The 103254-nt window shown below is 61.2% G+C and carries 100 protein-coding genes and 5 pseudogenes; 75 read left to right on the top strand and 30 right to left on the bottom strand.

Annotated features, from left to right (window positions below; all coding sequences use genetic code 11):
• The 5 genes and pseudogenes from ACTJKM_RS29650 to ACTJKM_RS29630 all read right to left on the bottom strand — a co-directional run.
• A pseudogene (locus ACTJKM_RS29650) lies at positions 1–218 on the bottom strand (hypothetical protein); the annotation flags it as partial.
• 247 nt (positions 219–465) lie between these two features.
• Positions 466–597 (bottom strand): hypothetical protein, encoded by a 132-nt coding sequence (locus tag ACTJKM_RS29645; protein ID WP_440661533.1) that lies wholly within the window; start codon positions 595–597, stop codon positions 466–468.
• A gap of 103 nt (positions 598–700) precedes the next feature.
• Entirely contained in the window at positions 701–1063 is a 363-nt protein-coding gene (locus tag ACTJKM_RS29640) for a response regulator transcription factor (RefSeq protein ID WP_440661535.1), read from the bottom strand.
• Between the two features lie 109 nt (positions 1064–1172).
• Positions 1173–1844, bottom strand: coding sequence for a response regulator transcription factor (locus ACTJKM_RS29635; RefSeq protein ID WP_440661532.1), 672 nt, complete (start codon positions 1842–1844; stop codon positions 1173–1175).
• Positions 1841–3715: a sensor histidine kinase gene (locus ACTJKM_RS29630; protein ID WP_440661529.1), complete on the bottom strand. Its 1875-nt coding sequence runs from the start codon at positions 3713–3715 to the stop codon at positions 1841–1843. The genes ACTJKM_RS29635 and ACTJKM_RS29630 overlap by 4 nt, the downstream gene beginning before the upstream one ends.
• A gap of 533 nt (positions 3716–4248) precedes the next feature.
• Here ACTJKM_RS29630 and ACTJKM_RS29625 point away from each other — a divergent pair.
• The gene (locus tag ACTJKM_RS29625; protein WP_440638521.1) at positions 4249–5934 is read left to right on the top strand and encodes an arylsulfatase; all 1686 of its coding nucleotides are present in this window, start codon (positions 4249–4251) and stop codon (positions 5932–5934) included.
• A gap of 208 nt (positions 5935–6142) precedes the next feature.
• Here ACTJKM_RS29625 and ACTJKM_RS29620 read toward each other — a convergent pair.
• Together ACTJKM_RS29620 and ACTJKM_RS29615 are read right to left on the bottom strand one after the other, a co-directional pair.
• A pseudogene (locus ACTJKM_RS29620) lies at positions 6143–6382 on the bottom strand (TA system VapC family ribonuclease toxin); the annotation flags it as partial.
• Between the two features lie 334 nt (positions 6383–6716).
• The gene (locus tag ACTJKM_RS29615; RefSeq protein ID WP_440661528.1) at positions 6717–7628 is read right to left on the bottom strand and encodes a LysR family transcriptional regulator; all 912 of its coding nucleotides are present in this window, start codon (positions 7626–7628) and stop codon (positions 6717–6719) included.
• A gap of 116 nt (positions 7629–7744) precedes the next feature.
• Here ACTJKM_RS29615 and ACTJKM_RS29610 point away from each other — a divergent pair, with 116 nt between their 5' ends.
• The 9 genes from ACTJKM_RS29610 (at position 7745) to ACTJKM_RS29570 (ending at position 17532) form a co-directional block, all read left to right on the top strand.
• A complete protein-coding gene (locus ACTJKM_RS29610; protein ID WP_440638525.1) occupies positions 7745–9106 on the top strand; it encodes an MFS transporter in 1362 nt (453 codons plus the stop codon).
• Positions 9107–9141: 35 nt separating this feature from the next.
• Positions 9142–9540 (top strand): DUF4440 domain-containing protein, encoded by a 399-nt coding sequence (locus ACTJKM_RS29605; RefSeq protein ID WP_440638527.1) that lies wholly within the window; start codon positions 9142–9144, stop codon positions 9538–9540.
• A gap of 160 nt (positions 9541–9700) precedes the next feature.
• Positions 9701–9979 carry a CopG family ribbon-helix-helix protein gene (locus tag ACTJKM_RS29600; protein ID WP_058327862.1) on the top strand — a complete coding sequence of 93 codons (279 nt, stop codon included), beginning with the start codon at positions 9701–9703 and terminating at the stop codon, positions 9977–9979.
• The gene (locus ACTJKM_RS29595; protein ID WP_440661526.1) at positions 9967–10257 is read left to right on the top strand and encodes a type II toxin-antitoxin system RelE/ParE family toxin; all 291 of its coding nucleotides are present in this window, start codon (positions 9967–9969) and stop codon (positions 10255–10257) included. Before ACTJKM_RS29600 ends, ACTJKM_RS29595 begins: the two co-directional genes overlap by 13 nt.
• Positions 10258–10557: 300 nt before the next feature.
• Positions 10558–13620: an ATP-binding protein gene (locus ACTJKM_RS29590; protein ID WP_440661525.1), complete on the top strand. Its 3063-nt coding sequence runs from the start codon at positions 10558–10560 to the stop codon at positions 13618–13620.
• A 49-nt stretch (positions 13621–13669) separates the two neighbouring features.
• Complete coding sequence (locus ACTJKM_RS29585; protein WP_058327891.1) at positions 13670–14848, top strand: YcaO-like family protein; 1179 nt, start codon at positions 13670–13672, stop codon at positions 14846–14848.
• 8 nt (positions 14849–14856) lie between these two features.
• A complete protein-coding gene (locus tag ACTJKM_RS29580) occupies positions 14857–15624 on the top strand; it encodes a TfuA-like protein (protein WP_440638532.1) in 768 nt (255 codons plus the stop codon).
• A 35-nt stretch (positions 15625–15659) separates the two neighbouring features.
• The gene (locus tag ACTJKM_RS29575; protein WP_440661524.1) at positions 15660–16844 is read left to right on the top strand and encodes a hypothetical protein; all 1185 of its coding nucleotides are present in this window, start codon (positions 15660–15662) and stop codon (positions 16842–16844) included.
• A 16-nt stretch (positions 16845–16860) separates the two neighbouring features.
• Positions 16861–17532: a hypothetical protein gene (locus ACTJKM_RS29570; RefSeq protein WP_058327857.1), complete on the top strand. Its 672-nt coding sequence runs from the start codon at positions 16861–16863 to the stop codon at positions 17530–17532.
• Positions 17533–17854: 322 nt separating this feature from the next.
• Here ACTJKM_RS29570 and ACTJKM_RS29565 read toward each other — a convergent pair whose 3' ends face one another.
• A complete protein-coding gene (locus tag ACTJKM_RS29565; protein ID WP_058327856.1) occupies positions 17855–19414 on the bottom strand; it encodes an ABC transporter substrate-binding protein in 1560 nt (519 codons plus the stop codon).
• Positions 19415–20072: 658 nt separating this feature from the next.
• Positions 20073–21572, bottom strand: coding sequence for a MocR-like pyridoxine biosynthesis transcription factor PdxR (pdxR, locus tag ACTJKM_RS29560; RefSeq protein WP_440661521.1), 1500 nt, complete (start codon positions 21570–21572; stop codon positions 20073–20075).
• 137 nt (positions 21573–21709) lie between these two features.
• Here pdxR and tauA point away from each other — a divergent pair, with 137 nt between their 5' ends.
• The 8 genes from tauA (at position 21710) to pta (ending at position 30396) form a co-directional block, all read left to right on the top strand.
• Positions 21710–22726 (top strand): taurine ABC transporter substrate-binding protein, encoded by a 1017-nt coding sequence (gene tauA, locus ACTJKM_RS29555; RefSeq protein WP_440661519.1) that lies wholly within the window; start codon positions 21710–21712, stop codon positions 22724–22726.
• Between the two features lie 86 nt (positions 22727–22812).
• Positions 22813–23625 (top strand): taurine ABC transporter ATP-binding protein, encoded by an 813-nt coding sequence (locus tag ACTJKM_RS29550; protein WP_034790429.1) that lies wholly within the window; start codon positions 22813–22815, stop codon positions 23623–23625.
• Complete coding sequence (locus tag ACTJKM_RS29545) at positions 23618–24445, top strand: ABC transporter permease subunit (RefSeq protein ID WP_058327854.1); 828 nt, start codon at positions 23618–23620, stop codon at positions 24443–24445. Before ACTJKM_RS29550 ends, ACTJKM_RS29545 begins: the two co-directional genes overlap by 8 nt.
• A gap of 219 nt (positions 24446–24664) precedes the next feature.
• Positions 24665–25045, top strand: coding sequence for a nuclear transport factor 2 family protein (locus ACTJKM_RS29540; RefSeq protein ID WP_113513688.1), 381 nt, complete (start codon positions 24665–24667; stop codon positions 25043–25045).
• Between the two features lie 17 nt (positions 25046–25062).
• A complete protein-coding gene (locus ACTJKM_RS29535; RefSeq protein ID WP_113513567.1) occupies positions 25063–26463 on the top strand; it encodes an NAD(P)/FAD-dependent oxidoreductase in 1401 nt (466 codons plus the stop codon).
• Positions 26464–26498: 35 nt separating this feature from the next.
• Entirely contained in the window at positions 26499–28274 is a 1776-nt protein-coding gene (gene xsc / locus ACTJKM_RS29530) for a sulfoacetaldehyde acetyltransferase (protein ID WP_058327851.1), read from the top strand.
• Between the two features lie 74 nt (positions 28275–28348).
• Positions 28349–29386, top strand: a complete 1038-nt coding sequence (locus tag ACTJKM_RS29525; protein ID WP_058327850.1) for a YeiH family protein — start codon at positions 28349–28351, stop codon at positions 29384–29386.
• Positions 29386–30396, top strand: coding sequence for a phosphate acetyltransferase (pta, locus tag ACTJKM_RS29520; protein ID WP_440638546.1), 1011 nt, complete (start codon positions 29386–29388; stop codon positions 30394–30396). Before ACTJKM_RS29525 ends, pta begins: the two co-directional genes overlap by 1 nt.
• Before the next feature lie 19 nt (positions 30397–30415).
• On the opposite strand, the pseudogene ACTJKM_RS29515 reads toward pta, so the two are convergent.
• A pseudogene (locus tag ACTJKM_RS29515) lies at positions 30416–30574 on the bottom strand (LysR family transcriptional regulator); the annotation flags it as partial.
• A gap of 2 nt (positions 30575–30576) precedes the next feature.
• On the opposite strand from ACTJKM_RS29515, the pseudogene ACTJKM_RS29510 reads away from it, so the two are divergent.
• A pseudogene (locus ACTJKM_RS29510) lies at positions 30577–30933 on the top strand (glycine cleavage T C-terminal barrel domain-containing protein); the annotation flags it as partial.
• 284 nt (positions 30934–31217) lie between these two features.
• Positions 31218–31922 (top strand): annotated as a pseudogene (locus ACTJKM_RS29505) (aldo/keto reductase); the annotation flags it as partial.
• A 187-nt stretch (positions 31923–32109) separates the two neighbouring features.
• Here the strand turns inward: ACTJKM_RS29505 and ACTJKM_RS29500 are convergent.
• Positions 32110–33471: a PLP-dependent aminotransferase family protein gene (locus ACTJKM_RS29500; protein ID WP_440661518.1), complete on the bottom strand. Its 1362-nt coding sequence runs from the start codon at positions 33469–33471 to the stop codon at positions 32110–32112.
• Between the two features lie 136 nt (positions 33472–33607).
• Here ACTJKM_RS29500 and ACTJKM_RS29495 point away from each other — a divergent pair, with 136 nt between their 5' ends.
• From ACTJKM_RS29495 to ACTJKM_RS29470, 6 genes are all read left to right on the top strand, one after another.
• Complete coding sequence (locus ACTJKM_RS29495) at positions 33608–34012, top strand: VOC family protein (RefSeq protein WP_058321985.1); 405 nt, start codon at positions 33608–33610, stop codon at positions 34010–34012.
• Positions 34013–34047: 35 nt separating this feature from the next.
• A complete protein-coding gene (locus tag ACTJKM_RS29490; protein ID WP_113513579.1) occupies positions 34048–34677 on the top strand; it encodes a LysE family translocator in 630 nt (209 codons plus the stop codon).
• A 54-nt stretch (positions 34678–34731) separates the two neighbouring features.
• Positions 34732–35577: a PhzF family phenazine biosynthesis protein gene (locus ACTJKM_RS29485; protein ID WP_440661516.1), complete on the top strand. Its 846-nt coding sequence runs from the start codon at positions 34732–34734 to the stop codon at positions 35575–35577.
• Positions 35578–36033: 456 nt separating this feature from the next.
• Positions 36034–36630: an NUDIX domain-containing protein gene (locus tag ACTJKM_RS29480; RefSeq protein WP_058327847.1), complete on the top strand. Its 597-nt coding sequence runs from the start codon at positions 36034–36036 to the stop codon at positions 36628–36630.
• Between the two features lie 78 nt (positions 36631–36708).
• The gene (locus ACTJKM_RS29475; protein ID WP_440661515.1) at positions 36709–36891 is read left to right on the top strand and encodes a hypothetical protein; all 183 of its coding nucleotides are present in this window, start codon (positions 36709–36711) and stop codon (positions 36889–36891) included.
• Entirely contained in the window at positions 36888–37181 is a 294-nt protein-coding gene (locus ACTJKM_RS29470) for a hypothetical protein (protein WP_440638553.1), read from the top strand. Before ACTJKM_RS29475 ends, ACTJKM_RS29470 begins: the two co-directional genes overlap by 4 nt.
• Positions 37182–37266: 85 nt before the next feature.
• On the opposite strand, the gene ACTJKM_RS29465 is transcribed toward ACTJKM_RS29470, so the two are convergent.
• The 5 genes from ACTJKM_RS29465 to ACTJKM_RS29445 form a co-directional block, all read right to left on the bottom strand.
• Positions 37267–37470, bottom strand: a complete 204-nt coding sequence (locus tag ACTJKM_RS29465; protein WP_057248747.1) for a cold-shock protein — start codon at positions 37468–37470, stop codon at positions 37267–37269.
• 291 nt (positions 37471–37761) lie between these two features.
• Positions 37762–38544 carry a FadR/GntR family transcriptional regulator gene (locus tag ACTJKM_RS29460; protein ID WP_440661513.1) on the bottom strand — a complete coding sequence of 261 codons (783 nt, stop codon included), beginning with the start codon at positions 38542–38544 and terminating at the stop codon, positions 37762–37764.
• A 43-nt stretch (positions 38545–38587) separates the two neighbouring features.
• Positions 38588–39484, bottom strand: a complete 897-nt coding sequence (locus ACTJKM_RS29455) for an NAD-dependent epimerase/dehydratase family protein (protein WP_440661511.1) — start codon at positions 39482–39484, stop codon at positions 38588–38590.
• 183 nt (positions 39485–39667) lie between these two features.
• Positions 39668–40660 carry a sugar-binding protein gene (locus ACTJKM_RS29450; protein WP_058327842.1) on the bottom strand — a complete coding sequence of 331 codons (993 nt, stop codon included), beginning with the start codon at positions 40658–40660 and terminating at the stop codon, positions 39668–39670.
• 47 nt (positions 40661–40707) lie between these two features.
• Entirely contained in the window at positions 40708–41688 is a 981-nt protein-coding gene (locus ACTJKM_RS29445; RefSeq protein WP_440661509.1) for an NAD-dependent epimerase/dehydratase family protein, read from the bottom strand.
• A gap of 170 nt (positions 41689–41858) precedes the next feature.
• Between ACTJKM_RS29445 and ACTJKM_RS29440 the strand changes: the two genes are divergently transcribed.
• The 16 genes from ACTJKM_RS29440 (at position 41859) to nuoG (ending at position 58524) form a co-directional block, all read left to right on the top strand.
• On the top strand, positions 41859–42629 hold the full coding sequence (locus ACTJKM_RS29440; protein ID WP_440661508.1) for an ATP-binding cassette domain-containing protein: 771 nt from the start codon (positions 41859–41861) through the stop codon (positions 42627–42629).
• Between the two features lie 46 nt (positions 42630–42675).
• Positions 42676–43671, top strand: a complete 996-nt coding sequence (locus ACTJKM_RS29435; protein WP_113513589.1) for an ABC transporter permease — start codon at positions 42676–42678, stop codon at positions 43669–43671.
• Positions 43672–44057: 386 nt separating this feature from the next.
• Positions 44058–44558 (top strand): NADH-quinone oxidoreductase subunit J family protein, encoded by a 501-nt coding sequence (locus tag ACTJKM_RS29430; protein WP_058327838.1) that lies wholly within the window; start codon positions 44058–44060, stop codon positions 44556–44558.
• Positions 44558–44860, top strand: coding sequence for an NADH-quinone oxidoreductase subunit NuoK (nuoK, locus tag ACTJKM_RS29425; protein WP_057248739.1), 303 nt, complete (start codon positions 44558–44560; stop codon positions 44858–44860). The genes ACTJKM_RS29430 and nuoK overlap by 1 nt, the downstream gene beginning before the upstream one ends.
• Before the next feature lie 4 nt (positions 44861–44864).
• Entirely contained in the window at positions 44865–46328 is a 1464-nt protein-coding gene (locus ACTJKM_RS29420; RefSeq protein WP_440638562.1) for a monovalent cation/H+ antiporter subunit D family protein, read from the top strand.
• Positions 46325–46579 carry a hypothetical protein gene (locus tag ACTJKM_RS29415; protein WP_058327836.1) on the top strand — a complete coding sequence of 85 codons (255 nt, stop codon included), beginning with the start codon at positions 46325–46327 and terminating at the stop codon, positions 46577–46579. The genes ACTJKM_RS29420 and ACTJKM_RS29415 overlap by 4 nt, the downstream gene beginning before the upstream one ends.
• The gene (locus tag ACTJKM_RS29410) at positions 46572–48347 is read left to right on the top strand and encodes a Na(+)/H(+) antiporter subunit D (protein WP_440638564.1); all 1776 of its coding nucleotides are present in this window, start codon (positions 46572–46574) and stop codon (positions 48345–48347) included. The genes ACTJKM_RS29415 and ACTJKM_RS29410 overlap by 8 nt, the downstream gene beginning before the upstream one ends.
• A gap of 10 nt (positions 48348–48357) precedes the next feature.
• Positions 48358–49833 (top strand): NADH-quinone oxidoreductase subunit M, encoded by a 1476-nt coding sequence (locus ACTJKM_RS29405; protein WP_058327834.1) that lies wholly within the window; start codon positions 48358–48360, stop codon positions 49831–49833.
• Positions 49830–51269 carry an NADH-quinone oxidoreductase subunit N gene (locus ACTJKM_RS29400; protein WP_440638566.1) on the top strand — a complete coding sequence of 480 codons (1440 nt, stop codon included), beginning with the start codon at positions 49830–49832 and terminating at the stop codon, positions 51267–51269. Before ACTJKM_RS29405 ends, ACTJKM_RS29400 begins: the two co-directional genes overlap by 4 nt.
• 153 nt (positions 51270–51422) lie before the next feature.
• Positions 51423–51788 (top strand): NADH-quinone oxidoreductase subunit A, encoded by a 366-nt coding sequence (locus tag ACTJKM_RS29395; protein WP_058322069.1) that lies wholly within the window; start codon positions 51423–51425, stop codon positions 51786–51788.
• Positions 51776–52279 (top strand): NuoB/complex I 20 kDa subunit family protein, encoded by a 504-nt coding sequence (locus tag ACTJKM_RS29390; protein ID WP_058327832.1) that lies wholly within the window; start codon positions 51776–51778, stop codon positions 52277–52279. Before ACTJKM_RS29395 ends, ACTJKM_RS29390 begins: the two co-directional genes overlap by 13 nt.
• On the top strand, positions 52276–52812 hold the full coding sequence (locus tag ACTJKM_RS29385; RefSeq protein WP_065376027.1) for an NADH-quinone oxidoreductase subunit C: 537 nt from the start codon (positions 52276–52278) through the stop codon (positions 52810–52812). Before ACTJKM_RS29390 ends, ACTJKM_RS29385 begins: the two co-directional genes overlap by 4 nt.
• A 93-nt stretch (positions 52813–52905) precedes the next feature.
• Positions 52906–54120, top strand: a complete 1215-nt coding sequence (nuoD, locus tag ACTJKM_RS29380; protein WP_440638573.1) for an NADH dehydrogenase (quinone) subunit D — start codon at positions 52906–52908, stop codon at positions 54118–54120.
• 16 nt (positions 54121–54136) lie between these two features.
• Entirely contained in the window at positions 54137–54649 is a 513-nt protein-coding gene (gene nuoE / locus ACTJKM_RS29375) for an NADH-quinone oxidoreductase subunit NuoE (RefSeq protein WP_113513599.1), read from the top strand.
• A 4-nt stretch (positions 54650–54653) separates the two neighbouring features.
• Complete coding sequence (nuoF, locus tag ACTJKM_RS29370; RefSeq protein WP_058327828.1) at positions 54654–55919, top strand: NADH-quinone oxidoreductase subunit NuoF; 1266 nt, start codon at positions 54654–54656, stop codon at positions 55917–55919.
• A gap of 28 nt (positions 55920–55947) precedes the next feature.
• Positions 55948–58524: an NADH-quinone oxidoreductase subunit NuoG gene (gene nuoG / locus ACTJKM_RS29365; RefSeq protein WP_440661507.1), complete on the top strand. Its 2577-nt coding sequence runs from the start codon at positions 55948–55950 to the stop codon at positions 58522–58524.
• Positions 58525–58582: 58 nt separating this feature from the next.
• Here the strand turns inward: nuoG and ACTJKM_RS29360 are convergent, their stop codons facing one another.
• From ACTJKM_RS29360 to ACTJKM_RS29335, 6 genes are all read right to left on the bottom strand, one after another.
• Positions 58583–59023, bottom strand: a complete 441-nt coding sequence (locus tag ACTJKM_RS29360) for a CBS domain-containing protein (protein ID WP_440661506.1) — start codon at positions 59021–59023, stop codon at positions 58583–58585.
• Positions 59024–59064: 41 nt separating this feature from the next.
• Positions 59065–59631: an NADH-quinone oxidoreductase subunit I gene (locus ACTJKM_RS29355; protein ID WP_113513605.1), complete on the bottom strand. Its 567-nt coding sequence runs from the start codon at positions 59629–59631 to the stop codon at positions 59065–59067.
• Positions 59632–59764: 133 nt separating this feature from the next.
• A complete protein-coding gene (gene nuoH, locus ACTJKM_RS29350; RefSeq protein ID WP_058327824.1) occupies positions 59765–60751 on the bottom strand; it encodes an NADH-quinone oxidoreductase subunit NuoH in 987 nt (328 codons plus the stop codon).
• A gap of 199 nt (positions 60752–60950) precedes the next feature.
• On the bottom strand, positions 60951–61991 hold the full coding sequence (locus tag ACTJKM_RS29345) for a fatty acid desaturase (RefSeq protein WP_058327823.1): 1041 nt from the start codon (positions 61989–61991) through the stop codon (positions 60951–60953).
• 444 nt (positions 61992–62435) lie between these two features.
• Positions 62436–62579 (bottom strand): hypothetical protein, encoded by a 144-nt coding sequence (locus tag ACTJKM_RS29340; RefSeq protein ID WP_197417305.1) that lies wholly within the window; start codon positions 62577–62579, stop codon positions 62436–62438.
• A 472-nt stretch (positions 62580–63051) separates the two neighbouring features.
• On the bottom strand, positions 63052–63489 hold the full coding sequence (locus ACTJKM_RS29335) for a VOC family protein (protein ID WP_113513609.1): 438 nt from the start codon (positions 63487–63489) through the stop codon (positions 63052–63054).
• Between the two features lie 250 nt (positions 63490–63739).
• Between ACTJKM_RS29335 and ACTJKM_RS29330 the strand changes: the two genes are divergently transcribed.
• The 8 genes from ACTJKM_RS29330 (at position 63740) to ACTJKM_RS29295 (ending at position 72792) form a co-directional block, all read left to right on the top strand.
• Positions 63740–64735, top strand: coding sequence for an MsnO8 family LLM class oxidoreductase (locus ACTJKM_RS29330; RefSeq protein WP_440638578.1), 996 nt, complete (start codon positions 63740–63742; stop codon positions 64733–64735).
• A 21-nt stretch (positions 64736–64756) separates the two neighbouring features.
• Positions 64757–66106 (top strand): LLM class flavin-dependent oxidoreductase, encoded by a 1350-nt coding sequence (locus ACTJKM_RS29325; protein WP_440638580.1) that lies wholly within the window; start codon positions 64757–64759, stop codon positions 66104–66106.
• A 22-nt stretch (positions 66107–66128) separates the two neighbouring features.
• Positions 66129–67316, top strand: coding sequence for a M20 aminoacylase family protein (locus tag ACTJKM_RS29320; RefSeq protein ID WP_440661505.1), 1188 nt, complete (start codon positions 66129–66131; stop codon positions 67314–67316).
• 21 nt (positions 67317–67337) lie between these two features.
• Positions 67338–67889 carry a GNAT family N-acetyltransferase gene (locus ACTJKM_RS29315; protein WP_113513615.1) on the top strand — a complete coding sequence of 184 codons (552 nt, stop codon included), beginning with the start codon at positions 67338–67340 and terminating at the stop codon, positions 67887–67889.
• Between the two features lie 62 nt (positions 67890–67951).
• A complete protein-coding gene (locus tag ACTJKM_RS29310) occupies positions 67952–69727 on the top strand; it encodes an amino acid ABC transporter permease/ATP-binding protein (RefSeq protein ID WP_113513617.1) in 1776 nt (591 codons plus the stop codon).
• Positions 69728–69800: 73 nt separating this feature from the next.
• On the top strand, positions 69801–70745 hold the full coding sequence (locus ACTJKM_RS29305; protein ID WP_440661504.1) for an ABC transporter substrate-binding protein: 945 nt from the start codon (positions 69801–69803) through the stop codon (positions 70743–70745).
• Positions 70746–70813: 68 nt separating this feature from the next.
• A complete protein-coding gene (locus ACTJKM_RS29300; protein WP_440661502.1) occupies positions 70814–71749 on the top strand; it encodes an ABC transporter substrate-binding protein in 936 nt (311 codons plus the stop codon).
• 11 nt (positions 71750–71760) lie between these two features.
• Entirely contained in the window at positions 71761–72792 is a 1032-nt protein-coding gene (locus ACTJKM_RS29295) for an LLM class flavin-dependent oxidoreductase (protein WP_440661500.1), read from the top strand.
• A gap of 508 nt (positions 72793–73300) precedes the next feature.
• On the opposite strand, the gene ACTJKM_RS29290 is transcribed toward ACTJKM_RS29295, so the two are convergent.
• The 3 genes from ACTJKM_RS29290 to ACTJKM_RS29280 form a co-directional block, all read right to left on the bottom strand.
• Positions 73301–74266 carry a magnesium and cobalt transport protein CorA gene (locus ACTJKM_RS29290; protein WP_113513623.1) on the bottom strand — a complete coding sequence of 322 codons (966 nt, stop codon included), beginning with the start codon at positions 74264–74266 and terminating at the stop codon, positions 73301–73303.
• 53 nt (positions 74267–74319) lie between these two features.
• Positions 74320–76218: a potassium transporter Kup gene (locus tag ACTJKM_RS29285; protein WP_113513625.1), complete on the bottom strand. Its 1899-nt coding sequence runs from the start codon at positions 76216–76218 to the stop codon at positions 74320–74322.
• Between the two features lie 393 nt (positions 76219–76611).
• Positions 76612–77541: a LysR family transcriptional regulator gene (locus tag ACTJKM_RS29280; RefSeq protein WP_440661499.1), complete on the bottom strand. Its 930-nt coding sequence runs from the start codon at positions 77539–77541 to the stop codon at positions 76612–76614.
• Positions 77542–77675: 134 nt separating this feature from the next.
• On the opposite strand from ACTJKM_RS29280, the gene ACTJKM_RS29275 reads away from it, so the two are divergent.
• The 7 genes from ACTJKM_RS29275 (at position 77676) to ACTJKM_RS29245 (ending at position 82021) form a co-directional block, all read left to right on the top strand.
• Positions 77676–77855, top strand: coding sequence for a hypothetical protein (locus ACTJKM_RS29275; protein ID WP_440661497.1), 180 nt, complete (start codon positions 77676–77678; stop codon positions 77853–77855).
• Between the two features lie 174 nt (positions 77856–78029).
• The gene (locus tag ACTJKM_RS29270) at positions 78030–78323 is read left to right on the top strand and encodes a DUF1330 domain-containing protein (RefSeq protein ID WP_440661495.1); all 294 of its coding nucleotides are present in this window, start codon (positions 78030–78032) and stop codon (positions 78321–78323) included.
• A 56-nt stretch (positions 78324–78379) separates the two neighbouring features.
• On the top strand, positions 78380–79111 hold the full coding sequence (locus ACTJKM_RS29265) for an SDR family oxidoreductase (RefSeq protein ID WP_440661493.1): 732 nt from the start codon (positions 78380–78382) through the stop codon (positions 79109–79111).
• Positions 79112–79123: 12 nt separating this feature from the next.
• Positions 79124–79489 carry an Atu4866 domain-containing protein gene (locus tag ACTJKM_RS29260; RefSeq protein WP_440661491.1) on the top strand — a complete coding sequence of 122 codons (366 nt, stop codon included), beginning with the start codon at positions 79124–79126 and terminating at the stop codon, positions 79487–79489.
• Positions 79490–79585: 96 nt separating this feature from the next.
• Positions 79586–80515, top strand: coding sequence for a helix-turn-helix domain-containing protein (locus tag ACTJKM_RS29255; RefSeq protein WP_440661489.1), 930 nt, complete (start codon positions 79586–79588; stop codon positions 80513–80515).
• Positions 80516–80665: 150 nt separating this feature from the next.
• Positions 80666–81415, top strand: a complete 750-nt coding sequence (locus ACTJKM_RS29250; protein WP_058329546.1) for an SDR family oxidoreductase — start codon at positions 80666–80668, stop codon at positions 81413–81415.
• A gap of 60 nt (positions 81416–81475) precedes the next feature.
• Positions 81476–82021 (top strand): flavin reductase family protein, encoded by a 546-nt coding sequence (locus tag ACTJKM_RS29245; RefSeq protein WP_440661487.1) that lies wholly within the window; start codon positions 81476–81478, stop codon positions 82019–82021.
• A gap of 277 nt (positions 82022–82298) precedes the next feature.
• On the opposite strand, the gene ACTJKM_RS29240 is transcribed toward ACTJKM_RS29245, so the two are convergent.
• From ACTJKM_RS29240 to ACTJKM_RS29225, 4 genes are all read right to left on the bottom strand, one after another.
• Positions 82299–82712, bottom strand: coding sequence for a DoxX family protein (locus ACTJKM_RS29240; protein WP_440661486.1), 414 nt, complete (start codon positions 82710–82712; stop codon positions 82299–82301).
• Positions 82713–82900: 188 nt separating this feature from the next.
• Entirely contained in the window at positions 82901–83494 is a 594-nt protein-coding gene (locus tag ACTJKM_RS29235; RefSeq protein WP_440661484.1) for an NADPH-dependent F420 reductase, read from the bottom strand.
• 367 nt (positions 83495–83861) lie between these two features.
• A complete protein-coding gene (locus ACTJKM_RS29230; protein WP_058329541.1) occupies positions 83862–84422 on the bottom strand; it encodes a GNAT family N-acetyltransferase in 561 nt (186 codons plus the stop codon).
• 23 nt (positions 84423–84445) lie between these two features.
• Positions 84446–86803 carry an Orn/Lys/Arg decarboxylase N-terminal domain-containing protein gene (locus ACTJKM_RS29225; RefSeq protein ID WP_440661483.1) on the bottom strand — a complete coding sequence of 786 codons (2358 nt, stop codon included), beginning with the start codon at positions 86801–86803 and terminating at the stop codon, positions 84446–84448.
• Positions 86804–87077: 274 nt separating this feature from the next.
• On the opposite strand from ACTJKM_RS29225, the gene ACTJKM_RS29220 reads away from it, so the two are divergent.
• The 7 genes from ACTJKM_RS29220 to ACTJKM_RS29190 are packed head-to-tail and all read left to right on the top strand — an operon-like array spanning position 87078 to position 93078.
• Complete coding sequence (locus ACTJKM_RS29220; protein ID WP_058329540.1) at positions 87078–87503, top strand: acetyl-CoA carboxylase biotin carboxyl carrier protein; 426 nt, start codon at positions 87078–87080, stop codon at positions 87501–87503.
• Positions 87503–88900: an acetyl-CoA carboxylase biotin carboxylase subunit gene (locus tag ACTJKM_RS29215; RefSeq protein ID WP_113513670.1), complete on the top strand. Its 1398-nt coding sequence runs from the start codon at positions 87503–87505 to the stop codon at positions 88898–88900. The genes ACTJKM_RS29220 and ACTJKM_RS29215 overlap by 1 nt, the downstream gene beginning before the upstream one ends.
• A complete protein-coding gene (locus ACTJKM_RS29210; RefSeq protein ID WP_440661482.1) occupies positions 88887–89354 on the top strand; it encodes a hypothetical protein in 468 nt (155 codons plus the stop codon). The genes ACTJKM_RS29215 and ACTJKM_RS29210 overlap by 14 nt, the downstream gene beginning before the upstream one ends.
• Positions 89351–90061, top strand: a complete 711-nt coding sequence (gene pxpB / locus ACTJKM_RS29205; protein WP_113513674.1) for a 5-oxoprolinase subunit PxpB — start codon at positions 89351–89353, stop codon at positions 90059–90061. The genes ACTJKM_RS29210 and pxpB overlap by 4 nt, the downstream gene beginning before the upstream one ends.
• A complete protein-coding gene (locus ACTJKM_RS29200) occupies positions 90058–91050 on the top strand; it encodes a biotin-dependent carboxyltransferase family protein (protein WP_440661480.1) in 993 nt (330 codons plus the stop codon). Before pxpB ends, ACTJKM_RS29200 begins: the two co-directional genes overlap by 4 nt.
• A gap of 9 nt (positions 91051–91059) precedes the next feature.
• On the top strand, positions 91060–91827 hold the full coding sequence (locus ACTJKM_RS29195; RefSeq protein WP_058329535.1) for a LamB/YcsF family protein: 768 nt from the start codon (positions 91060–91062) through the stop codon (positions 91825–91827).
• Positions 91828–91875: 48 nt separating this feature from the next.
• A complete protein-coding gene (locus tag ACTJKM_RS29190) occupies positions 91876–93078 on the top strand; it encodes a pyridoxal phosphate-dependent aminotransferase (protein ID WP_440661478.1) in 1203 nt (400 codons plus the stop codon).
• An 11-nt stretch (positions 93079–93089) separates the two neighbouring features.
• On the opposite strand, the gene nac is transcribed toward ACTJKM_RS29190, so the two are convergent.
• Complete coding sequence (nac, locus tag ACTJKM_RS29185) at positions 93090–93995, bottom strand: nitrogen assimilation transcriptional regulator NAC (RefSeq protein ID WP_440661476.1); 906 nt, start codon at positions 93993–93995, stop codon at positions 93090–93092.
• 148 nt (positions 93996–94143) lie between these two features.
• On the opposite strand from nac, the gene ACTJKM_RS29180 reads away from it, so the two are divergent.
• The 11 genes from ACTJKM_RS29180 to gndA all read left to right on the top strand — a co-directional run.
• Entirely contained in the window at positions 94144–94902 is a 759-nt protein-coding gene (locus ACTJKM_RS29180; RefSeq protein ID WP_113513678.1) for an SDR family oxidoreductase, read from the top strand.
• On the top strand, positions 94899–95606 hold the full coding sequence (locus ACTJKM_RS29175) for an amino acid ABC transporter permease (RefSeq protein WP_440661474.1): 708 nt from the start codon (positions 94899–94901) through the stop codon (positions 95604–95606). Before ACTJKM_RS29180 ends, ACTJKM_RS29175 begins: the two co-directional genes overlap by 4 nt.
• Complete coding sequence (locus ACTJKM_RS29170; RefSeq protein ID WP_058329531.1) at positions 95603–96367, top strand: amino acid ABC transporter permease; 765 nt, start codon at positions 95603–95605, stop codon at positions 96365–96367. The genes ACTJKM_RS29175 and ACTJKM_RS29170 overlap by 4 nt, the downstream gene beginning before the upstream one ends.
• Complete coding sequence (locus ACTJKM_RS29165) at positions 96364–97131, top strand: amino acid ABC transporter ATP-binding protein (protein WP_058329530.1); 768 nt, start codon at positions 96364–96366, stop codon at positions 97129–97131. Before ACTJKM_RS29170 ends, ACTJKM_RS29165 begins: the two co-directional genes overlap by 4 nt.
• Before the next feature lie 33 nt (positions 97132–97164).
• Positions 97165–98001, top strand: coding sequence for an ABC transporter substrate-binding protein (locus tag ACTJKM_RS29160; protein ID WP_058329529.1), 837 nt, complete (start codon positions 97165–97167; stop codon positions 97999–98001).
• 100 nt (positions 98002–98101) lie between these two features.
• Positions 98102–98776, top strand: a complete 675-nt coding sequence (locus ACTJKM_RS29155; protein WP_058329528.1) for a 4-carboxy-4-hydroxy-2-oxoadipate aldolase/oxaloacetate decarboxylase — start codon at positions 98102–98104, stop codon at positions 98774–98776.
• A gap of 51 nt (positions 98777–98827) precedes the next feature.
• Positions 98828–99595: an SDR family oxidoreductase gene (locus ACTJKM_RS29150; RefSeq protein WP_058329527.1), complete on the top strand. Its 768-nt coding sequence runs from the start codon at positions 98828–98830 to the stop codon at positions 99593–99595.
• Positions 99564–100139, top strand: a complete 576-nt coding sequence (locus ACTJKM_RS29145) for a gluconokinase (protein WP_440638613.1) — start codon at positions 99564–99566, stop codon at positions 100137–100139. The genes ACTJKM_RS29150 and ACTJKM_RS29145 overlap by 32 nt, the downstream gene beginning before the upstream one ends.
• Positions 100139–101086 (top strand): 2-hydroxyacid dehydrogenase, encoded by a 948-nt coding sequence (locus tag ACTJKM_RS29140; protein WP_113513684.1) that lies wholly within the window; start codon positions 100139–100141, stop codon positions 101084–101086. Before ACTJKM_RS29145 ends, ACTJKM_RS29140 begins: the two co-directional genes overlap by 1 nt.
• A 9-nt stretch (positions 101087–101095) precedes the next feature.
• Positions 101096–102127 (top strand): L-idonate 5-dehydrogenase, encoded by a 1032-nt coding sequence (locus ACTJKM_RS29135; RefSeq protein WP_113513686.1) that lies wholly within the window; start codon positions 101096–101098, stop codon positions 102125–102127.
• 102 nt (positions 102128–102229) lie between these two features.
• On the top strand, positions 102230–103254 hold a 1025-nt coding region (gndA, locus tag ACTJKM_RS29130), incomplete at its 3' end, for an NADP-dependent phosphogluconate dehydrogenase (protein ID WP_440661171.1).

Raw genomic sequence — 103254 nt, 5'->3', positions numbered from 1 at the left:
CGTTGTTCCGGCGTGGCATGCTCGACCCACATGCGCGTTTGGTTCTGCTCCGCAAGTGTGCTTACATCGACGACATTGATCTTGTCGCCGCTGTAGCTGCGCACAGTTTGCTCAATCTCTTTGGGCCAGTCCATTGCGGCACCTTGACCGTGCACGATTCCAACGAAGCTCAGGGCGGAGAGGCTGGCAATCATAGAAAAAGTCGCAATACGGTTCATTGTCATGCTCCTTCCTAGGTTTTGCGCTGGTGACCGAAGCGGCAACCAAGCGCGGCTGCTCAAGCAACTCGTCGCAGCTGAGATTACGCGAAACTCCACCGAGCGATATTGTCCTTAGGGGAAGTCGTCTGAACTTGCCGGCCGCTGGTAGGATCGACGGCCACGATACTCTGCAAGTTTCACTGACCGGCTAAGGTCGGTGCGTCTTAGGATCATCCAGGGCAGATGGCTCGACCCAGGAACTGCGTCAGCCGCAGGCCTCTGCGGCGAGCTGGTCGATGCGCGGCGTCGGCGACCCGCGCAGCTCCCCGCCGCCGTAGACGCCGATGTCGCCGTGGCCGATGTTGTCGGCGAAGACAGAAGCCGATCGCCAATACAAAGCACATAGCCCGCCACGGTCCCAGCCACTTCATGTTTCGTCTCCCCTTTCGAAACCGCCGTCCGCGAGTGTTCCTCCGGAGCGGCTTCCGCTGGTCCGTCATTCAATCGTCGGGCGAAATCGTCATTGCCCTGTTGATGGCGTCGATCAGGGATTCGGCCGGGAACGGCTTGTGCAGATAGGCGACGCAGCCCGCGTTGACCGCCTCCTGTTCGAGCGCCTGATCGTCGACGGCGGTGATGAAGATGACCTTTATCATCAAGCCGCCGTCCTTCAGCCGGTGACAGAGTTCGACGCCGGATATGCCGCCGAGATGGACATCGAGCACGATGCAGCCGATCTCGCTCGACGTGGCGCGGTTCAGAAAGGCCTCGGCCGAGGCATATCCTTCCGTCGCGAAACCATGCGCGTTCAACAGCCGCGCGACGCTCTTGCGCATGCTCGGATCGTCGTCCACGACGGCCACTTTCCGTGGTTGGCTTTCCAACGGATGCCTTTCTGAGGCCCATGCGGAAAGGCATGTCCAGCCCCGATGATGACGATCGTATGACCAACGTCGAAGGCTGGATATTGTCCTATGGGGAAGCGCCGCTGACAGCACCGTGCGCATTTTCAGGTGGTTTTGCCGTCGGGTCGAGAAGTCCCAGTCTCTCCGCGATCGACACGGCCTCGGCCAGCGAATGCACGCCAAGCTTTTCCATGACGTTGTGCCGGTGCGCCTTGACGGTTCGTTCGGAGGTACCGAGATCGTAAGCGATCTGCTTATTGAGCTTGCCGCGGACGATCAGGCCGAAAACGTCGAACTCGCGTGGCGTCAGGGCCTGCAGACGCGCCTGAAGCGCCTGGACGCGATCGTGTTCGGCGCGCCGTATCACTGAGCGAAGCAGCGCCCGCTCGACGGCTTCCAGCAACGCCTCCCTCGAGGCCGGCTTCTCTAGGAAATCTTCGGCGCCGGCCTTCATCGCCCGGACGCTCGCCTTGATGTCGCCACGCCCCGACAGAAACACGATCGGCAGCAGCGGCGCTTTCTCGGTGAGCCGGTGCTGCAACTCGAGCCCGCTCAGACCGGGCATCTGCAGGTCGAGGAGGACGCATCCGGGGTCGGAGCCCGTCAGGTGGGCCAAAAGCTCTTCGCCCGAGCCGTAGGTGACAACGCGATAGCCGGATGCCTCCATCAACCGTGCCAGCGCGGTGCGATAGGACTTGTCGTCGTCGACGATATGAATGACGGGTTCCAACTGGGTCATCCGTGCTGAGCAAGCGGCAGGACGAAACGAAACACGGCGCCGCCGTCGGCGCGATTGTCCGCCCATATCTTGCCGCCATAGGTTTCGATGATCGCGCGGGCGATCGAGAGACCCAGCCCGGTGCCTGTCGGCTTGGTCGTGTAGAACGCATGGAAAACATGGTCGAGCTGGTCGCTCGGGATGCCGCGGCCGGTATCGGAGATTGACAGCTCGACCTCGGAATTCTCGATCAGCGCCGTCTGAAAGACCAGCTTCCGCTCGGTCGCCGCCGCATCGACCATGGCGTCCATCGCATTGGTGGCGAGGTTGAGAATGACTTGCTGGAGATGTACCTTATCGGCCCGCACCGGCAGCGCCCGGGTCGGGTCGCTGGAGCTGACGACGATGCTTTTTTGTCCCGCCTCGGCGTGGAGGATATGGATCGCGCTGTTGACCACCTCATTCAGGTCGAATTCCTGCCAGTCGATCTCGCTTCGCTTCTTCAGCAGTCCCCGCAGTCGAACGATGATATCGCTGGCGCGCTGGTCGTCCTCGTGGATGTCGACGAGAATCTGCCGGATGAGGTCGAGATCCGGCTGCTCTTTCCGAAGCAGGATTTCGAGGGCATCGACATTGCTGCGGATCGCTCCGAGCGGCTGGTTCAGTTCATGGGCAATCGATGCCGAGAGGGCTCCCGCCGTTGCCGACTGGTTGAGATGCACGAGTTCGAGCAGACGAAGCCGCGCTTCCTGCTCCGCGGCCAGCCGACGGCGCCGCTCGACCAGAAGCACCGTGATGATCACCCCCTGAAGCGCAAGCGCCGCAACGATGCCGATGATCGCCGCCCAGTATTCCTCCCAGAGGCTCTTCTCCTTGAAGCTCAGGACGGTTCCGGCAGGAAGCCCGCTCTCCGGCAAGCCCCAGCGCGTCAACTCTCTCGCATCGGCGACAAAGGTTTTCGGCACGTTGACGTTGGCGATCGGTTTTCCCGCGATTGCGTCGAGGGCGAGTTCGGCGACCGCCGTTCCGACCGACACGAAGGTGACGGTATTACCGCCGACGGCACCATGGCCGATATACGTGGAGTAAGGACCGTAGACCGGAACGCTCGCCTTGGCGGCCATCCGTTCGAGCGCGTTACGCGGAATGAAGTTCCGGCCGCTGCGATCGGTAAAGACGGTGAGGACCAGAATAATGCTCCCTTCCGGGGCGCGGTCCGCGAATTCATCGATGGTCAAATCCTCGACGTAGGTCGTTTTAAGACCGCTTGCGGGGCCGGCGAGATCCGCGCGCGCCGTCGCAAGCCAGGAGCGGTCGAAATCCGAGGACCCGTCGATGATGACGAGATCGCGGGCATCCGGCTGGAGACCGCGCGCCATGAGAAGGGTTTTTGCGATGTCATACTCGTTGAAGGCCCCGACGACGTCGCTCGGCAGGCTCAACTTCGCGGCATCCGCGCCGCTGAAGCCGCAGAACACGATCTTCGCATCCGGGGCGACCGCATGCCGGTACTTGACGATGAAGCCCGTTGCCTCCTCACCAAGCGCAGTCACTACCTCCGGACGTCGGTCGGCGTATTTCTCACTGAGATATCGCGCCAGCCGGTCGATGTGAACCTTCTCGGGGAATCTGGAAAGATCGAGAAATTCCGAGAACAGATCGACCTTCCCCGTCGTCGCCTGCAGCAGCCGATGTCTCAGGGTCTCGCCAGCAATGGTCGTTGCCAGAATCCTCTCGTCATAGGGATAGAGGATGAGGATGCGTGGCACCTGGTCCACGATCTCCGCCGACAAGGGCTCGGCCATCACAACGATCAAGAGAAGCAGAAGGCAAGGAAATGCGGATGCGATCCGGGTGAACGGGTTCGATGGTTTCGTTGATGCACGAACCATATTGAACGTCCTTTGGCCATTCTCAATCGATGTCTTCGGAGGTGACGATGCGGCCGGGGCGGTTGCCCGTCGGCGTTCAACTATTTCAAAATTTAATCCGGCCCCCGCGCCAAAACCTTGCTGCCCTGCGTACGGCTTCCACGCCCAATGCGATTGCTGATCGATCTATACCGCGCCCAACTCGTGCGCGCTGCCCCAAAGGACAATATCGCCAAGGCGCGTTCCTGACTAGGCTGGGATGCGATGAGTGGCTTTCGCATAAGTAGCAATTGCGTGAACTCGGCGTAGTTCCAGTTTCGACGACAGCAGACTCGCGGCGTGCTTCGGCGCATCCATCAGTGCAAGATCGGCACGTGGTCAGGCCACCGTCAGCCATCTTCCGGCTGGGAGAATGCATCATCAAACTGCTCCGTCGTGTCGACGATAACCAGCAATGGACCCGCCTGCGACAACTCGAATATGCGACAAGATGCGTTTCCAAATGGGCGCAGGCTGCCGGCCCCTTTTCGGGCAGCCAGGGAGGAATCCAGACCATGAGCAAGATGAAAAACGTCTGGTTTGGTCTGCTGGCTTCCACTTTTGTTGCGACAGCAACAATCATGCCGGCAGCCGCGCAAGATCAGCAAAAACCCAACATTGTCGTCATCATGGGCGATGATGTTGGCTGGTTCAACATTGGCGCCTATCACCGGGGCATCATGTCCGGGAAGACGCCAAACCTCGACAAGCTTGCCTCCGAGGGCATGCTATTTACCGACTACTACGCGGAAGCAAGCTGCACCGCGGGGCGAGCAAGCTTCATCACAGGTGAAATCCCGTTGCGCACTGGCTTGACGACGGTCGGACAAGCGGGCGCAGACGTCGGTATGCCGGACAAGGCCGCAACGATTGCCGCCGTCCTCAAGGCCCAGGGATACGCCACCGGCCAGTTCGGCAAGAACCATCTTGGCGATTTGAACAAGTTCCTGCCAACGCTGCATGGCTTCGATGAGTTCTTTGGGTACCTGTATCACCTCGATGCGATGTCAGACCCCTATTGGTATTCGTTCCCGAATGACCAATCGTACCGGGACAAAGTGGGGCCGCGCAATTTGGTGCACAGCTTTGCAACGGACACGGACGACACGACCGAGCAGCCGCGTTGGGGCAAGATCGGCAAGCAGCGGATCGTCGACGAGGGGCCCCTGGCGCCGTATCCCGACATGACCAACGTCCCGAACATGCATGACATCATGCCCAAGGCCAAGTACGACATGGGCACGTTCGACGAAGTGCTGGTCAAGACTTCGTGCGACTTCATGGACAAAGCCAAGACCGACGGCAAGCCGTTTTTCGTCTGGCACAACACGACGCGCATGCACGTCTGGACTTTTCTGTCGCCCAAATACCAAGCCCTCATGAACAGCGACACCAACTATGGCCTTGAAGAAGCTGGAGTGGCACAGCTTGATGACAGCGTTGGCGCTCTCATGAAATGCGTGGAAGATGCGGGTGAGACCGACAACACCATTGTCATTTTCACGACCGACAATGGGGCGGAGGTGTTTACCTGGCCCGACGGTGGCATGACCCCGTTCAAGGGCACCAAGGGTACCGTAATGGAAGGCGGCTTCCGCGCACCGGCCATCATCCGCTGGCCCGGCAAGGTCAAGCAAGGTACGGTCGAGAACGGCATATTTTCGGCCCTGGATTGGTTCCCCACGCTGGCGGCAGCAGCCGGCAACACGGAGATCACTGAGCAGTTGCTCAAGGGTGTGAAGCTGGGCGACAGGACCTACAAGAATCACCTTGATGGATACAATCAGTTGGACCTTCTGATGGGCAAATCCCCATCCGCACGGCATGAATTTTTCTACTTCGGCGGCCCTTCTCTGGGGGCGGTTCGCATCGACAACTTCAAGTTCCAGTTCTTCCAACAGCCGCAGGGCTGGCCCGGTGGGAAGGTCACAACAGACATGCCCACTATGGTGAATATCCGCCAGGACCCATTCGAGCGGACACCATCGATTGGCCAGCAAAGCCTCAATGACCTCGGCGGGGGCTATATGAACGACTTCTTCGCTCGCGAGTTCTGGCGGTTCGTCAGCGTCCAGCAGGAGGTCGCGAAACTGGCACTCACAGCGATTGACTATCCGCCTATGCAAGACCCGGCTTCATTTAATCTTGATGCAGTCAAGAAGCAGATCGACGCCGCAATTAAGAATAAGCCAGGTAACTAGAAGGCAGGCTCAACACGACGGGCGGCTCTGCCGGGCCGCCTGTCTGTTTCCAAGGCACAGTCCTCCGCACGTCTCAAGCGACGATATGGGAATCTGAACACCTGACCTCTGGAGGGTTCGTTATGTCTGTGGCACGTAACTTCATCAGACTGGCCGGTGGAGCTGTGCTTGGCCTGGCAACGTTGTTTGTTGTTGCCTCGGCGCAGAGTTCTGGCCAAAAATTGTGGCCGGGGAGCGACCGCAGTTTTCCCATCATCTCCATTACGAGGTACGGAGAACCGGGAGCATCGGGATGTTTGGGGTTGCCCACAATCCGGATGACGCCATTTTCGGTCATTGGCCAGGTCGCCTAGGCGAGCTGGCCAATCGCTGCGAACCATTCGTGCACATCGTCATGGATTACGTGGCCTGGATCAAGTAAAGAAATCAAAAGACTGCTGTAAACCAATACTTTAGCGGCAATTCATCACGCAAGACATTAGTGATTTCGAGCGTCATTGCGGCGCATCCAGCCGAGGTGACAAGAGAGGAACGCCATTGCAACTCGCCGCCACTGCGCAGCCGGCGCAGAGGCGTGGCTGCAACCTAAGCGCTCTATCTCGGCTGCGTTGACGGCAAGCGTCAACGCTGAACACGACTCCGGCGGTTGAGGCGAACCGAAAGTCGTCGATTTCATGGGGTGCGCCGACATGCTCTCAAGAAGGGCGACGGTGATGGGGAGGTTGGAAATCAGGCGCGCTGACACCTCCCGAGCAGAAGTCCGCCGTGCCGTGCCAGGAAGTTCAACGACGGACATAATCCCTGAGGAAACGCAGCCAGGCGTGGATTTTCTGCGGGACCATCTGCATGGGCAGGTGCATCGCGTAAATCTGGTGATCGGGGAAGCGATAGGACGGCAGGGCGTCGGCCAACTTGCCCTCGGCGAGTTCTGGCGCCACGAACCAGTCAGGCAAAAGTGCTACGCCTGCGCCGGCAACCGCCAGCGCCTTGACGACCGATGCGTTGTTGACAAGCAGCCGGGACTGACGAGGCACCTCGAATGTGCATTCGCGGCCGTCTTCGTCGAACATTTTCCAGCTTTTTACACGGTCGACGGTGGCATTGCTGATGTACGGCAACGCGCTCAGCATCTCCGGCGTACCAATAGCAGTTTCCTCGACGCGGGCGATGATGTCCGGCGACGCGACCAGCCTGATCTGATACGTCCCCAGATGCACACCGGCATATGGCGAGGTCTGGAATTGCTCGTTGCGCCCCAGCCGGATAGCGACGTCGAAGCGATCGCGCAGGAGGTCGACATTCGTCGGATAGGCCTCGAATTGGATGTCGAGGTCTGGATGCAGCGCGGTGAATTTCTGAAGGGCCGGAGCGATCACCGCGACGCCATATTCAACAGTCGATGTCAGCCGCAAGCTGCCGCTCAGCACCGTTTGCTCCATGCGCGCTTCGGCAATCGCCTCATCGGCTTCCGTGAGAATGCGCAGGCAGCGCGCATAAAACCGTTCGCCGGCATCGGTCAGAGCAAGGCTGCGCGTGGTGCGATGAAGGAGTGTGACGCCCAATTCGTTTTCGAGCTGCTTAAGGTTGAAACTGATGGCGGCTCTGGCCTGATTGAGTTGCTTGGCAGCCGCTGTGAACGATCCCGTTTCCACGACCGCTCGGAAAACAGTCAGGCGATCCAGACTCACCGCCATGGCACGCGCTCCAATTGGTCAAAAAATACGACAGGTGATGTCTAATTGTATCGCCTTATTCGACGGCATGAAAGGGAATATCCCTGCGGACGTCATTTCCATCGAAGGTTTTCCCGTTGTCCGCCCGCTCCCGAATTGCCACCCTCTACCTACTCGGTTTCGCCGTCGATCTCGCGAATATGTTCATCTTCAACGCCGCCCTGCCGGCGTTGCAACGCGAGTTGAGCGCATCGGTCGTGCAGCTCGCCTGGGTCGGCACCATCTACATGCTTGGCCTGACTGTCGCCATTCCGCTGGGGAGCTGGCTTGCGCGCCGGATCGGCGAACGCCGCGTGTTCATTGCCTCCCTGCTCATTGTGGCGGTGGGCGGTATCGGCGGAGGCGGAGCCACCGGGATTAAGACGCTTCTTGCCTGGCGACTCGTTCAGGGTCTCGGCGGAGGACTGCTCGTTCCCGTCGGCCAGAGCATGGCCTATCGCGCCTATCCGCCGGAAGACCGCGCTCATCTGACGGCCGTGGTCATGACGGTTGCGCTGTTGATGCCGGCACTTTCACCAGCCATCGGCGGGCTCGCGGCCGATCATGTGTCCTGGCGCTGGGTATTTGTCGGCATTGCGCCACTGGCAGCGGCGATAGCTGCGTTGGCCCTTGCCTGGGCTCCCGTCGATCGGTTGGCGGAAGCGAAGCCGGCGCTCGACATTCCCGGCTTCCTGCTGAGCGCCATCACCCTGTTTTGCCTCCCCCTTGGCCTGACGCTCATTAGTCAGACGGGAAGCGGCGTTCGTGCCGCAATTGTCCTTGTGTTGGCGATCGTCGCGGGCGCTGCCTATGTCCGCCATGCGTTGCGCTCGCGCAATCCGCTGCTTGATCTACGTCTGCTTTCCGATCCGATGCTCAGAGTTGGCAGCATCATCTACCTGTGTGTGCCGGGCGTTTTCACGGGCGTAAACCTGGTCGCTTCCCTGTACTTGCAGGACCGCCTTGGTCTGACGGCCACACAGACGGGCATGCTCATGCTTCCATGGGCAGCAGCATCCTTCGTCGCCATCATGTCGACGCGGCGGCTGCTCGCGTCCCAAGGCCCGCGCCCGCTCTTTCTCGTCGGCATGATCGTCACCTGCGCCGGCGTGCTGCTGCTGGCCACGCCATTCGCCGGGATGTTCGGTATCCAGAACGCGTCCTTTGCTGCAATGGGCTTCGGCGTAAGCCTTTGCACGTCCACTGCCCAGACGGCAGCCTTTTCGTCGGTTCGGACGGAACGGATGGCAGAGGCAAGTGCGCTGTGGAACATCAACCGTCAGCTCAGTTTCTCGCTCGGTGCGAGTGCGCTGGGAGGCCTGCTGGGGCTTTTCCTGGCGACCAGTTGCAGCGCGGCCGACGTCCTGCCCTACCGCTACTGCTTTGTGATCGCTGCCATTCTGATCGTGTTGCCGCTGCCCTTCGTTCTGCGGCTGCCGCGAGCCGGTCAGCGCGCCTAACCCATTCTTTCAAACCGTCCGACAAGGAGCCGAACATGGCCGATACTGAAAAACTCTTCGCTGAGGTTGTCGATCTCCACATTGAGATCGAACGCTGGTTCACCGGGGTGGCCCACGCCAACGATCTGGTGCAACTGCTCGAACGCTTCTCGCCTGGGTTTCGCATGATCTCCATGCAAGGGACGGCTCTCGGAAAAGAGGGCGTGGGTGAATTGTTCGCACGTCTGCACGGGAAACGCCCGGGGCTGCGGATCACGGTCGACGAGATGCAGATCAGTCAGGAATGGTCGGGCGGAGCCTGCGTCACTTATCGCGAGACGCACGCGGATGCGGGCGGGGTTGAAACAGCAAGGCGCTCGACCGTCGTTTTGGAAGCTTCAGCGGATGGCTCGCTCCGGTGGCGGCATCTGCATGAAACGCCGATTGCGGCTTAGGCACTTCTACGATGCCCTGTGCGCGCTATCCTCGCTGTACAGGAAGGGTGCTTCAACGATCGCATAAGTACGCGGGTTCAAACCTGCTGGATCATAGACAAGTGAAACGACAGCGCTTATATTTAGCGCCCGGTATTACCTTTAACTAAGGAGGGTTGCCATGGCATCCCCGACCTCGCTCAAGCTCGATGATGAGCTCAAAGGCCGCGTTCAACACTTGGCCGAAATCCGCCGCCGGTCTTCTCACTGGATCATGCGTGAAGCGATTGCACAATACGTGGAGCGAGAAGAGAAGCGAGAGACATTGCGACACGCCACGCTCGACGCGTGGGAGGAGTATCAAGCGACCGGCCTACATGCCACTGAGCACGAGGTCGAAAAATGGCTATCCACGTGGGGAACGGACGACGAGAGCGCCGCACCTGAATGCCACAAATAGTCTTTTCGCCAGCAGCTGTTCGTGATCTTGAACGCCTTCGCAAATTCTTGCAGGCCAAAAGCCCATTGGCAGCCAAGCGAGTGGGTGAAGCCATTCTGAGGGGTGTGCAAGCCCTTGGCGCACATCCTAAAATGGGGCGCTTCATTGATGATTTGCCTGATCAATATCGAGAGTGGCTCATTGATTTTGGAGATAGCGGATACATCACGCGCTACCGTATTGATGGGGACATTTTGACAATCCTCGCCGTGCGCCATCAAAAAGAAGCTGGCTTCTGAGAGTGCCGCCGGTGTCGTCTTTGAGCGACTGCTCGTCCTATGTAGCTGTCCTCAATGCTGGATTGAAACGGGCGATGGCTGGAGCCTCAAGCGTTAAGCCAGGCAAGGCGCTCGACGAATTGCAGGCGCACCGAGCGCTCTTCGAGATTTTTTGTGCGATCTTGAGCGTTTGATCTTCTTTGATCACGACAGCTTTGGGGGCACGCGGCCGCCCGATAGAATTGCTGCTCCTACGCGAACGCCGCTCGCTTATGCTATATATTCCTAATCCATCATACACGCGAGCGGTGGGGGTGGCGGATGCTCGAAAGTCGGGTCAACAAACCACGACACCCGACAAAACCTTCGGGTCGCAAGGGACGCCTGTCCGAATATGGGGGCGAGCGGCGGATCGTCACCGCTCTCTGTTATGATCTCGTCGGGTCGACGAGACTTCTCCACCTGCTCGACATAGAAGACTATCAGGAACTGATCGTTGCGTTTCAGAATGCAGCGAAACACGCGATAATCTCTCATTCCGGCGTCATGCAGCTTGAGGCTGGAGATGGTGGCGTGGCGCTCTTTCCGATCGAGTTGGGTGCGAAGGATGCGGCATCGCTCGCCATTCGGGCGGGTCTCGCGATCGTCGAGGGCTGCGCGGGCGTTGCCCGAGAAGCCGGGCGCGGCGACTTGCACGTTCGCGTCGGGATCGCGACATCTGTCGCGCTCATTCCGGAGACGCAGGAGGAGAAGGGGGAACCGGTTACGGGTGCTGCACTGGCCATAGCCACCCGTCTGGAAGAGATCGCCGCGCCAGACACCGTTTTTGTTTCGGGAGACACGCGCGACCTGGCTGGTAGGTCGCATGCTTTCGTGTTCGAAGGCGCCAGGACGCTCAAGGGCTTCACTGTGCCCGAGAAGGTATGGCGCGCACTCGGGCACAAGATTGATGTCGACAGGTTCTACGCTTTCGGGAGCCTTGGCGGCCCCTTCATTGGCCGCGAAAGCGAGTTGAACACGATCGCCGCCTGTTGGGAAAAGGTCTCCGCGCAAGGTGGCGAAATCCTCCTGCTCGAAGGAGATGCAGGCATCGGAAAATCGCGGCTTCTGCGGGAAGTCCGCAAGATGACGCGCGACCGGCGATCAGGGCTGTACTTCTTTCAGTGCCTGCCAGGCGGGCATCGCTCGACGCTGCATCCCCTGTTGAACAGTCTTATGGGCGCAACGTCTGGACAAGACGATCAACTGGGCCTGTCGGCCTCCGCTGTAGCAGCCCCCTTTGAACGAAACGGCATTCGCGACGCAGAAACGATTGAGACATTCGCGTATTTGCTGGGTGCGCTGGGACGAAATCAACGGCTCGCCGACAACGACCCCAAAGCCATCCGGGAAAAGGCTCATCGCGCCGTGTTTCGCGCACTCGCGGCGTTGTGCGTGAACGGGCCGATCGTCCTGGCTGTCGAAGACATCCACTGGATCGATCCCACCTCCCGGGATCTGCTGGCGGAGGCCGCTCGGGTTGCACGCCAACTTCCGATTCTCCTTATCGCGACCTCACGTCTCGGGTTTGCATCGGACTGGCTGGACGCGGCCAACCCCACGCGGCTGACGCTGCTCCCGCTTGATCGTGACGAAACACGACAGGCGATAGAGGCAAGATGGCCGGAGCAGAGGCAGGGCATGCTTCCTGAACTCTATGACGTTATCGAGAGGATATCCGGCGGCGTTCCGCTCTTTATCGAGCAAATCTGCCAATGGGTCTCGGAGAACGTTGCCGCAGACACTATGAGCCTGTCGGAAAACGTTAAACCCAGCCATGTGTCGGCGTTCGAGGAAATACTGGATGCACGCCTCAACCACCTGGGCACGGCCAGAGACGTGGCGCGAGCGGGAGCAGTTGCGGGCAGCCGGTTCACGCTGTCGTTGCTTCGCGAGCTGCTGCCAGGGCTGGGCAAAAAGTCTTTGGTTAAGGCCGCCGATACCCTGAGTGATTCAGGGTTCCTGATGCGGATCAGGACGCGAGGGCATATCGCCTACGGTTTCCGGCACGTTTTGATTCAGGAAACGATCTACAACGGGCTCTTGCGCAGGCAGCGGCAGGCATTGCATCGGCGGCTGTTCATTGCTGTCAGTCAAAACCGCCAAATGGCCGCTTGGATGGACACCGGAACGCTCGCCGAACATGCGGAACGAGCGGGCTTCATCGAAAACGCAATCGAATTGTACACTGCGGCGGGCAAGGAAAGTTCGAGCCGATCGGCGATGGTAGAGGCGCGCAACTACCTGGAGCACGCCGTGGAGATTTGCGACCGGTTCGGCGAGGGACATGCGATCGAAACACTGCAGCTGTCCGCGCTGACTTCGCTCGGCCCAGTTTTGACCGGTCTTGTCGGACTGAACTCACCTCCAGCTCGCAAGTTATATGAAGATGGCGTAGCCATCGCCCGTCGGCAACCGATGGAAGAGCAATCCAGATGGTTTCCGATCTATTGGGGGTGGTGGCTCACGGGAACAGACTTTCGCGTTATGCGCGAACGCGCTCTGCAAGTGCGGGCCATGCAGGCTGGGACGGAAGATCCGGAGATCAAGCTCCAGGTCAACCATTGCATCTGGGCCATTGATTTTAACCTTGGAAACCATCGAGAGGCCCAGGATGCGATTAAGGCCGGACTGGCGCTTTATGATGAGCAATCGGCGAAAACCAACCGAACGTTATTTGGCGGCCATGACGCCAAGGTGTGCGGTCTAGGGCAACTGGCCCTTTCGCTGTGGCTGACAGGACAATCGAAAGCATCGGATTCGGCTCTTTCGAAGATGGTCGCGTTCGTCGACCGGATATCACACGCGCCCAGCAAGGCGCATTCACTTGATACGGAAGCGGTGTCTGCGTTCTATCGGGACGACTATGGGCGTCTCACCGAAATTTCCAAGAGAATGGCAGACTTCGCGAGATCGCATGAAATGCAGTCGCTGTCGGGCCTGTCGCTGCTGTTTGCTGGATGGGCTCTAGCGCATGGGGAAAGCCTCACGAGCGGACATGCGATGTTTCGCGAAGGGCTGTCGCTCTTGAGAAGCCTTGGTGTCGTCGCAGATCTCCCGCTTTATCTCTACATGCACGCCACGCTGCTCGGGCAAGCTGGCAACTATGAGTCAGCGCTCGAGGTCGCGAATGATGCGATCGAAAAGGCGAAGGAAACCGGTCATGCCTATTGGCTCGCGGAGCTCTACCGTCGCCGCGCCGTTCTTCAGGCGCGGGGCAGCACCACCAAGGATCCCATCATCCTCGACCTGCGCTCAGCCGTAGATATCGCCGAGAGTCAAGGAGCAAAGGCACTTCTGCGACGGGCGAGACATTCAATCCAGGAGCTTGGCGTTGCCGTTTAACATTGAACCTGCGAGGCAGAAAACCGACGATCCGTCAAACCTTGAGGGGATGCTTGCACGTTTTCGCGACGCCATACTTGCCGGCCTTAGCAAGCCGCTTTCTCCCCCCGCGGACCTCGAAGAGGCCGAGCAATGCTTGCGCGCGATTTTACCGCTCTGCCGCCGTACGGGCATAACCCGGCTCGGTGATCTGACCGGACTTGACCGGATCGGCCTGCCTGTAGCTCAAGCCGTTCGACCCGCCGCTCTCTCTGAAGTCACGTCGCTCGGGCGAGGCCTTTCCATGGCGGGAGCGGCGGTGGGGGCGATCATGGAATCGCTTGAGCGGTTCTACGCCGAAGCCATTCCCTCGGAGCGGGTATTTTCCACCACGGCGGATGAACTCAACATCGCCGACGGCCTGTTTGAAAACCTTCTGGCACCTGATCGCCAGGGGAACTGGCGGGCACGGACGATACCCTGGATCACCGGCGTCGACATCACGGCTGGTTTCCCACAATCGGTCCCCCTGGAACTTGTTCACACCTGCTACACGGACCCGCCGCCCGCTCATGATGGCCTGTTCATGCGCACGACCACGGGTCTCGCCTGTCATATGACCGTCTTCGGTGCATTTGCGCATGGATTGTTCGAATGTATTGAGCGCGACGCCATCGCGCGCGCCTTCGCCACCCACGGCTTCTTCGATCGAATGCGCATTTCCCCGTTTGGGCTGGGTGACGGAGTTGATCACATACTGTCCGTTGCGGGCGAGCACCATGTTTCCTTCGGCCTTTGGCTAGCCCCTTCGCCGGCAGATGTCCCAGTGATCTGGTGCCAGACGATCGAGACAGGTCCGGGCGAACCGATCCTTGCTCTTCCGACCGAGGGCTACGCGGCAGGACCGAGCATCGCCGCGGCAGCGAAGAGCGCGATGCTCGAAGCGCTGTCAGCGCGGGCCGGGGCGATATCAGGCGCGCGCGACGATCAAACCCGGGAGCATTACAGACGTAGCACCGACTCGGTCGTCGCCAAGGCCCGCCAGCTTATTCTTATGGACACGTCCGGGTTGCCGCGTCAGGCAATCGAAGCACCCGCCGTTTCGGATCTCGGCGCGCTCATCAACAGGGTCCTATCCGCCGGCATGGGGCCCATATTGGCCGTGCCGGTGGGAACGGACGTCGAAACAGGCGTTCAGTGCGTGAGAATCATCCTTCCCGGAGCCAGTCCCTTTTTGATCGTGCGGTGAGTGTTCACATGGTCGATGCGAGCGAGAAAGGTCCGATCCTGGTGTTTCTTGGTCCGACGCTTCGGCTGGCCGAGGCGGAGCCGGTTCTCGACGCCATCTACCTGCAGCCCGCCGCGCAAGGCGATATTCTGCTCGCCGCCCACGCATTCCGCCCGCGGGCGATGGTCCTGATCGACGGGCAATTCGAGGACAGGCCGGCTGTCCGACACAAGGAAATCCTCTGGGCAATGGCACAGGGGATCGTCGTGATCGGCGCGGCAAGCATGGGCGCGCTCAGGGCGGCGGAACTCAGTGAATTCGGCATGATCGGTGTCGGCCTGATCTACAGGTGGTATCGGCGCTGGCGGCTTGCTCCCGATGATGCGGTCGCCGTTCTTTCGGGGCCGCCGGAGCTTGGCTTTCTTCCTTTGACAGACGCCTTGGTCGATCTCCAGCGGACGTTCGCCAGCCTGACACGCCGGGATTTCATAACGGCAGCCGATCGCGACTTGCTCACAACAACTGCGCGAAACATGAACTTTCGAGAGCGCCGGTTCGAAGCGATTTTACGGGATGCAGGATGGCAGGAGGAGGGGCTCAAGCAATTGCAGAAGGAGATGGTGGGGCAAAAAAGACGGGACGCTCTGCTTGCGCTGCGAAACGCGCGGTCCCTCGTGATGCAGGAAAATACGGGGCCTGTGAGCTGTGCGTGGGTTGCAACGAACACCTTTGTCCGGGATCTTGAGGCGGGCGGCATTGACTCAACATTAGCAAACACTTATAAATTGAATCCTTAATCCCAGATTTTTCAATCGAGGGGGGCAATTGTGCGATGCGTCTGCTTCGGGACGATGCCCTCGACTCTGGAAATGCGCGTGTCGGCACGCGGTTTTGGATTTATCCGCAGCCCCCCTTCATTCCCGGATACGAACAGCCCGATCGTGTGTGGCTATCGATACCACGCGACGAATTAGGCGAGGGCCCCAGTGACCTCTCCATGTATGTCGCGGATCCGCTCTATGACAAGCAGCCCTATGGCCTCGCGAGCTTGCCGCCATTCGGCGGGGCGAAGCGCGCGCCGGTGAGGCCGGGTCCGGATCGCCACTTCGACAACATCGATCCAACCTCCCGGCCATTTCTTGCTGTTCACGCCTACGCCTGCGTGCGTTTCGTTCTCGACATTTGGCAGAGCTATTTGGGGCGGCGGGTCCACTGGTTCTTCGATCAGACCTTTCCAAGGCTAGAAATCGTTCCATTTGTCGATTGGGACAATGCTCAAGCGGGCTACGGTTTTCTGGAACTGGGTTGGTCCGACGTCGACGGCATCATGAGACCATACGCGTTGAATTTCGACACGATCGCGCACGAGGTCGGGCATCTGATCATGCTCTCGGAGACGGGTGTACCGACTGTGACATCGCCTGATGGCGACTTCTTTTCGTTCTCCGAAGCCTTTTCGGACTGTGTTTCACTGATCTCGTTCTTGCACTTTGATTCCGCGATTGACCGGCTTTTGCGGCGAACGAGAGGCAATCTGCTGCTCTACAACGAACTGAACCGCTTTGCGGAGACGAGCCCCGAAACGCAGATTCGCTTGGCCACCAATTTCCGGCGAATGTCCGCAACTACCCGCGAGGCGCACGACCGCGCGCTGCCGTTCGTTGGCGCCATCTTTGACAGCATCGTTGCACTTTATCATCGCGATCTGGTCGCGAACGGTTGCGCCGACAGGCGGCTTCTGGATGTCGATATCCGGGAACTGGCGCGGGACGAATTTGATACTTTTCGGCATGCGACGGCGGAGGCCTTCGGCACCAAGCCATTATATTTCAAGCTGGCATTGACCGCCGCGCGAGACGCGGTGGGTGCGGCACTCGCGACGTCATTGAGCACACTCGATCTGAACACACTGCGCCTTGAGCAGGCGGCAGAGGCCATCGTCGCCTCGGCGGACGGGCCGGCCGCCGAATTGCTCGAAGAGAATTTCGCTTGGCGCGAAATCATCGCTTCAAGGTAAGTCAAGGGAGGAAAAAATGAGTGGTTGTTGCGCAAATCCTGTTGTTGGATATCCACTAGATCAAAAGGATCTAGAAGATGTAATTGAATATAAGTCGTATCGACCAGGAGATATTAGATTATATGGACGGCCGACGAGGTTTTATGAAAGAAAGAATAAAGATAAAAATATTAGAGAATCTCTCGATGTGATTGAGAAAAAGCTAAGATCTATTGGAGAAACAGGGATAATTGATGATATAAACAGGATGATAGAGGAGATTTTGGATTACATAAAGAAAAGCTCTGGAATCGTTGGCGATGGAGTAACGATCGCATTATTTGATGGAAAATACTATAGCTTCCTTCCCGTTAGTTTTGGGGGTGAAGTAGAGTATCTAAAGAGCATTGGCGTGATTTATGGTTATGCCTATGAGGGGCACTGCTACAAGCTGCCAAAACCGCAGATCATGTGTCTATCGGAAAGGCCGACGGCAATCGCCGACGGCGATTGCGGCTGCGATTGTGGATTTGACGCGAAATTCGGCTACGCCGTTTGGTCGATCGACAAACTCGAGCGGGCCATATCTCTCGACATCCGCGCCGACAACCTCAAGACGTTGGTGCTGGACGAAAACCTGCCAGGCAACCGGTCGCCGCTCGCCTATGCGCAGACGATGGCGTTGGCCCCACAGCGGCAACGCGACTGACGGGCGCGCCCTTTTATCCTCGGGAGCTCACGGCCTGCACCAGTGAGTTGCCAACCTTTCAGGTTGGCAACTGCGCGATTTTCGCCGGACCGCACAGACTTTGCAATGAACCACGCTACCATTCTTCGGCGAGTTCAGACCGGCCGGCAAAACAACGCCCGCCTCCAACTGTTCGAAAGCTTCGGACCGCAGCGAGAGACGACATTATCGACATTGCCCGGTCGCTGGCGCGGCCGGGCAGATGAGGGGCGGGGATTTATCGGTCCGCCTCGCATGTTGAGCGGGAGCCCGAACGCCTTGCCGTTCCAGCTCCGCGCGAGGGTTACTCCGCGAAATGAGTCAGCCAGTGGCGTGGCTTGTTGTCCGCCAGCTGAGCGACCCGGTCGATCCTGTTGCTCATTACCCAGGCCATGGGCTGCTGGTGCAACGGCAACATGATCATTTCGTCCTTGACCATCTGGAGTGCCTTGGTCTGCAGCTCGAGCCGTTTCGTCCGATCCATTTCGGTCGATGCCTGGATGACGAGCTTGTCAATCTCCGGATAGCTCCAGCCACCCCAGTTGAACACGCCCGCCTTGTCGCTCTTCGTCTCGATCATCTGGAGCAGGATCGAGTAGCTGTCCAGCATCGGCTCGTTCGCCCAACCGATGATGTAGACGTCGGAGAGGCCACCCGTACGCTTGGGCGCCTGTGCGGCCGTCGGGCCGATGTCGAGTTGCGGCTTGAAGCCGGCGCGGCTCAGCATGTTGACGATGCTCTGGCAAAGCTCCTCCTCGTTGACATAGGCCTCGTTCGTGCAGACGAGTGTGAATGGGAGGTCGGTTGCGCCGGCTTCTGCCAGCAGCTTCTTCGACAGTTCGGGATCGAACGGCACCACCTTGTCCAGTGCTTCGCTATATCCGGGAATCTCCGGCGCAATGATCGCGCCCGCCGTCCTCGATTTGCCGCGCATGACCCGTTTCTGGATGAGCTCCTTGTCGAGCGCGTGAGCGACGGCCTGGCGAACACGCAGGTCGTTGAACTTGTTGTCGATGCCGTCGGCCAGTTTCGGCTTGCGGTTGAAGCCCATCATGATGGTGCGCAGGTCGGTGCGCTCCATGACCTTCAGATCCGGCTGCGCGAGAAGGCGCGGTAGATCCTGCGCAGGCGCATTCTCGGTGAAGTTGATCTCACCCGACAGCAGTGCGGCGACGCGCGTCGCGGCCGAGACGATCGGTGTAAACTCGATACGATCGATGTTGGACTGCGACTTGTCCCACCACTTGTCGTTCTTGATCAAAACGGTCTTGCTGTCGGGCGCGCGGCTCTCGAGCTTGAACGGTCCCGTGCCGTTGGTGTGGTAGGTGGCGTAGCCTTCGATCTTCTTGCCGACGTCGGTCGGCTTCAGCGAGTTGTTGTCGGTAAGCCACGTAGCGTCGAAAATGTGGATGTTCGTCAGGTCGTTCAGCAGCAGTGGGTAGGGTCCGACCAATTCGATATCGATGGTGTGGTCGTCCACCTTCTTTGCCGACTTGTAGGCGGGGAGGTTGCCACGCAGTGGAGACACCGGATCGCTGACCCGAGTGAGAGAGGCGATCACGTCGTCCGCAGTGAAATCGGCGCCATCGTGGAACTTGACGCCCTCGCGCAGATGAAACCGCCAGATCGTGTCTGATACCGTCTCCCAGGACGTTGCCAGCGCCGGCTCGATCTTCAGTTCGGCGTCAAAGCGGACAAGCCCCTCGTAGACGTGGTTGAGGAAGGACAGCGTGTAGCTGTCGCCATAAGAATAGGGGTCGAGCGAATAGATGTCGCGCGAGGCGCCCCATTTGAGCGTTTCCGCATGGCCCGGCGCGGAAAGCGCAGCCGACATGACGGCTGCGAGAATTAATTTCTTGAGCATTCTGCTGTTCTCCTTGGTTGAGGTCACCTGTCCCCTTGAACGGGAATCTTCTTTTTAAGAGGCAAGGACGGCCCGCAGGCCGTACGTCTGGTCGCCCGATGCGGGTCGGCAACTGGCGCGGCCTGTCGTTGGCGCGGGCAGGACCTGCTCGATCTTGTCAGTCACCGCCCGGGCCGTAGACACCCTGTGCGCGGGGATCATGATCAACTCGCGTCCCTGGCCAGTGAGGCAGTCGAGTTGAAGCGTCCCGGCGATGTTTGAAACGCCAAGTCTGTTGTCGATCAGTTGTCAGTCTGTAGCCAGCGCACGCGCCACCTCGATCACAGGCTTGTCCCCGCACCCTTTCATGGATGTGGTTGAGAAACCCAAGGTTCGATGTAGGACGTGGGAATAGGGATCGAACGAGGAGATGTCAGGCTGGCCGGCCCGGCGGAGCATGTTGGCGTGTGCGACCGTCGCCAAAAGCCGCACGGATATGCTGTCGCGACGTCTTGCAAAGACCTTGCATCAACCTGCTCCTCCCTAGCTCGTTGCTGCTGATCGGCACAATCGCACACCAAAAGGATTTGTCAACGTATTTGTCGACAATTATGAGTACTACTATCAGCCATATTGTCGACAATCTACGCGGCGGCTAGGTCCCCCGCGCTGCCGGGTGCTAGTTCAGTTTTCCAGAGTTGTTGCGGCAAGTAAGAACGTCGATGCGGGCGCGTACGCGGGCGACGCCTTCGGCGATACTCGCGCTTGGAATGGATGAGTAGCCCATGCGGAAATAGCGGCAAGGCTGGTCGCTTCTCGGGAAGAAGGGCGAGCCGGATTCGACCAGCACGCCGTCCTGCCGCAGTTCGCTCACCAGACGGTCGGCATCCAGCCCCTCCGGCCCCTCCATCCAGAAGGACGTGCCGCCGAAGGTTGAGGAACCGGCGATCGTCAAGTTTTCGCGGCGAAGCGACTCTGCCATCAGCACATGACGCTTGTGGTACTCGGTCCGCATGCGGTGCAGTACGGCGTCATAATGGCCGAGCGCCAGAAAATAGGCAGCGGTGCGCTGCAGGTGGCCGGGCGGGTGACGCAGCATCAGCGAGCGAAGCGCGCGCGCCTCGCGAATGAAGGGTGCAGGCGCCACGAGATAGCCGAGCCGAAGCCCGGGAAACAGGGATTTTGAGAAGCTGCCGATGTAGAGCACCCGGCCCGTCGGATCGAGCGCTTTCAGCGCCGGCGAGGGCGGAGCGAGGTAGCTGATCTCGAACTCGTAGTCGTCCTCGACAATGACGAAATCTCTCTCCTCCGCTGCTTCAAGCAGTTGCGTTCGCCGGTCGACCGGCATGGTCGCGCCTGTCGGCGAATGGTGGCTCGGGGTCACGAAGACGGCGTCGACTTTCTCCGGTAGCGCATCCGGCGACAGGCCCTCGCGATCGACGTCGACGGTCGTGACGTCAGCACCGCTGAGCAGCAGCGAGGCGCTGATATCCGGGTGGCAAGGGTTTTCGCAGACGGCGGCTGAGCCCTTTTCCAGGATCAGTCGGGTGACGATCCAGAGCGCATTCTGCGCGCCGACGGTAACGAGGATTTCGTCCGGAGTGGCGTGAATGCCGCGCCGCGGCAGCGTGCGCGAGCAGATGTAGTTGACGAGCCGCACGTCGTCGGCAGCGGCGAAATCGCTCGCCATCAGCACGAAGTCCTCGCGCGCAAGCGCCCGGCGAGCGCAATCACGCCAGGCGTTGAGGTCAAACAGCGTGGGGTCCATCTGGCCGTAGAGGAAGGGGAAAGGGTAGCGTCGCCAGTCCAGCGGTTTGTGGACCTGGCGCACGACGTCGAAGCTCATCTTGATCTTGCGGCTCCAATCGACCGGATCGGCGCCGCCCGATGGGCGTTCCCCTTCCACATCCATGCCTGGCGGATTGCCGGCGATACGATAGGAACTGCGGTTGACGGCTTCGACATAGCCTTGGCTGATCAGTTCCTGATAGGCGAGCGTCACCGTGATGCGCGAGATCCGGAGATAGTCCGCGAGTTTGCGCGTGGAAGGCAGGTGCGCGTGCGGCTGCACCCGCCCGGCAAGCACGGCCGAAACGATCGTTTCGCGCAGCTGTGCCTGCAGGCCAATCCCGCTGTCGCGATCGATGAAGAAGATGGTTTCGGAAACATTCGTCCGCACGACGCCGGCCCCCAATGACGTTAATCTGGATCTATTCAACTTCCATACTGGATATAACGCAAGCCGGATCTCGGTCTTATCGTCATGAGCAAGATCGGAAAAACCGGTCAGTGAATAAACAAAGAGGAGGACGAAGCATGCTACATGGACATTTCAGACGACTGGCCGCAGCAGCCAGCATTGTGGCGAGCCTTGCCGCATCCGGCGTGGCTTATGCCGAAACGAAGCTCGTCGTCGGCTATCAGCAGATCGTCGGCCCGTTTGTGGCTGCGATCGCCGACGGGCGCTTCGACGCCGCCGCCAAAGAGGCCGGTTACTCGATCGACTGGCGCCAATTCAGCTCGGCCGGCGACATCACGACGGCGCTCGCCTCGGGCGACGTGCCGATCGGCGTTCTCGGTTCGACTGGCACCGCGGCTGCCGCCACGCGCGGTGTCGAACTGCAACTCTTCTGGATCCTCGACAATATCGGTCAATCGGAGGCGTTGGTCGCCCGCGACGGTTCGGGCATCGAAACGCCCTCGGACCTCAAGGGCAAGAAGGTCGCCGTGCCCTTCGTCTCGACCTCGCATTTCCATCTTTTGGTCGGCATGAACAAGGTCTGGAACGTTGACCCGCGCGAAGTGGAAATTCTCAATCTGAAGCCGCCGCAAATCGTCGCCGCCTGGCAGCGCGGCGATATCGATGCCGCCTATGTATGGCCGCCGGCGCTTTCTGAAATTCAGAAGACTGGCAAGACGATCTCCGATTCCCAGGTGATCGGTGATGCGAGTGTGCCGACCTTCGACGGGCTAGTGGTTGACAAGGCCTGGGCCGCGGAAAATCCGAAGCTCATGGAGGCCTTCACCAAGGTCCTGGCGAAAGCTTATGCCGACTACAATGCCGACAAGGCGGCGTGGACGGAGGAATCTCAGCAAGTCCAGGGCATCGTCAAGCTGATCGGCGGCGATGGCCCGAGCACGGTCGAAGCCTTACGTCTTCTTTCGTTCCCGAATGCGGATGAGCAGGCCTCCGAGGTTTGGCTCGGCGGTGGCGCCACGCGCGCGCTCACCGAAAGCGCCAAGTTCCTCGTCGAGCAAAAGCAGATCGGCAATTCGCTCGACGATTACGCGCCCTATGTGAACGCCGACTTTGCCAAGGCGGCCGCGCAATAATTTGATCTGCTGATTGCGCCGGTCCTGAGGAGCGGCCGGCGCGTCCATCATCAAGACCGTGACCGAGGTGCAGGGAGGCATTTCTCATGGAAACATTGAGCGTCAGGAACATCAGTCTGACCTATCCGGGCCTGTACTCGGACCAGGCGATCATCGCCTTGAAAGGTGTCAACCTTACCATCAACAGCGGCGACTTCGTCGTCGCACTCGGCGCCTCGGGTTGCGGAAAGACGACGCTGCTCAACCTGATGGCGGGCTTTATGGCCCCCTCGGAGGGCGACATCACGCTTGGCAACCACCAAGTCAACGGACCGGGTGCCGAGCGTGGCGTGGTCTTCCAGAAGCACGCGCTTCTGCCGTGGCTGAACGTCATAGAGAACACCGAATTCGGCCTCAAGCTGCGCGGCGTCGACAAGGCGACCCGACGGGACCTCGCCACTAAGAACCTCGCTCTGGTCGGCCTGCAGGACTTCCACCGCCACATGATCTATCACCTCTCGGGCGGCATGCAGCAACGTGTCGGCATCGCGCGGGCGCTGACCTGCGACCCGGCCATGCTGTTGATGGACGAGCCGATGGCGGCTCTCGACGCGCTGACGCGCGAGACGATCCAGGAACTGCTGCTCAAGGTCTGGCAGCTCACCAACAAGATGTTCTTCTTCATCACCCACAGCGTGGAGGAAGCGTTGTTCCTCGGCTCGCGGCTGATCGTCATGTCGCCGCGCCCGGGCCGCATCACCCACACTTACGAGCTCAACTTCAACAAGCGTTTCCTCGCCGAGGGCAATGCCCGTGCGATCAAATCCAGCCCGGAATTCATCCGCATGCGCGAGGAGGTGCTCGGCATCATCTATGGCGACGAACGTGCGTCCGGCAACCCGGAGGTGGCCCATGCTTGACAGAGTGACACGGGCCAAGCCCGTAAAGGCCGGCAAGATCTTCGGCGCTCCGGGTGACGGAAGCAGCGGATTGATCAGCTTTTCAACGACACTCGTGCTCGTCGCCCTCTGGTTCCTCGTTACCGAATCCGGTTGGGTCAAGCCGCTTTTCCTGCCGTCGCCGCTGGCGGTCTGGGACAAGTTCATGCTGGCGCTGACGGACGGTGTTTCGAACTCGACCCTGATACAGCACACGCTTGCCAGCATCAGTCGCGTCTTCGGTGCCTTCCTGCTGGCGCTGGTAACGGCGGTTCCGATCGGCATCCTGATGGGCGTCAACCGCTTCGTGCGCGGTCTGTTCGATCCGATCATCGAATTTTACCGGCCGCTGCCGCCGCTTGCCTATCTGCCACTGGTCATCATCTGGCTCGGCATCGGCGAGTTCCCGAAGGTGTTCCTCATCTATCTGGCGATCTTCGCGCCGATGGCGATTGCCGCAAGGGCAGGGGTACGTTCGGTCTCAACCGAGCAGATCCACGCGGCCTATGCGATGGGCGCCACTCGTGGGCAGGTGATCAGCCAGGTGATCATGAAGGCCGCCTTGCCCGAGATCTTCACCGGCATGCGCATTGGCATCGGTGTCGGCTGGACGACCCTGGTGGCGGCGGAAATGGTGGCTGCCAACCGAGGGCTCGGCTTCATGGTTCTGAACGCGGCCGAAAACCTCGAAAGCGACACGGTGATCATGGGCATCTTCATCATCGGCATCTTCGCCTTCGCCTTCGATCTTCTGATCCGCTACCTCGAAAAGGTGCTGATCCCCTGGAAGGGCCGCCTTTAACCAGAGATTCCCGCTCTCAAGTGGAATCACTGGAGACGGAAAGATGGCCTAGAATCAAAGTGCTAGAGCGTTCCTTTGCGCGTTCAATTGAACGCACGGCGCTCTAGGCGACAGCTTCGACAAATCATTCGTACCCGGCCTGGCGGCCTTTGAAGACGGCGTCTCCCGTCTCCGGCGAAGCCATGCCTGACGACTAAGCCAAAGGACAGGACGATGACACTGACTGCAACCGATCTCAAAACCTTGTTCGATGCCTTCAACCGGCACGACATCGATGGGGTCATGCGCTTCTTTGCCGAGGACTGCGTTTTTAACGCGGTCGGCGGACCCGAGGTCTACGGCGCCCGCTTCACCGGTAGAGCGGCGATTGCTGACGCCTTCAGCGGCGTCTGGACATCGATGCCGGATGCCGAATGGGGCAATCACAGCCATTTCGTCGAAGGCGACCGTGGCGTGTCCGAATGGACCTTCTCCGGCACGGCGGCCGACGGCAGCCGCATCGAGGCGGAGGGCTGCGACCTTTTCACCTTCCGCAACGGCAAGATCGTGCGCAAGCAGGCGTTCCGCAAGAACCGCCCGGTCCTGCAACCCCGCTACTGAGCGCTGGAGCGAAAGCCATGCAATTGCGCGCCACCCCCTTGAAGCCCGCGAGAGAGCCGTTCGATCCGGCCTATGACCCCAACCATGCCCGCAGCCCTGGCACGGGCAAGGACTATGCGCCGACTTACTGGATCGGCACCGCCGGGCCGGAACCGGAGGATGACGGTCCCGTCATGCGGGATATCGACGTCGACGTCGCCGTCATCGGCTCGGGCTATACCGGTCTCTCCTGCGCCATTCATCTGGCCCGCGAGCACGGCATCAAGGCGACGGTGCTGGAGGCAAACAGCGTTGCCTGGGGCTGCAGCACCCGCAATGGCGGGCAGGCGCAGCTTTCGGCTGGCCGTCTGAAGCGCTCGCAGTGGATTGCCCGCTGGGGCGTCGACGTCGCCCGCAAGATGCACGCCGAGATTTCCGAAGGCTTCGACCTCTTTCGCGCCCTGATCCGCGAACCGGAAATCGACTGCGACCCGCAGGACGGCGGCCACCTCTATATCGCCCACCGCGACAAGATGTTGCCGGCGCTCGAAAGCGAGGTGCGGGTCCTCAACGACACCTTCGGCTATCCCGCCCGCATGGTCTCGCGCGACGAGATCCACCGCGATTTCGTCCGCGACGAGGAGGCGCGCGGGGCGATGTACGAGCCCGATGGCGTGGGCATCCACGCCGCCAAGCTCGCCTTTGGCTACTTGAGGCTTGCTCGCAAGCTGGGCGCAAAGGTGCATACGTCGAGCCCCGTGCTCGATTGCACGGCCAAGGGCGGCGTGCACTACCTCACCACCCCGGGAGGCACGGTTCGGGCGCGCGCCGTCTGCATCGCGACTGCCGGGTACACCTCGCCCGGCATGAACGCGCTCACCCGCCACCGGCTGATGCCGATCCTGTCGAACTCGATCGTCACCCGGCCACTGACAACGAGCGAACTGCAGGCGTTGAACTTCAAAGCCCGCATCCCGCTCACTGACACGCGGACGCTCCGCCACTACTACCGCATGCTGCCGGATGGCCGGGTGCAGATCGGTAGCCGCAGTGCCATCACCGGGCGCGATGCCGGCAATCCGAAGCATCTCGAACTGCTTCTCGCCGGCCTCTATCGCAAGTTTCCGGCGCTCCGCGGCATCGACATCGATTACTCCTGGTGGGGCTGGGTGGATGTCAGCCACGACATGATGCCGCGCATCTTCCAGCCGGATCCGGGCCAGAGGCTGTTCTACGCCATGGGCTATGGCGGCAACGGCGTCATGTATTCCGCCCAGGCCGGCCGCCGCATGGCCCAGATGGTCGCCGGCAAGGGTGGCGGTCTCGACCTACCGATCTTCACCTCGTCCCTGCCGAGCCACGGGCTGCTGACGCCGTTCCGGCGGCTTGGCCAATGGGGAATGTACCGCTGGTACTACCTCCGCGACGAAATCCTATAACCCTTTGAAATAACTGCCAGGAAAGGAACCACCCCATGAAAATGACCACCGAGGAAGCCTTCGTCAAAGTTCTTCAGATGCATGGCCTCGAACATGCCTTCGGCATCATCGGCTCGGCCATGATGCCGGTGTCGGACCTCTTCCCGAAGGCCGGCATCAAGTTCTGGGACTGCGCCCATGAGACCAATGCCGGCATGATGGCCGATGGTTTCAGCCGCGCGACCGGCACCATGTCGGTCGCGATCGGCCAGAACGGCCCTGGCGTCACCGGCTTCATCACCGCGATCAAGACCGCCTACTGGAACCACACGCCGCTTCTGATGGTGACGCCCCAGGCGGCCAACAAGACGATCGGCCAGGGCGGCTTCCAGGAAGTCGACCAGATGGCGATGTTCGAGGAAATGGTCTGTTACCAGGAAGAGGTGCGGGACCCCTCGCGTATCCCTGAGGTGCTCAACCGCGTCATCGAGAAGGCCTGGCGTGGCTGTGCGCCTGCGCAGATCAACATCCCGCGCGACTACTGGACCCAGGTGATCGACGTCGACCTGCCGGCGATCGTCCGCTTCGAACGTCCCGCCGGCGGACCGCAGGCGATCTCTGAGGCCGCAAAGCTGCTGTCGGAGGCGAAATTCCCTGTTATCCTCAATGGTGCCGGCGTCGTCATCGGCAATGCCATTTCGGATTCCATGAAGCTTGCCGAACGCCTCGACGCGCCGGTCTGCTGTGGCTACCAGCACAATGATGCCTTCCCCGGCAGCCATCGCCTCTCGGTCGGACCGCTCGGCTACAACGGCTCGAAGGCAGCGATGGAACTGATCTCTAAGGCCGACGTCGTGCTGGCGCTCGGTACCCGGCTCAATCCCTTCTCGACGCTTCCGGGTTATGGCATCGACTACTGGCCGAGGAACGCTTCGATCATCCAGGTCGATATCAACGCCGATCGGATCGGGCTGACCAAGAAGGTGTCGGTCGGCATCTGCGGCGATGCCAAACAGGTCGCCCGCCAGATCCTCGAGCAGCTCTCACCGTCAGCCGGCGATGCAGGGCGCGAAGAGCGCAAGGCGGCAATCCACCAGACCCGTTCTGCCTGGCAGCAGCAGCTTTCCTCGATGGATCATGAGGATGACGATCCGGGCACGGAATGGAACGAGAGCGCACGTTCGCGCGAGCCGAACCGCATGTCGCCGCGCCAGGCCTGGCGAGCGATCCAGGCGGCCCTGCCGAAGGAGGCGATCATCTCCACCGACATTGGCAACAATTGCGCGATCGGCAACGCCTATCCGACCTTCGAAGCCGGCCGGAAATATCTGGCACCGGGCATGTTCGGCCCCTGCGGTTACGGCTTCCCGTCGATCGTCGGCGCGAAGATCGGTTGCCCTGACGTCCCGGTGGTCGGTTTTGCCGGTGACGGCGCCTTCGGCATCTCGATGAACGAAATGGGCTCGATCGGCCGCGAGGGCTGGCCGGCCATCACCATGGTGATCTTCCGCAACTATCAGTGGGGCGCTGAAAAGCGCAACACGACGCTCTGGTACGCCAACAACTTCGTCGGCACCGAGCTCAACCCCAACCTCTCTTACGCCAAGGTGGCCGAAGGCTGCGGTCTGAAGGGCGTGGCCGTCAACACCACGGCAGCACTCACCGACGCGCTTTCCAACGCGATCGCCGACCAGAAGAGGGGCGTCACGACCTTTGTCGAAGTCATCCTCAACCAGGAACTCGGCGAGCCTTTCCGTCGCGACGCGATGAAGAAGCCGGTGCCGGTGGCCGGCATCGACCGCGCCGACATGCGCCCACAGAAGCGGGCCTGAGCCTACCCGATTGCACGATGCCCGTCCGGAAAACCGGGCGGGCTGAGCTTCCCGCGAGCGACCGGAATGACACCATGACCTTTACCGCCTCTGTCCACCAACGTTTCCGCAGCGTGCCCAACGGCTTTGCGACCTATTGGCCGGGCTTTGCCGTGACCGCGGCCGTCGCCGTCGCCGCACAGTTCCTCTCCGATCACTACGGCGCGCCGGCCATGCTGATGGCGCTTTTGCTCGGCATTGCCTTCCACTTTCTTTCGGAGGAAGGGCGCTGCGTCGCCGGGATCGATTTCTGCGCCAAGAAGGTGCTGCGCATCGGCGTGGCGCTGCTCGGCATGCGGATCAGCGTCGACCTCCTGATCGGGCTTGGCGCCGGCACGATCCTGCTGCTCGTCTCGGCGATCGCGGCCACCATCGGCATTGGCCTGCTCGCCGCAAAACTGCTCGGCCGCGGCTGGCGGCTCGCGCTCATCACCAGCGGTTCGGTCGCCATCTGTGGCGCGTCGGCGGCGATGGCGATCGCTGCCGTGCTTCCGAAAAACGAGTTTTCCGAGCGCAACCTGATCTTCACCGTGCTCTCAGTCACGGTGCTCTCCACCCTTGCAATGATCGCATATCCGATCATTGCCCAGACCATGGGGCTTGATGCACGGGCCACCGGCATCTTTTTCGGCGGCACCATCCATGATGTGGCCCAGGTCGTCGGTGCCGGCTTCTCGGTCTCACCGGAAGCGGGCGAGACGGCGACGCTCGTCAAGTTGATCCGCGTCACCATGCTGGCGCCGGTCGTGCTTATCTTCTCGCTGTCGCTGCGCCATATCCCGCAGCCCGAAGGCGAGACCGGCAAGCGCCCGCCGCTGTTGCCCGGTTTCGTCGTCGCCTTTCTGATCTTTGCGGCGTTCAACTCCTTCGGCCTCGTACCTGAACTGGTGGCCAAGGCCGGCATGGAAACGTCCCGTTGGGCGCTGATTGCCGGCATCGTCGCCGTCGGCATGCGCACCTCGCTCAGGCGCGTGCTTGACGTCGGTGGCGACGCCGTCGCGCTCATCGTCGCCGAAACCGTCTTCATTGCCCTCTTCATCCTCGTCGGCATTCACTATCTGGGGCACGCCTGATGAAACCGCTCGACCGCATTCTCGAAGCCGCGAAATCCGCGCCGCGCCATATCGTGCTTGCCGAAGGAGAAGACCCGCGCATCGTCGAGGGGGCCTTGCGCGCCGTGCGCGCCGGCATTGCCGAAATTACGCTCGTCGGCGGCCGGAACGTCGTTCAGAGGCGGCTGGAGGCCGCCGGCGCGCGCCCGGGCGAAATCCGCATCGAGGATCCGGCGTTGTCGCCGCTCACCCCGCGCCTTGCTGCAGCCTACCATGAGCTGCGCCGAAGCAAGGGCGTCGACGCCGCGGCAGCTGCCGACGCGGTTAGATCGCCGCTCGTCTTTGCCGCGATGATGGTGCGCGAGGATGCCGCCGACGGCACGGTTGGCGGGGCGGTTGCGACCACCGCCGATACGGTGCGCACCGCCCTCCAGACCATCGGGCGTGCGCCGGATGTCAGCCTTGTCTCGAGCTTCTTCCTGATGATGCTGTGTGCGCCGCATCACGCAAAGAAGGGCGCTTTCGTCTTTGCCGATTGCGGCCTCGTGGTGGACCCCGATGCCGCGGGTCTCGCCGACATCGCGGTGACGTCGGCGCGCTCCTTCGAGGCGCTTGCCGGCAAGCCCGCGAAGGTGGCGATGCTCTCGTTTTCCACTGCCGGCAGCGCTGCGCATGAGCGCGTTTCCAAGGTGGTGGAGGCGACCAGGCTCGCCCATGCCGCAGCACCCGGTCTCGTGATCGATGGCGAGCTGCAGTTCGACAGCGCCTTCGTCGAGGCCGTCAGTGCCGCCAAGGCCCCCAACTCGGCGCTCAACGGCGAGGCCAATGTCTTCGTCTTCCCGAACCTTGATGCGGCGAATATCGGCTACAAGATTGCGCAGCGGATCGGCGGCGCGACGGCCATCGGCCCAATCCTGCAGGGGCTCGCCAAACCGGCCAACGACCTCTCGCGCGGCTGCAGTGTCGACGATGTCTTCCACATGATCGCAGTTACCGTCGTTCAGGCCTCAGGCGCGAAATCGGGCGGGTAGGCGGATGAAAGCCGACAGCTCACGCTGCCGCTTTTGCAAGACTGCGCGCAATGTCGAAGAAGGCGCTGACAAGCTTGCCGTTGCTACGTTCGCGCAAGCAGATCAGCGCTTCGTCCATCAGCATTTCCGGCGCCTCGATCCGAATGGGAACGAGGCGATTGTCCTGACCGAACTCGGCCAGTCGCCGCCGACAAGACGGGCGGCTTCATCGGCCGGCAGGCCTATCTTGCCGCAAAGGCGAAGGGCACACCTTCTCGCCGTATTGTGCAGTTTACAGTGAACGATCCCTGGCCAATGCTCTGGGGCGGCGAGTTGATCCTTCGCGATGGGAACCCCGTTGGCGAGGTGCGCTCGGCCGCCTACGGCCATACCCTTGGATGTTCGGTCGCGCTGGCACTCATCGAACATGCAACCGGCGTGGATACCGACTTCGTGAAGTCCGGCAACTTTGAAGTCGAACTCGCCGGCGTCCGTTTCGCTGTCACCGCTCACGTTACGGCCGCCTATGACCCGAAAGCCATCCGCATCAAGGCTTAGTCGCTGCAAGCCCTTGACGCGGGGCAGATCGCGCGCGCCAATCGATATTGCCGCAAGGCAATATCTGCCGGGGGAATGTGTCCGACGAGCCCGACGCTCGAAACTTCGAGAGAGCCGAGTTTCGGCGTCCAGACCATGAAGAACATGGAGCTTAACCGTCGAGACCTGCTTTTGGCAGCGGGCACCTGGGCCGCAGTGACGAACGCCGGTGTCGCTGAGGCGCAAACCGCCACACCGGAGCAGACCCCATACCAGCACGACTGTGTCGGAAATCGGACGGCGGAAACATCAAGCTTGTCGTCGAGGGCATGCTGAAGCGGCTGCGTACCGATCGCATTGACCTTCTGTACCAGCACCGGGTTGATCCGCAGGTGCCAATCGAGGACGTCGCCGGGTCCGTCAAGGACCTGATGTCCGAAGGCAAGGTCCTGCATTGGGGCCTATCGGAAACGGGTATGAACACGCTACGCCGAGCACATGCGGCGCTGCTCCTGACCGCTGTCCAGAGTGAATATTCCATGCTTTGGCGCGGCCCGGAGACCGGTGCGATCCCGGTTTGCGAGGAACTCGGCATCGGGTTTGTGCCGTGGAGCCCTCTTGGTGTGGGTTTCCTCAATGGTGCGATCGACGCGCAGACGCGGTTTGCCCCCGGGGATATCCGCGGCATCGAGACCCGCCTTGCCCCTGAAAACCTGCCCCACAACCTGGCACTCGTCGAGCTCCTGAAAGTTTGGGCCGAACGCAAACAGGCCAGACTGTGGCAAATCGCTCTGGCATGGCTTTTGTCTCAAAAGCCATGGATCGTGCCGATCCCCGGAACGACGCAGATGGCGCACATGATCGAGAACATCGGTGCGCCGGCAATCAAGCTCTCGCCCGCCGAAATCGCCGAACTGAACGCCTCCGTATCAGCGATCGAGATCCGTGGCGCGAGGCTGCCAGACGCTGTCCAGGCCTATTCGGATGTTGAAGCGCCTCTGAAGTCGTAATCGCAACTTAGGCCCGCCCAAAGCAATCTGTTTGCTTTGAGCCAGCTACGGCAAATCGGGAGCTATCTGCGAGAGGCGACTTCGTGTTCTAACGTCGTCGTGTCGGAGGAAGCCGCGTTCATTTGTGGCTCGCTTGTCGAAATAACGGGCGCCCAGGCGGTTGCGTGAGGTGGGGTGTTCGCTTGTCTTATTTCGGAGATTGCCTCCGCATCTCGATTAGCCACTGCGCCAGACGTGTCAGTGCCTCGGTCAGATCTTCGAACGATGCGCCGCCAAGGCAAAGCCGAATTCCGCTCGCCCGATCCTCTCGATCCACCATCATGGAATCCGGTGGGGTCAGTTTGATGCCGGTCGCCGCAGCGACGGATACGAAATGGTTGGCAGCGTCGCGCGGCATCGGCAGCCAGGCGTTATAAGCATCGGGATCAGAGACAAGTTCGGCCGTACCGAGAAGAGAGACAGCGAGACTGGATCGACGCCGCGCCTCATGGCGCAGATCACGCTGGATCGAAGGGATGACGCCGGTGATCAGCCATTCCTCGACCACTGCACAGGAGAGCGGCGAGGGGGTCAGAGGCATGTCTTGCAAGGCGTCTTCCGCTGTTTCGTTAAAACCAGCCGGCAACGCGAGCACGCCGATCTGCAATCCGGGGCCAAGCGACTTGGACAGCCCGTTCACATGAAAGGCGATCTCGGGCGCCAATGCCGTCAGCGGAGGCAAAGCCGGCCCGGCTGGCGCATAGACGCCGTCCTCGATGATCCGCGCGCCCGCCCGACGGCAAATTTCCGCGATGGCCTGCCTTCGCTCCCCGCCCATCGTGGCGGTGGTCGGATTGTGAAGCGTCGGAGTGAGGTAAACTGCCTTGCTGCCGGCCGATGCGGCGCTGTCGAGCGCCTCTGCCAGTGCCTCTGGCACCATCCCTTCTGCGTCGATCCTGACGCCCTGCATCCGATATCCCTTGCGCCGGGCCAGCGCGATCGCGCCGGGATAGGTGATCCGTTCGGTCAGAAGCAGTCCCTGCGGACCGCAGGCGAGGTCGAAGGCCAGTGAGAGCGCCTGGCGGGCGCCGCTCGTCAGCACCAGATGCGACGGATCGACGATGAGACCCAGTGTTTCGAGCCAGCGGGCCAGAACACGGCGGTGCTCCAGATGTCCGGCGGGTGGGGCGTAGAGATTGAGATGATCCGCATCGATCTTGCGCGCGATCCCGGTCAATGTCCGCGCCAGAAGGCGTGCGTTGAGCGTTGCCGGCGGGGCGTTGGATGAGAGATCGATCTGCCGATCCTTGTGTGCGTGGCGGATCGCCACGAACGTTCCCCGGCCCTTGACGCTACGCGTCAGACCTCGCCGTTCAAGAGCGGCATAGGCTTTCGTCACCGTGCCGAGGCCAATCCCCAGTTTCCATGCGACATCGCGATGCGCCGGCAGGCGGTCGCCTCCCGTCAGCCGCCCTTCGATGATGTCGTCGGCGAGAGCGAGCACCAGCCGCTCGGCGGCATTCGCCTCTATGTCGGCGAGACGTGGTGCCCATGGCGATTGAAGGAGCATGTTCGCCACCTCGATAAAAGTGTCACATGACACTATTCATATAAACAGCAAGTGTAACATACGCTATGACGACGCTGAACGAAATACACACTTGCAGGAGGCGCCTGACCGCGATGACGGGCGCATGGAGGGCCAGATGTTCAGTCATGTTACCGTCGGGGCGCGCGATCTTGAGCGGGCGGGTCGTTTCTATGACGCTGTGCTTGCTCCGCTCGGCCTGAAACGCCGCGTCGTTACCTCCGATGGCGGGCCTCCGGCGCTTTGCTGGGTGGCTATTCAAGCGCCACTGCCGCGCTTCTATGTCTACATCCCCTTCGATGGCGAGCCGGCGACGGCCGGCAATGGCTGCCTGGCCGCCTTTTTGTCCCCCTCGCAGGAGGCTGTGAGGACGGCCTACACCGAGGGTCTCGCGCACGGCGGGACGGACGAAGGCGCCCCAGGCCCGCGCCCACACTACGGCGATGGTTACTTCGGTGCGTATCTGCGCGACCCCGACGGAAACAAGGTCCACATCGTTCACCGCGGAGACCTCCAGCATTGATGCTGGAGAAGCCTTCTGTTTCTGGAGAAATTCGAATGATCGGCAGTCAGATAGCACTCGTCTACGGCACCTATCTCGTCGCCACCGCCAGTCCTGGGCCGAGCAACATGGCGATCATGGGAACGGCGATGCGCGACGGCCGCGTGCCCGCCCTCGTCTTGGCGGCGGGCGTCATCACGGGCTCACTCTTCTGGGCAGTACTGGCGGCGACGGGCATTTCCGCCGCGTTGGCCGCCTATGCAGAGGCGCTTTTCGTCATCAAGATCGTTGGCGGTGTTTATTTGCTCTATCTGGCTTTTCGTGCGGGCAAGTCGGCTCTGAAGCCGATCTCCGACATCACGAACAAGGACGCAAGGGCTGCCACGCCTTGTTATCGATCGCTCTATCGGCAGGGCATTCTCATGCATATCGGAAACCCGAAGGCGATTCTGGCCTGGATAGCGATCATGTCGTTGGGGTTCCGTCAGGATGCTCCCGCAGGCACGCTACCGGTGATCATTGGCGGTTGCGCCATCCTCGGCGTCCTGGTGTTCGGTGGCTACGCCATCGTCTTTTCGACGGCCTCCATGATTGCCCTATACGCCAGATTGCGGCGTTGGATTGAAGGTGTGCTCTCGGCGGTATTCGCGGTTGCGGGCCTTAAACTGCTTGCTTCGCAGAGCTGATGTTTGGGCCTGTCGATGCCCCAATGAAGTGACCCAAATTGAAAGCGCGATGTCATGACCCTTGCCGTCCATATGGTCGACGTGTTTGGCGCCGGGCCGTTTTCTGGTAACCCGCTGGCGGTCGTCATCGGCGCAGATGCCATGTCGACGGATGAAATGCAGCAGTTGACGCGGTGGTTCAATTTGTCGGAGACCGCCTTCCTCTTGCCGCCCACGCATCCAGATGCTGACTACCGGGTCAGGATATTCACGCTGGACAGGGAGATGCCTTTTGCCGGGCACCCGACGCTTGGAAGCTGTCATGTCTGGCTCTCGACGGGTCGGGTGCCGAAGAAGGCGACGGAAATCATTCAGGAATGCCACGCCGGTCTGGTCACGATCCGGCGTATGCAGGGGCGGCTTTCGTTTGCCGCCCCGCCGCTGATCCGTTCCGGCGCGCCAACACAGGGTGAATTGGATGGGGCCCGACAGCTGTTGGGCATTGAACCTTGCGATATCCTTGATGCCGCCTGGATCGACAATGGACCTGGATGGCTGGGGATCAGATTGGCATCGGCGGAGAAAGTGCTTTCGCTCAATCCGCTCCGCAACTGGGCCGGTCGGATCGACGTTGGTGTGGTTGGTCCGCATGCAAAGGGTCGAGATGCAGCCTTCGAGGTTCGCGCGTTCTTCAGCGACCATCTGGGTGCAATCGTCGAAGACCCCGTCACCGGAAGCCTCAATGCCTCGATCGCACAGTGGTTGTTCGCTGGAGGTGCGGTTGAGGGGGATTATGTCGCCGCCCAGGGGACCCGTCTTGGGCGCCATGGCCGGCTTCATGTGGGCCGCGATGACGTTGGCCGAATTTGGGTAGGCGGCGAAACGCGCACGCATGTCGAAGGCCGGCTACACGGCCTTTGAAAAGGAAAAAGAAGAGGTGTTTCATTGAGTACAATCGATAGGGCAGAAATTGAGCTCCCCGTCCAAAGACAGCTCGAAGCCTATAACGCCCGAGATATTGAGGCATTCATGCCTTGGTAGGCTGATGATTGCCAGTACTACGCATTTCCCTCCGCGCTTCTGGCAGGGGGCTGTCGAAATTCGGGAGCGACATATCGAACGGTTCAAAGAGCCTGATCTACATTGAACTCTGCTGACACTTATCGTGGTCGGCAATGTCGTCATCGACCACGGTTGCGCGAACTTTTCCGGAAGGGAAGGGCGAGGTCGATGTCGTTTGTATCTATGAAGTTGAAAACGGCAAGATTGCCAAAGCCTGGTTCAAGATCAGCGAGCGGCGGCTTTTGTAGCCTTAGGCGGACTGTACGAGGCCGATCGCACGGCCTTTGAAGCGGCAAACAAGAGAGTGGTGATTTGATGGACGAGAGTGTTTTCCGGCCGATCGCGGAGCGTGTATTGGCGAATGATTGGGGACGGCTGACCAAATACGAATTCGAACTTCGGCTCAGGGATGGAGGTTGGCAGCGGCAGACCCGAGAGGCTTACGATCGTGGTAACGGGGCGACATGCCTGTTGTACAATCCCCGAAGTGGCCGTGTTCTGCTGACCCGTCAGTTTCGTTTGCCGGTTTTCTTGAATGGCGGTCTGGAGTCATTAATCGAAACCCCGGCGGGACTGCTTGATGGTGCCGAGCCGGCAACGCGGATGCGTGCAGAACTGATCGAAGAAACTGGGTATGATGTCTCCGAACTGACGCATCTTTTCGACATCTACATGAGCCCCGGATCGGTCACGGAATACCTGGCATTTTTCTACGGCGAATATACCGAGAAACACAGGGTGGGAACCGGCGGAGGTGCTCCTGACGAGGGAGAAGACATAGACGTAATGGAAATCTCGTTGTCCGACGCGATCCATATGATCGACCGTGGTGAGATTCGCGACGCCAAAACGATCATTCTGCTTCAGCACCTGACGATCCGGCTCTTTCAGGAAAACGACGTGAAGCGCTGATCCGGATCTCCGGCCCATATCGATCTCGGACAGATGATGATCCTGCTAAGATTGCCGTCCCCGACATGGAACCTCGAGATGGATCAGTTTGCCACGAATGTCCTTTCCGACCTCGACATCGACATCGAAGTCATCCCGCCAGAGCGCGACGGAGGCCAGTTCGGAAACGCGATGATAGGCCTCTGCGGTCAAAAGAAGCGGTCGGCCTCGCGAATGGACGCCGACGGTCGCTGCAATTGTGACGAGTACCTCGCGCCATGACGCCGTCCGTGCCAGAGCTGTCGTATGAGGTGCTGGTCAAGTTTGAGAAGACGCTTGCGCAGCTTCCCGACGGCTATGGACTGGGAAGCTTCGCAGGTCGCCCATGGGGCCTGACCGTCAAGCGCTCGGCCGATGGCAGGCGGATCTGGTTATATGGCGAGGAACTGGGCGGAGCGGATGTCGTCAGCTTCAACTTTTATGTGCTTTCTGGTGCGAGCACCACACTCAAGCCCTGCGAAATGTCCCCCTCGAAGGTCGTCGATTTCGTGCTTGGCTTTAAACCAAGCTAAAGCGGTGATCTGCTTTCCGCTTTGACGGCTCAGCTTGCCATTGCCGAGATCGCCCGACCATAGGAAGTCCCGGAGGTCGAGACGTTCAAGCTGGCCTGACGTTTTCGGCTTTCGATTTTCCGGTCTTGCGGTCCTGGCCAAGTTCGTAGCTGACCTTTTGACCCTCTCGAAGTGGGCTTCCGCCTTCCACCGCTGACACATGGACAAAGACGTCCGCTCCGCCGTTGTCCGGTGTGATGAAGCCAAAGCCCTTGTCCTGATTGAAAAACTTAACGGTACCGATTGCCATGATTATCCTCGTCAGCTGAGTGGCCTGCAAATTGCCACTGCAGCTTATTCAAGGCTGCCCCCTCCCGCAACCGCGCATTCACGCGATTCGCGGCTCGGACGGCGCGCGGTCGAGCTCTTTCGTGTCCTGTTAGCGAAGGCCGCCTGCGGCCACCGCCGTGCCCGTCGTAGACAGTGCCTAATGATTGAAGGCGAACGCTCCGACTTTCGCGCACGACATCGCGCGGCGCGGCAGTGAACTCTCACATAAGCGGAGGTGCGCTCGGGGGCCTCATGCCATCCGACCTGACGATCATGCATTGCGCCCCGATTGCGCTATGAGCTCATCGGTATTGGCTAGAAGTCGCCGTACGGCATTGCGAGCCGCGTTCGGGCGTCGGAGGCGAATGCTTTTCTCGATGTTCTCGTGGAGCTTCAGCGCATGGACGGAGCTGCTGTCCTCCCGGGTCACCAGCAGGAAAAGGTGGTTGAGTGCAGATTCGATGAGTGCCCCGAGCGGCACCAGGAGATCGTTTCCCGACGCGCGCAGGATTGCAAGGTGGAAGCGTGTGTCGGCCTGGATGCGGGTCTGCAGCGTTGTCGCCTGTTGCATGTCTTCCAATGCCGCGCTGATTTCGGTCATCTGCTTTTCGTTCCGGCGGGTGGCGGCGAGCGCCGTCGCTTCCGGCTCAAGGATGTGGCGAAATTCCTGTACGGTCTTGAGGAACTGGAGACGGTCCGGTGAGACCGCATACCAGCTCAGAACGTCGCGATCGAGCAGGTTCCAACGCTCTCTCGGCTCTACCCAGCTGCCGACTTTCGGGCGCGAGGCGAGCAAGCCCTTGGCCATCAATATCTTGATCGCCTCTCTCACCGCAGTGCGACTGACGTTGAAGATTTCCGTCCATTGCGTCTCATTCGGCAGGATCGTTCCGGGCGGATAGTCGCCACGCACGATACTGAGCCCGATGTCATCGGCAAGCGACATGTGGACGCTGGGTCCCGACCTACGCGGCGCATCGAGGCGTCGGCTCGCACGCTTCGCCTCCGCCGTGGTCGATCCGGCGGAGACTTTTCCTGATTGTCGTTCAGCCATTTTCGTCTTTTCTCGCGTCTGTAACGCTCAGCCGCGCAGAGCGTCACCCGACGTCAACATAATTCCGCCAGCTGTGTTGCGGCTCAAAGCCGAGCATCGAGCGGGCTTTGCGGTTTGATAAGAGCGTCTCGTATTCGCCGATCTGCCCCTTGACAGGGACGCCGTGGTAGAACCGGTCGATCAGTTCGCGGGTTGGAATGTCGGAGGACGTATCGTCGCTTGCTGCGTTGAAGACCTGGAACCCAAGACCGTCCGTCTCCACGGCCCTCAGTGTGATCTGGCCGAGGTCGCGCGCATCGACATAGCTCCAGGCAATGCGCTTGCGAAAGCCCGGATCGGCAAACCAGCCGGGGAAGAGATGGTATTCGTTCGGCTCGATCACATTGCCAATGCGCAGGGCATAGATGTCGGCGCCGCTTCTGAGTGCAAAGGCGCGCGCGGTCTTTTCATTGACGACTTTGGAGAGTGCGTAGCTATCCATCGGGTCGACGTCATAGTCCTCGTCGAGCGGAAAATAACGCGGGTTTCGCGGCTCGTTGGCGAAAACGAGGCCGTAGGTCGTCTCACTCGATGCGATGACGATCTTGCGGATGCCAAGCTTCACCGCCGCCTCGATGACATTGTAGGTGCCCATCGCATTGACGCGAAAGAGCTCGTTGTCGGGGGCGATCAGGATGCGCGGGATCGCGGCAAAGTGGACAACTGCATCGATTGGCTGCGGCGCGAGCGAAGGGTCGAATTCGTGCAGGCCCGTGTAGCTTGACAGTGCATTGAACACTTGGCCGCTGTCCGTGATGTCGGTGATCAGCGTGCGCACTTTCGGGTTGTCGAGGGGCTTCGTGTCGAGGTTAAGCACCTGGTGGCCCTGTTCGACGAGGTATTGCACGACATGGCGGCCGGCCTTGCCGCTGCCTCCGGTGAAGATGATCCGCTTGGTCATTGTGTTCTCCATGTCCTGCAAGATTGGGGGATGATCCCTATCGATGATAGTTCGTAAGGGAGATCTTCCAAGCGGGGTCGTGGCAGGTTGCCGCGGCCACCCGGCAAGAGTGCGTGCTGACCCCGGTTGTCGGGGATAGGGCGAAGGCCGGGACGCTCGGTAAAGGGCGCCCCGGCGGCGGTTTTACTTCTGGATGCAGGTGTCCGCCGTGTCCTTGGTGCATTCGTCGAGGCCTGTGAATACCGGATCCTCCACCGGCTTGCCGGCGATCAGGTCCAGCATGACCGACGGCGCCTTGTAGCCCATTTCGAACGGGCGCTGGCCGACGAGCGCGGTTACGAGACCTTCCTTGGCAATCGCCACCTCGTCGCCGATCGTGTCCGCCGCGCCGATGACGAATTCATTTTTCGCGATCTTGTCCGCCATCGGCTTGAACAGGTCGCGATAGGGTTGCGGCGCCCCGAAAAGCGGCCAACCGCCCATGATGCCGAAGGCGTCGAGGTCGGGATTGGCAGCCAGGATATCCGTCATCGCCTGCACGCCCTTGGCGCCGTCGTCATTGGTAAAGACCGGGCAGCCCGCGACCTCCGTCCAGCCGCCTTCACCCTTCAGTTCGGCCAGCCCCTCTTTTCCCGTGAGCACATCACGCATGCCCTGGGCACGCCGCAGGATGTTGTCGGCACCAGGGTTGCCCTCGATCGTGCAGATCTTGCCACCGTTCGGCTTGGCCTTTTTGATGTAGTCGGCGATCCGCGCGCCCATCGTGTAGTTGTCGGTGCCGAGATAGGTCTTGCGCAGACCCGCGTCCTCCTTGGCGAGGTCGGCATCGAGCGTCATGACCGGGATTGTCGGGTTGGCCGTCTTCAGCGTCTGGGCAATCAGCTTGGCGTTGGATGGCGAAATGGCGATCGCAGCCGTGCTGGGCTTGCCGAGCATGTCCTGGACGATCTGCGCCTCGCCGGCTTCGTCGGAGGTCGACGCCGGGCCGGTATAGAAGCACTCATATTCCGAGCTTGTGTTTTCCTTGTTCCACTTCTGGCACCCTTGGTTGATTGCCTCGAAGAACGGATTGTCGAGGCCTTTGACGACAATGACGAGTTGCTTCTTCGTCTGGGCGCCGGCGGAGCCGGCGGCCAGCGCGAGCGCTGCAACTGCAAGCACCAATGCTTTCCTCATTCTATCCTCCCGTTGAACAAGCGGACACTGTCCGTCCGCGGCACAAATCAACCCGGATACCAGACGATGCGAGGGTCGCTTGACGGACGCTCGTATTGCCAGGCCTGGTCGATAAGCTTTTTAAGATCGTATTCCGGCTGCCAGCCCAGCAGGTACTTCGCCTTGCTGTTGTCCAACCAGTTCGAGTGGAAGTGGCTTGGAACGTCGACGGACGGCAGACCGCGCGTGCGCCTGAGGTAGCTTGCGACCTCGCCGTAGTCGACCGGGCGATCCATGGCGACGTTGAAGCGCTGGCGTTCTGCGCGCGGATTGTCGATCGTGTTGAGTATTGCCGAGACGAGGTCGCTGACGTGAACGAAGTTGCGCTTGAGCGGCCTTCCGTCGGCATCGCGCAGCAACGGAACCGTTCCGGCCTCCGCGTAGCGCCTGGCTTCGTCGGGCGCAAAAAGCGTTTTCCAGTCGGGTCCACCGAACACGTCATCGCCGAAGGAAAGCGAATATTTGAAGTCGTCCTTCTCCATGATCCACGGCGCCCGGAGGCAACAGACGTTCAACCCGTATTGGATCGCGTACTGCTCGACGATCACTTCCTCGAGCACCTTCGAGAGCGCGTAGCAGCCAGGATAGGCGCGGTGCGGTGTAGCCTCCGTTATCGGTCCGTCATGAGGATAAAAGAAATGCCCGACCGCGGCGTCGCCGCCGATCAGGATGAACTGCCGTGCCGTGGGGCTCGTTCTGAACGCTTCGAGCAGCCAGAAGAGGCCCTTGACGGTCACGTCCATGACGTCGGCCGGTGTTTCCTTGCAAGTCGCCAGATGCACGACGTGGCCGACACCGGCAATCGCGTCTTCCGCGACCGCGCGATCGGCGATAGAGCCGCGGATGATATCGAGCCGCTCGGCTGGATCGAGCACACGGTTATGGCAGAGCGCGCGAACGCGCGCTTGCGAAAAACGTGGCCGATCAAGCAGCGTTGCTATGAGGTGCCGCCCGACCTTGCCAGTTGCCCCGGTGACAAGGATAAGCATGCTTATCTCCCAAGAATTAGCTAATATATGATCGCTTCGCCTCAATGTCTATTTGTCATACAAAACAGGTTTATCGGGTGAGAGATCATTGACGCGTTCATGACGATTTGCGTAAATAAGCAGTCGCTGGCTCGCGAGGGGGCGGACATGCGGCGAGGCGTCCTGGCGGATTGGCGCGTGTTGGCGAGTCTGGAAGGCTGGTCGTGCTGCTAGAGCTCAGCAATATTTCCAAGCATTTCGGGGCCATACAGGCAGTGAATGACATTTCGCTGTCGTTAGAGGCCGGTCAGGTTGTCGGCCTGATGGGCGACAACGGCGCCGGCAAATCGACGCTTGTCAAAATGATCGCAGGCAATTTCCGTCCGAGCCACGGAACCATGCGCCTTAACGGCAGCGATATCGTCCTGCATCGCCCCATCGAGGCAAGGCAGTTCGGCATCGAGATCGTTCACCAGGATCTGGCCCTTTGTGACAACCTCTCCGCGGCCGCGAATGTCTTCCTCGGACGCGAACTGAGGCGCGGTATCGGCCCCTTGCGCGTGCTAGACTACAAGGCAATGTACCGCCGCGCCGGGGAGATCTTCAAAGAACTCCGCTCGGAGACCAGGCCACGCGACCTCGTGCGGCAGATGTCGGGTGGCCAACGGCAAGCGGTGGCGATTGCGCGTACGATGATCTCGCAGGCGAAGATCGTCTTGATGGACGAGCCGACGGCGGCAATTTCCGTGCGCCAGGTGGCCGAAGTGCTGCATCTGATCCGGCAGTTGCGCGATCGCGGCATCCTGGTTGTGCTCATCAGCCATCGTATGCCCGATGTCTTCGATGTCGCCGATCGCGTCGTCGTCATGCGCCGGGGCCGCAAGGTGGCGGACAAACCGATATCAGAAACTTCGCCGGAGGAGGTGACGGGGCTGATTACCGGAGCCATCGAGAGTGGATGAGGGACAATCGAGCTCGATCTTCTGCACCGGAGGAATGGGAGGAACGATGGCAACGACGCTGGACCAGACGATCGAGCGCAGGCAGCGCACGCTCGGAGGAACGATCCTCGGGAACCAGACCTTCTGGGTTCTGATCGCTGTCATCCTTGCCTGCATCTTTCTGTCATTTGCCACCGACAGCTTCGCGACCGCAAAGAATCTTTACAACATCACCCGGAACGTCACCTTCGTCGCGATTATTGCCCTCGGCATGACGCTCGTCATCATCACCGGTGGGATCGACCTCTCGGTGGGCTCGGTACTGTGCCTGTGCAGCATGGTGCTCGCGGTCACGATGCACGCGGGATACGGCATCGAGACAGGCATTGCCGTCTCGATCGCGACTGCGTTGGTGATCGGTGCGTTCAATGGCATCCTCATTGCCTATCTCGGCTTTCCGCCCTTTGTCGTGACCCTCGGCATGCTCTCGATTGCCCGAAGCCTGGCCATGGTCGCGTCCAACAATACGGTGGTTTTCGAGTTCGGCCCGGACCACGACAAACTGCTGTCGCTCGGCGGCGGATCCGTCTTCGGTATCGCCAACCCGGTGATCTACATGATCATGCTGGCACTGCTCACCGGTTTCGTGCTGCGCTGGACCCGGATTGGCCGCTACATTTACGCCATCGGCGGCAACGAGAAGGCGGCCACTGCCACGGGCCTCCCCGTGCGACCGATCAAGGTCTGCGTCTACATGATCTCGGCGCTCTCGGCCGGCGTCGCCGGCATCATCCAAACCGGCTGGCTCGGTGCGGTGACGACCAATATCGGCGCCGGCATGGAACTGCAGGTCATCGCCGCAGCCGTGATCGGGGGCGCGAATCTCGCCGGCGGCGTCGGCACTGCCTTCGGCGCGCTCGTCGGCGCAGCACTGATCGAGGTGATCCGCAATAGCCTCGGGCTTCTCGGCATCAACGCCTTTTGGCAGGGTACTTTCATCGGCAGTGCGACTATCCTCGCGGTTCTTTTCGATCGTATCCGCAATTTCCGCCAGAGTGAGTAGCATTCAGCCTTCCGGTACACTGCGCGGTTCAGAAGGACTGGGATTGCGACGTAAGCCAGTCGTCACGCGGTGGGTGGTGTCCCGCCTAAACATCCCAGTTCTTCAATGAATCTACTGACATTGCTCGCTTTAAAGCCGGCGAGCGGGCCGCAGTTTGTTTGCGGGCTCATGAAATCATCTGTTCCGGAATGTGCACCCTGAGGGTCGCGTACTGGTTACGAAGCCAGTTTAGGCTCGGCGTGGCCTCATTCGATTATGTTGCCGACAATATTCTTGTGAAAAATCCTTCCCTCAGGCACAATTTATGAACGCAACCAAAGTGCGGCGCTATCTGAATTCCGGCCGTCACGCGCCGCGGAATGGTTCGCGCGGGAGAGGCTGCGTCAATGGGCCAGGGGTTCTTCCTTCTGTTTGCTGCGGGGGCCGTGATCACCGCCCTGACAGTCGTCCTGGCGCGCAACCCTGTTCACAGCGCATTGGCGCTGATGGCATGTTTCCTGCAGATCTCGGCAATCTTCGTCCTGCTCGAGGCGCCGCTGCTCGCGGTCGTGCAGATCTTCGTCTATGTCGGCGCCATCATGGTCCTCTTCCTGTTCGTGATCATGATGATCGACGTGCGCGAGGCGGTGCTGCAGCGGTTTCTGCCGGGGCGAAATCTGCCTGCATTGACCTTGCTCGTCCTGCTTGGGGTCGAAATGCTTGCACTGGTGCTCTGGAGCGGCCGCTTCTCGGCGGTTGAGCCGATCGCACGGCGCGCCGGCGATCAAGTCAGGCAGCTCAGCACGACACTTTTCGCCGACTATCTCCTGCCGTTTGAAGTCGCTTCGATCATCCTTCTCGCGGCACTTGTCGGCGCCATAGTGCTGGCACGGAAGGAGCTCGGGTGATGGTTCCGCTCTGGTGGTACATTTCACTCGCAGTGGTCCTGTTCGTGATCGGAGCCGCGGGTGTGCTGCTCAGGCGCAATATCCTGGTCGTGCTGATGTCGCTCGAACTGCTGCTCAACTCGGTCAACATCAATTTCATCGCCTTCGGACGTTACTACGATGATTTTCGCGGGCAGATCTTCGCGATCTTCGTCATTGCCATCACCGCGGCGGAGGTTGCCGTCGCCCTCGGCATTCTGGTCGCCCTCGTGAGGAACAAATCCACCCTCAAGATCGACGACGTCACGGCGATGAAAGGATAGCGGCTTGGAACCGGTGCTATCAGTCCGGCCGCTACTTGCCGTCGCCATCGCCGGGCTGGCGGCACTTGCAGTTCTCCTTCTGAACAAGCACGAGAAAATCCGGGATGCCGTCTCGCCTCTGGCTGCGGTCGCCATGTTCGCGATCGTCATCTCGATGGCGCCCATCGTGCTGGCGGGCGGCACCGTCGAACTGCGCCTGTTCGAGATCCTGCCGGGGATCGACTTCGCTTTCCGGGTCGACGCACTCGGCATGGTGTTTGCCACCGTCTCCTCGCTCCTGTGGATCGTCGCGGCGGTCTATTCCATCGGCTACATGCGACACCTGAACGAGCACGCGCAGACCCGCTTCTTCGCCTGCTTTGCCACCAGTCTCGCCGCCGCCGTCGGTGGTGCGTTTGCTGCCAATCTGTTCACGCTGGTAATCTTCTACGAGGTGCTGAGCCTCGTGACCTATCCGCTCGTCTACCACCATGAGGACGAAGAGGCCTGGGCGGGCAGCCGGAAGTACCTCGTCTACCTGATGGGCGCGTCGAAAAGCGTGCTTCTCGCCGCGCTGGCGCTGACCTATCAAATTGCCGGGTCCCTCGACTTTGTACCCGGAGGGTTGCTGGCGAGGGTCGATGCCTCGGCGCCGCTGCTGACGGTTGTCTATTTCTGCTACCTCTTCGGCTTCGCCAAGGCCGCGGTGATGCCGATGCATGCCTGGCTGCCTGCTGCAATGGTTGCCCCGACGCCGGTCAGCGCGCTCTTGCATGCCGTGGCGGTGGTCAAGATGGGCGTGTTCTGCGTGTTGCGGGTGGTGTTCCATGTCTTCGGCGTGGATCTGGTGAGCAGGCTGGGTCTCGGCATTGCGACGGCCTACCTCGTCTCCTTCACCATCCTGATGGCGTCGATCTATGCCCTTACCCGGGACGACCTGAAGGCGCGGCTCGCCTATTCGACGGTCAGCCAGCTCTCCTACGTGGTGCTGGGCGCGGTGCTTTTGTCTCCCGTGGCGATGATTGGCGGCATCCTTCATATCGCGGTGCACGCCTTCTCCAAGATCACGCTGTTCTTCTGCGCCGGGTCGATCTACTGCGCCTCGGGAAAACGAAACATCAGTGACATGGCCGGCATCGGCCGCCGGCTGCCCTGGACGATGGGGGCATTCTTCGTCGCTTCACTCAGCATGATCGGCGTGCCGCCAACCGCCGGTTTCATCAGCAAGTGGTATCTGACGCTCGGCTCGGTCGAAGCAGGCGAGATGGCGTTCCTGGCCGTCCTCTTGGCGAGCTCGGTCCTCAACGCCGCCTACTTCCTGCCCGTCAGCTATATCGCCTTTTTCAAAGCGGAGGCGCCGGGAGCGGCGGAACCTGTCCGTGAGATTCCGCTGGTGACGATCCCGCTGGTCGCCACCGCTGCCTTGTCGGTGCTGATGGGCATCTTCCCCGGTTATTTCCTCACCTTGGCGGAAGGAGTGGTCAGATGATCAAGCGTGTCGTCGATTTCTTTGGTGACGAGGGCCATGCGCGGTCGCGCCGCCGGTTGTTCTATATCATGCTCGCTCTCATCGTCGTCGCCGATTTCCTGGTTCCGCGCGAACACGCCGAATATCTCTGGGACCGTTTGCCTGGCTGGTCTGCCGTCTATGGCTTCGGCTCCTGCCTGCTGCTCATCTTCGTTTCCAAGTTCCTCGGCCATCAGGGCGGGCTCATGCGGCGCGAGGACTATTATGATTGAGTTCGTCCATCCCGCCCTTCTGTTCATTCTCGGTGCCGTGCCGATCCCGTTTCTGAAGGGATCGATCCGCAAGACCTACTTGGTGCTAATCCCGGCTCTGGCGATCGCCGCGGTCCTCGCGATGGAGCCGGGCAGCTATGGCGCGGGGCGCTTCATCGGGCAGGAAATCCTGTTTGCAAAGGTCGACAAGCTCAGCATCGTCTTCGCCACGGTCTTCACCATCATGGCGCTGATCGGCATGGTCTACGCGCTGCATCTGTCGCAAGCCGGCCAGCACGTGGCGGCCTTCGTCTATGTCGGCAGCGCGCTCGGCGTGGTCTTCGCCGGCGACTACCTCACCCTTTACCTCTTCTGGGAGGGCATGGCGTTTGCGTCGGCCTATCTGGTCTTCGCGCAAGGAGGCGAACGGGCAATCCGTGCCGCATTTCGCTATCTGATGGTGCATCTCACCGGTGGCGTCGCTCTGCTCGGCGGTATCGTGCTCCACGGGCTCGCGGCTGGCTCGCTGCTCTTCGGCCCGATCGGGGGCGGCGCTCTTGCGGGAACAATGGACGTCGGCGGCTATCTGATCCTGGCAGGGTTCCTGCTCAATGCCGCGGTGCCGCCGCTCAACGCCTGGCTGACCGACGCCTATCCCGAGGCGACTGTCACGGGGGCGGTGTTCATGAGCGCCTTCACCACCAAGACGGCCGTCTACGTGCTGGCGCGCGCATTTCCTGGAACCGAGCTTCTCGTCTGGCTCGGCACCGTGATGGCGCTCTACGGCGTCATCTATGCGGTGCTTGAGAACGACTGTCGGCGGCTGCTTGCCTATCACATCGTCAGCCAGGTGGGTTACATGGTGGCGGGTATCGGCATCGGCACCGAGATGGCCGTGAACGGAGCCACCAGCCACGCGTTTGCCCATATCCTCTATAAGGCGCTTCTCTTCATGGGCGCGGGGGCGGTGATCCACGTCACGGGGCGGCGCAAGCTCACCGAACTCGGCGGGCTCTACAAAACCATGCCGCTGACGGTTGCCCTCTACATGGTCGGTGCCTTCGCGATCTCGGCCTTTCCGTTCTTCTCAGGCTTCGTCACCAAGTCCATGGTGATCGCCGCCGCCGGACAGGACCACCGGGCGCTCGTGGTTCTGGCGCTCACAATGGCGTCATCAGGGACGTTCCTGCACACCGGCCTCAAGCTGCCGTATTACATGTTTTTCGGACCCGACCGAAAGCTGGAGGCGCGGGAGCCGCCCCGCAACATGCTGGTTGCCATGGGGATAGCGGCGGTGTTTTGCATCGTGATCGGCGTGTTCCCGGAACCCCTGTATGCGCTCCTTCCCTATCCGGTCGCCTTTGAGCCCTATACGGGCGTCCATGTCACCGAGAGCCTGGGCTTGCTGATGTTTACCGCGCTGGGTTTCGTCCTGTTCCTGAAAGCGCTCGATCCAGAAAACACAATCAGCATCGACACGGACTGGTTCTACCGCAAGGGTGCGCGGGCCTTCCTGTGGCTCGCAGAGAGGCCGCTGGCGCGCTATGAAAAGGCGGTGAGCAACGTGTCCGACACAGTGGCGCTGCCGCTTCTGCACGGTGCGGCGCGTGCCGGACTGCGGGTCGATCTCAACGGCGTCGATGCCGCCGTGAATGGCTTCGCACGCGCCATCCTTGTTGGCGGCGGTACGCTGCGGCGTCTGCAGACCGGCGTCGTCACTCACTATGCACTGGCGATGATCGCCGGTGTGATCGCGGCGATCGCCGTTTTTGCCGTCGTGTGGCAGTAGAGGAGGGGTGATGGCGTTCCCGCTGCTCAGCCTCATCGTCTTCGTACCTGCCGCCGGGGCAGCGGTCATGATGTTCCTGCGCAGCGACGATCTCGTGCGGTGGGTGGCGCTCGGCTTCACCATGCTCGACTTGGCGCTCGCCATCGCGATGCTCGCCGGCTTCGATCCCGGGACCTCCGAGATGCAGTTCGTCGAAAAGCGCCCGTGGGTTCCGGCGCTCGGCATTACCTTTGCGCTCGGTGTCGACGGAATCAGCGCGCTCTTCGTGTTCCTAACGGCGCTTTTGGGCTGGATCTCGGTGCTCGCATCATGGATCGCCATCGACCGCAAGGTGAAGCAGTTCATGATCAGCCTGCTCGTCATGCAGGCCCTGATGTTGGGTGTGTTCTCGGCGCTTGACCTGTTTCTGTTCTACGTCTGCTGGGAAGCGATGCTGATCCCGATGTATCTGATCATCGGTATCTGGGGCGGCGACGGCCGCGTCTATGCGGCGTTCAAGTTCTTCCTCTACACCCTGGCGGGCAGCCTCCTGTTCCTGATCGGCATCATCGTGCTTTATTTCGAGGGCGGCAGGACCTTCGACATCCTTGCTTTGATGGAACTCGACCTGCCGTTCGAGGTTCAGTCCTGGCTGTTCTTCGCCTTCCTCGTGGCATTCGCGGTCAAGGTACCGATGGTCCCGCTCCATACCTGGCTGCCGGATGCCCATGTGCAGGCTCCAACGGCGGGCAGCATCATCCTTGCCGGCGTGCTCCTGAAGATGGGGGCCTACGGATTCTTGAGGTTCTCGCTGCCGATGCTGCCGGAGGCCTCGGTCCATTATTCGACCCTGATGATGGCGCTTTCAGCACTTGCGATCGTCTATGGCGGCCTGCTGGCGCTGGCGCAGGACGACCTGAAGAAGCTGGTGGCCTATTCCAGCATCAGCCATATGGGTTTCGTGACGCTTGGGATTTTTGCCCTCAACCCGCTCGGGCTCCAAGGCAGCATCCTGCAGATGTTCAATCATGGCGTGACCACCGGCGCCCTGTTTCTGTTCGTCGGCCTGATCTACGAGCGCACCCACACCCGCAGCATCGCCGACTATGGCGGCTTGATGAAGGTCGCGCCTGTCTACACCGGGTTTCTGGCGCTGTTCGTGCTGTCCTCGATGGCGCTGCCGGGAACGAACGCATTCGTGGGCGAGTTGCTGGTGCTGTCGGGCGGGTTTGCGGCCAACCTTGCCCTCGGCGCGGTCGCGGTTTTGGGCGCATTGCTGGGTGCGGCCTATCTGCTCGGCATGTACCGGAAGGTTGCGCTTGGTCCGGCGAGCGTCGGCGCGCGGTTCAAGGTCCGTGATGTCAACGGCCGCGAAATGGCGGCGATCCTGCCGCTTGCCGTCTTCGTGTTTTGGGTCGGGCTTTACCCAAAGCCCTTTCTCGCCATCATCGATAGCTCGGTCACGCATCTCTTGCAGCAGGTCTACGACAAAGGGAGCGGCCCATGACCGCCGCAGCGCTCCTTCCGTCGATCGTTGCAAGCCTGCCCGAAATCATCGTGGTTACGGGGGCCTGCATCCTGCTGATCGCGGGACAGTTCGTGCCGAAGGAACGGGACGCTGTCCTTGTCTGGTCCTCGGTCGTAATCGTGCTGCTTGCCGCGCTGGCAACATTCACGCTGTCGGGTGGAGCGCAGCCGGCCTATGCGGGCATGTTCGTCGCCGACCCGTTCTCTGTCTTCTTCAAGTCCCTGTTCTACCTGTCGATCCTGCTGACGTTCCTGCTCTCGCGAAACTATGCCGACATCGAAGGGATCGGCGGCAGCGAATACTACGTCCTGCTGCTCCTTGCGCTCTCCGGCATGATGATCATGGCCTCGGCGACCGATCTCCTGTCGATCTATGTCGGTCTCGAACTGATGGTGCTCTGCACCTACGTGCTGACCGGCTTCCTGCGGCGTGAGCAACGGTCAAACGAGGCGGCGCTGAAATATGTGATCCTCGGCGCAGTCTCGACCGGGATATTCCTTTATGGCGTCTCGCTGGTTTACGGCCTCACCGGCACGACGCAACTGGACCGGATGGCGGCGGCCGTCACCGGTGATCCGCTCGATCCGGGCTTGCTCTTGGCGGTGGTCTTCATTGTCGCCGGACTGGTCTTCAAGATTGGCGCGGTGCCGTTCCACATGTGGGTGCCGGATGTCTACGAGGGTGCACCGACCACGATAACCGCCTTCATGTCCGTCGGGCCCAAGGCGGCGGGCTTCGCGGTGATCCTCAGGGTGTTCCTCAATCCATTGGTCGCAGGCTCCAACGTCTGGATCATATTGGCTATAATCGCGGTGGTAACGATGGCGCTCGGCAGTTTCGTGGCGCTGGTGCAGGATAATTTCAAGCGTCTGCTCGCCTATTCCAGCATCGCCCATGCCGGCTTTGCCATTTTCGGCATTGTGGCTGGCGGCGCCGACGGGGTCGCCAGCGTGATGCTCTACCTCTTGATCTACACCTTCATGAATCTCGGCATCTTCGGCGCGGTCATCATGATGCGAAACGGCAATTTCTCGGGCGAGGTTATCGAGGACTATGCCGGTTTCGCCAAGCTGCATCCGGGGCTGGCTCTACTAATGTTGCTCTATCTGTTCTCGCTCGCGGGCATTCCGCCGACGGCAGGCTTCTTCGCTAAGTTCTACGTGCTGGTCGCGCTCATCGAGCGTGGTTTTGTCCTTCTGGCCGTGATCGCAGTGCTCCTGAGCGCTGTCGCCGCCTATTTCTACATCCGCATCGTCATGGTGATGTTCATGCGCGAACCGGAGCGGGTGTTCGAGCCGGCGCTGACGCCTCTGGTCGGCGCTGCTCTCGCCGTCACCGCCGCGGGCACGGTCGGCATCGGACTGTTTCCAGCGTGGTTTCTGAAGCTCGCTCAGCAGTCGGCTTTCGGCGGCTGAGCGATCGCATTTGCATTGGCCTATGCGACGGAATAAACTACCGGTTTAGGAAAGGAATGCCCTTAGTCGCTTCCCGGGGCGACCGCGTTAACGGCCCGAAGGAGCCGATCGCGGCTTGAGCAACGTCCCCGATGGGTGACCGGGCTGCGCAATATGTCTGCAGCGGAATTCCTCCCGGTTCTTTTCATGATCGCCGGAATTGTTCTGGTGGTGGGGGCGACGCTTTTTGTTTCCTCGCTCTTGCGGCCGTCCAATCCCTATCCCGAAAAGAACATGCCCTATGAATGCGGCATGGACCCGGCAGGCGAGGCGGCCGGGGGGCGCTTCAGGGTGCAGTTCTTCATCCTCGCGATCCTCCTGGTCGTCTTCGATGTCGAGGCGATGTTTCTCTTTCCCTGGGCGGTCGTCCTCAAAGAGATCGGTATCGTCGGCTATCTTGAGATGTTCGTCTTCATCGTCCTGCTTCTCGTGGGCTTCGCCTACGCCTGGCTGAAGGGAGCGCTGGAATGGGAGGAGTAGGAAACACGATCCAGGACAGCGTGCTGTTCACCACGGCCGAGAGCGTCATCAATTGGAGCCGAAAGTCGGCCTTGTGGCCCGAGACCTTCGGTATCGCCTGCTGTGCCATCGAAATGATCTCGGCGGGTTGCGCGCGCTACGACCTCGACCGGTTCGGTGTGGTGTTCCGCCCTTCGCCGCGGCAGTCCGATGTGATGATCATCGCCGGCACGGTGACCCGGAAGTTCGCGCCCGTCGTGCGCCGGCTTTACGACCAGATGCCGGAACCGCGATGGGTGATTGCCATGGGCACGTGCGCCATTTCAGGCGGCGTCTACAACACCTATGCCGTGGTGCAGGGGTCTGAAACCTTCGTTCCGGTTGACGTGCACGTCCCCGGATGCCCACCGCGCCCCGAGGCGCTGATGCATGGCTTCCTGCTGCTGCAAGAAAAGATCAAGAGGTCCCGCGCGCTGGCCGGAACGCCACTCGATCGGGCTGCGGCATCATGAGCGTCGAGCCGTCTCTCAATCGCGCTCCGATCCTGGAGCGCTTCGGGGAAACGATCGAGGATCTCGGCACTGCACATGGCATCGATGTCTTTGTTGTTCCACCCGAAAAGATCGTTGAGTTCTGCCGGTTCCTGAAAGACGATCCGGAGCTCAGGTTCAATTTCCTGTCAGACATCTGCGGGGTCGACCACTATCCCGAAACGCCCCGCTTCGAGGCGGTGTATCATCTCTATTCGCTGCCCAACCGCTGGCGGGTCCGCATCAAGTGTCGGCTTGGCGACCCACCTGAGGTCCCCTCGGTCACCGCGGTCTGGCGCACCGCCAACTGGCACGAGCGCGAAGCCTGGGACATGTATGGCATCCGGTTCCAGGGGCATCCCGATTTGCGCCGGATCTACATGTGGGAGGGCTTCGAGGGCTTTCCTCAGCGCAAGGATTTCCCGCTCAGGGGTTACAAGGACAAGCTGAACCCGTTTGGTGCCGAAGGTCCGCCGCCGACACAGCCCGACCTCGCCACGCGGGAGATTCCATAGGGAGGGAGAAGGACTGGTGCGGGCGGTTTTCCGCTGGGACCGATCCAAAATCATCATGAACTATGGAGACCGATCGACGCCGGAGAGTTTTAGATGACCGAAGTCACCGAGCTCACGCGGCCAGAAGGTGAAGCGCTCAACAGCAAGGAAGTGCTTCTCAATCTCGGGCCCCAGCACCCCAGCACCCATGGGGTTCTTCGGCTCGTCCTCGAACTGGACGGCGAATATGTCAAGCGGGTGGACCCACATATCGGCTACCTGCATCGCGGCACCGAAAAACTGGCGGAAAGTTTCACCTATACGCAGATCTTCCCGCTGACCGACCGGCTCGACTATCTCTGCCCACCTTCGAACAACCTGGCCTTCGCGCTCGCGGTGGAGAAACTCCTTGGCATCGAGGCCCCGGTGCGGGCGCAATATATCCGCGTGATGATGGCGGAACTCGCGCGCATCTCCGGTCATCTGCTGATTACCGGCGCGCTGCCAATGGATCTCGGCGCCATGACCGCGCTACTTTACGTCATGCGCGAACGCGAAATGATTATGGATCTCATGGAAATGATCACCGGTGCGCGCATGCACACCTCCTTCTGCCGGGTTGGTGGCGTGCGCGAGGACCTTCCTGACGGATTCTTCCTGAAGATCCGGGAGTTCTGCGACATCTTCCCGAACCGGATCCGCGACTATGAGCGCTTGCTCGAAGACAACCGGGTGTTCCTGAAACGCACCCAGGGCATTGGCGTCATCTCTGCAGAGGACGCCATTGATCTGGGCCTCAGCGGTCCGAACCTGCGGGCTTCCGGCGTCGACTGGGACATCCGCCGTGACGAGCCTTACGAGATCTACGACCGGCTCGATTTCAATGTCATCACCCGCACCGAGGGCGATTGTTATGCGCGTTGGCGGTGCCGGGTCGACGAGATGCGCGAAAGCATGCGGATCATCGAACAATGCATCGACCAGATGCCCGAGGGAGCGTTCCAGGTCGACATGCCGACGATCGCCTTCCCCGTCGACAAGGAGCGCGTGCATTGCTCGATGGAGGCGTTGATCCAGCATTTCGACCTGTCGGCCTATGGCTTCAACGTGCCGAAGGGCGAGGTCTATTCGGCAATCGAGGCACCCAAGGGTGAGTTGGGCTTCTACATCATCAGCGACGGGTCGCCGAAACCGTTTCGCATGAAGGTCAGGGCACCCTCGTTCGTCAACCTCCAGGCGGTCTTCGGAGTGACGAACGCCCGCTATCTGGCGGACATGATCGCCGTGCTTGGCAGCCTCGATCCTGTGATGGCGGAGGTGGACAAGTAGCAGGGACTTGAACGTGATGACGATGCGCGAAAAGATCGAACAGGCGGCGGCGCGGTACCCCGACCAGCGCTCGGCGATCATGCCCGCGCTTCTGATCGCGCAAAGGGAACATGGCCACCTGCCGGGGCCGGTGCTGGAAGAGGTCGCCGAAATCCTTGGCGTCGAGCGGATCTGGGTCTACGAGCTGGCGACCTTCTATACGCTTTTCCATACCGAGCCGGTGGGGACGTTCCATCTACAGCTTTGCGACAACGTCTCCTGCATGCTGCGGCGATCCGAGGAGCTGCTGACGCATCTGGAGAAGGTCCTTAGGGTCAAGAAAGGCGGCACGACCGAGGACGGGCTGTTCACGCTCTCGACCGTCGAATGCCTCGGTGCCTGCGAGATGGCCCCGGTGATGCAGGTCGGCGACGACTATCACGGCAATCTCGACATAGAGCGGATCGATGCGCTCCTCGCCCGGCTCCGCGCGACGGTGCCCGAGACGACCGGCGCCGATCTTGCTGCCGCCGAACCACCGGGGAATTAGCGCCATGTTCGAACCGGTTCTTCTGAAGAACGTGCACGTGCCGGATGGACATCTCCTCTCCACCTATGAGGCCTGCGGCGGTTATCGCGCACTTGCCAAAGCCCTCAAGGAATACACGCCCGACGAGATCATCGATCTCGTCAAGCGATCGAACTTGCGCGGCCGCGGCGGAGCCGGGTTTCCGACCGGCATGAAGTGGAGCTTCGTGCCGAAGCGGGCCGACAAAGCGAAATATCTCTGCTGCAATGCCGACGAAGGGGAGCCTGGCACCTTCAAGGACCGTATCGTTATGGAGCGGGACCCGCACCAACTGATCGAAGGCATGGCGATCAGCGCCTACGCGATCGGGGCCGAGGTCGCCTATGTCTATATTCGCGGAGAGTATGTGCTGGCGATCCGACGGCTGGAACAGGCGATCGCGGAGGCCAAGGCCAAGGGCTATCTGGGAGCGAGGATACTGGGCTCGGATTTCAATTTCGTCGTGCATGTCCATTGCGGCGCCGGCGCTTATATCTGCGGCGAGGAGACCGCGATGCTCGACTCGCTCGAGGGCAAGAGGGCACAGCCGCGCCTGAAGCCGCCATTCCCGGCGGTTGCCGGGCTCTATGCCAGCCCGACCGTCATCAACAATGTCGAGACGCTGGTCTGCGTGCCGCATATCGTGGCTCGGGGCGCCGATTGGTTCCGTAGCATCGGACCGGAGAAGAGCCCCGGACCGAAGCTCTATTGCCTCAGCGGGCAGGTGCGAAAACCCGGGCTTTACGAACTGCCGATGGGAATTCCGCTTCGCGAACTCGTCGAGGACCATGCCGGCGGGCCGCCGGCCGGTCGCAAGGTCAAGGCGGTGATCCCAGGTGGTGTTTCCGCGCCGGTGATCCCTGAGCCGGGTCTCGACATCGCAATGGACTTTGACTCGCTTGCTGCCGCCGGCACGATGCTGGGCTCGGCCGGGGTGATCGTCGTCGACGACACGACCTGCATGGTCAAGGTCGCCACCCGCATCATCGAGTTCTTTCACCACGAGTCCTGTGGCAAGTGCACACCCTGCCGCGAGGGGTTGAACTGGGTGGTGAAAGTGCTGCGCCGGATCGAAGCGGGCGAGGGCGCCCCCGGCGACATGGAGCAGTTGGATATGCTCTGCAAAGGCATTTTCGGCAATACGTTTTGTGCTTTGGGTGACGGCGCGGCGATGGGATTGCGGGCTTCGCTGGCGCATTTCCGCGAGGAGTTCGTCGCCCATATCGAGGAGCGGAAGTGTCCGTTCCACTGAGGAGCGCTCTAGCGCGGGCGAGTAGGCCATGGTTAGCGTTACGATCAATGGGCAAACACTGGAAGTCGAGGCTGGCACGACTGTGTTGCAGGCCGCCCAGCGATTGGGCATCGAAATTCCGACCTTCTGCTACCTGAAGCGGCTGCCGCCGCTTGCCTCCTGCCGCATGTGTCTCATCGAGATCGAGGGGCTGCGGCGGCTACAGCCGTCCTGCGCCACAGCCGTCACTGAAGGCATGGTCGTGCGAACGGACACGCCGCTGATTGATGAAACGCGTTCTTCCATGCTGGACATGCTGCTCGCTAACCACCCGCTCGACTGTCCGATCTGCGACAAGGGTGGCGAATGTGAGCTTCAGGACATGGTGATGGCCTATGGTCCGGGGAGAAGCCGCTTTCATGATCCCAAGCGCGTGTTCCATTCTCGCGATATTCGCCTCAGTCCCGTCGTCATCATGAACGTCAACCGCTGTATCCAGTGCCAGCGCTGCGTGCGGATGTGCGAGGAGGTCGTCGGCGCGGTCGCCCTCGGCACCGTCGAGAAGGGCATGGACACGGCCGTCACCGGCTTTGAGGGCAGTCTCGCCAGTTGCGACCAATGCGGCAACTGCATCGAAGTCTGTCCGGTCGGCGCGCTGATGAGTTTCCCCTATCGCTACAAGGCGCGGCCCTGGGACCTCGCCGAGGTCGACACGATCTGCCCGCATTGTGGCACCGGATGTCAGCTGACGGTCGGCGCGCGCAAGGGCGAGTTCATGCGGGTCCGATCCAAGGAGGAACACGGCGTCAACCGCGAAACGCTATGCGCACGAGGCCGGTTCGGCCTTGACTTCATCGAAGGACACGACCGGATCAAACGACCTATGATCCGGCGCGATGGCGCGCTGGTTCCGGTTTCCTGGGACGAAGCGGGAGACTATCTACGCCGGCGGCTGGCGGCGGTCGAAAGCAAGGCTTCTGGCGGCGTTGTCTCGCCGCGCCTGCCCAACGAGGTGCTCTATCAGTTCCAGAAGCTGATGCGTACGGTCTTCCGGACCAACAACATCGACTGCTCGTCGCGCTGGTCTACGCCCTTCGATGCGCTCGCCCCTTTGATAGCGAGCTACTCGCGTGCGCCGCTGCAGGAGGTGATCGGCGTCGACCGCGTGCTTGTCATCGGGGGCAACGTGACCGAGGAGAACCCGGTTACGGAATATCTGCTGCGGGATGCCGCCCGGCGGCGCGGCACCCAACTGCTCATGCTCACAACGCGGCCGTCCCGTCTCGACGCCGATGCGGAGGCTGTGGTTCGCGTACCGCCCGGTGGCGAGGCAACGAGCCTTGCGTCCGTTGTCGCTGCACTTGCGGTGGCAGCCGGCGAGAAACTGTCGAGTGACGTTCTTGCCGAGATCGGAGTAACAATCGGCCGCAAGGCGGCTCCCAATGGCGGCGACGGACCGGATCGTCTGGCCGCTGCGCTCAACGAAGACGGCACCGTCACCGTGCTCGTCGGTGTCGACCTCCTGAGATCGTCCGAAGCGCGGGTGGTGTTGCACCAGCTCAACAACCTCTTGCAACTGCTCCGCCTCCTCGGCAAGACCCCAGCATTGCAGATCCTTTTCGACCGCGCCAACCAGATGGGCGCGTGGGATATGGGGGCTTTGGCGGGCGCCTTCCCGGGCCTGCAGGCGGTCGCCAACGATACGGTGCACAGCGCTTTTGCCCGGAACTGGGGCACCGAAATCCCTCACGAGCCTGGTTCTGATCTCGACGCGATGCTGGATCTGTGCGTCGCTGGGCAGATGGGCGCCCTCTATCTTGTCGGAACCGACCCGCTGATCGCCTATCCGGACAGGGTGTTCGTAGCGCGGGCCCTTGGCGCCGCTGATCTGCTGATCGTGCAGGACAGTTTCCTTACGGAGACGGCCGCACTGGCCGAGGTCGTTTTGCCAGCGGCGGGCTACGGTGAAGAGCCCGGCAGCTTTACCAACAACGAAGGTCGCATCCAGCAGGTCCGCAAGTTCCGGGAACCGGTCTTCGAGGCGCGGGGCAATCTCGCTATCTTCGATTTTGTCGCAGCACTGCGCGGCCAAACATTGCAGCATTCGACGCACGTCGAGATTTTCGATGAGATCGCCCGGCTGCTTCCGGCCTATCAGGCGTTGACTTGGGCCGGGCTTGGCGCCGACGGTGCCTTCACCAAGGCGAGCCCGACGCCCCTCTTGGGCGCTTTTCACGCACCGCCGGCTGTTTCGCGGGCGAGCGACGGGCTCATGCTCGTCACTGGCAACTGTTTGTTCCACAATGGCTATCTTTCGGAGCGCTCGGAGATTCTGAATACGGTCGCCAACGACCCCTATGTCGCGATGAGCGCTGAGGATGCTGCGCAACTCGGCCTTGCGGATGGTGATCAGGTTGTCGTTCGTTCAACCCGTGGCGAACTAACGGCGCAGCTCAAGGTCGAGAAACCGTTTCCCAAAGGTCTCGTCTTTATTCCGGAAAACTATCGGTCTCTTCGCCTCAACAGCTTGATGAAGAGGGGTGAATACCCGTGTCCGGTCGAGGTTCAAAAGGTGCAAGCCGCCCACGAAATCAAGGGCGCGAACCGGATCTGGCGTGGAGCGTGAGGTTGGGCGCGAGGCACGGTTCCCACCATTCTCGCCATTCGGCCGGCACGAAACCTCATCAGTGGTAACCGGCCCCGGCAATGTATTCGTGCAGATGCCGCTCCGTGCGCTGCGCTTCGTCAAGCCGATGCTTGACCACATCGCCGATGCTGACGACGCCCACAATGGCCTCCTCCTCCATGACCAGTACGTGGCGTGTCCGTCTCTGGGTCATGATCGACATCACCAGGGGTAGCCCGTCGACAGCCGAACAAATCGCCACATTGCGGTTCATGATGTCGGCGACCGGCATCAGCGCCGCCTCGGGCCCGTATTCCGCAAGTGCGTTGCAGCAGTCCCGTTCCGACAGCGTGCCCAGATACCTTCCGGGCGCGTGGCTGACGACCACGAAGCCGATATTGTTGTCACGAAAGAGCCGCAGGATCTCCACCATCGTCTGGTCGGGAGCGACCGCGATCACTCCAGCGCCCTTGTCTTTCACGATTTCACCGACAAGCATCTGAGCCTCCTATTTGCGCGCGCCGGTTTCATCGTTACTCCTCACGTTCGCCGGATGTTGCGCCACCAGTTATAGCCATGCGGCTCGCTCGTCTCGACCAGCACGTCCTGTTCTGTGTTCAGGCGTGCGGCGACGACGCCACCGCCGGTCATTGCCTTTCCAGGTTTGCCAAGCAGATCGTCACGTCCGATCACCAGGTCACGTGACGAGAAACTCGAGAACTCATACTGCTGGCCAAGTGCGATGGCGTCCGCAGGGCAGGCGTCCTCGCACAGGCCGCAGAACAGGCACCGAGCCGTATCGATCTCGAATTTTGCTGGGTGGCGGTTGCCCTTCTCGTCCTCATAAGGAACGACTTCGATGCAATCGCAGGGGCAGATGCGAGCGCAGAGTTCGCACGCGACGCATTTGATTTCGCCCTCTTCGTCCCGTTTCAGGAAGTGATGCCCGCGATAGCGCGAGTAGGGGAGCCATTTCTCCTTGTCCGGATACTGCATGGTCACCGGCTTGGAGAACATATAGCCAAAGGTCAGCGTAAAGGCGCTTGCCAGATCGGCAAAAAGCGCCCAGCCGATCCATGTTCCAGCTCTGTCGACTACGCGTGACATCTTCGCGCCCGTTCTACAGCGGCGTGCGTCTATTCCGACGCAGGAGGGCCGCTGTAGTCCCTTCGATCGCTGCACGTACCTTCCTCAGATCGACACCGATCTAGGAACGCACGCGGAGGAGCCGCCATGGCCCCTAAGTGAAAGCAATACCAGTGATAATTATGTTCGCCATCGACAAAGGAAGCAAGACCTTCCATCCGATCGCCATCAGTTGGTCATAGCGATAGCGAGGCAAAGTGAAGCGGAACCACATAAAAACATAAATGAAGAATGCCACCTTGAGCGCAAACCAGAGAAGCGGTGGCAGCGGAAGCAGAACACCGTTCCAGCCGCCGAAAAACAGGATGACGGAGAGGACCGATACCAAGAGCACGATGACGTATTCGCTGACCATGAAGAGCGCGAAGCGGATACCGCTGTACTCGGTATGGAACCCGGCGCCGAGATCCCCTTCCGCTTCGGCCAGGTCGAAGGGAATGCGCTGCGCTTCGGCCAAGCCCGCGACGAAGAAGACGAAGAACCCGATCGGCTGATAGACGATATTCCAGAGATCGCTCTGGGCGCGCACGATGTCCACGAGGCTCATCGACTGTGCCAGCATGACGACGCCGATGACCGCGAAACCCATGGGGATTTCGTAGCTGATCATCTGCGCGCAGGTCCTGAGACTGCCTAGAACCGCGTATTTGCTGTTGGCGGCCCAGCCGCCGAAGATGACGCCATAGACCTCCAGGCCAATCACTGCAAAGACGAAAAGCAGTGCCACGTTCAGGTTGGAAACGTAGAGCGTTATCTCGGCATTGAGCACTGAAACTGTCTCCCCGAAGGGGATCGCGACGAATACGACAAAGGGCGGAGCGAGCGCCAGGATCGGCGCCAGCTTAAACAGGAAGCGGTCAGCTTCTGCAGGGATGTGGTCTTCTTTCGTCAGAAGCTTGATACCGTCCGCCACGGGCTGCAGCAGCCCGTGCCACCCCACGCGCATGGGACCCATCCGTTGCTGCATATGGCCGGCAATCTTGCGTTCCAGCCAGGTCAGCGGCAAAGGCAGCAGAAGCAGCATTGCGATCAGCAACGCGATCTTGATGGCGATCACGCCAAGAGCGAAGAGAAGGTCCATGTTCCGCGGCCAACTAGTCAACAGGCTGAAACACGACTGCACTTGGCCGAGCTTACCCGTTGAGCGCTTCGGTACTCCGATTTCTCGATTCTCTCACGAAAGGGCGGCTGTGGACAAGCTGCTGCTTCCGGCGAATGCCAAGATCATCGCGGGGTACTTGGCGTATGACCAACACCCCGACGAAGCCGGAACCCACCTGTTAAGGGCGAATGGCCTCATTGGCGGCATCGCGGAATGAGACGAGTCTCTGGCGTCCGTCATCCCACAAGACGAGCCTGACGCAGCGCAAGCTTTCCCAAAGAGTGATGCGGCCGATATCCGCGAGTTGGGGGTGGTCGCGCAGAACTTCCGGCAATCTGTAGTAAGGGATCCTGCTCGACAGGTGATGCACGTGATGAATGCCGATATTGCCGGTCAGCCATCTCAGCACCAGCGGCAGGTCATAGTGGGATGCGCCGTGGAGGGCTGCCTGGGGAAACTGCCAATCCTCGCCGGCCGACCAGTGCGTCTCCTCAAACTGGTGCTGCACGTAGAAGAGCCAGATGCCGGCGGCGCCGGCCAGGAGCACGATCGGCAGATGGATCACGAGGAAAGGCAGGAGCCCAACCATCCAAGCCACCAAGGCGGCGCACACCAGGATCGCAGCGTTCGTCGCCATGGTGGAGACCCAGGGCAGCGCACCTCCCTTCATCATCCCGAAAGGCACACGCTGCTTAAGGAGAAAGAGCCAGGCAGGGCCGATGCCGAACATCACGAGCGGGTGCCGGTACAGGCGATAGCCCAGGCGTTTCATGGGTGAAAGTGCACGGTATTCCGAGATCGTGAGCGTGGTGATGTCGCCAGTACCCCGCTCGTCCAAATTGCCAGCCGAGGCGTGATGAGCGGCGTGTGCCCGGCGCCAGTAATCGTAAGGCGTCAACGTAAGCACGCCGATGACACGACCTGTCCAATCGTCAGGGCCGCGGCGGGCGAAGAACGAACCGTGGCCGCAATCGTGCTGGATCATGAAAAGGCGTAGGAGAAAGGCTGCGCCCGGAATGATTGCGATCAGTCCGTACCAGAACCCATAAGCGAGGGAAAAATAGGCGATGGCCCAGAAGCCGGCGAACGGCACGACTGTGACAAGAAGCTCCAAGGCGCTGCGCCCAATTCGGGGCTGACGGTATTTGGCGAGGATCTTCAACCACGCTCGGGCATCATTTTCTACAAGTGATGCCGGTGAGTAGACATGTGTGTTCATCAAAACTGGTCCGTATTTCCTCGCCTCGCAAATAACCAGCCAGGCCTATGGCTTGCGCCGGAGTCTCAAGCGCAATGGTGGAGAGTGTCAGGCCCGACGAGGCATGCGCGCCGCATAACGGCGATCGCGCTCGGCCTCGTCGGTCAAAATGTCGTCATGGGTGCGCTTCTGGTGGCAAGGTGAATGTCGCGGGAGGGTGCCATATCTTGGCAGCATTGAACCTTCGGGCGCTGCGTGCGGGAACCTATCCTACGAAGTGGACGCGCAATGCAATAGCGTTGACCGCAATTATCTCCTGCAGGGCCGCGTTCGAAAAGCTTGCAAATCGGGGTCGCCTCACACCCGAACGAGTCGTGCCCGATCAGGTAGCCGAATAAGCTGATAAACCTCGGCGTCGTCAGCCGAGGCAGAGGCGGCATGCAAGTCGCCTCTGCTCCACTAGAGCTATTTCTGCTTCTTGCCTACGCTGGGCGCGCTCGTGGCGAACTTGACCTGATTGCCCTGCGCGGCGGCGGCGGCCGGTGCCACGGACTTGTCCTTTTTCGGCTTTCGAACTTCGCGATTGCTTCTTACCTGGCCTTTGGCCATCTGATCCTCCTGGGTTTTCGGTTGATTGTGGGTTGCAGAATTTCAATGCTGCGACATGACCGTGCCTTTGTGTCCACTCAGCAAGGACGGAACGTTCCGCCACGGAGGCAGGAAAGCCTGGGGCCTCGTGCTGCCGAACTGAACCGCTTGATACGGAGTGCGGCCGTAGTTTCACCTTTACAAATTTGCTGAAGGCGACCGCGCTCGCGGTATCCAAACCCGCTGACATTGACGAGATTACGCGCGGTACTGTGAAGGTGAAGCTCGGAAGACACGCGGTCCTCCTTTCGTTGGGGCCAGGACACTAACGCCCCGAAGCAGCAGCGCCCTGAAAATGGCTACTGAAGAAGAGTAGCATGTGCTATTTGAAGGTCGTACGCAATGGCCGTTGTTCTCTCTTTGAACTGGCGGGTCGGCCCCAGACGCGCCCGCTGACATTGCTCACTTTTTACCATTTGTCTTCGTATTGCGCTCAGCTGAGTTCTTGGGCGAGTCCGATGAGAAGCCCTTCAGGTCCACGGATGTAGCAGAGCCGATACGCATCCTTGTACTGGACTACTTCGCCTACGAGCTGCGCGCCGCGCTTAAATAGCCTTTCAAGCGTCTCGTCGATGTCGTCCACGGCGAACATGACGCGGAGGTAGCCCAGGGCGTTGACCGGGGCGTTCCGGTGATCTGCGACCACAAGTGGCGTGAGGAAGCGGGAGAGCTCGAGCCGGCTGTGGCCGTCCGGTGTGCGCATCATGGCAATCTCGACACGCTGATCACCCAATCCAGTGACGCGTCCGGCCCATTCTCCTTCGATCGTTGCCTGGCCTTCGAGCTCGAGGCCGAGTTCGCGAAAGAAATCAATCGTCGCTGCCATGTCTTCGACGACGATTCCTACGTTGTCCATCCGCTTGAGCGCCATGTTTCCAATCTCCAGGGTGGCGTTCCAATCTACTAGGTGTCGCCTAGTCGAACAACGGACGCTTGAATGCTCCGAACTTCGGCAGTCATCCAGGCCCGATCCACGATTGGAGAAAGTCACCTCTCGGGACGTCAGCGAAAGCGGCAACTATTCTTGTTTTGGGCAGCGAAAGAGAACGTCATTCCTATAATCTATAAAAATTATGTATTTAATAATGTTACATTATCAACCGTGGTGGAACTCGGAGCCCATGTCCTATCTGATGAGCCTTCTCGACAAGAGTCCCGTCGATCCGGGAAAGACGGCGACGGAAGCCCTTCACGCAACGGCCAGTCTTGCTGCGAAGGCGGAGGAGTGGGGTTATCACCGCTTCTGGGTTGCGGAGCACCATAACATGTCGGGCCTTGCGAGCTCGGCGCCGGAAACCTTGATCTCTTATCTGCTGGCGAAGACGTCGAAGATCCGCATCGGTTCAGGCGGCGTTATGCTGCAACACTACAGTGCCTATAAGGTCGCCGAGACCTTCAATCTTCTCGCCAGCCTCGCCCCGTCGCGTGTCGATCTCGGTGTGGGCAAGGCGCCTGGCGGTTTTCCATTTTCCACCAAGGCACTGCAAGTAGGGGTCGACCCGGCTTTGCGGCCAAGTTTTGGCGAGCAACTGGCCGATCTCAATCGCTATCTGCTTTCGCAGGCTGGACCGGGAGCCGAGTTGCTGGCGACACCACTGCCGCCTGCTGCGCCGGAACGTTTCCTGCTGGGGGCAAGCGTCGACAGCGCACTGCTTGCCGCGGAAAAAGGCTGGAAGCTTGTCTTTGCCGGCCATCTCAACGGCGATCCCGCCAATCTTGAAAAGACCTTCGATGCCTATGAGCGCGCCACGGGCGGTGAACTGCCGCTGCTGGCTCTGGCGGCCCTTGCGGCCGACAGCGAAGAACGGGCGCGCGAACGGGTCGCTGACCTGAAGATCTTCAAGGTGCTCTTCGGCAATGGCCAGAGCGTCAATGTCGGCAGTAAGGAGCAGGCAGCCGAATACGCCCGCCAGGCCGGCGTCACCGACTACCGTGTTGAGGAGAAGACCCCAAGCATTCTCCATGGCACGCCGCGGAAGGTGCGCCGGGAGCTCGACGACTTGCATCGTCGCTACGGCGTCCAGGAATTCATCATCGATACGCCTTCGGTTGCTGCTTCCGAACGCTTCGCCTCGATCGAACTCATTGCACGAGAACGACTGTCTCTCGCCGCCTGATCATTCCGGGAAGGATCTGTCATGACCAAGAAGAATGTGACTTTCGGCATCATGCTGCAGGGACCGGGCGGGCACATGAACGCCTGGAAGCACCCAAGCGGACCGGCCGACGCCAGCGTCAATTTCGGCTTTTTCGTCGAAACGGCGCGCAAGGCCGAAGCGGCCGGCATTGCCTTCGCCTTCGTCGCCGACGGCCTCTACATCAACGAACAGTCGATCCCGCATTTCCTCAACCGTTTTGAGCCGCTGACGATCCTGTCGGCACTCGCCGCCTCGACCTCGAAGATCGGTCTCGTCGGCACGGTCTCTACCTCCTACAGCGACCCGTTCACGGTGGCTCGCCAGTTCGCATCGCTCGACCTCATCAGTGGCGGCCGCGCCGGCTGGAATGCGGTGACCTCGCCGCTTGAAGGGTCCGGCCGAAACTACGGGCGCGAACATCCAGAGCACGAGCTGCGCTACGAGATCGCCGACGAATATCTCGACGCCATCAAGGGGCTCTGGGACAGTTGGGACGACGACGCCTTCGTGCGCGATCGGGCAGCCGGCGTCTATGTGGACAAGACAAAGCTTCGCCGGCTCAACCACAAGGGGCGGTTCTTCCGGATCGAGGGGCCGCTCAATATCGAACGCTCCAGACAGGGACAGCCAGTGGTGTTCCAGGCGGGAGCCTCCGATTCCGGTATTCGGCTTGCCGGCAAGCACGCCGATGCGGTGTTCACCAACGGCGGCCCGATCGAGGACGCGAAGGCCTTCTACAAGCAGGTCAAGCAGAGTGCGGTGGCTCAAGGGCGCAGCACCTCCGAGATAGGCATCTTCCCGGGTATCGGCCCAATCGTCGGGGCGACTGCCGAGGAAGCCGAGGCGAAGTACCGTGCCATTCGCGATCTGGTAACGATCGAGGAGGCGTTGCTCTATCTCGGTCGCTTCTTCGATCATCATGACTTTAGCGCCTATCCGCTGGACGCACCGTTCCCGGATATCGGCGACATCGGCAAGAACAGTTTCCGGGCAACGACTGACCGCATCAAGAAGACGGCGCGCGAAACCGGGGCGACCCTGCGCGAGATCGCACTCGATGTCGCAACGCCCAGGACCGCCTTCATAGGCACGGCTGAGCATATCGCCGACGAGATCATCCGCTGGATCGAAGAAGATGCGGCCGACGGCTTCATTCTCGGCTTCCCGGTTATCGCCGAAGGCCTCGCCGATTTCGCCGAACATGTGCTGCCGCTGCTCGAGCGCCGCGGCTACTTCAAGCGCGAGCTCGTGGGCGAGACGCTGCGCGATCATCTGGGGCTCCCCTATCGCGAAAGCCGCTACGCCGCGCCGACACCGGATGCCGAACGGGGAAGGGCCATCGGAGCCTGACGGCTTCGGCGGGGCTGCGCTCATGAACCTCATTCTCACCGACACCCAGCGATCCTCCGCGGTCGAGCGTGGCCTCGGCGCCTTTCTCGATGAGATCGTCGCGATCCGGCGCGACCTGCACCAGCATCCGGAGCTTGCCTTTCAGGAGAAACGCACCAGCGCCCTTGTCGGCGATCTGCTCGCCGCCTGGGGCTATGAGGTGAGCCGCGGCATTGCCGGCACTGGGATCGTCGCGACGCTGCAGCGCGGACAAGGCGAGAAGGCGATCGGCCTTCGCGCCGATATGGACGCACTGCCGATCGAGGAGGCGACCGGGCTTGCCTATGCCAGCCGCCACAAGGGCGTCATGCACGCTTGCGGTCATGACGGGCACACGGCGATCCTGCTCGCCGCCGCGCGCTTTCTGGCGGCCGAGGGCCGTTTCGACGGCACGCTGCGGCTGATCTTCCAGCCGGCGGAGGAAATCGGCGCTGGCGCCCGCAAGATGCTGTCGGAGGGGCTGTTCGAGCGTTTTCCTGTCGATGCTGTCTTCGGCCTGCACAATTGGCCCGGCGTGCCCACCGGCCGCTTCGGCTTCGTTGCCGGCGCTGCCATGGCCTCCGTCGATCAGGCGAATATCACGGTCGTCGGCAAAGGCGGGCATGGTGCCGAGCCACATCTGACGGTTGATCCGGTGTTGGCGACAGCGTCGCTGATCACGGCGCTTCAGAGCCTGGTTTCGCGCAATGTCGACCCGCAGGACATGGCTGTCGTCACCGTCGGATCCATTCATGGTGGCCAGGCGTCGAACGTCATTCCCGGGAGCGTTTCCTTGAGGCTGACCTTGCGTGCCTTCAATGGCAAGGTTCGCCGCTTGCTCGGCGAGCGTGTTCAGGCGCTGGCGTGGGCGCAGGCCGAAAGCTTTGGCGCGACAGCGGAGGTTGACTACAGGCTGGGCTTCCCGGCGCTCGTAAACCATCGGCGCGAAACGGATTTCGCCCGAAACGTGGTGCTTAAGGCGCTTGGCCCCGACGCGGTCATAACCGACTTCAAGCCGCGCACCGCCAGTGAAGACTTCGCGTTCTTCCTGGGGGAGAAGGCGGGCAACTACGCCTTCGTCGGCAACGGCGACAGCGCGCCTCTTCACAGCGCCGAATACGATTTCAACGACGCGATCATCGCACCCGCCGCCCGCTACTGGGTCCGGCTAGTGGAAACCTTCCTCGCATGACGACCATGGGATGGCAAAGACATGAGCGACACGTTTCTCTACACCACGCCCCTCGACCCGCGCGCCAAGCCGCTGATCGACGAACTGATCGTGGAATATGACAGCCGCTACGGCAACTACTTCAGCGAAGAGGGGGCGGCAGCCGAAATGAACCGCTATCCGGCGGAGGCCTTCGCCCCGCCGCACGGCAATTTCGTACTGCTGATCCGCGACGGCGAAACCGTCGGCGGGGGCGCCTTCAAGCACTATGACGACCACACCGCCGAGTTCAAGCGCATCTGGACCCGGTCCGATCTGCGGCGCCAAGGCCTGGCGCGCAAGGTGCTCTTCGAGCTCGAGGCACAGGCGGCGCGGCAAGGCTATTCGCGCATCTATCTGACGACCGGATTTCGCCAACCCGAAGCGGTCGGCCTCTATCTCGCCAACGGCTATACCGCGCTCTTTGACGTCGATGCCGATCCGGAGGTCTACAAGACGCTGCCTTTCGAGAAGGACGTCACGCACCTCGTCACGACGCTTGCGTTTCTCGGCGAAGTGCCGCCCTCCCATCCCCAGGCCGCAAGCCACGCCTGACGCTGACCGGCCGCGCCGCGCGCGAGCCCGGTACCCAACCGATTTCCAGGAGAGGAACCATCATGGCAGTTGTGACCGACGTTGCCGGTATTCCCGCACCCAGATCAACCAGCGAGCCGAACCCTGGCTACGCCCACTACCGCATCGTGCCGGCACGCCATCCAGGCCGCGCGCTCGGCACGCTGTTTGCAGCACTTGTCATTGCGGGAGTGCTCTATTCGGTGCTGACCAACCCGCGTTGGGGCTGGCCGGTTTTTGCCGAATGGTTCTTCGCCGAGCCGGTACTCGCAGGTCTCGGCCGGACCTTGCTGTTGACGGCGCTCGCCACCGTCTCGGGCTCGTTGCTCGGAACAGCGTTGGCTCTCGCCCGCGTGTCGAAATCGCCGCTGCTTGCCAGCCTCTCCTTCGGCTATATCTGGCTGCTGCGTTCCATCCCGCTGATCGTTCTGCTGCTGGTGCTCAACAATCTCGGCTACCTCTACGAGACGATCGCGATCGGCGTGCCCTTCACCGATACCGTCTGGCTGAACTATCCGACGACCCAGCTGCTGACGCCGTTTGCCGCCGCTTTCCTCGGCCTCACCCTCAATCAGTCCGCCTTCTTCGCCGAGATCGTGCGCGGCGGCATCCTCGCCGTCGATCAGGGACAACACGAGGCGGCCGCGGCGCTGGGCCTGCCGCGCCGCCGCCAGGCCTTCCGCATCGTGCTGCCGCAGGCCATGCGCTCGATCCTGCCCACCGGCTTCAACGAGATCATCGGCCTCGCCAAGGGCACCTCGATGGTCTACGTGCTGGCGCTTCCCGAACTCTTCTACACGGTGCAGGTCATCTATCGCCGCAATCTTGAGGTCATTCCGCTCCTGATGGTCGCGACCGTCTGGTACCTGGTGATCATGACCGGACTTTCGATCGTCCAGCACTATATCGAGCGATACTATTCGAGAGGTGCGGTGCGTAATCCTGTGCCGCTGCCGTTTCAGGCGCTCATTTCGCGCTTTCGCCGACCACTGACGGAGGTCGCACGCCCCGCTGAAGCGGCCGCCAAGACCGGCTTTCGCGATGCGCAGGTTCTCCGCTCGGGCGGTACCGTGCACGTGCACGGCATATCGAAGAGCTTCGGGCCGCTGAAGGTGCTAGACCGGGTCGAGCTGAACCTGCCGGCGGGCAGCGTCACTGCGATCCTCGGGCCGTCCGGTTCGGGCAAGTCCACGCTACTGCGCGCCATCAATCATCTCGAGCGCGTCGACGACGGTTTCATCGCGATCGATGACGAGCTTGTCGGCTACAGCCAGAAGGGCGACACGCTCTACGAACTGAAGGAAACGGAGATCCTGAAGCGGCGTGCCGACATCGGCATGGTGTTCCAGAACTTCAATCTTTTCCCCCACCTGACCGTGCTCGAAAACCTGATCGAGGCGCCCATTCACGTGCGCGGTCTCAGCCGGGATGACGCGGTGCGCCTCGCTCGGGATCTGCTGGAACGCGTCGGCTTGAGCGACAAGATCAGCGCCTATCCGCGTCAGCTCTCCGGCGGACAGCAGCAGCGCGTCGCGATTGCCCGTGCGCTGGCGCTCCGCCCGAAGGTGCTGCTCTTCGACGAGCCGACCTCGGCGCTTGATCCGGAACTCGTCGGCGAAGTGCTCGACGTCATCAAGGAACTGGCACGCACCGGCACGACGCTTGTCATCGTCACTCATGAAACCGGTTTTGCCCGCGAGGTCGCCGACACTGTCGTGTTCATGGAGGCGGGGCGTGTGCTTGAGGCCGGACCGCCGGCTCAGATCTTTGCCGACGCCAAACATCCGCGCACCCGCGAGTTCCTGGCGCGCGTTCTCTGAAAAAAGCTCTCCGCCATTCCCCATGGCGAAGCTTCACTACTATCAGCAACCAATGATTGAAATGGAGAGGATCATGACAATACTCGACACTGCAAAGTTGCTTCTAGCCGGTGCCGTCACGGCCGTTGCCCTCGGCTTGGGCCCCGTCCAGGCCCAGGATAAATTCGACCTCAGCCCCGACACCTCCAACCGCATCCGTGCGGAGAAGAACGAGGCGGCGGTCAAGGCGATCGCTCCCAACTTCACGTTCGTCAACCCCGGCAAGTTTACCGTTGCCGTCAATCCCTGGGATCCGCCGATTGCCACTTACGCATCGGACTCCAAGACGGTTGTCGGCGCCGATCCGGATATCGCTTCGCTGCTCGCCGACAGCTTCGGTCTTGAGCTTGAACTCGTGCCCGTCGCCTGGGCGGATTGGCCGCTCGGCGTCAGCTCCGGCAAGTACGACGCGGTGATCAGCAACGTCACGGTGACCGAGGAGCGCAAGGAGAAGTTTGATTTCTCCACCTATCGCAAGGACGTGCTCGGCTTCTTCGTCAAGTCCGACAGCAAGATCACTGAGATCAAGGAACCGAAGGACGTCGCCGGGTTGAAGGTGATCACTGGGGCCGGCACCAACCAGGAAAAGATCATTCTGGAATGGGACCGGCAGAACGTTGCCGCCGGGCTGAAGCCGATCGAGGTACAATACTACGACGATCGCGCCGCCAGCGACCTCGCCTTGCAGTCGGGCCGCGCCGACGTCGAGTTCAACCCGAATGCCACCAGAGCCTATGCCGCGTCGATCAAGGACGACACCAAGGTTGTCGGCATCGCCAGCGGCGGCTGGCCGCTGACGGCCGAGATTGCTGTGACAACCCGCAAGGGCGGCGGCCTGGCCGACGCGATTACAGTCGCGCTCAACGATCTAATCAAGAGCGGCAAATATGGCGAGGTGCTGAAGCGCTGGAGCCTGGGTGCCGAGGCGGTCGACAAGGCCCAGACCAACCCGCCTGGCCTGCCGAAGAGCGGTTCCTGATCTGGCCTCGCTGGATCGACGGCGCCGCCGCCGGTCCAGCTTCTGCATTTCACCCGGAGACTAACAGCATGAACGGCACGACCCGATATCGTACTCTTCTCGCCGCCGCCGCGGCGGCCCTTCTTCATCTCGGCTCGGCGCAGGCCGACACTGGCTTTGATCTCAGCCCCGAACAGCCCGGCCGCGTCCATGCCGTTCGCAACGAAACTGCAGTCGCGGCCATCCCCGCGGATTTCGAGTTCGTGACACCGGGCAAGTTCACGGTGGCCGTCAGTCCGGGGGGACCACCGCTGGCCACCTACGCTACCGACGCCCGCACGGTGATTGGCGCCGATCCGGAATATGCCGGCGCGATCGCCAACAGCCTGGGTCTCGAGCTTGAGCTCGTGCCCACCGCCTGGATCGACTGGCCGCTGGGACTGACGTCCGGCAAGTACGATGCCGTGATCTCCAATGTCGGGGTCACCGAGCAGCGCAAGGAGAAGTTCGACTTCTCGACCTATCGGCAGGGGCTGCACGGCTTCTTCGTCAAATCCGATAGCGGCATCACTTCGATCGAGGAACCGAAGGATGCGGCGGGTCTCAGGATCATCGTCGGCGCCGGCACCAACCAGGAGCGTATCCTCCTCAAATGGAGCGACGAGAACGTCGCAGCGGGGCTGAAGCCGCTGGAACTGCAATATTACGACGACGAGGCGACGAGCCTCGTGGCGCTCGCTTCCGGGCGTGCCGACGTCATCGTCCAGCCGCATGCGCAGCTCGTCTTCATCGCCGCGCGAGACAACAACATCAAGCGTGTCGGTACGCTGAGCGCCGGCTGGCCGGAGCGTTCGGACGTGGCGATCACAACGCGCAAGGGCAGTGGGCTCGCCAACGCTCTGACGATCGCCACCAACGGTCTGATTGCGGATGGCACCTATGGCAAGGTTCTGGAACGCTGGCACCTCCAGGAGGAGGCTTTGCCGAAGTCCGAAACCAACCCGCCCGGTCTTCCGAAATTCTAAGGAGCCTTGGCGTGACGCGGAACAAGATATCGATCAGCCATATTGGCTTCCTGAGCCCGGGCAACTACCCGGCGGAGGACCCGTTGGATGGGCTGGAGAAGACCTTGGCGTTGCTGCAGTATGGCGAGGCGCTCGGTTTTGCCAGCGCCTGGGTGCGCCAGCGACACCTCGAACCCGGGATATCGTCGGCCGCCGCCTTTCTCGCGGCGGCGACCCAAAGGACAAGCCGCATCGAGCTTGGCACTGCCGTCATCCCGATTGGCTATGAAAGCCCGTACCGGCTGGCAGAAGATCTCTCGACCGTCGATGTGCTCTCACGCGGTCGTCTGAACATCGGCCTCAGCGCCGGACGTCCGCTGCATGCCGATCTTATCGGCCGCCTTGTCTTCGACGATGGCTGGGAACGTTTCGACTTCACCCACGCACGCGTGCTGCGCTTTGTCGAAAATCTACGCAGTCGCCCGATCGGCGATGAAAACACCTTCATCAAGACGCCGTTTGGCCCGCAGCGCCCCCGGCTCCAGCCCCATGCCAGGGGAGTGACGGACCGGATCTGGTACGGCGGCGGCTCGTTGAAATCTGCCGGATGGGCAGGGCGCAGTGATCTCAATCTCCTGATCGGCAATGTTACGACCGGGGAAGGCACCGACGATTTCTTCCTCGCGCAGCAGCGCCAGCTCGAGACCTATCGTGCGGCGGGCGGTACGGAGAGGAGGGTCGCGCTTGGCCGGGTCATTGTTCCGCTGGATGGTGCCGACGCGAGAACGCGCAAGCGCTATCTCGACTACGCGGCCGGACGCACCGAGCGAACGCTGGCGCCGCAGGGCGATCGGCGCACGCTTTACGCCCGCGACCTCGTCGGTAGTTCGGATGAAATCCTTGAACGGTTGTTTGCAGACCCGATCCTGCCGCATGTCCGCGAACTCAGGCTCGAGCTCCCTTACGAGTTCGAGGACGAGGACTACCGCCAGATCGTCCATGACTTTGTTGCTCGCATTGCTCCGCAGCTCGGGTGGCAGCCCGCCGACCAGAAAGCGGCCTAGAAACGAGGGGCCTCCGAGATGAGGCCTCGCAAACAGGAACATATGAGTGCCAAAGACGATCGACTACTTCTTCTCCAATGGCTCGCTGTGGTCGTATATCGGATTCGACACCTCGTCGGCCACGCAAGGACTATAGCCGCGAAATCGTAATGGCGAGAAATACAAAGGCCTCAGTCACGATAACCTCCGGGCGCTTGCCGCGCTCTTCGACGTTCCTGCGGTCGTTATTCTCGTTGCGGAGGATAAGGCAGCTTTCTTCGAGAGCGTTGGGGACATTTCGCTGTAGGAGGCAGAGTTCGACGCGGCGCTGTCGTCAGCGGCTCCGGGAACCGTTCAACTTGCCGAGGTCTATCCGGAGTCGCGTTTTGACTTTTGGCCTGTTGCAACGGCGTCCGGTCACCGCGCCGTGATTGGGCTCGCCTTCGATCTCGACCGGCGCCCCGACATACCGGAGACATTGATCGATCAGCAGCATCTTGGCGTTGGTACTCGATCGCCAACAGACTTCCTAAAGCCAGCCAGACCTTTTGAAACGCCAGTACAGGATGGCGCAAAGCGTGACGATAACGCCGAGGACGGCAAAGTAGCCGTAGCGCGTCGCAAGCTCGGGCATGTTTTCGAAGTTCATCCCGTAGATGCCGGCGATGGCTGTCGGCACGGCGAGGATTGCCGCCCAGGCCGCAAGCTGCCGAGTAATGGTGCCCTGGCGCTGCTGCTCCAAGAGATTGGAGGCCTCGAACACGGACGTCATCACCTCGCGAAGGCCGCCGACCGACCCCTCAACGCGCCTCACATGGTCATACACATCTTTGAAGAAGGGTTTCGCATTGTCGTCGATGCAGGGGAGTTCGAGGTGGCTGAGCTTTCCCGCCACTTCCCCCATGGGTCCGAGAACTCGCTGAAAGCGGATCACTTGGCGACGCATGCGGAAGATGCGCCGGATTTGCTCGGGCTGCAGCAGCGACACGAGCACGTGTTTCTCGAGCTCCAAAACTTTGTCCTCGAGTGTCTCGACCACCGGCAAGTAGCCGTCGACAACGAAGTCAATGATGCCGTGAAGGACGTAGTCGGGACCGTGTTCAAGTAGCCGTGGGGACTGCTCGAGTTGCAGGCGCAGTTCCTTGTGGGAGCGGGCTGAACCATGGCGAACGGAAATCAGGTGGTGCTTCCCGACAAAGATGCAGGTTTCGCCGTAGGCAATCTTGTCACCCTCCAGATGCGCCGTCTTGGCGACGACGAACAACTGGTCTCCGTAGATGTCCACTTTCGGCACCTGATTGCCATTGAGGGCGTCCTCAACCGCCAAAGGATGAAGGCCGAACATTGCCTGAAGGCTCGCCATTTCGTCTGTGGAGGGATCCGTCAGCCCAATCCACGCAAATTCGCCGTCTGGCGCCTCGAATGGCTGGGCAGCAAGGGGCACTTCTTCGGCGCGCTTGCCCAAACGATACAGATAGGAGGCGACGACTGTCATTTAAGCTTTCCGAAATTGCGTTGGTCACGCGTTCAACGTCTGAGCGGAGACGACTAAATCGTGACCTGCTCGCCGATCTCGACGACGCGATTGGCGGGCAGCTTGAAGTATGACGACGGATCAATGCCGAGCCCCGCGAGCGCGATGTAGAGCTTGTCCTGCCAGCCCGGCAGTCCGGAGTTTGGATCACTGATAAGGGTCCTGCGCCCCAGATAGAACGACGTCTGCATGATCTCGAACTTGAACCCTGCCTTCTTGCAGAGCGAGAGCGATTTCGAGACGTTCGGCTCGTCCATGAAGCCAAAGCAAAGTTCGAGCCTTGCAAACCGGTCCGAAAGTTCCGTCAACGTAACGCGCTCTTTCTCCGCGACATACGGGTGCTCGGACGTCCGGACGGTCAGAATGACGTTTTGCTCGTGAAGGACGTGATTGTGCTTGATGTTGTGAAGGAGGACGGCGGGAGTCTTGTCGCCCACGCTTGTCAGAAAGACGGCGGTTCCTCGAACCGTCTGGGGCGCATGGGTCGATTTCTCGATGGAACGGATAAATGTCTCCAGTGGGACGTCGTTTCGCGCGGTCTTCTCGCGCAGCATTTGTGACCCGCGTGTCCAGGTCCACATCACGATCATGATGGACAATGCCAGCGCCACCGGTACCCAGCCACCATCATGGATCTTCAGCAAGTTGGCCAGCAGGAAGACGGTCTCGATGACAAGCAAGGGCGCAAGCAGCAATGCTGCGACAACCGTGGAGTAGCCCCAGACGGAGCGAAGGAACTGGAATGCCATCAGCGTGGTGACGACCATCGCGCCGGTGACCGAGATCCCGTAGGCGGTGGCAAGGGACTCCGAGTCGCCGAACGAGAAGATGAGCACGATGACGCCAACAAACAGGAGCACGTTTACGGCAGGCACATAAATCTGCCCGGTGTGGGTCTCGGAGGTGAACTTGATCAGCAACCGAGGGAGGAAGCCCAAATGAACCGCCTGCCGTGCGAGCGAGAACGCCCCCGTGATGACCGCCTGGCTGGCAATGATTGTGGCCATGGTGGCGAGGATGACCATCGGCAGCAGAGCCCAGTCCGGATAGAGAAGGTAAAAAGGATTGTGCACCGCCTCGGGGTGACTGAGCACGAGCGCGCCCTGTCCGAGGTAGTTCACCGCCAATGCGGGGAACACAAGCACAAACCATGCGGTGCTGATCGGCTTGCGCCCGAAGTGACCGAGATCCGCGTATAGGGCTTCTGCTCCCGTGACCGTCAGGAAGACGGCGCCGAGTACGATCAGGCCTGCCCAGCCCGCGTGGGTGATGAACCAAAAGGCATTGATCGGGTTGAGAGCCTGCAGGATCGTCCAGTCATCGCCGATATGGATGAGACCGCCCCAGGCCATCGCGAGGAACCATACCACCGTGATCGGCCCGAAGAACTTTGCGACCGCTTGAGTACCCTTTGACTGGACCGCGAAGAGCGCGACCATGACGGCCGCGGCCAGAGGGAGTACGTAGTCGTCAAAGGTGGGTGTGACGAGCTTCATACCCTCAAGCGCCGACATGACCGAAAGGGCAGGGGTAATCATGGCGTCGCCGATGAAAAGTGCGGCCCCGATCAAGCCGGCGAAGAACAATACCGGCATGAAGCTGCCCGTCTTCTTCATCAGAAGCGCGAGAAGCGACAAGGTTCCGCCTTCCCCGTCGTTGTCGGCGCGAAGCAGGAAGAGCACGTATTTGAATGTGACGATAATTGTCAGCGTCCAGACCATCAGTGAAATGAGGCCGATAACCTTGTCTGCTTGCACGCCTTCATTCAAAAAGGGACGAAGTGCCTCCCGAAAGGCGTAGAGCGGGCTCGTACCGATGTCGCCATAGACCACGCCAACGCAGCCAATAAGGAGAACAAGAAAGCTTCGCATCTCCGTTTGAGGTTCGAAAGCTTCGCTATGCGAGGTGGGCATGAGGTCTCCTGGATCGAACCGCTAAAAACGGTCCCAGTATATGGTGCATTGCGAAAGGTGAGGCAAATACGGATTTGCGAGTTTCCCGCCTGGTACGCCTCAGGTCGTCACCCAGATCCGTCTCATGCGCGGGAATTTGCGTCTCGGGAAGACGAGCGCCGCTGCTCGCCGTGTGGAACGAGTGGAGTGGTCCGATGCTTCCGGGTGCCATAGCGACATGCCGAGAGCGGCGATCGCAAGATCCGGGACCGCGTTCGGCAAACGCAACAGCACGGCCAATCCGGCGACTATCGCTTCCTCCGGCCGCAGGGATTTCAGAAAGGCTTCGCGTTGGCCGGCGTAGACCCGCTTCGCCCGCCTGGCAATTGCCGATCTTGCTGGAAACCGGATGGCTCATGCCAAGGGCGTAGGACTTGTTTTGGTCATAAGGCGTTCGCGTCTGAAACGCTGGACGTGGTCGACCAGGGCGCGCAACTTGGGCGCCATATTGTGCCGGCTGGGGAAATAGAGAAAAAAACCCGGGAAGGGCGGCAGATAGTCTTCCAGGATTGAAACCAACTCGCCTCGTTCGAGATAGGGGCGAAAGGTCTCCTCCAGCGCAAATGTAATGCCGCCGCCGGCCAGCGCCGCCCGTATCATAAGGCGCAGATCATTCGTGGTGATCTGGGGTTCGACCGAAACGTTGAAGGCTTCCCCGTCCTGGGCGAATTCCCACCGGTAGGGAGCCGTGTCCGGTGACGGACGCCATCCGATGCAGCGATGATGGATCAGGTCCCTCGGATGTGTCGGAAACCCGTGGGCTTCGAAATAGGCGGGGGTCGCCACGACGACTTCCTTTTGTTCGCCCGACAGTGGAACGGCCACCATATCCTGCTCGATGACATCCCCCAGCCGCACCCCTGCATCGAAGCCGCCGGCGACGATATCGAACGTATCGTCCGTCACCGTCACGTCGACGATGATATTGGGGTAGGCCTCGGCAAAGGAGGCGACAAGAGGCCCGGAGAGAAAATCTTCGGCAATCGAGGTCACCGCGATGCGAAGCACACCGTGCGGGTTGGCGTTACCGCCAACATCTTCGAGCGCAGACAGGACGTCGGCCATCGGACGCGAAAGCGTATCGCGCAGGCGCTCACCCGCTTCGGTGAGCCGGACGCTGCGCGTGGTGCGGGTGACGAGCGCTATCCCGCAGCCGTCTTCCAGCCGCCGGATGCCCTGGCTGACGGCCGAGCGAGTGACGCCGAGGCGGGCGGCGGCGGCCGCGAAATTCGCCTCCTCGGCCACCGCGAGGAATAGCGGCAGCAGGTTCAGATCCAGATTCATTGTCGCGCCATACTAACCAATCTGATTAGTTATAAGAGGATACCGACGACAATCAACCGCATCTATCCTTCCTTCATCTCACGGCGCAGGCGGCGAGTGGGGTCGAAACGGCACCCGCGATGAAAGGAAGTACGATGACCTCTTTGAAGATCATGTTTGCCACCGGGGCAATCGTCGGCGCACTTGCCGGCCAGGTTGCCGCTTGCCCGCAGGATGGCCGCAAAGCGTCCCTTGGTGCTTCCCGGAAAGAAATCGTCGAAAGCTTTTCAACGTCATTCCCCATGGTTATCCGCTGGAGGAAAAAGCTCTGCTGATCGCGCAGGAGCGCATGTCCAATCGCAGACAGGCGCCTGCGGCATAGCCAGAGAAGCGCCTTGCGCAAGATCCCGACGGCTCGCGCAAGCCGGCAAGAGAGTTCTGCCGGTGGTGGGCCCAGGTTCAGTCGACCCTTCCGGATTGGATGAGACCGCAGCAAACAGGAGCCACCCATGTCAGCCTACCTCGTTGTCGATCTCGACATTCAAGATCATGATGCGATTGCCGATTACCGTTCCAAGGCACTGCCGCTCGTCGCCGAGGCCGGCGGCCGGCTCATTGCCCTTGATGATGCCCCGCTCCAGCTCGAAGGCTGGGAGGCGAGCAACATGCTGATCATCGAATTCCCCGACATGCAGGCGATCCGCGATCTTTTCGCCTCGTCGGCCTATGCGCCTCTCGCAAGACAAAGACAGTCTGCGGCGGGCTCGCGGATCATCGCCCTGCGCGGCTTCGTGCCGGCGTGACGGTCGTTGATGAGAAGCCGCAACATGACCATCACACCTCAAGAAAGGACATTCTTATGAGCAATATCACAAACAAGATCGTTCTCGTCACCGGCGCCAGCAGCGGTATCGGCGAGGCGACGGCACGCGCGCTTGCCAAGGCCGGCGCCGTGGTCGTGCTTGGGGCACGACGCATCGACCGCCTCGAAACCCTGGCCGCCGAGATCACTGCCACAGGCGGCAAGGCACTCCACCGGAGCCTCGACGTCACGTCCCGCGCGGATGTCCAGGCCTTCGCCGATACCGCGCTCGATACCTTTGGGCGCATCGACGTGATCGTCAACAATGCCGGCGTCATGCCGCTTTCGCCAATGGCATCGCTGAAAGTGGATGAATGGGACCGGATGGTCGACGTCAACATCAAGGGCGTGCTTTACGGCATCGCCTCCGTGCTGCCCGCCATGAACCGGCAGGGCGCCGGGCAGGTGATCAACGTCTCGTCCGTCGGAGGCCTTTCCGTATCGCCGACGGCCGCCGTCTACTGCGCCACCAAATATGCCGTGCGGGCCATTTCCGACGGGTTGCGGCAGGAGAACGACCGGATCCGCGTGACCTGCGTGTATCCGGGCGTCGTGGAATCGGAACTGGCCGATAGCATCACCGATCCAACTGCCGCCGAAGCGATGGTCGTCTATCGCCAGATAGCCCTGAAGCCGGAGGCCATCGCTGACGCGATCGTGCACGTGATCGGCCAACCCGCGGATGTCGATACCAGCGAAATCGTCATCCGACCCACTGCAAGCATGTGATCGGAGGACGGGATGCCGAACCGATCCGAACTTGCAACGGCGGACCTTGCCGCGATGCTGTTCTGCATGGCCTCCGCCCAGGAAGGATATTCCCAGATGACAATGATCCGGAACACAACTCCACCAGACCAGGCGCATCCCTATGTCGGTATGTGGATCACCGCGGATGGCCGCATTCGTCACAACCTGTTGCCGAACGGCCGCTATGACGAGGCGCGTGGCCGACGGGAAAGCGCCTATCAGGGACGATACGAGGTCCGCGGCAATCACATCGACTACTGGGACGATACCGGATTTACCGCCGATGGCGATTTCATCGACGGAGTGCTGCACCATGCCGGCATGATCCTCTATCGCGACGGAAAGAAACTGGACTAAGCGGCGAAGTCTTCGTTCTTCCCTTTTCCCTGGCGCCGGATATCCTTGATCCCGGCGCCACGTTTGCTTGAGCGATCCATGGGGAGGGAGACGATCATGGCTTGGGACGAACCATCCGCGTATCTGCCCATCCCCGAGCGAACCTCCCCGGTCGGTCTCGAAAGTTACATCAGCGGAAACACGCTGGTCAGCGGCGACGGACCGGCGTGGAGAGATGTCTTCGTGCAGGTGCTCTCGCGACACCGCGCTCAGCATCCCTTCCTGGTGCCCGCCGTCGCCGAGCCTCTTATCGTCTGGATCATGTCTGGCATCGCCATTGTCGAGGAGCGGGATCTCGGCGGCGAATGGATGGCAAACCGCGTCGAGGTCGGCGATTTCTTCCTGACATGTTCGCCGGTGCCCTACGAAATGCGCTGGCAGGCCGAGGGCGACCAATCCTTTCGCGTCATGCATCTTTACCTTTCCGTGCCGCTGTTCGAGCGGGTGGTCGAGGCGATGTTCGGCAAGGATGGCGGGAACGTTACCTTGAAGGACGTCTCCGGCGGCCGCGACGCGACGCTCTCGCATATCCTCGGTCTCCTTAACGAGGAATTGGCAGCGGATGGCGGTGGCAGCCCGCTTTATGTCGAAGGGCTGGCGCAAAGCCTTGCCGTCCATCTCGTGCGCCACTATGCGGTCGCAAATACCGAGATGCGTACGCAGAACGCCTTGCCCGGCGTAAAGCTCAGGAGAGCGATCGCCTTCATGGAGAAACATCTCGAGGAGCCGTTCGATCTCGGCCGCCTGGCACAAGAGGTCGGCATCAGCGAATTCCATTTCAGCCGGCTGTTCAAGAAGGCGACGGGTCTTCCTCCCTCGCATTATTTCATCCGGCAGCGGGTGGCCAAGGCCCAGCAGTTGCTCCAGGAAACCGACACCAGCATCATCGAGATCGGCCTCATGGTCGGCTATTCCAGTCCCAGCCACTTCGCCCAGATTTTCCGCCGTGAAACGGGGCTTTCGCCGAGCGACTATCGCAGGGGCTAGGCTCATTCAGCACAGAATGGAGCAAAATCCCGATAGCCTCGGCAAGCCGCCGGGAGAGGAAAAATCCCAGATTTCATAGGGTTCTCCTTGTCGATAGCAAACACCTCTCCGCTTCCGGAGCGGGTTTGCAAGCAACAAGGAGATATCATCATGACGAATATCAACGGCAAAGTCGCACTGGTCACCGGTGCTTCAAGCGGCATTGGCGCAGCAACGGCGCTTGCGCTTGCCGGAGCTGGCGTAAAGGTTGGCATCGCGGCACGGCGCACCGATCGTCTGGAAGAGCTGAAGGCCGAAATCACTGAGAAGGGTGGTGAAGCCCTGGTCATCGAGATGGACGTGGTCGATCCGGCTTCCGTCGAAGCCGGTGTGAAGAAGCTGATCGATGCCTATGGTGCGATCGACATCCTCTTCAACAATGCCGGCCTGATGCCGCTTTCCGACATCGACCAGTTCAAGACGGCCGAATGGCTTCGCATGGTCGACGTTAACGTGAAGGGCCTCTTGAACACGACGGCGGCCGTGCTGCCGCAGATGATCAAGCAGCATTCCGGCCACATCTTCAACACCTCCTCGATTGCCGGCCGCAAGGTCTTCAAGGGACTGTCGGTCTATTGCGCCACGAAGCATGCCGTGACCGCCTTCTCCGACGGTCTGCGCATGGAGGTCGGCCAGAAGCACAACATCCGCGTCACCTGTATTCAGCCCGGCGCGGTCGCGACCGAACTTTATGACCAGATCACGGATCAGGGCTACCGCCAGCAGATGGACGATCTCGCTCAGCAGATGACCTTCCTGCAAAGCGCCGACGTGGCCGACACGATCGTGTTTGCGGCCCAGGCACCCGCGCACGTCAACGTGGCCGAGCTCTTCGTCCTGCCGGTTGAACAGGGCTGGTAGTCGTGAACCATCGGCCTTCCCGTCCGGGATGGGGAGGCCGACGATCAAGGAGTTTTCCTAATGAAGGAAGTACCGGCCTCCGGGGCCTTTCGTCAGCTCGAACCGGGTCCGATCGTGCTGGTGACGACCAGATATGAAGGAACGCCCAACGTCATGACGATGGGCTTCCACATGATGATTCAACATGCGCCGCCGCTGATCGGCTGTGTCGTCGGTCCCTGGGATCATAGCTACAGCGCGCTGAGAGCGACCGGCGAATGCGTCATCGCCGTCCCGACCATCGATATTGCAAGGGCGGTCGTCGAAATCGGCAATTGCTCGGGCGACACCGTCGACAAGTTCGAGCGTTTCGGCTTGACGCCGCAGCCGGCACGCAGCGTCGCGGCGCCACTGATCGGCGAGTGCCTTGCCAATATCGAATGCAGGGTGGTCGATTCAGTGGAAGCCTATAACCTCTTCATCCTGGAGGCCGAGCGGCTGTGGATCGACACGGACCGCAAGGAGCGGCGGACCCTGCATCATTGCGGCGACGGTGTTTTTGCCGCCGATGGCGATGTGCTCGATCTCAGCGAGCATATGGTGAAATGGCGTCACCTTCCGAGGTGACGCCATCGCCTTCTCACCAGTCGCCGGGTGAAAAAGCCCCCCCGGCAATGGTCGAGTTCCGGCACGCTCTCGTCGAAAGGGGCGATCGACGAAGGTAGCAGGACGACGACCGCGGTAAGAGCTTCGACCAGCGAAGGGCGGGGGCGCCTGCGGTGGGTGTCGTCGGCCCCGCAATATCCCGGTTGCTCGTGCTTGCGGTCAACTTCGATCGATGGACCGGTAATGCCAATGGCGGAGCACAACGGAAGGATCTTCAGTATGTGCATGGGGCTGCCTTTCATGCTTGGAGTGGAACCTGACACAGGAGCGCCGCCTCGGAAGCCGGCGCGCCGCCAAAGGCGATGACGTTGTGGAAGCTGACCGCAGTCGCGACGGAGAACACGGCAAGACCCGCCGAGACGAGGCGCGTCTGGTAGCCGAGGACAAGGGCGACGCCGCCGATGAGTTCCACGGCGAGTGCTGCGCCATAGGCCAGCGTCGGAAACGGCAGGCCGACGGATTCGATATAGCCGATCGTCATCGCCGGGGCGGGGAACTTGCTGAAGCCCGACAGCAGAAAGATCAGGCTGATGAGGATGCTGCCGATGGCCGGCGGAACGGCCTGAACGGTGGCGGAGGACGCCAGGTCTTCGGTCTGACGAGCGGTTGCGATATGCGAATACTGGTTTCCTTTGAAATCGGCAGCCACCATCGCCGCTCTGTGGAAACAACTGTGCCGCGATCGAACTCATCGCAAAAGCCGAATAAAATAGCCGATAACGCTCTATAATTTCGAACATTTTGGGCTGCGTTCCAGCCACGGATTCCCATGCGAAAACCTCCATCGCTCGCACGATGAATGCGTTGACGCAAAGTATGGCCGGCCGTGAAAGGGCTCCGTCAGCCCTTCTTGATCAGATTGACCGCCACCAGAGGACCGCCGAACTGTTGCATGGGCGCGGCGGCCTTGAGGTCACCGAGATCGAGCGCTGCAAAGCCCAGGTTCTCAATAAGTTCTGCGACGCTGGCATTGGCGCCCTCATCGTTGCCGGACAGCAGCACCACCCTGCGCCCCGACGCCTCGGCGGGGTCGGCCGCGAGCAAGGCGGCCGGAAGCGTGTTGAAGGCCTTGACCACTTTTGCGCCTGGAAGCGTCTCGGCGACGATGTCGCTCGAAAGCCTGCCGCCCAGGTCGGCGGGACGGAATTCGGGGAAGGTGATCGCATTGGTGGCGTCGATGACGACCGTCCCCGTCCAGTCCTTGCGAATCTTTGCCAGGTCGGGCACCGCCGTGAACGGCAGGGCGAGGATGACGATATCCTGCGCCACGGCTTCGTCGATCTCGACGGGGATTGTCGTGTCGGCGGACTTCCTGGCGGCGGCAAGCGATGCGGGTCCTCGGCTGTTGGCCACTTTGACAGGTATGCCCTTTGATGCGAAATGTGCGATGAGCGCCGAGCCGATGGCACCGGATCCGATGATTGCGTAGGTCATTTCCGATTTCCTTCAGATTCCTTGTTTGGAATGGGGCTAGGTGATGTTTCTGGGCCCGTCGGGCAACGGCGTAAACTCCGTTTCTCCCGGCACCCCGGGGAATGAGCGGTTCTGCCAGTCGAGGGCCGCCTGCTCGATGCGGTCGCGGCGGCTTGACACGCCGTTTCCTCTTGCATGGTCAGTTTCTCTTCGAGCTCCGCGTTTTCGAGTGCGTTCTCTGGCTATGTCGGAAAGACGCCCTCAGTTTACGCAAAGGTTTTTAGCCGGCGCCAGAGATCGAGTGCTGAATGAAGGTCGGGGAGTCGCGGCCGCGTCTTGGGGGGCTCAAAAGCGGGCGCGGCCCACCCGGGTTTTGCAACTTCGATCGTCAACGGGTGGAGAGGGGCGGGGGAGGAGGCGGCGTTGTCGCGCCGGTGCCGAGCGAACGTTGGACCATGACACTGTCCGCCCAGCGCCCGTAGCGATAGGCTACCCCCTGCAGGAGGCCAACGCGAAGGAAGTTGAACCGATCGTGCAGAGACAGCGAGGCAACATTCTCGGCATCGATATAGCCGATCATCTGCCGGAAGCCGGCTGCGGCACAAGCGTCGATCAGGCCGCGCATCAGCAGACCTCCGATGCCCTGGCCCAGATGCTCGTGATGAACATAGATCGAGTGCTTGACGGTATAGCGGTAGGCAGGTCGCTTGCGAAACAGTACGACATAGGCGTAGCCGACCACTGCGCCCTCCTTGATCGCGACAAGGTGCGGGAAGCGGCGGCTCTTCAAGTTCTTCCGCCGCTCGCGCAGATCGTCCGGCTGTGGCGTGTCGCCCTCGTCCACACCCTCCTCGATGCCGAAGCGAATGTGGCGGCGATAGATCGCCAGCATGGCGTCCACGTCGCCGTCCCGCGACGGGCGAATGACGATTGACTTGTCTTGCTGCATGAGGGATCCGAAACTGCTAAACCCTATTCCGCGACGACGTAGGTATGAAGTCGTACGCGGCCCGATGCGTCCGTTTCACGGTAGAGACCTTGGATCTCAACGTCAAAGCCGGGAAACGTGTTGAAACAAGCTTCGAACATCTTGAGATAGTCGATCATCGGCTGCGCTCGCTCGGTCAACCGCTCGCCCGGCACGATGGTGGCGATCCCCGGCGGATAGACGACGAAAGGCGTCGTTGCGATCCGCCCCCCGATGGCGTCGATCGGAAGATAGTCCACATCGTTGCGCACGAGGCAGCGCGCCGCGTCGTGGGGCGAAAGGGCGATATCAGGCAGGTGCGCTTCGGAAAATTGCTTCGCCTGCAGCGCGCTGACATTGGCGTCGCGGAAGAAGCGATGCATATCGCCGCACAGGTCGCGCAACCGCACGCCAGCGTAACGACCGGGTCGGCGGCGATAGAATTCCGGAATTGCCTCTTCCAAAGGCGCATTGTCGTCATGAAGCCGCTTGAAAGCGACAAGTCCGCTGATCAATGTGCCCGCCTTGCTTGCCTCGACGCCGGGCGTGAGCAGGAACAGCAGGGAATTCAGGTCATTCTTTTCCGCGACGATCCGGTTTTCCCGCAGGTATTGCGCGACAATCGGCGCCGGAATGCCATGCTCGGTATATGCGCCGGTCGCCCTTTCAAACCCGGGCGTGAGCAGTGTGAGTTTGTTGGGATCGGTCATTGCGAAGCCCGGCGCCATATCGGAAAAGCCGTGCCACGCAGCACCCGGGGCAAGGTGCCAGAAGGCAGGATTGATGGCGAGCTGATCGGTGGCGACGCTCTCCCAGGGCACGTCGTGCACCGCTCCAGGGCTTGCCACATCCGGCATTGCCACCCGGTCCGGCACGAACGGCTCAAAAAACCAGCGGCGCTCGGGCCGACGCTCCTTCTCCTCGAACTCCCGGCGCACAGCCCGTATCTTCTTGCGCAATTCGATGCCGAGGCGGATCGTATCGTCCCACAGCACTTCGCCAGAGCGGCCCTTCATCATCTGCGCGCCGACGTCCAGGGAGGCGAAGAGCGGATAGAAGGGCGATGTCGACGCGTGCTGCATGAAGCTCTCGTTGAAGCGCCGGTGTTCGACCCGCCGCTTCTGGCCGGTGATGTGCCGATCCTTCATGTGGATCTGCGAAGCCTGTGAAAAGCTCGCAAGCTGTTTGTGCGTGGATTGCGTGGCGATGATGCCCGGCGCTTCGGGTCCGAGTTCTGCAAGGCCCATGGCAAAACGACCAGCATAGAGCGGATGAAACTTCATGAAGCCCGCCCAGGCCTCGTCGAACAGGATGTAGTCGCACAGATGCCCGATGGCCTTCAGGATCATCTCCGCATTGTGGATCGTGCCGTCATAGGTGCACTGTTCCACCACCGCCACCCGAAACGGGCGCGGCTTTTGCCAGGCGTTGGGGTCCTTGACCAATGGGTGGGTGCGGATGCGTTCCCGCAGCGTCTCCTCGTTCAGGGAGCCAAAATCCATGGGCCCTATCAGGCCATGGGCGTTTCGCGCGGTCGGCACATAGACCGGGATACCGCCGGAGATCATCAGCGCGCCGTGATGGGCTGCCTTGTGGTTGTTGCGGTCGAACAAAACAAGGTCGCCATCGGTGACGAGGGCGGAGAGCGCGATCTTGTTGGAGGTCGAGGTGCCGTTGAGGACGAAATATGTCTTCTCCGCGCCAAAAATCTTGGCGGCTTCCTTCTGCGCCGCGAGCGCCGGGCCCTCATGGGTCAGGAGATCGCCGAGGTCGAGCACGGAATTGTCGAGATCGTCGCGGAAAACCGCTTCGCCCAGATGCTCCATAAACACGCGGCCGACCGGGCTGCGGCTATAGAACACGCCGCCATTATGGCCGGGACATGTCCAGAGCTGGTTGCCTTCCTCGGCGTAATCCACCAGCGCGCCAAAGAAAGGTGTCTTCATCGTCTCGGCATACTGCTTGAGGCGGCTGATGAGGTTCTTTGCGATGAAGGCGGGGGTCTCCTCGGACAGGAAGACATAACCGTCGATGAAGTCGAGCACTTCTACCGGCACATCCTCGAAGCGCTTGCGGCGGATCAAGAGAATGATCGGAAATTCGAGACCTCGGCGGCGCATCAGATTGATGAGGGAGGCTGTCTTGCCCTCCATGCCCTTCTTGCCCCAATCGACCATCATGCAACCGATGGCCGCGTCCGTCTGGACGGCGATTTCGGCGTCTTCAAGATTGCGTGCGCGCACCACCTCGAAACCGGACCGTTCGATCTCCTCGACGATCTGGTGGTAGCGGGCCCCCTCCAGGTCCTCGCTGTCGAAGGCGGGTGTCGCGAACAAAAAGGTGAAGCGCCTGAAGTAGTCCATCTGAGCCTCCGCCATCTATACGAAGCAAGTTGTTCGTGTGTTTCGTGACGATGTTGTGACGGCGGCCCGGATTATCTGTGATCTTCGAAACCAACTCGTGCGGGCCATTCGTCCAAGAGTCCTCGTGGAGCAGCGGGAGAGGGAGCGGTGGCTCTCTATTCAAAGTTTGTCTGCCCCCATCAAACGGGATGCTGTGTAAGATTTCCCCAACTGCACCGGACGGATCACGGCTCCAGGGCCGCACCCCGGTGACCTTCATTCCGTGGGGAAAACAATGGATCTGCAAAAGATCAAGACGCTTCTCGACTTTGTCGGGCGTTCGCATGTCTCGGAGCTGACAGTCAGCGATGCGGACACGACTGTCGTCATTCGCAATCCGGCTCGTGTAGCCAACCTGGAAATCCCAACCACCGTGCAGGCAACGCCATCGACGGTCGAGCCGCCAAGGTTGGACGACCAGCCGCAAACGCAGCTTGTTCGTGCTTCGACCTCAGGCATCGTACATCAGTCAAACAGCCCGGGATCCGCTCCAATCGTGGCGGAAGGCGATCCGGTAGAGGTGGGGCAAGCTCTCTGCATCGTGGAGGCGATGAAAGTCTTCACGACCATTTCGGCTCCGTTCGGCGGCATCGTCAAGCGCATCTTCTTTGCGGACGGCCAGGAGGTCGCCTTCGGCGACCCGCTCGTGGAGATCGGGTGATGGACGCGTCTTTCGAGGCCGCCCGGAAAACCGGTCATCCATTTCTGTCCGTCCTCATCGCCAATCGAGGAGAAATCGCCGTCCGGATCGAACGGGCCTGCAAGGAACTCGGCCTTCGCGCGATCCGTGTTGCATCCGAGGCGGATAGGGCCGGCGCGGCAGCACCGGGCGAAGGTGGTCCACTCTCGATCGGGCCGTCAGCACCAGCCAGGAGTTATCTCAACCAGGCGGCGATCCTGCTTGCAGCGCGTGTGACCGGCGCGGAGGCGATCCATCCGGGTTACGGGTTTCTCTCGGAGAATGCGGAATTCGCCGAAGCGGTCGAAAGGGCCGGACTGGTTTTCGTTGGCCCACCGGCCTCGGCAATCCGCATCATGGGCGACAAGATCGCTGCCAAGCGCGCGATGATGGCGGCCGGCGTCCCTTGCGTGCCGGGACCGGGCGAGCCTCTACCTGATAACATAGATGCCGTGCGCGCCACCGCTGAGGCCATTGGTTACCCGGTCATCGTCAAGGCGGCCGGCGGCGGCGGCGGGCGGGGCATGCGCGTCGTGCGCGACGGCGCCGATATAGCCGATGCGGTCGCGATCACGCGCGAGGAGGCGCGCCGGGCCTTCGGCAAGCCTGAGCTCTACGTGGAAAAGTTTCTGGAGCACCCGCGCCATGTCGAATTCCAGGTGCTCTGCGACAATCACGGCAATGCAGTCTGGGTTGGTCATCGCGATTGCTCCGTTCAGCGACGGCACCAGAAGGTCGTCGAGGAGGCGCCGGCACCCGGTATCGCACCGGAACTCGCAGAGAGGATCGGCGCGCGCTGCGCGGAGGCCTGCCGGCAGATCGGTTATCGTGGGGTTGGGACCTTCGAGTTCCTTTACGAGCACGGCGAGTTCTACTTCATCGAAATGAACACCCGGCTGCAGGTCGAACATCCCGTGACGGAGGCGACAGCGGGCGTCGATCTCGTGCACGAGCAGCTGCGTTCGGCCCAGGGCGACGTGCTCGACACGCGCCGTTTCCGCGGAGAGACGCAAGGACACGCCTTCGAATGCCGTATCAATGCAGAGGACCCGACCACTTTCGTGGCCGCTCCCGGCCGCATTTCAGCGGTTCGTTTTCCAAGCGGACCGGGCATTCGCGTCGATACCCATGTCTCGGCCGGATACCGGGTTTCCCCGTATTATGATTCCCTGATTGCCAAGCTGATCGTCCACGCCCCGACCCGCGACGAGGCGATCCGGCGCATGCAGGTCGCGCTTTCGGAAACCAGGATCGAAGGCATCTCCACCAACCTCCCGCTGCACGAAAGGATCTTTGCAGATCCGGATTTCATGCAGGGCTGCGTCGATATCCATCATCTTGAAAAACGTTTGAGGGAGGAAGCCGGTGTCAAGGCGTGACCGCTCGTCAGGCAGATCCGTGATCGGTGACTTCTCCGATCCGGCCCTCATCTCCACTCTGACCACCTGGCTTGGCGCTTCCGGCGCGAGCGAGTTGGAGATCAGCACGAAGGACGGCCACGCCTTGAAGATCGTGCTGGCCCCCGACGCCAGCCCGGTCGAGCGTCGTCAAGAGGCTCAGGATGTGACCTCCTTGGTGCCCGAAGGCCGGGCCGTCAAGGCGCCGCTTGCCGGGGTTTTTCGCGACCGGCATCCCGCTGGATCGGACGCTTCACCGCTTGCCGGTGAGGGCCGAGCGCTCGAAGCCGGCGATATCGCCGGTTTTGTCGAGGTCGGGCCCATCCTCGTCCCGGTGGTCGCGCCGGCAACCGCGATCGTCGCAGGCGTTCATGCCCGTGCCGGAGAGTTGATCGGCTACGGAGATCCCGTTTTGACCATGGAACACACCCAATGAGCCTCCTGCAACAGGCCCCGTTCCCGTCGCCTGCCTCAATCGTCCCGAATACCGAGGCGCTGGCGAAGATTTCCTTCATCGGCACGCGTGCCTTTCTGCTCGAAGCACCCGGGGCCTTCGACCTGCCGAACCAGAGGCGCATCTGGGCGCTCTCCCGCGCGCTCGAGACGCACGAAGACGTCGCCGAAATCGTTCCTGGCATGACCAACCTGTTGGTCCTCTTGAAGGAGACCCCGGACGATCCGCAAGCTGTCGTCCGGCACCTGCAGGACGAATGGCAGCGTTCGCAGGGCATCGAACTTGCCGGTCGGCAAATTGAAATCTCCGTCACCTATGGCGGCGAACATGCCACTGACCTGCCGGCGCTCTGCGACCTCAGCGGCCTCAGCGAGCGGGAGGTCGTGCGCATTCACCACGAAGGCATCTATCGCGTCTTCGCTCTCGGCAGTGCGCCGGGCTTCGGGTACCTGCACGGACTTGATCCACGCATCCACATGCCGCGAAAGACCGTGCCCTCGCTCAAGATGGCGCGGGGCTGCGTCACGATCGGCGGCATGCAAACCGGTGTTGCCGTGCTGACCGGCCCGAACGGATGGAATTCGATCGGCTTTGCCGAACTTCAGATGTTCGATCCGCTGGCTGCAGCGCCCGCCTTGATGGCGCCTGGCGATACCGTGCGCTTCCGCCCTGAAAGGATCGACTTGTGATCGAAATCCTCGAAACCGGCCCGCTGAACACTGTCCAGGATAGGGGGCGTCCGGGCTATCGAAATATCGGGGTCACGGCCTCAGGAGCAATGGATCCCGTGGCACTGGAGATCGGCAACATTCTCCTTGGCAATCCGCAGGGTGCCGCCGTCATCGAGGTGCAGACTTTCCCCTTCCGGCTATGTTTTGCCAAAGGTGGCGCTTTCGCGCTTACGGGTGCCGATTGCCGGGCGAAGCTCGACGGTGTCGCCCTGCCGCCCTGGTGGGCTGCGGAAACTGAGGCCGGTCAGGTGCTGGAGCTCTTCCCGCCGCTTCGCGATGCACGGGCCTATGTGAGCCTGGCTGGCGGGGTCGATGTGGCGCAGGTGATGGGATCGCGCAGCACGTCGTTGCGTGGCAGCTTCGGCGGGCTTGCGGGCAGGACCCTTGCCGCCGGCGACGGCATCACGACCGGTCCGGTTGAACCCGCTGTCCTGCCGAAAGGTGGTTTCGGCGTTGTGCCGCCAGCGGTTGCTTTGAAGGATGTGTTTCCTGTCGACGAACATGGTGCGCTTCTCATTCGCGCACTCCCGGCCGGCGAACACGACCTCTTCGGAGCCGACGCGGACCGGTTCTGGCGCCAGCCGTGGAAGATCTCGGCGCGCAGCGACCGCACCGGCTACCGTCTCAGCGGAGATCCGATCCATCCGGTGGAGGTGGTGGAGATGCGTTCGCACGGCGTCGTGCCCGGTGTCATCCAGGTGCCGCCTGCAGGCGAACCGATCGTCCAGATGAGCGATGCCAACACGGCCGGAGGCTATCCGAAGATCGCCGGCGTCATCGAGGCGGATCTCTGGCGGATGGGGCAGGCTCGCATCGGTTCGACGCTGCGTTTCGTGCCGGCCACGCACGCTGAGGCTCGGGCCATTGAGAAGGCGCTCGCCGCCTATGTCGAAGACATCAGAAATACCGCGCGCCTCGTCAGCAAGGCGCTCGCCGCCATGGCTTAGGAGACATTCATGAAGGTGGATCTCAATTCCGATATGGGCGAGGGCTTCGGACCCTATTCGCTTTGCGACGATGAGGCGATGATGGATGTCGTGACCTCCGCCAACGTCGCCTGCGGTTTTCATGCCGGCGACCTCGAGACGATGGCCCGGATGGTGCGTCTCGCACGGGCGAGGGGAGTTGATGTCGGTGCGCATCCGGGCTTGCCGGACCGGCAAGGTTTCGGTCGCCGCGAACTGCCCTTCGGACCTGATGAGCTGCGCCAGCAGATGCTCTACCAGCTGGGCGCGCTGATTGCGATCGCCCGCGCGGAAGATGTGCGCGTCTCCCATGTCAGTTTTCATGCTGCAATGGGCAACATGGTCAATCGCGACCCGACCCTGGCGGCTGCGATGATGGCGGCGATCCGTGCGGTCGATCCCGAGTTGATTGTCTTTGGCACGTCCGGCAGCACCATTGAACGCGCGGCGCTCGATGCCGGGCTCAAGACGCTGACCCTCTTCCTTGCGGACCGCGCCTATGACGCCGAAGGCAAACTCGTGCCGCGTGGCAAGCCCGGTGCCCTCGTCAAGGAGGAGGCCCTGGTGCGCGCAAGGGTGCGGCAGTTTCTGATCGAGGGGACCGTAACCGCCATCGACGGGACCGTGATCCCCATGCTGGCTCGTTCCATCCTCGTGCACAGCGATACGCCGGGTTCGCTCGAACTTGCCCGTACCGTCCGCAGCGAAATCGAGGCGGCTGGCGGCGTGGTCACGCCCGTCTCCAAGCTTCTGGGTTGAGCCCTCGCACACTACAAACCTTATCCGTCCCTATCGAAAGCAACGATCATGCCCGCTATTGCCGACCGCTTGAAGAACGTTTCCGTTTCCGCTTCTGCTACCATGAGCCAGCGCGCCCGCGACCTTGCAGCAAACGGCATCAAGGTTATCAGCCTCTCCTCAGGCGAGCCGGATTTTCCGACGCCCGCAAACGCCGTCGAGGCGGCCCATGCCGCAGCTCTTGCAGGCGACACGAAGTATCCACCACTCGACGGAACGCCGCCACTTCGGAAAGCCATCGCCCGCAAGTTCAAGCGGGACAACAACCTCGACTACGATCCCTCCGAGATCGTTGTGGCCGGCGGCGGCAAGCAGATCATCTTCAATGCCGTCCTTGCCACCTGCAATCCCGGCGACGAGGTCGTCATCCCTTCGCCCTCATGGATCAGCTATGCGGATATAGTGAAATTCGCCGGCGCGGTACCGGTTCCGGTCGATTGCCCGCAACAGAACGGATTCAAACTCAGGGCCGAAGACCTCGAAGCCGCGATCACGCCGCGCACCAAGTGGCTGTTTCTGAACTTCCCGAACAACCCGACCGGTGCTGCCTGCTCACGCGCCGAGATGAAAGAGATTGCCGAGGTGATGCTCAGGCACCCGGATGTCTGGATCATGACCGACGACATGTACGAACACCTGATCTACGACGACTTCGAGTTCTGCACGATTGCCGAGGTCGAACCGCGCCTTAAGGATCGCGTGCTGACGGTCAACGGTGCATCGAAGGCCTATGCGATGACCGGCTGGCGCCTCGGCTTCTGCGGCGGCCCGAAAGACCTGATCGAGGCGATCAGCAATGTCAACGGCCAGAACAGCGGGGGCACGTCGACGATCACCCAGGCCGCCGTTGCCGCCGTGCTCGATGGTCCGCAGCACATCCTTAGGGAGCGGGCGGCGATCTACAGGAAGCGGCGCGACTTCGTGGTTGAGCGGCTGGGCGCGATCGAAGGGATCCGCTGCCACAAGCCGGAAGGCGCCTTCTACGTTTTCCCGAACATTGCCGAGCTCATCGGCCGGACCAGCAAGAAAGGTCGCAGGATCGAGAACGACACGGATTTCGTATTGGCGCTGCTCGACGAACATCACGTGACGACCGTGCAGGGAGCTGCCTACGGGATGAGCCCGTTCTTCCGGATTTCCTATGCCACCAGCATGGAACAGCTGAGTGAGGCCTGCGACCGCATCGCTGATTTCTGCGCCGGTTTGAAGTAAACGCTCAGCCGTTAAACCTTGAGGCGGGCGGTGAGCTCCATGAGGATAGATCTCACCGCCAGTGCCGGCTCCGACAGTTCGCTCTGATCGGAAACACAGAGCGAGAGGGTCTCTTCGATCTTCGGCGTGACCATACGCGAGACGAGAGGTTCCGGCGACTCCGCAATGATCCGTTCAGCGATGGCGCGTGGCATGATGGTCGCCCCGACCCCGCCGCTGACGGCGCGCGCGAGTGTGCGGACGATCTCGACCTCGGCCACGACATTCAACGAGAAACGGGCGCGCGTGAAGGCAAGGTCGATCGCCCGGCGCACGAAATTGTGGGGCGGCGGCAGGAGCAGCGGAACGTCATTGAGAGCGCTCAACGGCAGCGGCGCGTCACCCGGTTCGATGCCGAAATTGCGGTGCGCCACGAGGTGAAATTCTTCCACGAAGACAGGCTCGAACCGGACACCCTTGATGGGTCCGGTTCCATGGATCAGTGCCATTTCCAGCCGGCCATTCATGATCATCTGGCTGTAGGTCTGACCCACACTTTCGGTCAGATGCAGTAAGATGCCGGGATGGCGCTTGCGCGTTTGTGTCAACAGCTCGACGGAGAGCGTGGCCGCACTCGAAAAGGGCACGAGACCAACCGAGACGCGCCCGACAAGCGTGTCGCCAGCTGCCTTTACGTCCGCCTGTGCCTGGTCCATTTGCCGCAGGATGATTTGGGCATGACGGTAAACGGCCTTGCCGGCCTCCGTCATCGAGACCCCCTGCTGGCTGCGGATCAGAAGCTTCTGGCGGAAATGGTCTTCCAGCGCGGCAAGCTGCTGGCTGAGGGCCGGTTGGGCGATGTGGAGAACGTCGGCTGCACGCGTGATGCTACCGGTGTCGACGATGACGATGAAGGATTTGAGACGCCTGATATCCATATGCCCTGCCTGCCTGTTCGCCCCAGATGTTACAGGGCAACGGGCTTGCCGCAAGTCCATAAGCCATCCTTATCCATCCAGATTCAAACGGTCTTATTCAGAGGCGGAAAGCTTCGCTACTCTCGCTTTCAACAACAGGGGAACCACAATGTCCTTTTCCGATTACAGAACCGCACTCGTGACGGGCGCATCCTCCGGGATCGGTGCTGCGGTCGTCGAGCGGCTCCGCCGCGAGGGCCTCGAGGTGCATGCGGTTGCCCGTAGCGCCGATGCGCTGAAGGCACTTGCGGAGCGCACCGGCTGCATTTCTCACGCAATCGACGTAACCGACCGTGCCGCCCTGGCGAAGCTTGCCGGTGAAGTTGAGTTCGACATTCTGGTGAACAATGCCGGCGTCGACCGGCCGAAGAAATTTCTGGAGGCGGAGGATGGCGACATCGATCTCCTCGTCGATGTCAACTTGCGCGCCGTCCTCCATCTCTGCCGTCTGATCGTGCCTGGCATGGCTGAGCGCGACTGCGGCCATGTCATCAACATTTCTTCGATTGCCGGCAACTACAACTTCAATGGAAACTCCACCTATCACGCGACCAAGGCCGGCGTCAGCATGCTGTCCAACCAGCTGCGCATCGACACTTTCGGCAAGCGCGTGCGCGTAACCGAGATCTGCCCGGGCCGGGTCGCTACCGACATCTTCAATCATGTTCACGGCAACGATCCTTCCATCCGCGAGCGCTTCATCGACGGCTTTGAACTGCCGCAGGCGAGCGACATCGCCGATGCGATCGCCTTTGCGATCGCCGCACCCGTCGCTGTCAACATCGGGCACATGGAAATCACCCCGACGCTTCAGGTGATGGGTGGACTGCAGACGGCCAAACCGCAGACGAAGGAACCACGGTCGTGAAGGGCTTCGAACTCGCCGCGATCCTCGGAAACCCGGAATACGTCGCCATGCTGCTGCATGGCATCGAGATGACCTTCATCATCGCCGTGTGCTCGTGGACCCTGGCCATGACACTTGCGGTCATCCTGCTCGCCGTCCGTTTTTCTCCCGGCCGCATCGGCAACACGGTGGTCGCAGCTTACGTCTCCTACCACCGAAATGTGCCGACACTCGTGCAGCTCATGCTCTGGTACTTCGGCATCTACACCATCCTGCCCTCAGGGCTGGCTGACTGGCTCTCTGCGCATTCGGCGGAAATGATCTTCGCCATCGTCGGCCTTGGCCTCTGCCAGGCGGCTTACTTCAGCGAGGATCTGCGCTCCGGCCTGCGCTCGGTCAATCCCGGCCAGATGGAGGCGGCACGTGCCCTGGGTCATGGCTATCTCTCTGCAATGCGCTTCGTGCTGATCCCGCAGGGTGTTCGCAATGCCTTGCCGGCGCTTGTCAATCACAGCGTTTCGCTCTTCAAGAACAGCAGCCTTGCCATTGTAATCGGCGCGCCGGAGCTCACCCATGCCGTCAAGGAGATCGAGAACCTCTCCTTCCGAACCTTCGAAATCTACCTGGTCGGTACGGTCCTCTATCTCTTCTTCACCCTGATAATCATGGCCGCTGGTGCCTACCTCACCTGGCGAGCTGATCCGGCGAATGGAGCGAGACGATGATCCATGACCTGATCGCCATCGTCGACCAATACTGGCTCCTGCTCCTTATCGGGCAGTACCCGAACGGACCGCTCGGCGGCCTTGCCAATACGCTGATCCTTTCGGCGCTTAGCATCGCGATTGCCTTTCCGTTCGCGATCCTTCTGGCTTTCGCCAGGCTCTCTAAATACCGGGTTCTGCGTTGGCCGGTGACCGTACTCGTCTATGTGACGCGCGGCGTGCCGCTCCTGATGCTCGTGCTCTGGAGCTACTTCCTCGTGCCGCTGCTCACGGGCGCCGATGTGCCGAGCTTCCTCACCATGCTGACGACCCTGGTTGTCTACCAGGGCGCGTTCCTGAGCGAGATCATCCGGGCAGGCATCGTTGCCTTGGGGCAGGGCCAGATGGATGCAGCTCGTGCGCTCGGTCACAGCTATTTCAGCGCGATGCGCTACGTGATCCTGCCGCAGGCGCTCTACAACATGATCCCGAGCATGCTGTCGACCTTCGTCGCAACCATCAAGGACACGACGCTCGGCTACGTCATCAACGTGCCGGATCTCACCTTCGCCGCCAGCCAGGTCAACAACCAGCTCCTCACGCAACCCTTCCAGGTCTTCCTAATCCTGGCGCTGACCTACTACGTGATCTGCTGGTCGCTCACCTGGCTCACCAACGTCGTCGAGCGGCGCATTACACGCCGGCGCGCTGGCCTTATTGCCCCGAAACGCCGCAGGCAGTTGCCGATTTCCCTGACACCGAACGCCACGGAGCAGCCATGACCGCGTCAACCTCCACTATTGCAAAGGATCAGGCGATCCGGCTCGCCGATGTCCGCAAGAGCTATGGCGACTATGACGTCTTGAAAGGCATCGACGCGACAGTCGCGCGGGGCGAAGTGGTCGTCATCTGCGGTCCCTCCGGCTCGGGGAAGTCGACCTTGATCCGCACGGTGAACCGGCTCGAGGAGATCAACAGTGGTTCGATCTTCTTCGAAGGGCAGGACGTCCACGCACAGATGAGCGGGCGAGACCTCAACCGCCTGCGCAGCCGCATCGGCTTCGTTTTCCAGAGCTTCAATCTTTTCCCGCACCTCTCCGCGGTCGACAATGTCGCAATGTCCCCGATCCGGGTGAAGGGCGTGGCCCCGGCAGAGGCACACGAGAAGGCCTTGAAGCTGCTCGACCGTGTCGGCCTTCGCGAAAAGGCAAACTCCTATCCGGGCCAATTGTCCGGCGGGCAACAGCAGCGCGTGGCGATCGCTCGCGCGCTCGCCATGGAGCCGCCCGTGATGCTGTTCGATGAGCCGACCAGCGCGCTCGACCCGGAAATGGTCGGAGAAGTGCTGAACGTCATGAAGTCGCTTGCCGCCGAAGGCATGACCATGATGTGCGTCACGCACGAAATGGGCTTCGCCCGTGATGTCGCCGACCGCATCTGGTTCATCGACGCAGGCCAGATCATCGAGACCGCGACGCCTGAGGAATTCTTCAAGAACCCCAGGCATCCGCGTGCGCAGCGGTTTCTCGCCGACCTGCGCCACTAGAACAAGCAAGACCAACAACGAAGGAGAACAGCAATGAAGTGCAGCCATCTTATTCTTGGAATGACCGTCGCGGCGGCAGCGCTCGCAGGTCCGGCGAAGGCCGATCAGCTTGAAGACATCCTCGCCAACAAGACACTGAGGTGCGCGACTTTCGCGGACGTGCCGCCCTTCGCCGCTCCGGACGCAAAGACGCGTGAAATGGTCGGCTTCGACGTCGATCTGTGCGGCGCAATCGCCCGTGAACTCGGCGTGAAGGCCGAGGTCAAACCGGTTTCCGTTGAAGCTCGCGTACCGGAGGTGAAACTCGGCCGGGTCGATATCACCGTCGCCAATCTTGCCTATACGCAGAGCCGTGCCGAACAGATCCAGTTCAGCGATCCCTATTACCTCGCCAAGGAAATGCTGATCGTGCCGGCGGACGATGCAGGCAAGGCAAAGACCGATTATGCCGGCCAGCGCCTTGCCTCCACCAAGGGTTCGACCTCCGAAATGTCGATCAAGCTCAACAAGTCCGAGCCGCTCACCTTCCAGGACACGGCGTCGGCTTATCTCGCCGTGCAGCAGGGCAAGGCCCGCGGCATGGTCGCCAACACGATGACGACCACCAAGCTGGTCAACGAATCGAAGACCCGCGGCAAGGAAATGCGAATGATCCCTGAGCCCATGCTGTTCCAGCCGATCGGCGTCGGCATGGCAAAGGATCAGCCGGCACTGACGGCCAAGATCAACGAAGTGCTGCACAAGCTCGATGATAGCGGCGAGATCAACCAGATTTGGGACAAGTGGCTCGGCCCGAACACCGAATACAAGATGGCTCGCACCGACAAGGTTGCACCGCTCTCCGAACTGAAATTCGACCCGATCCCCTGATGGGGCCGGGTCGCGCGTAAGCGACCCCCGTTCTTCCAAATGTCTTGAACAACGCAAACGGCGGGCGTCGCGCCCGCCGCGACCACCCATGGGAAAAATCATGACGCATATCAAGAAAATGCCCGTTCGCCCGAGTGCCGCCGAAGTGGAAGCGGTGGCCAAGTTCTCGCCGGCAACGATCCATGAGGCGCAGGGACGCCGGGGGGCATTGTCCTCCCGCATCAAACCCGTCGACTACCGCATGAAGCTCTGCGGTCCGGCCTTCACGGTCCGTTGCGCACCCCGCGACAACATCATGCTGCAGCTTGCAATCGACTACGCTCAGCCGGGCGACATCATCGTCGTTTCGGCGGGCGAATACGAAGAGGCCGGATCGTTTGGCGACGTGCTAGCCAACGCCTGCCTTGCCAAGGGAATTGGCGGTCTTGTGACCGACAGCGGCGTGCGCGACACTCTGCAACTGCGCGAACTCGGTTTCCCGGTGTTTTCGCTCAGCGTCTGCATCAAGGGCACGGTCAAGGAAACCCTGACCTCGACCAACGACCCGATCATCATCGGTGGGGAGGTTGTCCATCCCGGCGACATCATCGTCGGCGACGCTGATGGCCTGGTCGTGGTGCGGCGGGAAGAAGCATTTGAGGTCGCGAAGCTGTCGCAGGCGCGCGAGGATGCCGAAGCCGAGTACATTGCCGCGTACAAGGCAGGAAAATCGGTCATCGAAGTCAGCAAGCTCGAGCCGGTGCTGAAGGCAAAAGGGCTCGTGATCGAAGGCTGACCAAGGGCCGGGACGTCTCGTGCGAGCGCCCGGCGGTAAAGGAGAGTAGGTTTGTCATTTCCACTTTTTGACCTCAAAGGGCGGCGCGCCTTGGTGACGGGCTCGTCGCAAGGGATAGGCTTGGCGCTGGCGCGTGGTCTTGCCGAACACGGAGCTGCACTTGTACTCAACGGTCGCGACCGCTCGAAGCTGGAGGCGGCCGCTGCCGCATTGAAGGATGCCGGCTACACTGTCGATGTCGCGGATTTCGACGTCACGGACGCGGACGCGGTAAAGCGCGGAGTCGACCAGATCGAGCAGGATATCGGCGCCATCGACATCCTCGTCAACAATGCCGGCATGCAGTTTCGCGCGCCGCTTGAAGACTTTCCCGCCGAGCGCTTCGAGCAATTGCTGAAGACGAATGTCTCCAGCGTCTTTTACGTCGGCCAGGCGGTCGCCCGACACATGATCGGTCGCGGCGCCGGCAAGATCATCAACATCGCCTCGGTGCAGAGCGAGCTCGCGCGCCCATCGATCGCGCCCTACACGGCGACCAAGGGCGCGGTCAGGAACCTGACACGCGGCATGTGCACCGACTGGGCAAAGTATGGATTGCAGGTGAATGCGATTGCGCCCGGCTACTTCAAGACGCCGCTGAACCAGGCGCTGGTCGACAGCGCCGAGTTTTCCGCCTGGCTGGAAAAGCGCACGCCGGCGGCCCGCTGGGGCGATGTCGAAGAACTGGTGGGTGCCGCGGTCTTCCTGGCAAGCAACGCCTCCTCCTTTGTCAATGGACACACGCTCTATGTCGACGGCGGCATCACGACCAGTCTCTGAACTCCGTCGCGGCTTTGGCCCGGTCGTCGTCATGGGCGTATCCGGCTGCGGCAAGTCCACCGTCGGCGACCGGCTCGCCAGCTATCTCGGCGCGCGCTTCATCGAGGGCGACAGCCTGCATTCGGCGGCCAATGTCGAGAAGATGCGCAGCGGCACGCCGCTGACCGATTCTGACCGCTGGCCCTGGCTCGACGAGATCGGCACCCGTCTGGCCAGTCCGGCCGCGACCGTCGTGTCGTGCTCGGCCTTGAAACGAGCCTATCGCGAACGGCTGAGGGAAGTCGCCTGGCGACCGATCACCTTCGTCTTTCTGCAGGGCACCCGGGCGCTGCTCGCGGCGCGGCTGGGTGAGCGAAAGGGCCATTACATGCCGCTGGCGCTGCTCGATAGCCAGCTTGCCACCCTCGAACTGCCATCGGGGGAGGCGGACGTCGTTACCATTGAAATCGATCAGTCGCTGGAGCGCATCGTCGCGCTGGCGATGAACACGCTGGCGATCCGCGCCGATCGCGCCGCCAGTGAACCAACCACGGGAGGAAACTGATGACGAAACCGGAAATCCTGCTGATGGGTCCCTATCCGGATTGGGACCTGGTGGAACTCGAAGCGCGCTACGCGGTCCACAAGATCTACGAGGCCGAGGATCGGGACGCCTTCCTTGCAACGCATGGGCCGAACATCCAGGCGATTGCGACCCGAGGCGAGCTCGGCGCATCGGCCGATCTGATCGGCAAGCTGCCGCAGGTCGAAATCGTCTCCGTCTATGGTGTCGGCTATGATGCCGTCGATCTCGCGGCCTGCCGGGAGCGCGGGATCCGCGTCACCAACACCCCTGATGTGTTGACCAACGACGTTGCCGATCTCGGCGTCGCCATGATGCTCTGCCAGTCGCGGGGCATGATCGGCGCGGAAAGCTGGGTGAAGGACGGAAGCTGGGCAGCCAAGGGCCTATATCCGCTGAAACGGCGGGTCTGGGGGCAACGCGCCGGTGTGCTCGGCCTTGGCCGCATTGGCTTCGAGGTGGCCAAGCGCCTCAAGGGCTTCGATATGGACATCGCCTATAGCGACGTCTCCGAAAAACCCTATGCGGATGGCATGACCTTCTTCGCCGATCCGGTTGCCCTGGCAGAACGGTCGGATGTGCTTCTCGTGACGCTCGCGGCCTCGGCTGCGACGCGGCACATCGTCTCGAAGCAGGTGATCGAGGCGCTCGGTCCCGACGGCATGCTGATCAACATCTCGCGCGCCTCCAACATCGATGAGGACGCGCTGCTCGACGCGCTCGAAAGCGGTGCGCTCGGCTCGGCGGCGCTCGATGTATTCGAGGGTGAGCCGATGCTCAATCCTCGCTTCCTGAAGCTCGACAATGTCCTGCTGCAGCCCCACCACGCCTCCGGCACCATCGAGACCCGCAAGGCGATGGGCAAGCTGGTGCGCGACAATCTCGCCGCGCATTTTGCCGGCGAAGCTCTGCCCACCCCTGTCGTTTGAGGTCCTGAAATGAAAGCCGTTGTCATTCACGCCGCCAAGGACTTGCGGATCGAGGATCGGGAGACGCAGGCGCCTGGAAAGGGCCAGGTCGAGGTTCAGATCGAGGCCGGCGGCATCTGCGGGTCGGATCTCCACTACTACAACCATGGCGGCTTCGGCACGGTGCGGCTGCGCGAACCGATGATCCTCGGTCATGAGGTTGCCGGCACGGTCAAGGCGCTCGGCGACGGTGTCTCGACGTTGGCCGTCGGCGATCGGGTGGCGGTGTCACCGAGCCGCCCCTGCGGCACATGCGACTATTGCCAGCGCGGTCAGCAGAACCATTGCCTGAACATGCGCTTCTACGGCAGCGCCATGCCGATGCCACACATCCAGGGGGCGTTTCGGCAGCGGCTGGTTGCCGAGGCGTGGCAGTGCCACAAAATCGCTGACGGCGTCTCGAGCAACGAAGCCGCAATGGCCGAACCCTTTGCCGTGACGCTTCACGCCGTTTCGCGCGCCGGTTCGCTGCTTGGCAAGCGGGTTTTGGTCACCGGCTGCGGCCCGATCGGGGCGCTGGCGATCATCGCCGCACGCGCTCACGGCGCGCGTGAGATCGTTGCGACCGACGTGATGGACGGTGTGCTCGACAAGGCGCTATCGATCGGCGCCGACCGGGTGATCAACGTTGCCAACAATCCCGATCAGCTTGCCGCCTATGCCGCCAACAAGGGCACCTTCGACGTCCAATTCGAGGCCTCGGGCAATGCGCAGGCGGTGCGCTCCGGTCTCGACGTTCTCAAACCGCGGTCGGTGCTCGTCCAGCTCGGGCTTGGCGGCGACGTCGCCATCCCGCAAAACCTCGTGGTGGCAAAAGAGATCGAGATGCGCGGTACGTTCCGGTTCCACGAAGAATTCGGGCTTGCCGTCGATCTCATTAACGCCGGCCGGGTGGACCTGACCCCACTCTTGACCGGGATCTTCCCCCTGGAAGACGCGGTGCGCGCCTTTGAGACTGCCGGCGACCGTAGCCGTTCGATGAAGGTGCAACTCGCCTTCTAGCCTTCATTGCTCCATCGGTCGACCGGTCCCCCGATCGATGGAGCCTCCACGTCGAGCGCGCGAAAACGTCAGCTCGCGTTCAATCTCCTAAGGAGCAATCACGTGTCACAGGCGGAAATCGGCCTAATCGGTCTCGGCGTCATGGGCTCGAACCTGGCGCTCAACATCGCTGAAAAGGGCAACAAGATCGCGGTGTTCAACCGCACCGTCGAGGCGACGCACAAGTTCTACGCGGAAGCCGGTGAACTCAAGGGCCAGATCGTGCCCTGCGACACCATTGAAGAGTTTGTTGCCGCCATCCGTCCGCCGCGCCCGATCATCATCATGATCAAGGCCGGCGAGCCGGTCGATCAGCAGATGAAGATCCTCGAGCCCTACCTTTCCAAGGGCGACATCATGATCGACGCCGGCAACGCCAACTTCCGCGACACGATGCGCCGCTTCGAGGCGCTGAAGGACAGTGGCCTGACCTTCATCGGCATGGGGGTTTCCGGCGGTGAGGAAGGCGCACGTCACGGCCCGTCGATCATGGTCGGCGGCAAGGAAGAATCCTGGAAGCGCGTCGAGAGTGTTTTGACCTCGATCGCCGCGAAATACGACAACGACCCTTGCGTCGCCTGGCTCGGCGAAAACGGCGCCGGCCATTTCGTCAAGACCATCCACAACGGCATCGAATATGCCGACATGCAGATGATCGCCGAAATCTACGGCATCCTGCGCGACGGCCTGAAGATGTCGGCGACCGAAATCGGCGAGGTCTTCGGCACCTGGAACAAGGGCCGCCTCAACTCCTACCTGATCGAGATCACCGAGAAGGTGCTGAAGGCGGCCGATCCTCTGACCGGCAAGCCGATCGTCGATTTGATCCTCGACAAGGCCGGCCAGAAGGGCACCGGCAAGTGGTCGGTGATCGAGGCGCAGAACATGGGCGTGCCGGCAACCGGCATTGAGGCGGCGGTGGCCGCGCGCAGCATCTCCGCGATGAAGGACGAACGCGAAGCGGCCGAAAAGATCCTCGGGCTGCCTGAGGTCGGCGACTTCAAGGTGGCCGACAAGGCAGCCTTCATCAGGGATCTCGAAAGCGCGCTGCTGGCCGCCAAGATCGGCGCCTATGCGCAAGGCTTCGC

Source organism: Ensifer sp. 22460, from assembly GCF_052044935.1.
GTDB lineage: Bacteria > Pseudomonadota > Alphaproteobacteria > Rhizobiales > Rhizobiaceae > Ensifer.
The sequence above is the reverse complement of the archived record's forward strand: the minus strand, read 5'-3'. Positions and strand labels throughout refer to the sequence as shown.

Excerpts from the sequence above, each read along its gene's own strand:
- nuoH (WP_058327824.1), bottom strand. The coding sequence starts at position 60,751 with ATGGACCTTCTCTTCGCTCTTGGCGTGATCGCCATCAAGATCGCGTTG.
- ACTJKM_RS29255 (WP_440661489.1), top strand. The coding sequence starts at position 79,586 with ATGGCTTGGGACGAACCATCCGCGTATCTGCCCATCCCCGAGCGAACC.
- ACTJKM_RS29220 (WP_058329540.1), top strand. The coding sequence starts at position 87,078 with ATGGATCTGCAAAAGATCAAGACGCTTCTCGACTTTGTCGGGCGTTCG.
- ACTJKM_RS29140 (WP_113513684.1), top strand. The coding sequence starts at position 100,139 with ATGACGAAACCGGAAATCCTGCTGATGGGTCCCTATCCGGATTGGGAC.
- ACTJKM_RS29315 (WP_113513615.1), top strand. The coding sequence starts at position 67,338 with ATGAGCGACACGTTTCTCTACACCACGCCCCTCGACCCGCGCGCCAAG.
- nuoG (WP_440661507.1), top strand. The coding sequence starts at position 55,948 with ATGGTTAGCGTTACGATCAATGGGCAAACACTGGAAGTCGAGGCTGGC.
- tauA (WP_440661519.1), top strand. The coding sequence starts at position 21,710 with ATGCTACATGGACATTTCAGACGACTGGCCGCAGCAGCCAGCATTGTG.
- ACTJKM_RS29535 (WP_113513567.1), top strand. The coding sequence starts at position 25,063 with ATGCAATTGCGCGCCACCCCCTTGAAGCCCGCGAGAGAGCCGTTCGAT.
- ACTJKM_RS29500 (WP_440661518.1), bottom strand. The coding sequence starts at position 33,471 with ATGCTCCTTCAATCGCCATGGGCACCACGTCTCGCCGACATAGAGGCG.
- ACTJKM_RS29395 (WP_058322069.1), top strand. The coding sequence starts at position 51,423 with ATGTCTGCAGCGGAATTCCTCCCGGTTCTTTTCATGATCGCCGGAATT.
- ACTJKM_RS29465 (WP_057248747.1), bottom strand. The coding sequence starts at position 37,470 with ATGGCAATCGGTACCGTTAAGTTTTTCAATCAGGACAAGGGCTTTGGC.
- ACTJKM_RS29525 (WP_058327850.1), top strand. The coding sequence starts at position 28,349 with ATGACCTTTACCGCCTCTGTCCACCAACGTTTCCGCAGCGTGCCCAAC.
- ACTJKM_RS29450 (WP_058327842.1), bottom strand. The coding sequence starts at position 40,660 with ATGAGGAAAGCATTGGTGCTTGCAGTTGCAGCGCTCGCGCTGGCCGCC.
- ACTJKM_RS29390 (WP_058327832.1), top strand. The coding sequence starts at position 51,776 with ATGGGAGGAGTAGGAAACACGATCCAGGACAGCGTGCTGTTCACCACG.
- ACTJKM_RS29235 (WP_440661484.1), bottom strand. The coding sequence starts at position 83,494 with ATGACCTACGCAATCATCGGATCCGGTGCCATCGGCTCGGCGCTCATC.
- pxpB (WP_113513674.1), top strand. The coding sequence starts at position 89,351 with ATGAGCCTCCTGCAACAGGCCCCGTTCCCGTCGCCTGCCTCAATCGTC.
- ACTJKM_RS29410 (WP_440638564.1), top strand. The coding sequence starts at position 46,572 with ATGATTGAGTTCGTCCATCCCGCCCTTCTGTTCATTCTCGGTGCCGTG.
- ACTJKM_RS29285 (WP_113513625.1), bottom strand. The coding sequence starts at position 76,218 with ATGCCCACCTCGCATAGCGAAGCTTTCGAACCTCAAACGGAGATGCGA.
- ACTJKM_RS29600 (WP_058327862.1), top strand. The coding sequence starts at position 9,701 with ATGGCATCCCCGACCTCGCTCAAGCTCGATGATGAGCTCAAAGGCCGC.
- ACTJKM_RS29360 (WP_440661506.1), bottom strand. The coding sequence starts at position 59,023 with ATGCTTGTCGGTGAAATCGTGAAAGACAAGGGCGCTGGAGTGATCGCG.
- ACTJKM_RS29345 (WP_058327823.1), bottom strand. The coding sequence starts at position 61,991 with ATGAACACACATGTCTACTCACCGGCATCACTTGTAGAAAATGATGCC.
- ACTJKM_RS29400 (WP_440638566.1), top strand. The coding sequence starts at position 49,830 with ATGACCGCCGCAGCGCTCCTTCCGTCGATCGTTGCAAGCCTGCCCGAA.
- ACTJKM_RS29145 (WP_440638613.1), top strand. The coding sequence starts at position 99,564 with ATGTCGACGGCGGCATCACGACCAGTCTCTGAACTCCGTCGCGGCTTT.
- ACTJKM_RS29305 (WP_440661504.1), top strand. The coding sequence starts at position 69,801 with ATGACAATACTCGACACTGCAAAGTTGCTTCTAGCCGGTGCCGTCACG.
- ACTJKM_RS29460 (WP_440661513.1), bottom strand. The coding sequence starts at position 38,544 with ATGGCTGAACGACAATCAGGAAAAGTCTCCGCCGGATCGACCACGGCG.
- ACTJKM_RS29320 (WP_440661505.1), top strand. The coding sequence starts at position 66,129 with ATGAACCTCATTCTCACCGACACCCAGCGATCCTCCGCGGTCGAGCGT.
- ACTJKM_RS29580 (WP_440638532.1), top strand. The coding sequence starts at position 14,857 with ATGGTCGATGCGAGCGAGAAAGGTCCGATCCTGGTGTTTCTTGGTCCG.
- ACTJKM_RS29250 (WP_058329546.1), top strand. The coding sequence starts at position 80,666 with ATGACGAATATCAACGGCAAAGTCGCACTGGTCACCGGTGCTTCAAGC.
- ACTJKM_RS29490 (WP_113513579.1), top strand. The coding sequence starts at position 34,048 with ATGATCGGCAGTCAGATAGCACTCGTCTACGGCACCTATCTCGTCGCC.
- ACTJKM_RS29415 (WP_058327836.1), top strand. The coding sequence starts at position 46,325 with ATGATCAAGCGTGTCGTCGATTTCTTTGGTGACGAGGGCCATGCGCGG.
- ACTJKM_RS29330 (WP_440638578.1), top strand. The coding sequence starts at position 63,740 with ATGTCCTATCTGATGAGCCTTCTCGACAAGAGTCCCGTCGATCCGGGA.
- ACTJKM_RS29180 (WP_113513678.1), top strand. The coding sequence starts at position 94,144 with ATGTCCTTTTCCGATTACAGAACCGCACTCGTGACGGGCGCATCCTCC.
- nuoF (WP_058327828.1), top strand. The coding sequence starts at position 54,654 with ATGTTCGAACCGGTTCTTCTGAAGAACGTGCACGTGCCGGATGGACAT.
- ACTJKM_RS29550 (WP_034790429.1), top strand. The coding sequence starts at position 22,813 with ATGGAAACATTGAGCGTCAGGAACATCAGTCTGACCTATCCGGGCCTG.
- ACTJKM_RS29635 (WP_440661532.1), bottom strand. The coding sequence starts at position 1,844 with ATGACCCAGTTGGAACCCGTCATTCATATCGTCGACGACGACAAGTCC.
- ACTJKM_RS29575 (WP_440661524.1), top strand. The coding sequence starts at position 15,660 with ATGCGTCTGCTTCGGGACGATGCCCTCGACTCTGGAAATGCGCGTGTC.
- ACTJKM_RS29625 (WP_440638521.1), top strand. The coding sequence starts at position 4,249 with ATGAGCAAGATGAAAAACGTCTGGTTTGGTCTGCTGGCTTCCACTTTT.
- ACTJKM_RS29485 (WP_440661516.1), top strand. The coding sequence starts at position 34,732 with ATGACCCTTGCCGTCCATATGGTCGACGTGTTTGGCGCCGGGCCGTTT.
- ACTJKM_RS29240 (WP_440661486.1), bottom strand. The coding sequence starts at position 82,712 with ATGGTGGCTGCCGATTTCAAAGGAAACCAGTATTCGCATATCGCAACC.
- ACTJKM_RS29245 (WP_440661487.1), top strand. The coding sequence starts at position 81,476 with ATGAAGGAAGTACCGGCCTCCGGGGCCTTTCGTCAGCTCGAACCGGGT.
- nac (WP_440661476.1), bottom strand. The coding sequence starts at position 93,995 with ATGGATATCAGGCGTCTCAAATCCTTCATCGTCATCGTCGACACCGGT.
- ACTJKM_RS29430 (WP_058327838.1), top strand. The coding sequence starts at position 44,058 with ATGGGCCAGGGGTTCTTCCTTCTGTTTGCTGCGGGGGCCGTGATCACC.
- ACTJKM_RS29495 (WP_058321985.1), top strand. The coding sequence starts at position 33,608 with ATGTTCAGTCATGTTACCGTCGGGGCGCGCGATCTTGAGCGGGCGGGT.
- ACTJKM_RS29605 (WP_440638527.1), top strand. The coding sequence starts at position 9,142 with ATGGCCGATACTGAAAAACTCTTCGCTGAGGTTGTCGATCTCCACATT.
- ACTJKM_RS29215 (WP_113513670.1), top strand. The coding sequence starts at position 87,503 with ATGGACGCGTCTTTCGAGGCCGCCCGGAAAACCGGTCATCCATTTCTG.
- ACTJKM_RS29195 (WP_058329535.1), top strand. The coding sequence starts at position 91,060 with ATGAAGGTGGATCTCAATTCCGATATGGGCGAGGGCTTCGGACCCTAT.
- ACTJKM_RS29300 (WP_440661502.1), top strand. The coding sequence starts at position 70,814 with ATGAACGGCACGACCCGATATCGTACTCTTCTCGCCGCCGCCGCGGCG.
- ACTJKM_RS29355 (WP_113513605.1), bottom strand. The coding sequence starts at position 59,631 with ATGTCACGCGTAGTCGACAGAGCTGGAACATGGATCGGCTGGGCGCTT.
- ACTJKM_RS29615 (WP_440661528.1), bottom strand. The coding sequence starts at position 7,628 with ATGGCGGTGAGTCTGGATCGCCTGACTGTTTTCCGAGCGGTCGTGGAA.
- nuoE (WP_113513599.1), top strand. The coding sequence starts at position 54,137 with ATGACGATGCGCGAAAAGATCGAACAGGCGGCGGCGCGGTACCCCGAC.
- ACTJKM_RS29480 (WP_058327847.1), top strand. The coding sequence starts at position 36,034 with ATGGACGAGAGTGTTTTCCGGCCGATCGCGGAGCGTGTATTGGCGAAT.
- ACTJKM_RS29310 (WP_113513617.1), top strand. The coding sequence starts at position 67,952 with ATGGCAGTTGTGACCGACGTTGCCGGTATTCCCGCACCCAGATCAACC.
- pta (WP_440638546.1), top strand. The coding sequence starts at position 29,386 with ATGAAACCGCTCGACCGCATTCTCGAAGCCGCGAAATCCGCGCCGCGC.
- nuoK (WP_057248739.1), top strand. The coding sequence starts at position 44,558 with ATGGTTCCGCTCTGGTGGTACATTTCACTCGCAGTGGTCCTGTTCGTG.
- ACTJKM_RS29455 (WP_440661511.1), bottom strand. The coding sequence starts at position 39,484 with ATGACCAAGCGGATCATCTTCACCGGAGGCAGCGGCAAGGCCGGCCGC.
- ACTJKM_RS29165 (WP_058329530.1), top strand. The coding sequence starts at position 96,364 with ATGACCGCGTCAACCTCCACTATTGCAAAGGATCAGGCGATCCGGCTC.
- ACTJKM_RS29445 (WP_440661509.1), bottom strand. The coding sequence starts at position 41,688 with ATGCTTATCCTTGTCACCGGGGCAACTGGCAAGGTCGGGCGGCACCTC.
- nuoD (WP_440638573.1), top strand. The coding sequence starts at position 52,906 with ATGACCGAAGTCACCGAGCTCACGCGGCCAGAAGGTGAAGCGCTCAAC.
- ACTJKM_RS29405 (WP_058327834.1), top strand. The coding sequence starts at position 48,358 with ATGGCGTTCCCGCTGCTCAGCCTCATCGTCTTCGTACCTGCCGCCGGG.
- ACTJKM_RS29385 (WP_065376027.1), top strand. The coding sequence starts at position 52,276 with ATGAGCGTCGAGCCGTCTCTCAATCGCGCTCCGATCCTGGAGCGCTTC.
- ACTJKM_RS29260 (WP_440661491.1), top strand. The coding sequence starts at position 79,124 with ATGCCGAACCGATCCGAACTTGCAACGGCGGACCTTGCCGCGATGCTG.
- ACTJKM_RS29270 (WP_440661495.1), top strand. The coding sequence starts at position 78,030 with ATGTCAGCCTACCTCGTTGTCGATCTCGACATTCAAGATCATGATGCG.
- xsc (WP_058327851.1), top strand. The coding sequence starts at position 26,499 with ATGAAAATGACCACCGAGGAAGCCTTCGTCAAAGTTCTTCAGATGCAT.
- ACTJKM_RS29160 (WP_058329529.1), top strand. The coding sequence starts at position 97,165 with ATGAAGTGCAGCCATCTTATTCTTGGAATGACCGTCGCGGCGGCAGCG.
- ACTJKM_RS29595 (WP_440661526.1), top strand. The coding sequence starts at position 9,967 with ATGCCACAAATAGTCTTTTCGCCAGCAGCTGTTCGTGATCTTGAACGC.
- ACTJKM_RS29325 (WP_440638580.1), top strand. The coding sequence starts at position 64,757 with ATGACCAAGAAGAATGTGACTTTCGGCATCATGCTGCAGGGACCGGGC.
- ACTJKM_RS29475 (WP_440661515.1), top strand. The coding sequence starts at position 36,709 with ATGGATCAGTTTGCCACGAATGTCCTTTCCGACCTCGACATCGACATC.
- ACTJKM_RS29585 (WP_058327891.1), top strand. The coding sequence starts at position 13,670 with ATGCTTGCACGTTTTCGCGACGCCATACTTGCCGGCCTTAGCAAGCCG.
- ACTJKM_RS29155 (WP_058329528.1), top strand. The coding sequence starts at position 98,102 with ATGACGCATATCAAGAAAATGCCCGTTCGCCCGAGTGCCGCCGAAGTG.
- ACTJKM_RS29290 (WP_113513623.1), bottom strand. The coding sequence starts at position 74,266 with ATGACAGTCGTCGCCTCCTATCTGTATCGTTTGGGCAAGCGCGCCGAA.
- ACTJKM_RS29265 (WP_440661493.1), top strand. The coding sequence starts at position 78,380 with ATGAGCAATATCACAAACAAGATCGTTCTCGTCACCGGCGCCAGCAGC.
- ACTJKM_RS29435 (WP_113513589.1), top strand. The coding sequence starts at position 42,676 with ATGGCAACGACGCTGGACCAGACGATCGAGCGCAGGCAGCGCACGCTC.
- ACTJKM_RS29630 (WP_440661529.1), bottom strand. The coding sequence starts at position 3,715 with ATGGTTCGTGCATCAACGAAACCATCGAACCCGTTCACCCGGATCGCA.
- ACTJKM_RS29545 (WP_058327854.1), top strand. The coding sequence starts at position 23,618 with ATGCTTGACAGAGTGACACGGGCCAAGCCCGTAAAGGCCGGCAAGATC.
- ACTJKM_RS29230 (WP_058329541.1), bottom strand. The coding sequence starts at position 84,422 with ATGCAGCAAGACAAGTCAATCGTCATTCGCCCGTCGCGGGACGGCGAC.
- ACTJKM_RS29590 (WP_440661525.1), top strand. The coding sequence starts at position 10,558 with ATGCTCGAAAGTCGGGTCAACAAACCACGACACCCGACAAAACCTTCG.
- ACTJKM_RS29190 (WP_440661478.1), top strand. The coding sequence starts at position 91,876 with ATGCCCGCTATTGCCGACCGCTTGAAGAACGTTTCCGTTTCCGCTTCT.
- ACTJKM_RS29135 (WP_113513686.1), top strand. The coding sequence starts at position 101,096 with ATGAAAGCCGTTGTCATTCACGCCGCCAAGGACTTGCGGATCGAGGAT.
- ACTJKM_RS29335 (WP_113513609.1), bottom strand. The coding sequence starts at position 63,489 with ATGGCGCTCAAGCGGATGGACAACGTAGGAATCGTCGTCGAAGACATG.
- ACTJKM_RS29470 (WP_440638553.1), top strand. The coding sequence starts at position 36,888 with ATGACGCCGTCCGTGCCAGAGCTGTCGTATGAGGTGCTGGTCAAGTTT.
- ACTJKM_RS29170 (WP_058329531.1), top strand. The coding sequence starts at position 95,603 with ATGATCCATGACCTGATCGCCATCGTCGACCAATACTGGCTCCTGCTC.
- ACTJKM_RS29565 (WP_058327856.1), bottom strand. The coding sequence starts at position 19,414 with ATGCTCAAGAAATTAATTCTCGCAGCCGTCATGTCGGCTGCGCTTTCC.
- ACTJKM_RS29340 (WP_197417305.1), bottom strand. The coding sequence starts at position 62,579 with ATGGCCAAAGGCCAGGTAAGAAGCAATCGCGAAGTTCGAAAGCCGAAA.
- ACTJKM_RS29570 (WP_058327857.1), top strand. The coding sequence starts at position 16,861 with ATGAGTGGTTGTTGCGCAAATCCTGTTGTTGGATATCCACTAGATCAA.
- ACTJKM_RS29275 (WP_440661497.1), top strand. The coding sequence starts at position 77,676 with ATGACCTCTTTGAAGATCATGTTTGCCACCGGGGCAATCGTCGGCGCA.
- ACTJKM_RS29225 (WP_440661483.1), bottom strand. The coding sequence starts at position 86,803 with ATGGACTACTTCAGGCGCTTCACCTTTTTGTTCGCGACACCCGCCTTC.
- ACTJKM_RS29280 (WP_440661499.1), bottom strand. The coding sequence starts at position 77,541 with ATGAATCTGGATCTGAACCTGCTGCCGCTATTCCTCGCGGTGGCCGAG.